Raw genomic sequence first — 113920 nt, 5'->3', positions numbered from 1 at the left:
TAATGCCAACAATTCCTGCGCCAATACAACCGGCGTATAGCTTTTGCTTACTGCTTTTTCTTAGCTTGGACACACAACTTCTCCCCTGCCTCTTTTTGATATATACCGTTTTATTTAGCGCTGTCGTTTAAGGAATCCGAAGCGTTTTTTCCGGGTATCTGGAATGACTCCGCGAAACAGCTCGTCCAGCACCTGATCCACCTCATCATCTCGTTCGAACGGGTCTGAGTGGAACGGTAAAGCAAATACTTTATCGTGATCCAGCTCCTTACGAAGCCTGCGAACCGCCTCCGAGGTTGCCAATGGCAAGCAGTAATTCCATTTATGCTGTGGGTGGCGCTGAAGAGATCGGGCTAGCCCTGCTATATCCTGAACTCTCCATTCGGCCCCTGAGCCAACGACAAGCGGATAATCGGCTCTCAAGAATTCTTCCAGTCGTTCATTGTCCTGCCCACTCCCCAGGTCCAGTACGATAAATCTATAGGAACCACCCAACAAAGAAATGACATCCGCACGAGATGTTTGCCGCCAGTAGTGTACTCCATCAACTTCAAAACGCCGACTTGAACTCGATTGTCCAACGGATGTGCCTTCTACGACTTCTTGAAGTCGGGCAAATGCTTTGGCTGTGCTGTGCAGCTCAACCAAAGCTACGGAGCGGGACCTTCGAGCCAGATAGTGGCTCACCGCAATTGCTGTATGAGTAGCACCGGAGCCGGCAGAGACACCCAATACAGCCACTACCCTTGTACCTGCATAATCCATTGAGGCATCATTAACGGATATTCCTTGTTGAGCAGGCTGAAAATCCGCACTGTGCCGCAGTTCTCCAATGACCTCCCCGGCAGATTGAAATCGTTCCTCAGGATGCTGACGCAGCAGTTTTCGAATCACCGGGATCAAATGGCGGGGCAATTCTCCGCGAATATACCCTTCTACTCCCGCAGTCCACTCGCTATATTTGCCTCCTGTACATAGATACAATAGCAGCGCTCCCAAACTGTATAAGTCTGAACGAGCATCCGTCTGACCTGCTCCATATTGCTCCGGGGCAGCGAAGCCCACTGTGCCCAGCTTTACCGTATCTTGATCCAGTTCAGCCTTATAGCTCCTCGCTATTCCAAAATCAATCAGTATAAATTCCATTTCCGGTGTCAGCATAATATTCGTCGGTTTCAGATCCCGGTAAATGACTGGCGGTTGACGGGTATGCAAATAATCCAACACATCCAGTACCTGCAAAGCGAATGGGACGATCTGCTCCTGTGGAATATAGCCTTCATAGCCCTTCATGTATGCTTCCAGCGTAATTCCCTCGATGTAATCCATGACCAGGTATACCGCACCAGATCGAGGATGCTCAAAAAAATCAACAATTCTCGGTAAACGTGGATGACTTAGCGAAATCAGCATCTCTGCCTCCGTACGTACAAGCTTCATCACTTGTGGCCCGGCAACCGACTCCTTCACCGCCCATTGCTTGCCTGGCAGTTTTAAATCCTCTGCCATGAACACGCGGCTCATTCCTCCCGAACCCAATGTGCGAACAATACGGTAACGCTCACCGACAATGGATCCGAATTCCAACTGTGATGGTTGCTCCATTATTCTCCTACCTCCTTTCTAAAGCAGAAAACGCAAAAAAGGGAAAGCTGCCGCAAAATCAAATTTCCATGTCGCCATGAAAACCGTTTTTGCGGGATGCTTTCCCTTGATTTAAACATGATTATTATTTTTAAGGAACAATTTGGATTTATTATATAGCACACCTGTATCTATTGTAAAGTATTATTTTCCATACTTGATCATGTACAGGGTAATTTCATCTCGGTTATGGAATAGCTGCTTAGCTCGCTGAATCTGCATGCCGGACTCCTCAAATGAAGCAATTACATCATGAATGAGCGCCAAGGGCTTTTTATGCATTAGCTTGACCGTAACGATAGCAGTACCACCACTTCGCAAACTATATAGTAAATCAGTAACGAGCCTTGCCATTTGCTTAGGACTCCAGCTCATATCACAAACCAGCAGATCGAACGAATTCTCTTTAAATTTGACTTCACTTGCATTTTTACGCAAAAAAGTCAGATTGGCGTACTTCATCAGTGATGGCTCCATCTTTGCCGGATCAACCGCTGTAACTTTCAGTCCCCGCTCCAGTAAGAAGGAAGTCCAACCACCCGGTGCTGCCCCAATATCCAGTCCCTGACGGAAAGCGCCAAAATCTATGCCGAACGTTGCTTCTGCTTCCAATAGCTTGAATTTGGCACGAGAAATTTGTCCATCTTCTTTTTGAAAACGAACCGCGCCTCCGCTCCAATCCGATAGGTTATCCTCAGGACGTGATACACCTGCATACCACGTATCTGTATCTGCAAAAACGGACACAATAAGATCGGCGCCTTGTACTGTCTGCTCCATAGGTAAATCACTTATTTGTTCACTCAAAGCCTGCTTGAGCGCACCTGCGCTTTCAGTCCAACTGCTATTAGTTCCTTTGCGCACTTGTAAAGAAACACGTTGATCCATCAGTTCCTTGCGGTTACGGATGAATGCAACCAGCCGTTCCTGCACCTGAACCAGGTCCGTTCCTTCTTCCTGAAAATGAACAGGAAACAAGTGACGTAAAAACATCGGCGGCTGAGCTGTAATTGTCCTCACTGCCTCAATTTCTTCCGCAGGTAATGTAGCCAGAAAAATTTCACCAGGTAAAAGCATCGTGCTTTTTACAGAGCCAAATAATCTTCTAAGCTCCTCTTGAGCATAGGGTGCAAAACCATGATTGGCCGTACAAACAAATCTTGATGATGACAAAGTAGATTCACTTTGTTCATCTGTACTCATATATAGTTCCTCCAAAATAACATTACCCTCCAGTGCACACCCGAATCCAGGGACGTTCTCCATCCCAATCCAGCTCAACCGGAATTTCATATGTGTGCATAATCAATTCTTTCGTTAAAACTTCTTTTTTCGGTCCAGCTGCTGCGACCTTACCATCACGAATCAATGCAACATGCGTAAAGAGGGGGACAATCTCCTCAATGTGGTGAGTCACATAAACCACTGATAAGTCTCGCTTGCGGAGCCGATCAATCTCGACCAGCATTTTTTCCCGCTCAAATAGATCCAACCCGGCACAAGGCTCGTCCATAATTAGCAGACGAGGTTCTGCCATCAGTGAGCGGGCCAGCATCACCTTTTTACGTTCTCCTTGAGATAACGTCCCCAGTGGGTGATGAATCAAGTCGCCTAAATTCATACCCTCCAGCAAAGATATGGCCTTTTCTTTTGCCTCTGTCGGAATTTCCTGATAAAAGCGCAAAAAAGCATACGCACCTGTAGCGACCACTTCCCAAACGGGATCTTTTAGCGCCAGCTTTTCCAACAAGGTCTGGCTGATATATCCGATTTGTTTGCGAACTTCCCGCACATCACATTGACCATACATTTGCCCAAGCACTTCAACCGTTCCATGACTTGGAAACATATATCCTGTCATCATTTCCAGCAATGTTGTTTTACCGGAACCATTGCGACCCAGAATAGCCCAATGTTCACCTTCTCGTATGTCCAGGCTTACATCGTCCAAAATCCGTCTTTCTTCCCGCTGCAACGTAATGCTCTTCATGGATATCATTCCATCACGCTCCTTATTTTGCTCAGCAAGTGTTCTACAGATTCCATTTTGTAGATAATTTCAGGATTTTTGTTTTCACCATTATATATAAGAAGCGCGGGAACGCTGGATATCCGGTACTCCTGTACCAGTTCAGGAATATAGTTAATGTTGCTCTGCACCACTGCTTCTTCAGGGAGCAAATGCTCTGCTACCTCCAGCATTTTACGGGCAGCCGCGCATGTTCCGCACATGGGAGTGTACACAAACAAAGCCAGCTTGCATCCCTCCCATATGGCACGGCGCGCCTCTTTTTGTCCGATCTCTTTCATCGTTCAGACCCTTTTCTGATCTCTCGCATACGCTCTTCGGGTATGGGCCCGTTATGTACGGTGACTCCCTCTGGCTTATTCGCATAGAGTAGCTCATACATGGCTCGCCGCCCCTCTGGACTGGACGAATGCAAGTAAATTTCACGTGGATATAACCGTTTCTCTGCGATAGCAGCAGCCACATCCTTTCCCGTAGGCTGACCTGGACCCAAATCATAATCTAGCGATAGTATCGAAATAGGGTATTCATGAAGCAGCAGCAGACACTCATCCGCATCTCTTGCCAGCTTAAAGCCCGGAGGACAAGGCCGATAATCGTCCATAAACAAATACATCAACTTCTCCTCCTTTTTCCATATATGCAAGCTCACAAGCCTCAAAGATAGTTATTATCAATCAGACCAATTTACTCCCAGCTTAGAATCATTTGAATATCCTCCTGATGTGTCCCATCAGGTCCCGTCTCACTCTCCAAAACGATAGGAATACCTCTTACAGCCTCCTGTTCTGTCATCCAACGCATGCCCTCAGTACCAATGTAGCCTTGTCCCACACGGGCATGTCTGTCTTTTTTAGAGCCATATGGGTATTTAGAATCGTTCAAATGAACTCCACACAGAGCTGACCAATAGCCGAGACGATTCCCTTTTTCGATCAAAGCCTCGTCCATTCCACCGTTCCACAATCCCGCTGCATATGCATGACAAGTGTCTAAGCAAAAGCCGATACTGTCAGGATACCGGCACAGCTGACGGATCTGCACCATTTCCTCAAGCGTGGTTCCCATGGGTCCATGATCTCCCGCCTGATTTTCGATCAATATTTTAGCATTTCCCTGCCAGCCTTCCAGCACATCATTAAAACAGTTAATGATATTACGGTAGCCCTCTAGAGGGTCTAACGAATGCATATGACCAAAATGAACGACAATCCCTTTTGACCCACATGCTTCAGCAATATCCAGATCATTGCGTAATGAAGCAATCGTCAGCTCATAAAGTTCCTGACCACGCTCGGACCCATGAGCCGGATTAACGGGATATGGTGAATGAGCAATGGATTGAAGCTGGTGCTCTAAACAGTAAGCGTTGCAAGCAGCAGCATCAGTAGCACTCCATTCCTTCAGCCTAAGACTACGAGGATTTTTCGGGAAATATTGAAATGAACGTCCCCCCTGCTCTCGCGCACGCATAGCAGCTTTGGAAAAGCCACCACGCGTACTCACATGGGAGCCGATGAGCAATTTAGGCATCATGCTGCTGTACCGGGCAATAAAATGCTTTTTTCCCCGCCAGTTCAACCCTTACAATTTTCCCGCCACTTGGAGATTCTTCTCCTTCGCGGTCATATACTCGGCACTGATGATCAAATCCACCTGTTAGCGTGTCCCCCTCCATTAGAGGCATTTCCATGTACCCGCCTTCCGCTGTAGCTTCACGTAGTACGGATTGAGTGGCATGATATAGCTTTTCCACTTTTTCTGGCGACTGCACAATGTTCTGTACTTTGGAACCCGGTGTAAATCCGGCGATATAAGCAATTTCGTCTGAATAACAATTGCCAATACCCGAAAAAATCTGCTGATTCACCAGCGTTGTTTTCAAAATCCCCCGGCGTCCCTTCAGCCGTGCTGTAAACTTTTCTAACGTCATGCGACGGTCTAACGGATCAGGTCCCAGGTCTGACAAAGCTTCTTCTGTTTCTTTAGCCGTTAGCAGGTGCAGATAACCTAAGCGTAGTCCGATAAAATAAAGCTTTACTCCACTAAAATCTAATTCGATCTGAACTGTACGATCTGGACGCTGCTCCTCTGTTCCCAGATATAACAGTCCTCCGAGCATCAGATGAAGTACGAGCCGCCCGCCCGTGTTTAAATGAAAAATCAAATGCTTGCCTCGACGCTCTAAATATACAACGGTCGTTCCCAGCAATTGCTTCTCAAACGTTTCCACTTCAGTATTAATGGACTTTTCACGGCTAACCGTAACTCCAGTAATCGGAATGTCCAAAATTTGTTTTGATAATAAGATTCTGTAGTTTTCCATTTCAGGAAGTTCCGGCATAACAACATCTTTCCTTTCGTAGCTACATAGCTTTTAATTCTCGCAAGTTTTGTAAGACATATACTTTCTATTATTTCAGTTCTTCTTTCATCCAGTCCTGCAGTTCAGCGAGATTGTCAAACATCAGGTCAGGTTTCACTCCAACGGTACGCACATGCTCGTCCATATTAGCGCGGGTCGTCACGCCCGACAGGATCAGAGCTGTTTTACAACCTGCTGCTGCACCTGCCGCAATATCTGTAAGCATATTATCGCCCACAACCAGAGCTTCATCCGCCCTAATGTTTAAGCGGTTCAGCGCATAGTTCATCAATATGCTTGAAGGCTTGCCGATGACAATAGGCTTTACCTGTGAAGCCGCTTCAATTGCAGTTCCAATCGTACCTGCACCTGGCGTTAGCCCATCATGTGAAGGCAATTGGAGATCCGGGTTTGTCAAAATAAAAATTGCTCCTTCCCGAATCCAGCGCATGGCAGCGGCCAGCGTATCATATGTAAATTGACGATCTATCCCCTGCACCACATAATCAGGATGGTTCTCAACAAGCTGCAAACCGGCTCCTGTGAGTGCATCGCGTAATCCTGATTCACCAATACAATATACACGAGCTCCAGGACTTTGCTGTGCAACATATTGTGCAGCTGCTAACGCCGAAGTATATACTTCATGGCTGGCCGCTTCAATTCCCATACCAACCAAATGCTCAGCCACCGATTCGGGTGTACGTGAAGCATTGTTTGTAACATAGGCATAAGGTATCTGGTCTGTACGCAATCGGGATATGAACAGATCCGCACCCTTGATCATCCGATTTCCATGATAAAGTGTTCCATCCAGATCAATTAGTAACGATTTTATCGCAATCCCCTCCCCTACTTCAAATCCATTCACATCATAGCATTAAAAATTATAATTCATCCCATAAACGATGTTCTCCTTCTTATTTAACCACCTTAATTATTCAGGTCATAAAATAATCGGCCGTCTCTATTCATCTCATCTATCTTAAGTCAAAAATGCTTATGAAGTCCATGAATTGCTGGTAAAACGTCCAAAATAGTGCCATTCCTCGCTAAAAGCCGTCGCTTTCCCATGACATAAGTTCACTTCTTCGTCGAAATCCATCGAAGGCGCTATTTCCTCCAAGGAAATCTCCTGTATTTCCTGGTCATGCTCAAGAAGTATAATCCTTTAAATTCGATATATAGAAACTCGAATAGGACACGCCTCCATATGTGGTAGAACAAATTCATCCCCCACCACCCTGCACGGGTTCTCATCACTTGTCGCATCCTGCGCTTTCCCGGAAAATAATTTCGGTGAAAAACAAAGGCACCGAGGCAAGCCCCGGCACCCATGCACATATCTTCTCCAATCGTTTATTAACCGATATCGGGTACCGGTAACAACACATGCTGCTCCGCAAGCAATGAATTAGGAAATATGCTTTGCGCTTCCTCCAGCAATGGCTGAAGCTGCTCCTGATCTTTATACCTAGAACTAAAATGCGTCATGATTAACTGACCCGCACCTGCAGCTTTTGCAGCTTCCGCTGCCTGAAGCGCTGTACTATGATGATACTCGTAAGCTGTATCTGCCAGTTCATGCAGAAAAGTGGCTTCATGAACGACGACAGTTGCATCTTGAGCCAGCACTACCGTATTCGGACAAGGTCTCGTATCCCCTAAAATCGTGATGATGCGCCCTTTTTTCGGCGAACCCAGTACATCCTGAGGATGCAAAATGACTCCACCCTCTACCTCCACGCTTTCCCCACGCTTTAACTTACCGTACACCGGGCCGGGCTTAATACCATATCGCTCCAACAGCTCTTGGTTAAGCTTACCGGGCTTATCCATCTCTACAACTCGGTAGCCATAGCTGTCAATCCGATGATCCAGCAAAGCTGACTCTACCCGGAATTGTCCGTCATCAAACAGAACCCCGCCCGTATGCTCCACAATATGTAGTTGGTAATTGATACGCGATTGGCTGATCCCTAAAGATAGCTCGATATATTGCTGGATTCCAGGCGGCCCATATACCGTCAGTGGTGTCGTTCCCCCTTGATAAGCTCTGCTCGACAGCAGTCCCGGCAGACCAAAAAGATGATCCCCATGCAAATGGGTGATAAATATTTTTTCAAGTCTGCTTAGTTTGAGCGGCGAACGCAATACCTCTTGTTGAGTGCCTTCGCCGCAGTCGAACAGCCACATGCTTCTTCGTTCTTCCAGCAAACGAAGAGCGATGGACGTTACATTTCGCTGAATCGTAGGCACCCCTGCATTTGTACCGAGAAAATAAAATTCCATAACATTAACCTTCTTCCTGCTGACCAGCAAAAAACCTCCGAAGCTCGGAGGGTATTTGCTATCCCATCTGATAAAGGTGTTAAACCTTTTCGACGTTAAAATACTGCGCCTGAGGGTGGCTGAACACCATGGCTGATACAGAAGCCTCCGGTTCCATCATAAACCCTTCCGTCAGCTCAACGCCAATATCCTCAGGTTTTAACAACTGGAACAACGGCCCCTGATCCTCTAGATCTGGACATGCCGGATAGCCAAAGGATACCCGAATGCCTTGATATCTGGCACCGTGTCGCTGTTTCATTGTCATATCGGCAGGGTCCGGGAACCCCCAGCTATCCCTGATAATATGGTGAAGCCGTTCCGCTAACCCTTCTGCTACTTCGAGTGCTACCGCTTGAAGTGCATGCGAGCGCAGATAATCTCCTTTATCTTTCCACTGGGTAGATATCTGCTGAATCCCATGACCAGCTGTAACGACCATGAAACCTACATAGTCCATAACTCCGGATTCCACTGATTTCAAGAAATCAGCCAGACATAGATAAGGCTCTACCTGCTGGCGCGGGAATGTAAATGTGTGCAGTACCTTGCTCACATCCGAGGGATCATAGATCAGAATTTGGTCTCCTTGGGACTGCGCTGGAAAGAAACGATACATAGCATGTGCTTGAATGATTCCGTCTGTCACAGCTTCAAACATGATGCTGTCCACGGTTTCCTTCAACTGAATCGCTTTCGGATCTTCCGAAGCCAGCAGCTGTTCAACATTGCCTTTTAAACCAAGATGATGCCCCATTAGCATCTGCATATTCACGTAAGGCAAAATATAATTCAGTGGATAGTTGCGCAGTACATGGCGATCCGTATCTGGTGGAATATAAACGGGCAAATCCTGAGCAATATTAGAGCGCACAGCTCGAGTGAGCTTAGGGAGCGGCTTGGCTTCCACGACGATTGCCGCTTCCGCCTCCCGCTCAGCCTCCATGTCCTCAGCCATTTTTTTGCGGGACTCAGGATTCATAAGCTTATTGGCAATATCCAGACCATCCATAGCATCCTTTGCATAGGCAACCAGACCATCATACTCAGGACGGATACGATTTTTAGTGAACTTACGTGTTAAAGCAGCTCCACCCACCATTATTGGAATATCAATATTCGCATTTTTTAAATCCTGTGCGGTCAGCACCATTTGTTGTGCCGATTTAACAAGCAGTCCGGATAAGCCAATCATATCGGCCTTTTCTTCACGGTAAGCTTCAATAATGCGTTCTGGTGGTACTTTTATGCCCAGATTCACGATATGGTAACCATTGTTGGATAGAATAATCTCCACCAGATTCTTACCAATGTCATGCACATCACCTTTGACTGTAGCCAACAAAATCTTACCTTTTACTGAGGATTCATTCTTCTCCATGAACGGCTCTAAATAGGCTACGGACGCCTTCATCACTTCAGCGCTTTGCAGCACCTCTGCAACAATCAGTTCGTTATTGTTAAACAGTCGTCCTACTTCCTCCATCCCCTTCATCAGCGGGCCATTAATAATCTCCAGCGAAGAATATTTCACGAGCGCCTGCTCCAGATCCGGAATGAGTCCCTCTTTACTTCCCTCGACTACATAGGAAGCCAGTCGTTCTTCGAGCGAAAGGTTTGATATCTTTTCTTTTTTCTCCACTTTCTTGTTACGGAAAGCTGCTACAAAAGCGGATAAAGTATCGTCATTTGTTTTATAGATCAAGTCTTCCGCAAGTTTCCGCTCATGCTCTGGAATGGATGCATAACGTTCAAGCTTCTCAGTGTTTACAATCGCATAGTCCAGACCTGCTTTGGTGCATTCATATAAATAGACGGAATTGAGCACTTCACGACCCGCTTCCGGCAAACCAAAAGATACGTTACTGATGCCCAGGATGGTATGTACCCCGGGAAGCGCTTCTTTAATAATGCGAATGCCCTCAATCGTTTCCTTAGCTGAACCGATATATTGCTCATCACCTGTTCCTACTGGAAATACGAGTGTATCAAAAATTAGATCCTCCGCTGCCAAACCGTAACGGTTCACCAACAGATCATAAGAACGTTTAGCTACCTCAAGCTTATCCTCACGTGAAATAGCCTGTCCGCGTTCATCAATGGTTCCAACAACAACAGCGGCGCCGTACTTATGAATAAGAGGAGCCATTTTCTCAAATTTCTCTTCACCATCCTCCAAATTAATGGAGTTAATAATCGCCTTACCTTGCGAATATTGAAGTGCTTTATCAATGACTTTAATATCCGTGGTATCAATCACCAAAGGTACTTTCACCTTGTTTACAACCAGTTTCAAAAACGCTTCCATATCCGTCATTTCATCGCGATCCGGGTCCTGCACACAAATATCAATGACATGCGCTCCGCTTTTTACCTGAGCGCGGGCAATTTCAGATGCCTCTTCATATTTGCCTTCCACGATCAAACGCTTGAATTTGCGGGAGCCTAGAACATTCGTTCGCTCACCAACCATATACGGACGATTGTCCTGTTCAATATATACAGGCTCAATGCCTGATACGGCAGGAGGATGATGACCTACCAGCGGACGTGGCTCAAACTGCGCCATACTTTCACTCATAACTCGGATATGCTCAGGCGTGGTACCACAACAACCCCCAGCAATGTTCAGCCAGCCTTTTTCAGCGAAAGCAGCCATTTTACGTGCTAATGAATCAGGCGATTCATGGTATTGGCCATTTTCATCGGGCAAGCCCGCATTTGGATAACAGCTAATAGCTGCAGAGGACATTTCAGACAGAGAGCGAATATGATCACGCATAAACTCTGGACCTGTAGCACAATTCAATCCAATCGAAATTGGATGTAAGTGTTCAAGTGATATGCAAAAGGATTCGATATTTTGTCCGGCCAACGTCGTTCCCATAGGCTCAATCGTGCCTGAAATCATTAGCGGAAGCTCGATACCTGTCTGCTCAAAAGCCTGCCGAATTCCGATGCTTCCAGCCTTGACGTTAAGCGTATCCTGTGAGGTCTCCAAAAGGAGCACATCCACGCCGCCTTCAATAAGCGCCAAGGCCTGCTCTTGATAGCTTTCAATCAGCTCAGCAAATGTAACACCACCTGTGACAGACAAGGTTTTCGTGGTTGGGCCCATAGCTCCTACTACAAAACGAGGCTTGTCCGCAGTGCTGTATTTATCCACCGCGTTACGCGCTAGTTTGGCCGCCACCAGATTAATTTCACGGGCACGTTCTGGTATATCGTAATCCGCCAAAACGACGGATGTTGCTCCAAATGTATTCGTTTCAATTAGGTCTGCCCCAGCCTTCAAGTAGGCTTCATGAATGCCTTGAATGACATCTGGTCTCGTTAAGACCAGCATTTCATTACAGCCCTCCAGCTCTTCCCCACCAAAATCATCGGGGGAAAGGTCTTCCTGTTGAATCATGGTGCCCATGGCCCCATCAAGAAGGAGTATTCTTCGTTGTAATGCATCCTGCAAGCTAACTTTATCCAAATTTCTTCACCCCCGCAAAACGTTAAATCCTAGTTTAGCAGAAACCGTATCATTTAGATAGATTGAAGTAAAAACATACGTTTTATACAGGTTGTTCTTTGTAAAAATGACTTCTCTAATCCATTTTTATAGTTTGTAGCATTACAGAACGTACTTAACCCTGACCCTTTAGCTATAGTCATTTGCATTATAAAATGTTGAAATCCTGTATTGTACAACGTTTCAAGACATGGTATTCTTTATACATCATTAATCCAAGTGGAAAAGAGGGAATAGATATATGGCCGAAATCTTAATACGTAATACGAATAAACGAATTAGCGGTGAAGAACAAGTACGTGAATTTCTGGAGAGTCACGAGATATTGTATGAACATTGGGATGCTTCCAAATTGTCTGGGGAGCTGCAAGAAAACTTTACCTTAACAGATGATCAAAAGGCCGCTGTTCTCCAAACATTTGAACCCGAAATCAAGGATTTAGCCGCACGTCGCGGATATAAAATATGGGACGTTATCACTTTATCTGAAGCAACGCCGAATTTGGACGAGCTGCTAGCCAAGTTTGAGCAAATTCACACCCACACCGAGGATGAAATTCGTGCCATTGTCGCTGGTAAAGGCATCTTCATCATTAAAGGCCCTGAAGAGATCGGCTATTTTAACGTAGAGCTTTCACCGGGGGACGTTATCTCCGTACCTGAAAATATACCTCACTTCTTCACTTTAATGGAGAATCAAAAGATCGTCGCAATCCGCTTGTTCATCGAAGAAAATGGCTGGATTGCCGAGCCGTATGAAGACCCAACCTTCATTAAAGCATAATTACGAATTTATCCTTGTGTGAATAAAAAAACTCCCTCTGCTCTGTGAAGTGCACCCCTTAGAATAGACATTGGAATAAACCCCTGGTTTATCCGATGAATTTCTAGGGGGTGCATTTTTTATGCCAGCGAAAAAAGGACAGAAGTTTAAAGAATATACGTTTGAAACCAAAGTAGAGGCCATACGGCTTCATATCGAAGAAGGTTGGACATATCGTAAACTCATGGAGAAGTTCGGGATTGCAGATCGACATCGGTTGAAAGAATGGATGCGGAAGTACAAGGAACTCGGTGAATTCGGACTTATGGACCAACGAGGACGACGGAAGGAATATATGGACCAGGACAGGTACGTCCAAAAGTTAAAACGGGAAAATGATATGCTAAAAAAGTGTTTGGAAATCTGGATGCAGGAGATGAGGAGCACAAGTATGTAACGATTGAGAAGGCCGCTAAAGAGTATCCAGTTAGCGAACTCTGTAAGCTGTTTAAGGTCTCTAGAAGTGGATATTACTCCTTCTTAAAACGGAGAGGAACTGATCGGGATCAGGACGCGAAAGCTCTTGTGAAGAAAGTGTATGAGCAGTATAACGGAGTCTACGGCTATCGCCAAATTCAACTATTTTTGCAGCACGATCATGGAGTCTGGATGAACCATAAAAAGGTACTCCGGCTCATGCAGGTCTTGGGGATCCGCTCACAAATTCGCCGGAAGCATCGCTGTAATTATGCTTCTTCTACAGAAGGTCGTGTGGCGAAAAATCTGCTAAAACAGGATTTCAAGGCGGCCAAACCTAACCAAAAATGGGTCACAGATATCACGCAATATCGTGTGGGGGATTGCTGGCTATATCTGTCTGCGATTAAAGACTTGTTCAATAACGAAATTATCGCGTACCAGATGAGCCATAGAAATGATAACGAACTGGTTTTACAGACGTTTCGACAAGCCTTTAAACAGCAAAAAGACGTGACTGGCCTCATCGTTCACAGCGACCAGGGATTCCAGTACACGTCCCATGCGTACCATGACATGCTGCCAAAGGTTGGCGCCCGAATCAGCATGTCTCGCCGAGGCAATTGTTATGATAATGCCTCGATGGAGAGCTTCTTCTCGCATCTCAAAACGGAAGGGCTCTACCCCTATGATATCCGAAATATGGACGAGGCACAAAGGAGAATAAAAGAATATATCCAATTTTACAACCAATGTCGACCACAACGAAAGTTAAATAAGCTGCCTCCGAAAGAGTATCGGAAGCAGCTTATAGCCTAGGGTCTTTTTTTAGTGTCTATAAAATGGGGTCTTGACCACTGTAACAATCGAGCGAAGGGAGTTTTTTTAATACTCGTTTCTAAAGACTATGGATTTCTTACTTTAACGATTGAATAATTCCGTCCAATTCAGACAGATGCTTGATTTCGAACTTCGGCTTGATCTCTGTGGTATTGGTTTTAGCGTTCCGGTTCACCCACACCGAGTGTACACCTGCTGCCAATGCTCCTTGAATATCAGTCGTCAGCTTATCTCCTACCATTAAAGCATGTTCAGGCTCAATACCAAGAAGCCCCAAAGCATGCTGAAATATAGACGGATCAGGCTTGCCTCGACCAAAAGAACCTGAAATGACAACATGATCAAAAAAAGGAGCTAATTGAGGAACTCCATCCAGTTTCTCCTGTTGTAGATCAGGGGAGCCATTTGTCAGCAATAACAGTTTGTAATGTCCCTTCAATTGTTCTAGAATCTCGAACGTTTCTTCATATACATGTGGACGCGCGCGTCTTTCCGAAGCAAATTGGGTAGCCAGCTTTTCCGCCAACTTCTCATTATCTATCCCTAGTTGCTGGAGTCCTCTGCGCCATGATTCCTTTCGATAAACAGGGGCCAACTGTTCCAATTGGCGGAATTCAGGTTGCTCACCTGCTGTAAAATTCGCCCACAATCCTTCAAACGGGTTAATGCCGATCATTTGAGTAAAACTAAAGGTTTCATAGGATTCATACAAAGCGCGTGCTTCCTTACGTACCGCTTCCTCCAGAGTTTTCGGATCAACGCCTGCTTCACGGGAGCCTGTTTGGCACGCTGCATCAAATGCCTCTTCTACACTACGTTCATCCCATAAAAGGGTATCATCAAGATCAAACATTACCGCCTGAATCGTCATCTGAATTATCCACTCTCTTTCCACAGTATATGTACACCTATTTGCTCGGTTAAGCATTTGAATCGTTATGTGTGCCCATATTAAGCAAGCGGCCGCAGCATGTTATATGAAATAACATCATACGGCCTTTGTTAAAGAGCTACAGGCTAAATCAGTTATTTCTTGTCCACCTGTATCTGATTGGATAGCGCAAACTTCTCAAGTCGCTCTGCAATGGCATCCGTGTCATAGCGACCTAATGATTTTGTGAAAATAAAATTACCGCCCTTACCTTTTCTTTCAACGGTTACGTAACCCTTTTCAATCTTGATGGCTTTCATGTCCCCAGCCGTCATTGGACGTTCTCTACCACCTTTCAGCATGTAGAGAGTATCCTTTCCCACTTTCAGATAAGGACGACGGATGAAAAAGATAACAGCCAGCATCAAGTACAGGCCGAATACAAGCCAATCCATCCCTCGCATGCCAGTCTTAGTCAAAAAGTAACTCATAAGCATGTACAATACAGAAAGACCAGCCAGCATAATTGGCACAGTAATGTTACGGCCACGGAAAATATCCATTGCAGAACCTGCGCCGTTAATGGTTTGAATGCCTTGCTTTTTGCGCGATTTATTTAAATGCGCTGTGTTTTTGCGTACTTTTCTTTCAAATGATCGGGCCATCTCTCAATTCCTTCCCAGATATATTACAATAAAACAATTGCCTCAAAGCTGATCTATATAGATACCGAGAACGGTACCTAAAACAAAAGGCAAATTGCAGGCTTGGGCGCTTTAACAACATTAATGCTTCAGCCCGTCATTTCCCTTCGATGTATCATCGTCCACAAATTCAATCGTTTCAAGCTGCTGCCGAAAATTACGGCGAATGTTATCTAAATAAATTTCCCGAAGATTGGCGCGCTCTGTGGCTTCCTCTTCCGTCAAACCCTCGGATTTTGCTTTGCGCGCTAATTCATTGATGCGCTGTACCAAGCTGTCTATATCCAAATTGTGTCCCCTCCATAAAAGCAAAGATATAATACACTTTGACATGTAGAAAAGAGCTTGTCAAGGCTCCCGCATTACGCTCCCTGACAAGCTCTAATAGTCTATAGGTCAGAAGTTAGGAAGCTTGAGTACCTGACCTACCTGTACTCCCCGATCCTCTAAACCGTTAATCCGCACAATTCCTTCTATATATACCCGTGTATCCATTCGTTCCGGTTTATGATTTGCGGCAATCTCCCACAACGTATCTCCAGGTTGTACGGTCAGTTTAGTCACTTCTTCCTTGGAAGCTGAAGGTGCCGCGAAAACCGTAAGTACACCTGCCCCTGCAATCCAAGCAACAATCACTAAAATAAGAAGCTTAAATAAAAGAGTATTAGTAATAATTTGCATAAAACGCGCTCTACCCTCTTTTCGGGTCTCCTGCAAATTTTCTGAATTCATCGGAAAAATACTTTGATAAGTGCTATATTTCATCATTGGCTGCGACCTCCAAACATTTGTTCTTATGTTTTCACAATATAACACGAACATTTGTTTTGTTCAATAGAAAAGAGAACAAAAGTTCGCGATTATTTTTAGGGATTATTTAGAACTTATGTTTGTACGAACGGAGGTTCTATGCTATAATTTTCCCAAACGTTACTAAATGGGGTTGATACGGTATGTCTAAGATTTCGAGCCGCCAGCAGGCCATTCTTGAATTTATCCGCAATGAAGTGCGTCTAAAGGGATACCCCCCTTCTGTACGCGAAATAGGCGAGGCTGTCGGATTGGCCTCCAGTTCTACGGTTCACGGTCATTTGGATCGTTTAGAGAAAAAAGGACTCATTCGACGCGATCCTACAAAACCACGGGCTATTGAGTTACTCGGTCAAGACGAATCGGATAACAGCAACTTGATTAATTACTCCATTAGTCGTGTCCCCGTCGTCGGCAAAGTAACTGCTGGCCTTCCTATTACGGCGACAGAAAATATTGAAGATTACTTTCCTCTTCCCCAACACTTTGTTGGTGAGGATAAAATATTCATGTTATCTGTTGTAGGCGAAAGCATGATTGAGGCTGGGATTGCTAACGGAGACTATGTAATCGTACGTCAGCAGCAGACCGCTGATAATGGCGATATTGTTGTAGCTATGACAGATGAAGACGAAGCTACAGTTAAAACCTTCTACAAAGAAAAAGATCATATCCGGCTTCAACCTGAAAACCCAGCCTTTGAACCGCTTCGCCTGACACACGTCAGCATTTTGGGCAAGGTTGTAGGACTCTTCCGGGACTTCCACTGATTTCTCGTTCTTTCTTCCCCGTTATTCTAACCACTAATACAAAACCGGCTGCCTAGGGCAAGCCGGTTTTGTATTGTTATTATGTATCTCACAACTATTTTTTCATTTCAGCAATCTATTCCTATAGTTTCTACTATAAAATCAGCCTCCTCATCTCAAATAATCACCCACTGATCTTGAGCAGCTATACTGTTATGGGCAAAACTAATAGATCTTTCTTTGTTTTAGATAAATATGGCATATTAATTACTCATAGCTCTGTAGGAGGAATTAAATGAGAAAAATTATAATTTCAGCGTTTGTTGTGATATTTATCGCCATAAGCTGTGTAATACCAACAATGGATCATTTATATGCAAAAGAGAAATCACACATAACAACCTACGATCGTATTCAGTACATACAAATACTTATCCATTTCAGGTATTTAGAAAAGCAACTCGAAGCTGTAATTTCCGAAAGAAATAATTACCCAGAAAACAGCCAAGAATATAAACTGCTCTCTGAACAACTGAATCATATTCTTGCTCAAGAGGCGTACTACGAGAAAAAACTTAACACTCTTAATAGTAAATAATTTTCATACTAAACTGCATATTATTTATCTACACTATTAGACTCATGCCGACCTGCCTGTAACATTCTCCTGCAACGTAAAGTTGAAATGGCGAAGACAGGTTCGCATGAGTTTTTTGTTAACCATTAGTAATATAGGTACCAGCTTCTTTTTGCTTTTAATAGATTTATGCTGATACATTACTATCACAATTGACATAGTATATAGCAGACCTAAGCAAAGGAGATATGCAGATGATCAGAAATAGAGTTAAAACGTATAAGCATCGCATCGGGAAAAACAGATATCTGGTCGTTAAAGTCTTTCAAGCCGCAGCTGCTAAAACAGGAAGCGGAAATGCACTAGCAACCAATGCCTTGAATATCAAAATTTCCAAGCGTAAGCATAAACACCACTAAGATTCATCCGTACCTTCATTTCCTTGAAGGGAGGTGATCATATGAGCAGAAGACATTGCAGACGTGATTTGAGAAGAAGAAGATCAAACATCCGTTCGAATCAAAGAGCCGTTGCGCGTGCAAGAGGTAACGCACTGGCTGTTAATCTGTTTAGCGTGAATGATAGACAACGCAGACGTTAATAATCGTTTTCAAGCAAAAGCAGGAAGGATTCTTCCTGCTTTTTTTGTGTTAAACGGTACACCTAACTACTGCTATGAATCGTTGAAGCAAGCGGACGAGATCGTAGAATATCAGACATAGTTGAACAGTCGCTACAATTTTGCTCTTTTTATAAATCTAACAGACAGGAAAAGGTGGTTCTCTTTTAGAATAGTGTGCATAGAGAAATTAAACCAGGAGGAGACAAGCCATGATAATTAAAATGTCACTTTCGAATATGGGAGATTTTAAGAAGTCAAATGAGAATAACGGCTTTATTGTGTCAGGAAGGATTATACCTAAATACGAGAACGATAATTGGACATATATAGAAGAAAGTTTCCCCGAACCATATTTTAAACAGTATGAGGATGATGACGTTGACATCAGTTATATTGATGAACAAGGAAAATCTATTTTTTTATATTATGATGAGAACGACTGTGTTGGGCAAATTAAACTTTGTACTAATTGGAATCGCTTTGCTCTAATTGAGGATATTGCCGTCGCTAAAGACTGGAGACACAAGGGAATCGGAGCAGCCTTATTGAGTAAAGCAACCGAGTGGGCTAAGCAGAATAACCTTGTTGGTCTTATGCTTGAAACACAGGATGTGAATGTTTTAGCTTGTCGATTCTATGCTAAAAATAACTTTGTTATCGGCGGAGTTGATACTATGCTATATTCTAATTTTTCCACAGCCCATGAAAAAGCGATTTTTTGGTATTATAAGTTTAAGCATTCAAATTAGCCTATCCTTCTGTAACAAGGCTGAATTTGAAATAATACCATCTTGTACGCACACTTTGCGTTGCCATCTCTAGTAAAATCAAACTGATCAGCAAACAAAGCTCTGCCAACCAATTAAGGTTAGCAGAGCTTTTGATTTATTTAGAGTATCCACTTACTTCAAACGTGAGGATGCGATCATTTTCAGCATGTAATCCTTTTCTGCTCTTATCAGGAATCTGAAACTGAACGTCTATATACAATAACAGTTAAAATCCCGCTAATTATAATGACCACTGTAAAAATCAATAACATATTGCTATATAAATAAGCAGCTGGAAAATTAAAGATTGGTATAAATTTTTGATGAATAAAACGTATTGACAATAAGCCTCCTACAACTGAAATCCCTGTTCCTTCTGATAAAAAGCTTATAAAATTAAGCAAGCTCATTCCTGCGCCAGCTTCTTCTTGTCTTAAACTACTTGAAACAATAGTGGATATTACTGTTTTAATAAAAGAAAGACCACCGAAAACAAAGACTATAATAATAGACATCAGCCAAGGTGTCATTTCAATAAAGAAAGCTGCTATCAAAAAGCTGACGGCAAGAAATGCAACGCCGACTGCTAGCACATGTAAGGAACCTTTCTTATCAACAAGTGCTCCTCCAAGGAAACCAAAGAAAATAACACTCATCGTTCCAGGAAAAATAATTCCACTGCCAATCATTGCGGTACTTAAGTGATGAACGTCTTTCATCATATAAGGGACCATAGAAACAAATCCAGCTACGGTACCAAACATAAGTCCGCCACAAAGGATTCCTATCATAAATGCAGTATTTTTCCCCAATGAAGGATCAACAAAAGGATTGGTTACTTGTCTGATATGCTTTAAAAAGATCAAGAAAAAAAGAATACTTATCACCAGAAAAGAAATTCTGTAAGACGTTGTATACAACATAAACATTACAATGCCTAGAGATATAAGCACGATTCCTGCAATGTCAAGTGAACCCTTTGATATGACTTCCTTTTTCAATAATTTTATCAGGAAGGGAACAGTGACAAACGTTAGAACAGGAAGAAGCAGTAAATGAGACCAATGAATATAATGAGCAATCATCCCACCAATAGCCGGTCCTATCCCTTCACCCATTGCTACGATAGACCCGATGAGGCCATATGCCTTGCCCCTGTTTTCTTTTGGGATATAGCGAGCAACTACGACCATCACAAGTGAAGGAAATGCAGCTGCACCAATCCCTTGTATAAATCGCCCCAAGATAAGTGTTGGATAAAAAGTATGTCCCATAAATCCAATTAATGATCCTATGCAATTTACTATGATTCCAAACAGAAGCAACCTTTTAATACCTAACTGATCAGATAGCTTTCCGTATACAGCGGTTCCTATAGAAAAACTTAGCATAAAGGCAATATTTACCCAATTTGTAACGGCTGGTGTTTTATTGAATTCATCAGCAATATCAGGTAAAGAGATATTAAGAACCATTTCATTTAACACACTAAAAAACGAAAGAACACAAAGCCACATTAAAATTTGGTTATGGCGTAAAACAGACTGTGAATAAGGGGTTTTCACTTTTGACCCTCCAGAAATGAGGGTTAACGTAGTTTATAGGGTCAAAAATATAACATTCGGATACGTTCAGTTTTCCGCAGTATAATAGGAAGGAAAAAATTTTATTCCGATATCTTAGGGTCTGTTATGGTTCAAATATGGTCAAAATATGGTCAAAAGCCACATGTTCTTTCTTGTCTTGGTCCTGGGGAATTCCAGGGCCTTTTTGCTCTAACTTCAGTTCTTAATCTTCATCAAATTCAAAATGATGATATTTGATTTTATTTACTACATACTCGACAGTTCTTAAAATGTATTGACCTTCTGCATAACATAAAAGTTCCCAGCCATCAATTGATAACTCATCTAAAACATATAGAAGATCCAATTCTCCGTATTCCTGTATAACATCCTCAGACTTAAATCTCCAACACTCTTCAGGATGTTTGATTTTTTCCAGTATACCATGGCGTTTGAGTTTGACTTTCTCAATTTCAATCTTTTTCATTCCTGCTTCCACATGTATCCCTCCAGATCAATACTTTGTTTGAACAAAATATTCTTAGTACGGCACAAAAAGCGGCTGTATAATCTATTCTTTACTATAACTATCTCTTTGTTCTTGTTTACGTTTTTCAATCCAATCTAAAAAGTCGCTTTTCATGACTCTTCTGCTGTTACCCACTGAAAAATTAGGAATACCACCGTAGTCCTCATTTATTTTTAATAACTCATATACAGTACGTCTGGAGATGCTCATATATTTAGCAATATCATTAGATGTAAGTACGTCTGAAAGCGTTTTTAATGTCTTCCTTTCTTTACCTACAGTCGATATATCGTATTCGCTATCGCTTAATATCCTTTCGTTGTAACGTACTTCAACTTCTCCATCTATGTATTGATTAATGTCCTTCAGTAATTTTTCAAGAAAGTCCTGTTTACTCCTCATTCTGTCCCTCCTTTTTAGAAGATATATTCTCAATAAATGTACCATTACGCATTGCCCTCAAAATCGCCTTTGCGCAAAGTTCATGGATATAATCCTGTGTCTCCTGAGGAAATTGATTAATATGCATTCTACATACCGCCTTTTTTATTTTGTGATTATAGAAAAATATCCCAAGGTCTGATAGACTGGGTCGTGAATATAGTCATCTATCTGGAGGTTATTTATGGTTTTATTATCAATAATGTGTTTCCTCCTCTTTCTTTTTTTAATTGTCTTATCTATAGTGCATGTATTTAAAAAAACGGGGAAAGCAAAATGGATGTTTCTATCATCTATCGGATCGTTTGTTATATGTATTGCACTTGTTGTAGGCAATGCCTTGGCATTAGTGTCATCCCCGCCAGATGCAACTCAACAAAACGGCCAACTTGAGCCTGAAAAAAAAGAAATTGTCGAAAACCCATTAACGATTAACTTAAGTGAGTTCAACCGTCTGGAAATGGGTATGTCATACGATCAGGCGACTGACATTATTGGCGGTTATGGAGAGGTGCTCTCTGAAGGGGAAGCGGAAGGTACACCATTACATACAATTATTTATCAGTACGAAGGAGAAGGTTCCCTTGGAGCAAATGCAAACTTGATGTTTCAAGGTGACAAGCTCACAAACAAAGCGCAATATGGTCTGAAATGATTAAACGCCCTGGAGAAATTCAGGGCGTTTGTTTTAGCCTGCCGATATAATATCCTCCAGCTTAATCCAACTAAAATCATCTTCCTCATGAGACAGCTTCACTTCGCGTCTAGCGGTGTTGATTACTTTTATCACACCAGTCATAACCTCGTCATCAAACGGGCTAAATACGGTCACTGTCACGATCGTACGTGTATTGTAAGACTCTATTAAAGCCTGCTCAATCAACTGTACCTCTTGATCGTCCAGCTCGGGTTTACCGCGCCGCTGACGGTCTTTCATTAAACGTAAGTATCCTTCTTTATGCTCTGGCAAGATAATCCGCGAACTCTCCCATAAACCATTTCCCTCAAGTTTCTTTCCCATGTATGTAGCCTCCTGATGTAATATGTTCAAATTATATCCCGAACATATGTTCCTTACAAGGGCTTTTGTTTTCTACTTCTAAGACTTTTGTGCTAGAAAATTATTCCTAGGTCATATATACTAATTTTACTATAATATTACCAATAGATAGGGGTTATGTAATGACTGCAATTGCTGTGATTGCTTTGCTGGCTTTTTTTGTGTTTTTTGTTTTGTGGGCTATAGCTTTAATAAAAAAGAACGGCAAGGCTAAGAAAATGTTTCTCTTTGGTTTAGCTGCTTTCCTAGTATTTATTATTGGAATATCAGTCGCTGATACTCAGAAACCAACCGAAACTAATTCCAAACCGGTAGCTACCACGCCTGTTAAAGAGAACAAAGTTACTACTGAACCAGTTCAAAAGGAACAGACTGATGCTAAAAAAACATTGATAGACACATCGCTTCCTTTTGATAAGTTTTCATCTGCTCTCTTTGCATTGCCAGTATCCAAGCAAGGGGAAACATTCGACAGTGTAAGAAATCAAGTTGTTTCATGGTCAGGTGTTGTTATTGAAGCTGGATCAAGCAGCCTTTATGTCTATGGTAAACCAGCAGATTACAACGGTGAACTATGGTCAGATATTAGCGCTGAAAAGAAAAAACTCGGGGATGTTATTGTTGTAAAAGTTTCAGATCGTTCAGAATTAAATGGTCTTAATCCGGGGGATATAGTTACCTTTAAGGGTGAACTTGGTTCCCGTGGTGTTAAGGGAGAAGCCAATTGGAAACTATATAACGGAAAAATAGAGGGTCGGACAGTAGCAGAATCGCCAAACCTCGGAACCATTACCAAAGCTAAATATAACAAGATTAAAAATGGAATGACTTATGAGGAAGTTGCGAAAATTATCGGTGGTCCCGGTGAGGCTCTTTCAGAGGTTGGTGAAAAAGGAGACGAATTTTATACTGTAATGTATTCGTATAAAGGTGAAGTCGGACCTGGTGCAAATGCCGTTTTCACATTCCAAGGCAACAAACTACAAGCAAAAGCACAATTTGGTCTCGAATAAAACAGCCCCGGAGCAATCCGGGGTTTTAATATTTCTATAACCATTATGACTATTGTCAACAGAGGTAATTCCATTGCCTGTATAAAATGAATATGATAACATAAGAATAGAAAAAGGGAACGGCTACCACCGCTCCCTTGTACGACTTACCGCTATAAGAGCGGTCAGCAATTGAGGTTTGATCCAGAAATAGACCGTATCCTCGCCAGGGCGGTCTATTTCCGTTTATGGAAAGAAAGTATCAGAATCACCAACGTTGCGAATTGAATCATCAACATCAGCGTGTCTTTAACTTCCATGGCGTCACCTCCCTTCCGGGAGATTAGCCGACCACCCTTTATAGCTGTTTTGTCGCACAATCCAGATTATACCACAAACAAGCCCTAGGTAGGTCCCGAGACTTGTCTAATCAATAGAATTCAATTTTCAACTAGTGTTCCAGACGCTTCATCGTCTAAGATTTTGTAACCACTGTAAGGACAGATATATTTTCCTACCTCTATAAGACCTCTCCTTATTATGTATTTATTTATTGTTCCGTTTGCAAGTATGAGAGTCCTTCATTACTTGTAATTAAAAGAGATACTCAACCTAAAGAGTATGTTAACTTAACCTTTGTGAACTACTTAAAGCTCCCTTGCTACCACATTTGCTCATGATGACTTCTATTTTTCCATTAATTTATTAAATATCTCTCTATCTTTGGAGGTAAAGTCGTTAATCCGTTTCTTTTGCTCGTACGTGTTGGTACTTGAATCCAATTTAATGAAGCCATTTTCACCAACCACATATACGATATTTTTTTTTATCTTATATGACACAATATTATCAACAGCATTTTCCAGTGGATCAGCAAGATGATTATAAAGTATTAAGGGGTCGTGCGGCCCTCCTCTAAAAATTTGAAAAGTCCCGTCACCAAAATATTCTACGGTATCTTTGCCTGATGGATATTTATACTTCGTATTATCTCCAGAACTCACCAGGAAAATTAGAGTAGAAGTTGTAACTAGTATAGCAATCAAGATAATGATGTATCTACGCTTCATCTGCAATTCATACCTCACTTCCAAGCTTTTCTTATATCAGTTACTGTAACATAAGATGTATACTCATTGAGCGTTCCCCATGATTCCATTAAATTTGTTAGATTGGCCGCAGCCCAACCAAGTTTGTTATCCCCAGTAAACATTTGTTTAAAATTATATTCGAAATTATATACATCATAATATATTGCAGTAATTTTCCATTGCCCGTGAACGTAATCTCCATTTATTTTATAATACATGTTGTGAAAAGCATTATATAAATCTCTATTACTTTCTAGCCCCTCAGATCCATTATATGAAAAACTTTTAACTTTATTAGCGTTAGCTTTTTTGACTGCGGCATTAACTATGGCGATGTGCTCTTTAGATTTTTTAACTTGCTGCGCCTCGTATGACCATTCGTTAAAGTTTAAATTTCCTGGTTTGTAATCAAGTGAATGTTTAAGTAAATTGGCTGTGATGTCCCCGTACTTTTTTCGAGCTATAGGAACAGCTACTAATGTAAATGCTTTACGATCAGGATAATGTATTACAGTGTCTGTCGAATCTTTTACCTTCTCTACGCCTCGTACCCAAGTCTTTTCTAGTTCTACCATAGGATTTTCAAACGGAAAAGTAATATTTCCTGCATACACTAACATATTCTTACTATATGCACCTTCCAGTACTTTTTGCGAGACATCAGACTGATCCTTTTCTCTTGTTTCCTTAGGTTCTAACTGAGGACTGTATTGAATTTTTCCCAATTGATCTTCTTTTTGTTTTAGAACAAGTTCAAACTCAAGGATCTCTTTACTGGTATCAATCTGTTCTTGATACTTAACTACATAAGCGTGTGTAAACGTAATATCTCGGATTGTGTTTTCATTTCTAACGATTTGGATATTACATTTGCGATAGTAATCCTCACTATCAGGTTTATATTCTGTATTTGCCCATGTATACAGCATGTTGGAATTATCCGCATTGTCTATAACTGAAGGAAGCGAATGAAGCGGAATTTTGCTTCGAATATGTAGCGAATGAGCCAAGTTTGTAGACTTAGCTGAAAGGTTTATGGAACTATTATTCTTATAAGTAAAGCCAGTGATTTCACCTTTTACAAACTCAATTGGCTCACCACCGGATTTGCGTTCTATTCTTAATGAAATACTCATTAAAATAATCTCCTTTGTTAATTTAATCTGGTTTTGTAGGAAAAATTTATGAAAACTAATTTCCAAATATTAATATATACGAAAAATATTAAATAGTAAACATATTTTCAACGTGGTAAAGGACGACAATTGAGTTTCGTAACCTCGGCAAATTATATGAAGAAGCTAAAACGAAATATAATCCAGCCTAACACAGGCCTGTTAAAAACGATAAAAGCTCTGCCGACCAATTAAGGTTAGCAGAGCTTTTCCCAATTATTTAATCAGTTAATTGGTTTTAGTAAGAGTAATTTCATCGGCCGTACCACCGTCTCCTAACCATCTATTAGGTGCGCCAAAATTAGAAACTGACCCGTCTGGATTACTTACATGAATACTGCTAATTCTCCATCCTGGTTTTTTACCCTGACCGTCTGTCTTTATAGTGATTTTTCTTATGTTACCGATATTGCTACTACTAACTGCTGTTGTATCAGACTCTCCTTTTTCGTATGTTCCGGTAAGAGTATTCTCTCCAGAATTTTCGTTGGGCCCGTATAATATTATACTGAGATAAGAGTCAGTTCCAGCATTGTCCTCATTGCTAGTGGTTATTGTGACATTATAGGTTACATTAGCAAATGGAGTTACAGATTCTGTGTTGTATGTTGTGTCTGTAGGTTGAGCTGGAACAACAGCCTCACCAACTTCTTCTGAAGCAAAAGCCGGAGTCACCATAGAAATTGCGAGAATAGATGTAACAGCAACAGATAATAATTTTTTCAAAATAAATACCTCCAATTAGTTGAATTTATGTAACACGTAAATCGTAACATAAATATTGTATGTAATGGGATTTCAGACAAAAGAACTGCTAACTTTTCAATTTTTGATAAAATTCTACATTATAATTGAACCCTCGTTTCATGATGACAACAAAGGACTCCATACTAGTTATATACCAGTGGAGTCCTTTTTCACATCTACTCTAAATTCAAACTGATTACGGAAGAAATAAGATCCGTTAATCCTAATTGACTCTGGTGTAATCTTCTCCACTACTCCACCGTAATCCACGATATCTATCAGATCCTCTCCCAACGGTTGAACAACATATACTCGTACCTGGCTTAGCGCAGCTGTAAATAGTTCGATATCTGACTTTAAGACTTTATATGTATGGTTCATGCTGATCACCTCAATAATTTATTCGGTGAATGGTGTTGTAATTCCTTCAATAAAAAATCCCCGCCGACCATTAAGGTTAGCGGGGATTTAATTTTATTTAGAGTATTCACTTACTTCAAACGTCAGGATACGATCATACAGCATGTAGTCCTTCCGACTACTGAAGGGACCTTTATTGTTATCGTGTTTATTAATGGCATATGAAGCCGATCCAGAACCCGCCTGTTTGCCTTCGTACCATGCAATAAAGTCATTGATCTCTTTCATGCTTAGGTCGAATTCCTTCTCTAAGCCAGTTGTCATAGTGACCACCAATATTGCACGATCTCCAGTAGTTGGCTCTGGATCAGGTTGACTACCTCCTCCTTGTGGAGTGGCAGAAGCCTCATTTGAGTATTCAGAATCAACGCCATTCACCTTAGCACTCACAACAAAGTAGTATTTCGTTCCGTTGGTCAAACCTGGAATAACGAAGTTACCATACACATCTTTAGTAGCTGTAGCAGTTTCGTTGTATTTGCCTGATTCCGTGCCATATTTAACTGTATAGGTTTCGGTACCCTTAACTTCGTCCCATTTCAAAGTTACTTGACCATCTCCACCTGAGGCCTCAAGTTTAAATGAAGTTGCATTCACCAAAGAACCATCTTCATTAATATCAATTCCGTCAAAACTCAAGAGCCCATCTGCCTGAACTAACTTTATAATTACATCATGATTTATATTGGATAAACCCGTTTTCTCATAGACAAGCGTTTGTCCAGCAGTTCCACTGTTCTCATTAAAATATTCTGTTGTTCCATCAATCGTTATTGCAATTTTTTTGCTTTTATTTGTATAATTATCTGCTAAAATTCGAACTTGCGTACCTTTGAAAGAAAAAGAGAGATATGCACCTACTTCATTAGTATGATGAGAATACCCTTTACTAAGATTACTACCATTACTATATTTACTCCAAGCTCCATGGTATTTGATGAGTTCATCCGAGTCATCATATCGCTTCCATCCGCTTTCAGGAGTATAAAGATTTTTCCCTACTGTAGCTGCATAGGTATTAGCTGTTGAAAAAAAGACAACTGACATTGATATTAATATTAATAACAAACTAATCTTCTTCAAAAGTCTACAATTCAAGATAATTCCTCCAAAACGAATATGTCATATTGTAGGATTTTCGATCAACCTGCCCTACTTATTCTTATTTCGTGTATTCACTTACTTCAAAAGTGAGAATCCGATCAAACAGAATATAATCTTTTCGGTTACTGAACGGTCCTCTATTGTTATCATGTTTATTAATTGCATACGAAGCCTTCCCTACTCCCGCTTCTTTTCCTTCATACCAAGAAATGAAATCACTGACTTCTTTCATGCTTAGATCGAATTCTTTTTCCAATCCTGTTGTCATGGTTACTACCACTATGGCACGATCACCTGGTAAATTTTCATCAGGTTCTGAGGGCTTTGGTTCAGTAGTTGGATTAGGATCAGGAATAAGTACTGCCTTTGGAGTGGCTGAAGCTTCATTTGAAAATGTACTTTCTCCCCCGTCATTAACGGCTGTTACAACGTAATAATAAGTTGTACCGTTCTTAACATTACTATCTATGAAAGAGGTATCTTTAATCATGTCTGCAATGTTCTCATAAGGACCACCAGATTTTACAGACCTTTTTACCGTATAACTTGTAGCATTGGCAACCGAATCAAAACTTAATGTAACTTTTGACTCTCCGCCAACAGCATTTAACTTTTGAGCGGCAGCAGGAACATCACTCCCGGTGAATACATCAAGCTCATTAATTGTTCCAGTTCCACTTAAGACTAAATATCTCGAATTGGGAGAAAGGCCTTGAAAAACAGAACCATTCATTGGATAAGAACTAGTGCCGAATCCTGCGATGTAACCTTTAGCGCTATTATACATATCCCATCTTATTGAACCTGTTGCATCAAAACGATAGGACCTTACCGTGTAACTAGCTCCTAAATCGATAATTAAATACTGTGATTTTAGAGATATCCCTGTTTTATTATTATTATCAGTAGCTAGTAGACTTGACTCCCCTTCTCCCCATAATGTGCTACTTAGGATGGCTTGCTTTCCATTGGCTAATCCACCTGAATAAGCACTGACTGAAGAGAATGGAATGAGTAGTACAAACAATAAAGTAATAGATAAAGTTAAACCGAAAATCTTTTTCATTAAAAATTGCTCCTTTGATTAATATGTTCAAAGAATAACAAAATTCAGAAAGGGGTGTCTAAACATAAACTTGCTAATCTATAAATATAATCTATATATTTGCATATTTATTTTTTAATGGGTATTAAAAAGACTCCATTGGCTGCTAACCAGTAGAGTCTCCCATCCTTATTTCACTATGAATCTTACCTTAGTTCCATCAGCATACTTATCTAACTGATGACTTACCCATGATCCTGCTCCCCGGTTATCACTAGGAGTTATGTATCGAATATCAGCACCTGCACCACCCTCTGCACACATTGCCATCGGCCATTCATCACGGTCATATCCTTTTTTAGTCGGATAGCCCTTGAGTGACTCCTTCCTGTTTTCCTCGGCTCCATCCCGATCAATTGTACATACCGCAGAATGTCCTGCTGCAATGGCATCCCTAATGTGTGCTCCGGTTTCTGGATAGCGTGAGCTTGGGAACTCCAACGTATACCCAGCTACTTGTTGGTTGATTGTTGTCGGTTCAGCATAAACACCTTGTACGGAAAAGATAGCTGCCAACAAAAATACAATTAATCCTTTTGCGATTCCTCTTATCATACATACACCTCCATAGTGTTTAAATCTTCTTTAAACTAATTGGAGAGTCATGTCGAAGTATCGCAAAGCATGTCGCAAAACAAAAAAGACTCGCCAGATACCCAGCAGAGTCTTTTACATCTACTCTAAATTCAAATTTTATACCAATTATCATGTGGAGTCTATTAAACAACCCTTTCTACTCTTAACAGTTTACGTTGTCTTATTACATTGATTGTGTCCCCAACAACAATAACCCCATACTCACTTTCATCGACTTCTATCTCTTCTCTTTCCCTGTTTTCATACTCACAAGTAAAAAAATAATCTTCTGAAGGTGAATCATTCTCTAATCTAACACGTTTATCAAGAACTACTGCCCGACGAATTACTTTAGGTGCTCTTTCGTTGCGCCTAGCTGATATCCAAAGTGAAAAAAATAAAATAAAAAGCACAGCTATAAAACCCATTAAAACCATCAACTAGATCCCCCGCCTTTTTGACAAATCATTGTGTGTATTATATCGGGATAAATCAGGCATTTATTTACATCTGCCTAAAGCACTACTTACTTACTCTAAACTCAAACTGCCCCCTCATATAATATTTTCCTGATATTTTAACTGACTCAGAAGAAAATCTTTCGACTACTCCACCATAGTCTACGATCTCTACTATTTCATCACCTAACGGCTGTACAACATATACTCTTACCTGGCTTAATGCAGCTGCAAATAGTTCTATATCCGACTTTAACACTTTATATGTATGGTTCATGCTGACCACCTCGGTCATTTATTCGATGAATAATGTGGTAATTCCTCCAACGACAAAAATAGACTCGCCAGTTACCTAGCGAGCCTTAATTTTAAGTTTAATGTAATGGAGCCTGATCCCAATCCGCCTGCAAATCGACACCGAACTGTCTTATTGCTTCTTTAGTAGCAAAAAGACAAAAATCTTGTTGAGAACCGTAAAAATTCAGCTTGTATAGGGTGCCGAAGTCAACCTCTTCCCAGTTTAACTCATAAAGATCTTTCTCGAATGATGAATACGATCCATTTAAACTTTTTACGGGGAATTGCGAAGTGGCTTCAATATAATTCTTAACAGTGATATTTGTCCACCCAAAATCCAAATCATATATCTTTTTATCCGATTTGAAGTATTTAAAATTGAGCTGACACCCTTCACGTTCACCCGGGATATGATATTTGAATGTAAATTCAACACATGTCCCCTCTTCATTTTTGTCTTTAAGAATAGCCATTGTTCTCTCCTCTTTATTTAAAATTCCACATAGACTTAAACCAACGTTTTTTCACATTTACTCGATAATTAATAGTGTCCTTACCGTTATCGCTATAAATTGTGATTACATCATTCGCGCTATTATCCAAAATGGCTATTATTTTATTATTAGGGTCATAGACAACACGAGCTCCTGTTTGAATATCAACATATTTTTCAACTGCTCGCATACCGGATGCTTTGCCTTCAAGCAGATTGTCAATCATAAGAGTAGTAATTCCATCTTTAATAGCTTCTTCAATGGCATGTTTAGTTAAGTTTGTTATAACATTTCTTGTTGTGGTTTGAACAGCAACAGAACTACCTCTTTTGAAAAGTTGTTGTATTGTAAACTTAATTATATGACCAATTGATGCTGGTTGAGCTGCAAACGGAGTAATGTGATTTTGATCAAATTCAGATTGAACGCCAGACTGATTTTCCTTGTATTCTTCATACACTTTATCCAATTGTCTGTCATATTCCTCAGTAACTTCTTCAGACTGATGAGTGATTTCTTCAGCTGAAGTTGCAGTCAAACCAAAAATATTAAATAATAAAATAACGGATAAAATTGCGGCAAAATACTTAGCTATTCTCTTCAAGTTAGCACCTCTATGTTTTATTTTTAGCAAGTATGGTTGGCCAACCAATATTTACAATAATAATACAACTTGAATTATTATACAATTATGTTCTTTTTTACACTTGAAATTTTAACATATTTTTGAACTTTATTTATTGAATTTAATTGTAGAACTGCACAAAACACCCGACTAGCTAAGCTAGTCGGGTGTTACCAATGCTTTCGGATTGCACTACGGTGCTTCCGTATGTGTTGTTATCAGTCTAATTGGTTTGGGTGATTCTGTAAATACTATATATAGATTATGCTGATCCCCTTAATTAGCTATTCGGTGTTTGACTTGATAATTCCTTAAACAAAAGGAACTCTAACGACCTATTAAGGCCAGTAGAGTTCTTTTTGCAACTATCTAATCGATTAGATAATTATATTTGTTTATAAGGTGCCATGATCAGCCCCCATTTAGGGAGCCGACCAAAACACCCCTAAAAGTCTAATCTTATTATTTAATTATTTTCTTTAATCCAAACTCAACTAACTTAAGGTATAAATAACTACTGGTTGCACCAAATCTTTTAATCCTACACCAATAAATACAATATAAAGCTGAATGCAGCAATTATTATAAGTATAACTGCTACTCCGCTACTAATTAAAAACAAAGATAATTTATACAAACGTTTGTCCATTGTTTGCTCCTTTTCCAAGCTTATAGGAGCATAGTTTTGGTCGACAATAATAATTATAAAGCAAACTAAGAAAAAATGTCAAAAAGCCCTACCAACCAATTAAGGTTATTAGAGCTTTTACATCAAGTGTTACGGTTAATCATTCTAAAATAGAATTAAAAATTTCAATACACAAAGGTGTTACTGTTATATTTGATGATCATACAGTTAAACAGGAGGAATAAAAAAATAAACACAGACACTTCATCAACCACTCATTTTATCTAAAATTTTCGAAAGAATATTAACTACTCTTATTACTGACACAGCTCCAGCGACACAGAAAAAAATCCAAATAAGAAAAAAAATATATTTAGTATTTCCATTACCATCAATAAACAAGCAAGCAGCAGAAACAATTGCTATGAAAAATGTCCAGCCTATTGCAGATTTCAAGTAATTAATAAGGTGAATATAAAGACCAAAGTCCCTCAATCTCTGGATTACAGTTTCGTTTGTTAGAGTGATCAACAGTGACATTGCAGTAGCTAGAAATCCAGCTGTAATTGCCGAAACGTTAATGGAAGAAGCCAAAATATCTTTGAAATTTAAAAACCTATTAGGTTCAATTCCTAAAAAGCAAACTAGCCCAGTCATTAAAACAGCAATGATGTAATGTATGTTTTTTTCGAGGAACATTCCAATCATTCCTCCTCAAAGTATTGTAATATTATTTCCCTTCTTCTCGTTTCATAAGCTGTGTTTAAAAGATCGTTCATCCAAGTGAATGTCATCCTGTTGTCTCTTTGTACATTCGCCTGGGCTATTTCAACTATTCGGTCTTTAATTAAATCAACAAAGTTATATTTTTCTACATCCCTTTCATCGCCATAAACTCGAAATTTTTCTACATCTTCTACTTCAGCTCCAATAATTTTATTTGCCAAATTAACAATTGCTTGTTTATTAAGCACCTTTCCCTTATTAAGTTTAGTATTATCGAAACCAAACTTAATATCTATATAGTAAGAATCAAACTCATCAATTAGATCAAGCGCTTTAGACGCGCTCACTCCTTTTATTTCCTTTTGAATCTTCCCAGGTGGTCGAACCATTTTCAATTCAAATCTCCTGATATTATCCTTGTGTTTTAGTCTTTGGAGTGCGTTTTCTTGGATTATTGGTTCCATATGGAAAGTAAATTTTCCAATTCTTTCAAAATAATATTTTGCTCCTCCAGCTCCTATACTGTAGCGACTTCTTTGTAAAACAAGGATTTTATGGTCTGGATCATATAGGAATCCAACTTTTTCCCCCAGACCTTGATCCTCTTCAAAATTAATGGGTTCAATATCTCCATTCAACTTCGCTTTTTCAGGCAATGTCTCGTTACTCATGCGGATCTTCATGAATGATCCAAACCATCTGTCAGAACTTCTCATTAAATCATGAACTCGATTGGGGATCTTATATATATTTCTTATTCTTGCTTCTAAGCTTAATTCACTGATTTCATTTAAAACAGAATCTAAGGTTTTGTCCTTTTCTTCATGTGATATCTTAAAAAAATCGAACTTTATTTCCATAATTGATTCTCCATTCCTATATTCAAGGTCAAATTCAACTAAAATATAGTTCTATGATCCCTGATTATGGAACGTTTGGCAATTGGAACAAATGTTCTTTATGGAGAACATATGTTCCCTATACATAATTATATACAATATCTCTATATAAATCTAGTCATTTATTCCATTGCTAAACCCGTTACGGTTGCCCGTTCTGCTGGAGATGTATCTTGCACTGTTACCGACTCCACTTTTGTTGTAACTTCCAAGCCAGTAGCCTGTGTAAGTATCTCTGACACCTTAGCAGCAAGAGAAGATACTGCCTCCTTAGCAGCCGCTTGAGTAACTTCTTCGTTTGGTTGTGATTCTGTAACGATTGCCTTCGTTTTGGAGTTGTACTCCAAATATGCCTTTTCTATCGCGGATCGAATCTCTACAGCTGATACAGTAATGCCCTGTTCTGCCAATCGCAATGTAGTATATTGCAAAGCCTCCTGAAGCTTACGTTCTCCCCCAGTTTCTTTAAATGCTGTTTGAGCAAAAGCAAAGCCCTCCCCAGCAATTTTATGAATCACTTCACGTTGCGCTGCCGTTGTACGCGCTTCTAGCCACACGTTAATCTTAGTTTTGAGTTTGTTCAGACCTCCTAAAACAAACGCTGTAAGCACACCCGCAGCGGCTGTGACGATGGTATTTACGTAAGGTTGTACAGTTTCGATAATTGTTTGCATGATTACTTTTCTCCTTTCGTTTTCAGACCAGCAATTCTATTTTTAGAATCCCATGAAACTTCGGCTCCATAAGATTCTGCAATTGGCCGAAGTTGTACATAAGCTACACCCTCCACAAGCTGCACAGATTGCAATTTGCGATTGTTCAAATATGCGACCTTTTTGGGATTATCCCAGCTTAAAGGGATGCCGAGAGCATTCGCCAGCACGCACAACGGAACGTGAGTCTTACCATCAAACAGCAGAGCTTTACCCACATTCTCTCCGTTGATCTGGAATGATCCATCCGCAACAGTCGCAGACTCTTCTTTGGGGACGGATGTCTTCTTCCTAAACCGTGTCCGAAGCTCATCTGTCGTACCGTCAAATTCATTCAAATCGACTGGACCCGCTATGCCAGCCACCTTACGTGTGCCGGACGGCAATGTGCCACCAGCCGAGCCATCGCTATACTGCCAGAAATCCCAGCGTGACCAACCAGATGCGCCAGGCGGAACCTGTGTGGCGCTGTACCGGGCAATCCACAATGGGTAATCTGATAAGCCGCTGAAATTACCGATGAACGAAGGATATGTGTACACGATTGGTCGTACTCCAGTAAGCCGCTCAACTTCCGCCAGAAATGTCCTGGCTACGGCTGTAAGCGCCGCTTTGCTTAAGCCGGACTTGTTGGACTCATAATCCATTACTGGTGGCAGATCGAAAGACGCGATGCCTCCGGCTGAATTAATGGTGCTCACAAAGTTTGCAGCTTCCTTTCGGGCATCCTCTGGCGTTATGGCAGAGTCATCTACATAGTGGTAAGCTCCAACCAGGACTCCTACAGCTCTAGCAGCCTGCGCATTACCTATGAATGTCTTGTCCCGGTATGACTTCCCTTGACTGGCCTTGATGAAGGCAAACGATAAACCGTCTTCCTTCACTGCCTTCCAATCAATCTTTCCTTGATAACGGGATACGTCAATCCCTTGAGCATTACGGCTGTTTCGTCGTTGCATCCTCTTTCTCTCCCTCCTGATTACCACTTTTACTTTTTAGCACTTCAACCGCCTGCCGGATCACTGGTGGAATTGGCGCTCCAAGCCTGCCGCCGTTCTCAAGAATCGAAAGCAGCTCATTTGCCATATAAAAATAGGCGACCGCATCCCGGAAAAGGTGCGAATCGCCTAAGACGCCATCAATCAGATGGGATACTGCTACCATTGCAAAAATAAATACCTTTCGAGCGATACCGATGAGACCAATCTTGCTTTTTAAACCGGGTCCAGTTCCCTTCTTACCTTCTGCACCAGCCGCAAATAATCCGGTCACGTAATCAATGATGATCAGAGCAAGTAACACCCCCAATACTCCCGACCACCCACCGTAAAAATACGTCACAGCGCTGCTTCCTAAAGCAGTGCTGAACTTAAAAACCTCCCACTTATCCACCTTGCTTCCCCCGTCTCTCCGTTCAGGAAACTTTTCCTGAGCTATCATCGTCTACTATCTGTTCCTTTTCTTCTTGCGCCTGTATCTCTGCTAATGCATTTCCTACTGCTATATCCAAACCTATAAGTATTTCTTTCCGGCGTGCTGGCTGTGAAGCAATTACAGCAGAAATGACCTCAGTTAATTCTTCAACTGGTCTGGTTAGATCCAATTGAATATCCAACGTAGACTTGATCTTTGCCACGGTTTTTTCACCTCCTTCAAGCGCAAAAAAGACACCTCATTAAAAAGTGTCTTGCCGTTATTGTTTTGCTATGGAAATACCTTCTGGCGGGATAACACCGCTATTGAACCAAACTGCATATTCTGAGCCTACAATACAAATAGTGAACTGCGTCTCAGATATATGCTTCGAAAATTTATGTTTTTCGATTTCAAAAGAAAAAGTAGTGGTTCCAAGTTCCAAAGCTATTGCAGCTTCAGCACCATCTCCATCATAAAACTCAGGAACGATTTTTTCATCAACCATTCCCATCAGCGGATCGGCTTGTCCCTCAATTTGAAACTCCAAACTACAGGTCGATCCGAACTGATTGATGATTTCAAACAAGCGCACAAGTTCCTTTGGGTTAGACTCAATCATTTTATCTGACATTAAGATCATCGCCTCTCTTGTGAATTTTATTATCTTGCGTTTTATTATCTTGCGTTTAATTCATACAGTTCCTCAGCAAGCTCTTTCACATCATTCTCATAGAGCTTTGCCGCAATTTCATAAAGCTCTGGAATCTTTCCCATCACTTTGTCGATGTATTCAATTTTATTTTTCAGTTTCGGCTTGTTATTTTCGTTATAACGATCCAACCGAGCAGATAAATTGATGTGATATTTCATCTCGAATTGTTTGTACAGCTCACGCCAGCGTTCTTGATACCTCTTCCCACCTCTACGGACAACTCTATTCAAAATTTGTCGCTTGGCAGCAAGGTCGATATCATCAACTAACCCGACAATGACCGTCTCTTTATATTCAATTTCTTCACGTTGGGATTTGATTACTTCGTTTTGTTGTCGCACAACCACTAAAGTCTGTTTGAACATGGTTCTGGTCTGGTCGTCAGCAAAAGGGAGATATGTTTCAATGAATGCATTTTCGTTCGCTATGTATCCTCCGGTCTTTCTAATAGAAGGTAGTACCTCATCTGCCACCTTAGCTTGAAATGCTTCAGCTACTTCATTTTTTGCCTTCATTGCAAGACGATAGAAAACATTCTCAGGTATATAAGATTCTTTCGCCCACTTGTGGTCGAAACCAAACTCATCCAGGTATTCAAAAATGCGTTCCCACCGGATGCTTTTGTATTCCTTCCCGTTCTTGGTTTCGCACTTAGTAAATCCAAGGCCGCGCACCGTATCTCCTAAATTCAGTTGAGCTGTACCATTTCCATCAATAAATCCTCGCACTCCATGAATCGTAAGTATATCCATTGCTAATCTCACCTTTCTTTGAACGCAAAATAAGCCCCCGAGTTATCAGAGGCTTTCATACTTATATCTTAAATTGGTTCTGCTGCTATAACGCTACGGATTTTAAACCCATATGTTATTAACCTAATACGAACGAGCAGGATAGTTGAATAACAGTAATCAACCTAAGGAGCATGTCGACCTACGAACGAGACTACGCAGGTTGTAGTTAAATTACCATTGTGATAAACTGAATGTAATTTGATGATGGGAGTTGAACGGATACATGTAGGACTTTCTTGCTTCGAGATCACGAAAAGAACGGACTCAGCGATCGGCTGTGATCGTTTTATTTCATCTCTGCAAGAAAGCTCTGCGTTTCGTTTGCGCTCCCTCTCCGGACAGTCATACGGCCCCTTGGAATGGGGCCGTATTTCCTCGTATGGATTAGAGCCGCAAGAAAGCACCTTTCTTGCGGCTCTTTTTTTATTTCCAAACGAAAGGATGATTGCCATGCCCGCCATTCAGGTGACCAATCTTACTTTTGCCTATCCAGGCAGCTATGACCCCATATTCGAAAATGTTCATTTTCAAATTGATACAGACTGGAAGTTGGGCTTTACGGGGAGAAACGGTCGGGGGAAAACGACGTTCTTAAACCTGCTTCAGGGGAAGTACGAATACAGCGGTACGATCTCCACACCAGTCGCCTTTGATTATTTTCCGTTTCCCGTCGAACATCCTGAGTATTTGACCTTAGACGTCGTCGAAGAGATCGTGCCAAACTATGAGAACTGGAAGTTGATGCGCGAACTGAACCTGCTTAAGGTTTCAGAAGACGTGTTGTACCGGCCATTCGAATCGCTGTCCCAAGGAGAACAGACGAAGGTATTGCTGGCCGTGCTATTCATCCAAGACAATCGATTTCTGCTCATCGACGAGCCGACCAATCATCTCGACTTGCACGCACGCAAGCTTGTCGCCGATTATCTGAATACGAAGCGCGGTTTTATTCTTGTTTCACACGACCGGGCTTTTCTCGACCGCTGCGTGGATCATATTCTATCGATCAACAAAACGAATATTGAAATCCAAAAAGGCAACTTCTCCAGCTGGTGGACGAACAAAACTCGCCAGGACACGTTCGAAATGGCACAAAACGAAAAGCTGTACAAAGACATACAGCGTTTATCTGCTTCTGCTAAACGTACTAGCGGCTGGTCTTTCGAGACCGAAAAATCGAAAAACGGCACACGAAATTCCGGTTCCAAGCTTGACAAGGGTTACGTCGGGCATAAGGCAGCGAAAATGATGAAACGCTCGAAATCCATCGAACAGCGGCAACACGCCGCTTTAGAGGAAAAATCGAAGCTACTCCGAAATATCGAACAGTCAGAAAGCCTTGCGATCTCTCAGCTCGTGTATCCCAAATCGGAATTGGCGATGTTGGATCACGTCACGATTTACTACGGGGAAAGAGCGGTTTGCAAGAACATTAGTCTGACGATCGAACCAGGAGATCGGATTGCAATTTCAGGTCCAAATGGTTCAGGCAAGTCTAGCTTGCTCCGCCTGCTCAACGATGAGGCGCTACACTATACAGGAACGTTTCAGCGGGAGCCGCAGCTTCGCGTTTCCTATGTATCCCAGAATACTTCTCATCTGCGAGGAACGCTTTCCGATTATGCAGCAGAGCACAGAATTGACGAAAGCTTATTTAAGGCCGTGTTGCATAAGCTAGATTTCGCCCGCATCCAGTTTGAGAAGGATATATCGGCGTTTAGCGGCGGTCAGAAGAAGAAGGTTCTAATCGCGAGAAGCCTATGTGAGGAGGCTCATCTGCATATTTGGGACGAACCGCTCAACTTTGTCGACGTGATTTCCCGGATGCAAATTGAGGAGCTGCTGCTTGAGTACACGCCGACCATTGTATTCGTGGAGCATGATCGGGAATTTCATGACTGTGTCGCCACGAAAACGGTTGAACTCGGTGAGGATTATAATTTTACAAAGTGACTTGGAGTAAGACATGATTCCAACGGCAGAAAGTTCTGCACAACTCTTTTATGAAAAGGGAAGAGATTGAACTATAGGGACACGATAGTTCAATAGAACATCGGCAGTCTAGGATTTTATTTTCTCGGCCTTGGCTGCCGTTGTTTCTATTATTGAGTGCAGTCTAATACTATTTCACGAATTCTAAGGGATTTATAATTCTTCTATAGCAGTTTTTGTTTCCATAAAATCATTCTACCTTTATAAAAGAGTTAAAAAACCTCTCCGAACGTAGAGAGGTTTTTCTATATCTTTATTGTATTTTGATTATAATGTGAGTGATACTACGGATTTCATACGATGTGATCGTATTATTTTAGCATTTCCGACACTACTCTTGCTCCGAAATCTTTAAACTGATCCCATCCCCATTTCCCCGCTTTCTCCAGTAGGCCCTTTACTTTTTGTTCTCCAGAAAGCGTTTGGTCTAATTGAGCCTTGCTCTCTATGTAATCTATGCCGAATCTGGTCATTTTGCAGTATTTAACGTTAACCATTAAAGGAATATTTCCATTTCCTCCATGTGTAACAGTAGCATCAGTTATAAAGCCTTCATTGACAAGCTTTTCAACTGCAACCTTAAATACATCGTTTTCCAACCCCAAACTACTAAAAGTGACATTCGCCATTTCAGGTATGTCCTTTTGATATTCGGTGTATATTGCAATCAACACCTTTTGTTTAGCATCCACTTCCATGTAATCACCTCCTGACTTATTTATTCTAAGGCAAGAGCAACTTTCCCTTTAATAATCATTCTTTCTTATTCTGTCTAAATGAACATCTCTTTTTATGAGATGATAGTGTCTTGATTCATTATGATAGCGAAGCCAAAGTTTATTCCACCAAGATGCAAGGATTCTCATACGTTGTCACCCTCTCTTATAATAGAAAAAGCCCTCAGTTTAAGAGGGCTTTTTGTGTATCTATATTGTATTCGCTGTTTAATACCTCTACACTACGATTTTAAGTCACGCACTCTATACTAAGTGCGACGTTTGAGCGGTTGCTGGCTACCTGTTTGGAGGAGGCTGATTTCAATCCACGTACTCATATAAAGTACGACCGACTTACTATCAAAGTATACCTTCCATAATTAGCTATTTCAATCCTCACACTCGTATACAATACAACAATTATTAACGAGCATGAAATTCATGCTTCATTATTTAAAACTCATACACTCCGTATAGAGTGACTTCGACGAACCTTGAAATTCACGATTTGCTAGAGTGCAACTTGACCGATACGGATTTTCCGTATTGCTAATAATCCACCATACGCAAATTGAGGATGGTTCAATATCTAACCGTCTTGATGTTCAAGATTAACTTGGCTGAAAATTCAGCCCAGTTCAACTCAATTTTGAGGCGATTAAAAGGACTCCTAAAATTTCAGGAGTCCTGATTTACTGACCCCAAAAATGGGGTGAGTGTGTTTACCTTAGTTCGACAAGACCGTCTAGTGTAGTAATAAATTCCTTGAAGGATACATCATTTAGTTCAGCAAGTTTAACTCAAGATATTGATCAGGTGAAGAATTTAATATAAAGTCCATTATCTCTTCTTCCATTATGTTTGCCTCCAGAAAAATGGGGCATACACCTCTAACAGAATCTAGGCAACAAGATAAATAATTTTGACTATAAATTATACTATTGTATAATTGTCTATGATTAGGTTAGAGGGTATAACCCTTGAATAATGTCACCTTACTCCGGCCAAGAAGACAGGTGACAACTTTGTTGGGAGTCGCTTTGTTAAGCGGCTCTTTTTAATTTGCATGTTTATTTCTCGGGTGATCACCTAGATACTTATCATAGATAGTTCTAGAGACTGCAATGTCTAACTTGAACTTGTCCGACATTGTCATCAGGTTAACAGCATCTTCTAAAACAGCTTGTCTTTCTACAAGCATCTCGGGTGTCATTTGGTCTTTCTTGATCATCTTGGGGTGACCATGCATAGAAGAAATTGCTTTGTTTGCAATGGTATTAGCTTTAATAAAGTCAACTCTTACTGGTTGTCTTAATCCACTGCAAAGTTTACCCATGGCTTCTTTTTGATGATCTTTATCTAACATACGAAAGATTTGGAAACCTTCAAGTCCAGTAGACTGGCGAAGCTGCTTGATTATGTCGAAAACCCAATCTTGGAAAGCCTCAGCTTCTTTACGGCGTGATCTCATAATCATTCGGTAGACTGCTTTTTCAGAGATAATCGCAACTTCTTGCTTTCCCCCGAGGGTGTCGGTTAAAGCTACATCCTTCTGAGTATCAGGCAAGCGACCTACCGCATCACGATTGTTTCTTATGCCGAGTACCCTAGTGACATCCACGGCTACTGCCCACCAATCACCTAGTGTCTTCTCTACAAAACGAATTTCGTGTCCCATCCAATTCTCAATACGAATATTCATATTATTCCTCCATTTTGGTGATACTTAAAATAGTGTACTAGGCTATAGTTAAAGTTAGATTTTTTATTTTTACCGATAGGTTTAGATAACCTTTTATTATAATTATATCCGTTTATCTAAGATGCCTACATTGTTTTTCTTATTTCTTTCCTTCTTGTCTTTTAATCCCGATATGGATTAGTATTAGACTTATAAGGATTAAACTGCTTCGGAAAATAGATCATCTAAAGAGTTCACTTTAAAGATAACTTTCAGCTTCTTTGCCATGCCAACATTAATGTTCTCTGGATTTCTCTCTAGACGCCCATAGTACGCTTGAGATATCCCTAATTCCTTGGCAACATCTTCTTGAGACATGATGTTGGTTAATCTGTAGTATGCTAACTTGTTAATTGGCTTTCTCATTTTCCCACCCCTTTAGTACTTAATGGTCTAAATAAATTCCATTTCAGTCTTAATATATGCTTGTTATAGTCTAATGTCAATACTTGGAGGTATTCATTTTGGAAGTTTTTTCTGCGCGCCTCAAATGGCTAAGAGAATCAAAGGGTTTTAGCCAGCAAGAAATGGCTGATATGCTAGGTCTCTCGCAGTCCTATTACGGAAGATTCGAAAGAAATAAAGGCGAACCCAATCTAGAAACACTCGCAAAGATTTCTTCTATTCTTAAAGAAAGTGTAGATTTCTTACTAGGACTTGAAGAATTGACAATAGAAGCTAAAGAGTTACTTGAGAGATCTTTAGAACTAGCAGAATCAATTAAATCCACTAATGACAGCGTGATAAGAATGTTTGAAAATAACATGTCGGCAGCCATTGAAAGTCTTGCTCCAAGATTACAGAAAGCTCTTCTTAAGAATTACCAGAAGGACTTATCTCTTTACAAAGCAAAATATAAAAAGGCAGCAACTGAATTTGCATTAATGGTAGTTAAAATTCCTTTCTCTAAGTTTTATGGAGAAGGATTAATTGATGATGAAGGTAATATTCTTTATAATCCAGAAATAGATAAAGATAATATTCTTCATGAATCAGAAAAAATAGTAGATGAGTATCTAGAATTAGATTAACTAGTTTCTTGAACTACTTAATTAATTAGTTAGATAGAATAAGAACAAAAAGGACTCCTAAAACTTAGGGAGTCCTTTTTGTTCTTATTCTATTTGAGCGATTTCTAAACAACTACTTTTCTAGTTCAGCTTTTTGCTTTTCATTTCATTCCACGAACTCATGTGGAGTGCGACTTTTAATTTGAGCAATACTGTCTTATTCCTTTTTTTCATGAGTTATTTAAGTGAAGCTATAGCTTTATCTATTTCTTCTAGTTCAGTCTTATATTTAGCTATAGCGCTCTCAATGCTGTCTAATTCCTTCTTTGTTTTAGCCACATTCGATTCTCTAATGGCTAATGTTGAAGAACTTACTGATGTTTTCGACAATTTATCAGCAATTTCAAGTTCATGATTTAGTTTTTCTTTACTGCTTTCAGATTCTGAAATATATTTTTCTAAGTCAGATTTCCTCTGTTCCAACTTCACTATGCTCCAACCCGCATACTGTCCTTCTTTTTTTATCACTCCATCAGTTTCTGACAAAGAAGTTGTTTTTGTATCAGTAGATGAATCTGTACTTATTTGAATTGTTTTCCCGTCCAATTTTAGATTCGCCCCTAATGAGTCGGTTACAGCTCGTAAAGGTACATGTGCCTTTCCGTCTACCACAATGGCATTTTCGGAAAGAGAATTTCCATTTACCTTGACTGAATATTCCCCAGCTACCTTTTCTCCGACTAAAGATTTGATTTGATCAGCAAATGCGCTGCTAGCCGTAGCAACAACCGCGCCGATTAATACACCACTAAGTAAATAAGACCACTTCTTCATGAACCGTGCCTCCTACATAGTATATATGTCCTAATATTACCATTGGTAGGAGGTGCAGTAAACATTATGTTGTCGAACTAGTACCAGCAGGAATTTTAACAGTTGCAACTGTCCTTGTTCGACTAAACAGTTTCAAATTTCTTGATGATGGATCAAATGTAGCGTTCACAATCACATCATTGTACATATCACCTCTCAATGAAGCAGCATCGTTCCTCAATTCTCTAATTGTATCCCCGAGATTTTCAATATTTTCAACTCCAAGCTTAAGCCCGCTTACAGTAGCGTCAGTAAAATTAATCTCATTCTGAAAATAAACCATATCATCAGTAGACTTAATATATACCCCGCCCATATTGCCTACATGAAATCCGTCTGAGTCTCCAAAAATACTCCCTCTCGGCGAACCATTGTCCATAAATAGTAAGGCCGCTCCATTGGCATATTGACCTAAAGAAATAGCCTCGCCGCCAGATGAATTATAAGCGGTCAATCCATTAGAGTTTATTTCAATCCTGCGGCCTTCTTTAGCCGTTCTAAACAAAGCCCCTGTAATAATACCGCCCTCGATCTCATTACCGATTAACTTACTACCACGTATCGTACTTGCAGTAACAGTACTAGCCTTAATATCTGAAGCATTCATTTCTGAGTTATCAATTTGGCCTGTAAGCTTGATTGATCTGGCAACTACATTGCCCTGCATGTCTACCCTGAACGGTGCAATAGTATAGTCGTCATTTCCGGCACTGATTCCGTTGGTATTGATTTTAGTTACGTTATTGCCGCTACCAATAACCAAAGATACAAAGTTACCAAGTTGCCCGACAATCTGCTCGGCTACCACCCCGCGCGCTGTAATAGCCGTTCTTGCCGTTTTACCTCCATCTGTTGTCAGGACAACACCATTTGAAGTGATAATGACCTGGTTCAATGCGTTGGTTTGATCCTGCAAGACGATACCGCGCTGATCGTATTTAATTTCTGTTTTGGAATTGTCAATGTCGATCACGGCCTGCTTTGCAAAAGACTCAAATACTTCCGTCCGGATCTTCCCGTTACTGAACAGATTATTAATAATATTCTTGTTCCGCTCCAGGTCAGAAATGATATCTGCATAGTCGCGTAAATTGACATTGGATATGGTAGGTTCGCTGTGTTTGTCACGGCTATACGGATATTCTGTAAGCTCTGTGATCCTGGCTTTGAGTTTGTTCATATCCATTGCTGGATCAATACACATTACAGCATCACCCAAATGTGGCTCCGGTTCCGAGTTATCAATTTTAAACAAGTCTGCTGTTGATACAGTTACCTCCAGCGTTACATTCTCCTGTTCGGCAAGAGCCTTCCGCGTAGCCTTCAACAAGTCCTCCGCTTCCTCAATGTCCTGCTCTATAATCTCTCCATCATAAAACGGTACGGAATCACTGGCCCAATATTGGGCATAAGGAGAAATTAAATAGTTAACAGCGAGCTTCCCGTTTACGATCGTTCCCGGCACACCGGAAAGCAAACTCCGCTCCTCGTCCGTCAGTTTAGATGCATCCATTCCAATAAAGGTGCGTCCATCCTTCATCTGCGAAAACATGCGGGTTACAAGGGATTCCCCTTTATCCTTGAATGAGCTAGAAACGATATTCTTCTTGAGTCTGTATTGTAGTCCATTATCAGACCCTATCTTTTTTCTCAGATTGATTACAAAATTATCCGGCTCTACTTCACATTCATACATTTGAACGATCTTATTGAGAGCTTCCAAGCACGTCCCACGCCCAAAGTCTTTGACATCATGCAAATCGAATGTGTCATGGATTACAAATTTGAATCTCCCGCCTGTAGCAGTTGTAATCAGGTCTGTAAGCTGGTTGATATGGATACCATAGGCTTCTGCAATGTAAGACGCATACGGAAACTTGTAATCATTGAGCTTGAACATAACGTGATTACAATAAATATTGGCAGTCAGCTTTTTTCCCTCGCGTGATCGGCTACGAGACTGAATGACATAAAATTGACCACGCTCATCTTGAACGTGGCCCTTGATTGCTATTTTCTCACGGTAGTCATCTGAGGTCATTGGAACCATGAAGGTTAATTCATAGTCGCTGTTAATTCTCCTCCTCCGTTGAATATCGTAAGAGTCCACCAGCGTACCAACACGCCGCATGTTTTTATCAAACACTTGCATAGTTGGAGTAGGCATAATCCACCTCTCTTAATATAAGAATTTATCTCGGTGTGTAATACGGAACAAAACCGTCCGGCCTGTCTCTGGGTCTGTCCAGGTCAGGTTGTTGTTACCGAGATTCAAATCGAAAAAGTCGCCATTATACAAATGGGAAACATTCTGACCATTCCTAGTAATCTTGAATTTACCAGAATCAATGACAATGACTTCTCCCGGCTTGAATGCGTCTGTAAATTCGATGAAATCCGTATGGAACTTGGACAGCTCCGCCGACATCCTTCCTTCACCGGACATAGGCACAACCTGCGCTAAGATTTCACGGATATACACAGCATCAGTTATACGTCCCTCGCCCGACATCGGTACAGCTTCCAAGGCATATTCACGGACAAAATCAGCCTGCGCCTGACCTTCACCGGACAGATTAGCCGCTGCTGTCATATCTAAATTAAAGTCCAATATATATTCAGTGACCGTTCCCGGCTCTGTGACATTGAAGGCCATTAGGTTAAAAGCATTGTCGCTATCGACTCCGTCCGTTTCTATCTTTCTGGAATACATTTGTCCGGAACCAGAAAGGGATGCAGAAAGGTCAATAATGTTCCCCTCTACATCTCCTGTATTAAAACCAAGGCTATTAAATCCACCATTAAACATAGCGTCCTCCTAACTTGCTAAGGAAACTTTTCCTACGCAAAGTCCAAGCCTGTAATGGTCTTGTATTCTTCCGGTGTGATTTCCCCAAAACGATTCGTCTCTGTGATTACTGCACCCTTCAACTTCTCTGCGGTTACCCAGTTCAATTTAAAAGCAAGGCTCCAGAAATTCATGATTGGTTAGCTCCCTTCAAGTCAATGATTTCAAGTTTAGCTGCCGCTAGTTCTGCTCCCATGCCGGCTAAAAGTTGGGTTTGCTGCATAGCCTGAATCTTCAGCTCCGCAAGCTGCTGGCCTACAACTTCCGATGCATCCTGGACTTGATCTGTTGGTTTGGTCAGCTCCGCTATCTCTTCAATCGTCAGGCCTTCTTCCCATGAAAAGGTTTCTAAGTTAAAGCGAAACCCTTTATGTTCGGTCACATATGCGCTAAATCCTTCTGGAAACGGCACCCCGACGATGTATCCGGCTATTACTGGTTCCTGTGGTGCGTTCGTAGCGTCTTGCTCGGTTTTCTCAAATTCTTGTTCTGAGTTGTCCGAATAAAAAGGGACGACACCATTAAAGGCATCGTCCACTACTTCATCTTCTAAATAGAGGCCGTCTTTATTTACTTTAGGTACTAATTTCATGTGTTGCCCTCCTTTATTGCTCGGCTAGATAACTTATCTGGTATAGTGATAGGTTCCCGCCAGAAACTGCATCCACTGACACTGTGCCATCCAGATTAACGACAATAGCGGATGCTTTAAGGTTGGTTCCCGCCAAGCTAGAATCGTAGCAAATGAATAAACTGCGTTGTGAAGGCCTGTATCCTAGGGGCAACTTAAAAATAGCCGTCGCCTGAGCCGTCGCCCCACCGTTTATCCATCCCCTCATGTGGACAACACCTGAACTATCTTTATAATAACCCGCTGCGTATGGGACCCCTCCTCCACCAATGACACTACTCCACCCATTCAGCAGTGTAGGCGTAAGCCATGCAGGGTTATCTTTGTCAGCCTTCTTATTCTCAAGCACACTCACACGCGCTGTGTTTTGCTGCACACTGTCCACCAAGTCCGTCAGCAGCGTCTTTTCATTGGCTGCGTAAGAGCCTGTTAACGGTACGACTGGCGACTTGTCCAGCATCAGGTAGGTGGTACTGTAGGATGCTACTGGATCGTAGTTACTTGCTTTTATAACTGACAGTTGCACACCATAAGCAGCGGTATTGCTGATAATCTCAAACGCCTTATCGGATATGCTGTTCCTAAAAACATTTAAAATCCTCTCGGCTTTATTGCGTAAGGCAGAACCAGTTAACGTTGAATTATTAACTTGGTAGTTTCCACTTGTGCTTTCGTATGAGGGTTTCGCGGCTTCGCGCAACACAATCCCCGTACCTACTTCAACTTGGTTATCGCCGTCAATAAAAGATAACTGGCCTTCGCTAATGATAGGCTCAACAGTAGGCGTTGCAAGTTGGTATACGAGTTTGTAAGGCGTGTATCCTGCATAGGATGCTTGCGGCACGGATTGTGTAAAATTAGTTGCTCCAACCCGTTGAACCCAATACTTAGTTCCTGTACCATTCCATGTCGCCGTCGTGGCTGCTTGAGCGGTGGCAGGAGTAATGGTGTTAGCGTCATACGCCTTATATCCAAAAAAGTAGGCTTTGATGTCGTCCTGAGTAGGTGAATAATTGTCTCCCCATCCGCTGTCTGCAACAGGAATAGCTATGTAAACGTCTCCAGCTGCGGTGACTGCGTTTGTGTCGGCTGTGTTGCCTGTACTCCCTTGGGGTACTATCTTACCGTCAAACTTCGTCACAATACCGCTTGCAGCCACAGCGCCAGCCGCTAGACCTACCACTTTCACCTGTCTGACCCCAACACCAGCAGCTGCGTCACCGATCACCCACGCTCTGTTACCATCAAGCGTTAATCCTTGCCACTTCTTGGACTTGAAGTATTGACCATCACGCTCAAATACAGTATCTGCATTAGCTCCTGTAACTGGATCGGCGTACAGGTCTGTTTGCAACGCCAGCATGGAATCTTCGCGCGGTTTGAATGGTTTGGCTGTGCTGCCGATATTTATGGAAACATCGCGAAATACAGCCGTACCCATTGCGTCAATGTCAAGCCCTACGATAACTCTTAAATATGATGTGTTCGCTGGCGTTGTGAAGGTCTTAACCATCGTTTTTGTTCCGTTCGATGTTGCGAACGGTCCAGTCGTGAAGTCTGCCAACACTTCACCATTCTTCCCAATAGCTTGAACATTCCAGTACGCCCCCGCTCCAACAGTCCCACCTATGTTAGACACATCAACCGTTACCGATAATGTATAATCTGTCGCTGGTACCGCATTGACGTTATACGCCTGTGTATTAAATCCCGATAACCCTGCCGATTTAGAAAGTGTTATCTGGTTAGGACCTGTAATCCTTGCTGTGCCTGCCTGTGCAGTGGCGGTCCATTCATAAAAGCTCGGTAGAATGTTTTCACCGTACCGTATCACATACGGATTACGTACACCGAATAAACCTTTTTGACCTTCATAGTCAATTACCGTTTTACCTGTTAGTCCTGCTAAATTAAATACAGTCTGCTTGTCTGTTTTTACAATTTGGACACCTGGTTGTAATGTAATGGGTTTACGAGATTCCGAGTTTGCTTCCTCATGCAAAGCTTGGATATTGTTTATAGCTGCTCTCCAGTCTGCCGCCGTGAAATTACGGGCGATTCGTGCACCAACAGGCCAAGCACGGGCAACACCTTCAAAACCGCGTACACAGCCTTTCAATACGTTATCTTCCACACTTGTATACGTAATCGTCTCCGCTGCATCACCATTGCCCAAAACGGCAATACCTTCGCCTTGCAGCAGCACGGACGCATTAGCAACAGTTATTTCCGTTTGTTTGTCCGTAATCAATTCAGTCAACTCTGTTTTAGGAGAATTCACCACTGGTGGATACATTTTTTCCACGTTTCACACCTACCCTTCGTCTACTTTAATTTGCCCAGCCAGAAACCTGATCGTGTCATTTGTCTGGACTGTGCGCGGTGTTTTGACAGCACCGTGATAGACAAGATTGCCCCCGGTTGCTGCTGTCCGAATGCCTATGTGTGTTATCAATCCCCAATCTGTTCCAGCGATAGGAAAAGAGACATCCCCCACGCTGGAAGTAACGGCTCTACGATCCACTATAACTGGTTCTGAGAACGTCACAGCACGGCGCGTATAGCCTCCACCGCTTACCTCCTGCCCTGTATCCGCATCGGTTGGACTACTGGTGTATAGGGCAATGTATAGCGCTTGAGGAGAAGCAAAGTTAATCCCACGCAAGGCCGCATTAATACAGGCTGTTTTCCACCAGTTCGACTTACTTAGTAATATGTCTGCCAATATAAAGACCTCCTATTCTACTTGATACTCATTTGCGATACGGAAATTCCGTATGTCGTTATTACCGATGTTAGTCAGGACGATAATAGGACTGGCTCTTTCATCTCCTGTAGAAATGACCGACACTGTTTGTGGCGATTGAGTAATGATAACTTCTTTGATATTCTCATCGCTTTCCGGGAACGGATGCTCCCCCATTTTGATTGGTATGGTAAGCTCCCCATCCCAAAGTATCTTTTCAATATCCAGAGTTCCTGCGTACCGTCCTATATACCTTCTTCCCGGCAAATCAGAAAATGTAAATACGATATCCCCTTTTTTGGCATTAAAAAGAGCCGCCACTTGGGCGACTCTCCTATGGTAATCAAGGGTAGTATCATCAGCCATTAGGACGCATTCGAGATTGATTAACCGCGCTCCATACGTGCTGCCAAAATCCAACTCTCCATCCCTCTCAGCTATCTCAAGGCTATGGTCTTTTGTTGGGGGTAACACAGGTATATTGTGAGTTTTAAGCCCTAATCCAATGGATTTAAAGGATTTCCCATCCACCGTAGCGTCTATCATTAAGACTTGCCTCCCCTCGTTTGCAACCTCCGTACAAAGTTGTCCCTTTCGCTCCAAAACACCTTTGCTGCGGATTCGTCTTCAATATAAGTATCACCTGATTTTATTACGAACTGGTTGCTGATTTGCTGCGGATTTGAACCGCCCGAAGCCATTGGCATTGAAAAATCAGGCATAGAGAAATTAAGTTTCGGCATCTTAAAATTGATAATTTTCCACAAGTTGCTCTGTTGTTGACCATTCAAATACATTTCCCCTTCACGGGCAATGACGGGTACCTCTGCTCCCTTCTGGCCTTGAACGATCCCGCCAGAATGGAATTTTTGAAGTTTCCCTGTATCCTTCTTAATGCCATACTTATTCCGCAGAGCAGCATTTTCTTCGTGCAGCTTGCCCTTCTCAGCAGTGCCTGCCGAGTACCATTTATCAATATTGGAATTATATCGCGCCAAGTCACTGTCTTTTTCAGAGATTGAGGAACCTGTATCCAAAGAAGCAGACAACGAGGTTGCATTAATTTCAGCCATTTTCATCTGATAATCAGCAATAAACTGATCCAACTGACGCAAAATCTCCGCGTTCTTTTCAGTTTCTTTTGAGATTTGAGTATTTTTTAAATCTTCTGCTTTGGATTCAACTCCGTCTGAATACTCATCGTATTTTTCAGCAAGCTGATCATAATGCTGTTTGGCAGCTTCAATCTGGTCATTGTAGTCCTTTTCCCGTTCAGTCTTCTCGTCTTGGAGCTTCTTCTTCTGATCCTCCAATCCACGCTTAGCAAGCGTCCGGTTATGTTCCCGCTGCATATCTTCAATATCTTTTTCAGTCTGTTTCCGTTCAGCTATACCTTCGGGACCCACAGCAGACTGTAGCAGGGCAAGGCGCGCTTGTTTCTCCGCCATTGCACGTTCATAATCCTCGTCTTCGTTAGCTGTCTGCATTTTGGCAAGCAAGTCATCTATGGCCTTAATTTTAGCGTCCTGAGCCTCGATAAAAGCATCCCGTTCCGCCTCAATCCGCTTTACTTCATCATCCCGAGTCTTTTCAAGTGCTTCCTTTTCCTTCTTGGCAGCTTCGGTAGCAGCCTTCTTCTGATCCTCCAAAAGTTGCTTCTTCAAATCATGGACCTGTACATCAATTTCCATCCGTTGTTCTGATCCTTCTTTGTAAAGAGCCTGCATTTTTGTCCATGCATTAAGCTGATCAGAAACAGATATGGCTTCCATACTCTTCTGGTAATTGATTCTTTTTTGGAAGTCTGACAAAAACTCATCTTCCAGAGCTTTACGTTTCTCGTAAATCTTCTGCTGCAACTCAAAACTCTGTTCGGCGGTACGATCCTTTGCCTTACTCATACGCATATAAGCGTCATATTCCATTTTGAGGATAGAAATTTGGGTTTGCCCTGCCATCTCCATTTTGGAAGTTTCTTTATCAATCCACTTCTCACTGTTTTGATAACGAAGCTCATTGTATTTGACGGTTAAATCATAGATTTGTTTGGCAATCTCTCTACGGTTAGCAGGAAGAAGATAATTTTTATTTTGCTCCTTTTTGTAAAAGTCCAGGCTGGTTTTAACCATTTCAATTTCCTGTTTATTGGCCTGTCGCATACGTTCGGTTCTTCGCTCTAAGTTCTCAACATCTTCCTGATACCTGGAATCGTTCAGTTTCTGAACATCTCGGCTCCATTGCTTCATTGCATCCTTATCTTCGATAAGATATTGCTTATGCCGCTGAGCCAATCGTTTGTATCCTGCAACCTGTTGGTCTATAGACCATTCATTTCGTTCAGCGATGTACTTAAAGTTATCAATGTCGTTGTCATAACTATCTTTTCGTGCCGCTGAAGCGTCCTTAGCTGCTTTTTCGGCTGCACGCTCCGCATCGCTCTTGCCTTTTTTGCCCCCGCTTCCCTTCTCTTTTTTTGATCCAGAAGAACTCACACCAAATTTAGGGTCATTATATAGTTTGGTTAGAGCATTGATACGAGTGTCATATTCCTTCATATCTTTCTCGTATCCACCATATATTTCGCCTATGTCTTTTTTACTCTTCTCCATGTTTTTCTTATCTTGATTTAGTTGGTTTTGAAAAGGGGCACTTAGGAAAGATTTCACTCCAGTCATGTTGTTTAGCTCTTTTTGTTTATTAAAAACATCTAATGAACTTTGAGCCATAACTCCGTTCAATCTAGCTTTCAATTCAGCAAGACTTTTAATCGCCCCAGCCTCTTTAATGTAAACTGCAATACGGTCATCAGACTCAAGTTTTGTACTTAAACTAGAAGCTTTTTCTGACTTTAGATCGTCTATAGCCTTTTGTATTTTAGCTTTACGAACAACTTCAATTGCATTCTTTTCGAAGGCCCACCCCTCAGATGTTTTGTAAATCTCTGAAGCTAATTGAGGGTATTTGAGTATTAACTCTGCCGCAGCTTCTGCGTTCATGGACTGTTTATTGGCCAGATCATTTAAAACAATATTCATCTCAGAAATAGCCTGACCATTGCCCTGAATCTGCTCTCTTAAATCAGCAAGGGCTTCCTCCTGTGATTTAACACTTTCGGTTGCTGTTCCAGCTTTCCCTGCAAATTGATCAGTTTCAACAGTTGCTTGGCCTAAAGCGACTCCTACTTCTGTTACAGATAAAGTAAGCTTATTATTTTCTTGTTCTAACGATTTGATTTTTTCTTCTAATTTGGCAGCGTCTTCTTTGAATTCCCCTGTCCCTAAAAAATCTCCAATCGGATTAGCAATGATTTTCTTTACTCGTTCCAGTTCTTTGGTGGCTTCTGTGATTTCATTTATTTTTTGCTTTTGTTGGTCCAGTAATTGCGATTGCTGATCTTTCAATACATTTTTTCGGGCTTCATTCTGCTTCTCGATGAGTTTGTTCAAAGCTGCGACTTGCACCTGTACAGCTTCATCGGTATAACCAGCAGCTTCAAGTTGCTTAGCTCCTTCTTTTCCAAGAGTGATGACCAGCGCTTTTGAAACCTCTTCGAGTTGTTTTTTTACTTGTGTTTCCTTTTCTGCCGAGCCAGTGCTTAGTTTAAGTGACTGTTCAAGAGAACGATGCGCATTAGCTAATTTAGGTACTAATTCAATCTGTCTTTGATATTGGCTAACCATTTGTTGAGATGCCGAATCTTCATCTTTTAAGTTCTGGATTCTATCACGAGCAGCCTTTTCTTCTTTACCACTATTCATGGCAACAAGCGCAATTGCGCCAACAAGCAGACTCAATCCTGCCGTTGCTGCTGCTGTCGTCACTGTCGCTGTCGCTTGAGCAACAGACAATGATTTCGTAGCTACTGTAGCTCCTTCAGTAGCCACTATTAACGCTCCTTGTGCTACTGTAGCCCCTTCGGTAGCGGCGACTCTCTGAACTGTTGAAAGAGTTGCTCCTTGTGAGGAAACGATATTAACGTTATTAGCTACCGTATTAGCGCCAATAGCAGCGGTTTCCGCTGCCTTCGCTGTGGTTAACACTTTCACAGCAGCAATTACACTCATGATTGGGCCGCTCAGGGCTTTATAGGCAAGCAGTAGACCACCGATAGCTGCCGTTCCCTCAAACGCGCCGGAAGGAAGTTTTGTAAGCCCGATAAGTAGTTGGTCAATTGCATCCAATACATCCTTGATCGTTCTTCTCAAACCATCATCACCAGCATTGTTGAATATTTCTAACAACGAAGCCTTGGTTTGAGCTGCTTTACGCTGAATGGTATCCATCTGAACTTTCAAGTATTCCATTGTCGATCCGGTAGAACCGATAGACGCTGCTGTACCTAGCAAGATATCCCCTGCGTTTAAGGAAGCAGCCAATTTAGCATATTGATAGACACCGCGTGAAATATCCGCGTATGATTTTGTAAGATCATAATTCTTGTCGATTACTTTGGTCGACAACTCTAACAGAATGTCTTCTGCCCTTTTCCACTGCTCTGTACCATTTACAACTTCTTTTGTTTGAACTCCTAATCTCTCAATCTCTGCGACGGCTTTATCTGTACGGATTGTACCCAGAACTGTCTTCCACATGTTACCTAGATTTTCCCCGCTCAGCGCCGTGTTACGTATACCAGCTGAAATCAAGCCATTCATAAAGTCAAATGAAACGCCAGTTTCCGCCGCTATCTTACCTGTCCGTTCAAAGGCAGCTCCCAAGTCTCTAGCCGGGGCCATCGTGTCATGGGCAACCTTGGACCAAGAATCCAGTACGCGTCCACCAAGCACCATAGCGTCATTGCTGTCCTTGATTTGTACACCGTACTGAGCAAAGGTAGACTCCATAGATTTCGTCGCATCTTCCAAGGATACAAGGTCTACAGTACTGAGCATTGTGGACTTACGTACCATCTCTTGAACAACGCCTGCATCCTTATACATCCGGCCCCACAGACGTGCTGATTCGGTAACATCCATGATTTCTGAACCAAGATCATGAGCCGTCCGGATAAACTTGGTTGTCTCGTCGTGCAACTTCTCAGTGTTCATCACCATTTCCTTAGTACCCTCGTTGTACTCAAGGAAATAATGCTCATTCGTCTGGACGTAGCCTGCCATATTAGATTCAATGCCGACTATACCCTCTCTTAAAGCTTCCTGTACTTTATGCATAGCTGCATATGCCGTGTGGAATACAGCGGCATGGGTAGCCATATCACCAAGCTTGCCTATCCAACTTGGCGTAATGTTAAAGGTTTGCTTCATCTGCGTTTCGGTTTGGCTTAATGAACGCCTGATTTTTTGCTCTTCCTGAAGAACCTTCTCTCGAACTTGTGCCTCCTTCTGCTCTCTGGTCCGTAAAGCATTAATCCAGAACTTCTCATAGTCTTGAGCGTTCTTCCTTGCTTGCTGTGCTTCCTTATCCGCCATTTGTTGCAACTTCATACGGATAGCCTGTTCTTGCATGAGGACACGTTCACGCGTCTTATCATCCGTTCCTGCCCCGGAAACTTTAGCGGCTTTCTGTCCGGTTGATGTCGCCTTGTTTTGTAGGGCTTCCATCCGCTTTAGATGCTCTCGTTCCTGTTGCTCAATTGCATCCTCACGCTTTTTTACAATGGCCTGCTGTGCTCTAAGCTTCTCGTCGGTTACCTTATTGGCCTGATCTAATTGATTCTTCCGTGCCGTATTTAATTCGGCCTGTGCAGTACGTTGCTTAACAAGAGCTTCGGATTCAGCAAGGATCTTCTTCCGTCTGTCCTCTGCTGAAAGAGCAAACTTGTCTGCGCTACTGGCTAAGGACTTGAAATTCTTCTCACTTACTCCTAATTCAGCATTCAGTATTTTAAACGATTCGGCATTGGCTCTTGCTCCACTGTCGATAACTTTGAACGCCGGAAGTATCTTGCTAGTGTCCAGATTTATTCGTGCGCCTACAACATCTTTATTTAAGTCTGCCACTTAATCCACCTCACAAATGGTTCAGGAAAAGTTTCCTGACCTAAATACAGAAAAAGAGGCATCCTGCATGATTGCGGATGCCTCTTAGTTTTTTACTTTGCGAAGAAGCCAAGATCAGATAATGACTTGACCTTCTTCGGCTTTTTATTTTCCACCTTACCACCGTGGAGAATGATTTCAAATTCCCGGTTTCTGTTCTTGGCCTTCATCAGCGCTCTAATCTTTGGAATAGTCATATTAGGCCATTCTGAATCTGAAATACCATTACTCACGCATAAAGCCCAAAGTTCTAACCAGTCCGTTTCATGCTCATCCTCGACAGGGTTAGACTCCTCCTGTTCATCTTCCTCATCTGACTCTTCATCTGGAGGAAACGACTCAGAATAGAAATCGGTCTAACAAATCATCCAGTTCTGCAATACCGTCTTGGTCAATCTGTTCGTACTCTTTTTCCGTTATTTCCTCAACCAGCACGAGATTAAACGCCTTTTTGTACGTTTCCTCCACTTTAGGCCAGTCAACAGCCTCCCGTTCCTCGGTAGCTTCCCATTTCTTTCGACCGATAGAAAACGAAAACTTGTGTGCTACACCGTCCATCTCTTCACGAACCTGACGAATCAATGCAATGGTCCCGATCTTCACATGCTTTTTGATGCCCTCTGCCAACCGAATTTCTGAACCTATATTAAGCGTTTTATCCAATTGTTTGTCTGTCATTTAAGTTTCCTCCTCAATGTATGTAACCCCCTACCTTTAGTGGTAGAGGGTTGGGTTAGTAATTAATTAGATACCGAAAATGATTTCTACTGCATATCCATTAGGATTCTCAGGTGTGATATCCGGCTCCATAATCTCCAGCGCCAATGTATTGGTGGTTGGCTTTTTGCGCTCTTGGGACACGTCCAAAGTCCCGCCGCCGAGAGCCTTCCAAATAGTGAGCTGGCAAGGGACTTCTTTGCCGTTCCGATCATCGGTTAATGAAAAGCGATGTACCAGTTTAAATGGTTTCGGACGGCGTTTACCGCTTAAGCTACTTCTTGTAGCATTCTCCTTTGACCATTTGAACGTAACAGTGATTAACTTCCCTTCGTTTGCAACATCAGATGTAATTTTACCCTCGGTAATTACATACTGTTCTGCTGTTGGAGCAGATGCTACACGAGTCAGTTCAGTGAGTTCTCCTGAGGCAGTATCTTTTAAATACACACGGTCACTCTTAGCGATAAAAGTTCCGCTATACTTTGAAGGCGCTTTTAGCTGATAACCATCCGTAGCAGTCAAGAATCCTTGCTCCACTTCGTCAAATTGAACCGTACCTTTTTCTGATTCGGCCCCTTGAGACAACTCAGCGAGGATGTCTGAATAACGAGGAACCTCCATAGAGGCTTTATCCCCTAAATCCTTAGCAGTATAGTGGAATGCATATCCACTATCGCCGCCCATTACTTTGTCCCAATCAAACTGCAATTGCAAAGTTACTTTAGTGATTTTATCATCAAGAAACTTGAGCCTTCCGCCTTCTTCATAGACCTGCGCTGACCCCACGCCATCAAATACTAAAGGTTGCATATAGTTTCATCCTCCTTATGTGTGAACAAAAAAGAAATGATCAGTTATTTGACCAGTTCCCATAAACGCTTATCAATTTCTGCAATACGACTGTACTCTTTGGTTAGCTTGTAACCCTGTTTTGGATTCCAGACACCCATAATACCCAATCCTTTAGCAAGCGTGATTTTTTCAGCAATCAGCGTATCCCACTCGGTAGGTTCTGGTTTAGGAGGATTCGGTTGAGTCCAATTCAATTCGGATTCATAAGTTGTACCAGCAATAGTAACTACATTGAATTTGTACTTCTTGGTTGCATTTGCTTCACTAAACCATAGAGTTTCCTGATCATCCGGTTCAATTTTAACCCCATCTTTTTCAATACTGGATACGTTGGTTCTAGCCAAAGAAACTCGCTTTTGTGTTGAATCCAGCAGCTCATATTCAACGTGGTTAATACCGTTATGATCACCGGATCTCCCGGTTACTTTCCATACTGCTGCTTCTGCCATTTAAGTTCACCTCAATTCATTCTTAAGTAATCAACATCGAAAATTGCTTTGTACCCCTTGGCCCCTTGGATGCCAGTAGCAAAATCTGAGTCATGGGACAGCACACAAAGATAGGACATAAACCCCTGGGCAAACAACCTTTTTTCGTGCAAGGTTTTGAATGCTCTTTCAAATAGAAGCTTTGCTTCATATGCTGTCTTACCGTAAAAGTCGATACAGAACTTACCTTCGAACACCAGTGGATTAGCGGCATATCGTCCCGGCATGACATATTGGCAGATATGTGGAACTGTATCCTTTGAAACTGTTATCTCAGGCTCCATGCCTTTCGTAAATCGTTTCACGACCTCAGCAGATGGTGATGAAGGAGTAAGCTTCATCATGTTCATAAGCTCTGTATCTGCCTTCAAAGCACCCTGAACAGCGTCAATTAACTGTAAGCTCACTCCTTTACCTCCTTGAAGTATCTGTGATACGGAAACTCGGTTATGACACGGCTAATACCGTCCAAGATACGCTTGCGGTTGGACTGGATTGCAATACGCAAAAAGTAGGTTGGTGGTGTGGCTCTAAATGAAGGATCAATATCACCGCGCTCCGCAAGCTCCTCCAAGTCTACTCCAGCATACCCACCACCTGATTCCCTCATAGTTCCGTCTATCGCTCGGTACTTACCACGGGAACGACCTACAATTATACGATCACCTTTGGACCTCAGACGGTTCCATGCTTCGCTGTTCATGTAGGTCACCAATCCGGGGTTTTGGCTGCTGTCTGCCATCTTGGAGCCTTTGCCAAACTGTTCAAGCCATGCTTGCCAATAATCGGCGGTGATATCTCCTGAAATCATTTGATTAGCAAGCACGAACATGTGCATCTCTAAATGGTCCCGAACTGCTGGATAGTACCGTATGCCGCTTTTGGCTGTCAGCATGACCAGTTTCGTTAGCCCAGTAATTTCAACAGCGAGCTTATTCTCCAGATCCTTCGCCGCTTTTACTGAATCATACCCTGTAATCATCGGCGGTCCTCTGAAAGCTGGACGTGCAGCAGATTAGGATACTTCATCCTATCAACTGCATCTACCTGGTATGTCTTCCCGCCCATAACGATTCGGTCAGGAATAGCAGTAGTTGCCTCCTCTGGCCTCTTTACATCAACAGTCGTTTGCATCTGCAAAACAAATACGGTACTCGATAGTAATCCCGGTTCCTGCTGCCGAAGTTGCGCTGTAACATACTGTGCAAAGCAAACAACATCAGCAGCGACCGATGTAAATTCAGCATCGCCCACCGGATTATCGTTTGCATCATAAGCTTGCTGGTATCTTTGCACCTCGATTAAAGCATTCGTTTTAATCAGAGAGCAGTACTTGTCCTTCTCAGTTGTTGTACGTAGAGTCTGTACCAAATAAGACGATTCGTTCTGAACTATATCTCCCGGCTTTACAAATGATTTCGAAGAAAACAAACCATTGTACATATACTCTTTTCCGATAACCGTTGTGGCTTTCGTTTCCCTAGACAATATAACGACATCGGGCTCACCATTGACAGTACAAGGTGAATGCCTATGAGCGAAGTCTTTAAACATTAGTGACGCCGCCTTTCTCTCGCCCGGGTCGGCCCAGCTACACCGAATACCGGAACATCTGTCCCTTGCTGTACTATTGATATGGACTCGATAAACTCATAGGCTTCATCAACAAGCTGAACAGCGTACTTTCTCCAATCAACAACCTGATTTTCAAAAGAGAAGTCAAAGTCCTTTTTAGACTTCTTGATTCTCGCTGTCATGGAAGGGGCCAGTATGGCAGCAACCATACAAACGGCTGCTGCATACACATAAGTTTGATCATCACCAGTTAACTCAGCATAATCAGGAACGGCTTTTACAATCCTCGATTCTCCAATGGGCAAAACAGAAAGAGCGTCTATGTCAGCATCGGATATTACATCCTCACCAACGCCTAGACGCCCTCTAATTTCCTCATGATATGTTTCTGTAATGAGTATCTTATTTGCCATCTGCTGCACCGCCAGCAGCACTGATAGCCTGTTTCAATTCTTCAATACTCATTTTGGTGTATCCGGGTATTTTTAATTCCTTAGCTGAAGCTTTCAATTCTTTCAACTCACCATCGGACTGAAGAATATCAATTTGCTCAAGCAATTCTGTCTCTCGCGCTTTGGACTGTTCTAATTCGGCCTGAAGTTGCAACTCCCGTTCTGAAGGAGAACCATCAACAGCCCCGTTATCATCTACAATTTCCGCAAGCAATTGTCCGGTTGCCGCATTACGAATTTCTTTCTTTGCGATATCTACAAGACCGTCAGGGGCATCTGTTACGATGTCCCCGGCATTGTATTGTCCAACAGCATCAACCAATACTTTTACAGTTGTCATAAATTGAGTTCTCCCCCTTACGCCACTGTAGCGAAGATATGCCAGTTGACGTATTTCAGCCGCGGCAGCACAGTCGCACCATTGATGACTTGCCATTGATCAGGGTCACCTTGAATCAGTTTGGTGAGAGCAAATTTCCCAGTATGGCCTGTAAAAATATCCTCATAGTTATTTGGACTTGTAACAAGATCCATAATGGAGCCTGTCATGCCTTGACCGATGATAATTACGGCATTATCAGGAATAAACGGGTAGAACGTCCCGGTATCATCAATGTAGCCACCATCGTAAACTTCATACTGAAGCCCGCTCAAATTTTGGCTGACAATTTCAGAAAGTGAGCCATCAGTTACAACATCCTTGCCATATGTGTATCTAATCAATTCGCGAATTTTCTCATTTTGCTTCATGTAGCTGTCTACCTTTTTATTGGCCAGAATCTTAACTCCTCTTGCACCACTTCCCCGGAATAGAAGGAGCCACTCATCCAAGTTTTTCAGCGGATCAGCGGTTGCCGTATTGCTCCAGAGCACATCTGCCGTTGGCTTGTTAGTGGCAGGGACGCCGTAATCAATCGTTCTGGCAGGTTTGTTTGCTGTTGCTGGAACGATAAGGTTGCCGGTCAGGGACTGCCAACGCATCCACTCAAAACGTGTCTCAAGCCGCACATTCAAGTTGACCAGTTGATCTACCATATACTCCTCTGCCCACTGTTGCTGCAAGTTATTACCTGGCTTTCTCAAAGTGGCAATCTTTTCACGATCAATAATGGACTTTTCTCTCCATTCCTGGTTCGTGAAGTTCATATGTTTCACCACAGGAGACGTATGAATTGGTGAAGGATCATTCAGCCCAGTAGCAGGTGTCATCCCCGTGTCGTCATAAGTAACGTCATATTCGATGGTGAGTCCAAGTTCAGGTTTGAAGTCAACGCCATTTGTCAGTAGTTGAGCCCCGCGAAAACTGTTAATATCCGTCCGAATGTTCTGGACGACTTCCGTAAGGAAATATGGATCAAGTACGTTTGCCATGTGTGATTATCCCCCTTATACAAAGTAGCAAAGCTTCAGCGCTGTTTTAGCTGCCGCATCAATGCCTGTCAATTTAGATGATTCGAAAATGCCTGCAATCCATGCGGATGCGCCGATATCAGAAAGAGTGGTATCGTGGTCATTATCCAGAATGCACAAGGCTACTTCGGAACCATCGGTTGCCGAAGCGCTGTAAGCCACTGCCTTGTCTTTATCCGCCCCAGCCGCTGTGATCCTGCCGATAACCGTCCCTTTTTTCAAGATTCCTTGTCCTTTTTTCAGCAAAATCCCTCCTGGGAGTTTAGCCTGAAGGTCAGTAGACGCAAGTATCTCCGTAAACTCTTGAGTAATAACCTGTCCGGGACCAGGAGCACCATTATATTGAGATTGCATCATAATTATTTATCCTCCTTCAGCAGATTACCCCTGCCTGTATTCTTAAGTGCCGCCCGAGCTTCTTCACGAGCTAATGCTTTAAGTTGTTCTGGCGTTTTCTCGCCACCATCATTTTGTGAGTTAGTTGGTGATGTTCCATTCAGTGCTCCCTCAGGAAGGTTTACATCGTCACCTTGTGTATGGCGACCACCGCCACCCAAAGCAGCTTGTGCCTGCGCCTCATACGTTGCGCCGATCTTTTCAATTTCAGATACCGGTAGATGAGACAGTGCTGTTTTCATCGCCTCTACATTAAAGGCTTCACCAAGAGCACGAACACCAGCTCCACATGCTTGTTCAGTAATTTTAACCTTGTATGTCGCCCCATCAGCAGCCTGAGCGCTCAATGATGTAAGCTTGCTTAGAATGTCGGAATCATTATCTACACTCAATGTAGCTCGAATTTGTCCAAGTACACTATTAGCCGCTGCCAACGCAGTTGCTTGAGTTTGTGCTGCTGCTAATGCAGCCTTTTGTTCGTCTGTCACAGTGTCATCTCCTTTGGCCTGTGTTTCAGCCTCATTGTTTTTGTCTTGCTGTAATACAAATCCATCCAAGCCTGATTTGCCGCTAAAAGAATAAAAGACGCGTCCGCCACTTGGTAGTGACTTCGCATCTTCAGATAAAGCTTCACATTTTATAGCTGATTGCAGATCAGATGTATTGCTCATTCCGACTACTCCGGCACCTGGGTAAGCTCCGTCAAAGACTAGAGAGTTTTCCATCAGGTCGCCGTCATTAATGTCCACAGTGCAGAGTTTTGAGTCATACTCCCTTCCGCGAATGTGAGGGCAATTGCCGCCAAAATACTCCTGACCGCAGATTGAACATGTTTGACTGGTTACCGTAAAGCCGATTGATGTATCAAATATAGTTCCGGCATCAATACCTTCAGCTATTTGGTCAATCTTGATATCCCCGACCTCTTGACCCAGTTTCATGTAATGATCTGCATAAAGTGCCAGTTCATCGCCATCCATCTGTAATCGGCTGTCAAAAGTTCTACCGAGTGGTATTGTCATGACACCCATGTTGGCCCATGAGTGATCCAACAGCAATGATACACCTTCTCTTGCTTGGACAGCCATCTTCCTTAGAAAATTAGGGGTCAAACGATAAAACCGACGAGGTATGATTTGATCCCCTACAAGCTTTGCAGGGAAAACATACGCTTCATCCTCAGTAAGAGGAACACGTGCCAACTGATTAATCTTTGCTAATTGTTCGGGTGTAGGTTTAGCCATATTCTCTATTCACCTCCCTCCGGTGGAGTATTTTCTTCATTCGAATCAGGTTCATGCTTCTTTACAAGCAAAGGAAGTAATTCAGCAGGAATTTTGGCATTAATACCAAGCGTCCAACGTATTTCTTCAGCAGCTTCCAACGGTGTGATGTAGAAATTCTTCTCTGCTGTGATGTAGTTGTCGATCTTTGAACGTCGGTCACGTTCAATCTCATTTTCTGAGCGTAGATCAATAGGGAGATAGTCAGCTTCAACTTTTGTTTGAATCCCCTTTACTCTTGCGGACAACGAAAAAGCCCGCTGCCAGAAACGTTTGGTTACGCTCCGCGCGGACTCTACATTTTTGATATATATTTGAGTGTCAATTGAACTGTATGTTTCGGTTGATCCTTGATGCCTGGAAAGGATGGTGAGCAGCGTCTTGAGTGAAGTCGCCATTTGGGTATCAATAATATCGATGAGCTTTTTAATATCAATCATCGGCCCTGAATTACCGCCTTTGAGATATTCGACTTTTACGCTATCCCAGTGGACAAGCGCATCATCTGGGTTAAGCGAGTTGAAATGGTTTAGCATCTCATCCATTCGCTCTTTAAGCCATTTTTGCTGACCATCGGGATTACTCTTCAAGTTATTCGGCATGTTCTTTAGCATGATTTCTTCCAACATGGAGATATCAAGCCTTGGATAGCCTTGGTTATGGACAACAGCCTTTAAATCAGACAGGACCTGCAGGTGAAAGAACACTACCTGAAGCACTGGCAACATTGGCGTTCGACCATACGGATCATCCACCATAGGATCGAACTCTTCATAGATGAACGTTGGTGTGTCGATCTTCTTGTAATTACCGAACCACTCTTCGTTCGCGTTCCTTCGCGGGTTCTTCACGTATTGCCACGGTGTAAGCCTATTAGTCTCCGGCTCCCTGCGGAACCAAATTAACGCTGGATCAACCGGAACAATATCAATTACATCATTGCACAGTTCATTCAAGACTACCTCTCCAGCACATGCACCACGAACCATAATCATCATCCGCTGGATCGTGTCTAGTTTATCTAATGAGCGTCCATGCTGGTATCCCGGCGAAGGTAGCGGTGTATTTAGCATGGCCTTAAGTTCATCCAGCACCCGTTGCCCTCCCTTATCTGCGTTCCCGTTTGGCTTCTTTGCACTAAACGTTAATTCGGTATCTCCCATACGTAAGTATGTGTATAAGGCATAGGATACGTCGGGATGAACGGATATCAGAAGTTCCAGTAATTCCTCTGCTGTATAGCTCTGCAACTTAGTAAGGTCAATATTGTGAGCCTGTTGGTGCTTTTTAGGAAGCCAATTGAATATTCCCCATGGATTAGAGTTCTTTGGGACTGTCGTCCTGCCTATGCCCATCATCTGCCGTTTTACTGATGCTGGAAGAACAACATTCGCAAATGAATATATGGCTTTATGATACCATTTCAAGTTTTCACCCCCTGTTCACGGTCCTTCATGTATAAAGAATAACATCTGATTTATGCGATATCGCTACGGATTTTCAAAAAAACCTGAAAAATAAGGTGTTCAAAAGAAAACGGTTATAATTTGAGAAAACTTGATAGGTTAGGTTATTGAATCAAAAAAAGTAATCTCCTGAAATAAACAGGGGCGTGTGATAGCCTAATCGTCCCCTTGTCCCCTTATGACATACCCCACCATCTTCGATATTAACTACTGCGGACCATATAGATCCCAATAAATAAGAAGGCAGTATGTACAGCCACAAGAAAACCAAAAGCACAATTCACAATTTGCATGATTTGTTTGCGCGGTGGGAGTGCATCTTCAACCGCTTCAAAAACATTCGTTAGATATTGAACCATATCCGTCTTGCCTGGTGTATGAATCGGTCTTCCGTCATCAATTGAGTTAGCTAAAGATTCTATATCACCACTTAATTCTTGAAGATTGCCAAGAAGCTCCTTTAGCGAGAAATCTTGAATTGACTTTGTCAGATCACCTAACTCCATTAATACCTTAGATATTACTCTCAATATGTTGTTAGCAAATGTATCAATCTTAAATAAGCTATCAGCCACATGTTGTTGAATACGGGTTAACGTTTCTTCAAGTTTTTCTGCTACGATATCAAGTTTTAACGCCTGTTCAAAACATGTCCGCGCTAATTTCCTGATTGTTTCGATTTGTGCATGAAGTCTATCCTCATCTTCTGCTAGATGAACTAAGTTGTCCGCTGTTACCCTAAGTTTATCTGCGGTTGCTTGAAGCTTATCCCTTACATCATTAACCCTACTGGATCTCACAGCAGTTATCAGATCATTTGCTCGTCCCCTTATATCCTTTACGCTGGCCACCAATCCTCGACCATCAAATAACTTGATATCGTGTGAAGGAAATTTAAATGTACCCCATTGACCTGCATCAACTCCTTTTAAAAGGGGATAATTACGATCAGGAACGACAACGGAAAAGTCAAAGCCCGCAATGGTATAATCCATGCCAAAGAGAGCCCCTTCTGGAATTTCTATACTGGGAATTGTGAGTGGTGGACTTGGTAATTTTCCAAACTGTCCAGAAGTAATCTTAAGTCGATCACCTAAATCTTTAAATAAAGTTAAGAATACGTCACAATGTGACCGGATCACTGCAGCAAGGGGAGCAAATGGCCCGGCGGCAATATCTGTTAAAACCAATAATGCAGTGATTGAGTTCTTTGCATCTAATACAGAGTCAGCAACATCTTGAAGTGTTTCATCTCCAATTTGATATAACGTACTTCTAGCCTCTTCAAACGTTGCAACCGTCCCTTTATGGGAATTAGAATTTCTCCCTCTTGATACTATTGTATCTATATACTGAGTAAACTCCTCAGCGGATAGTTTGTCTTCAACCTCTTTTCGCAAATCATCCTCTGTCTTATACCATTGGTCTACAATAGGAAGCAACTTATCAACGGTTTCTATAGGAACATGGTCATCATTGATTAAAGCAGCTAGAGCTTCATCGGTTAGCCAAAATAAAGGTTGATATAGATCACTGCTTGACTCCAACAAGGGCTTAGTTGCTTTTGGAATTACATCTGTAGTAAGAAAGTGAATAACGTCAGTAACAGTGATAAGGGTCGCATTTAATTCAGTTGATGCATCATGAATAAACTCACTTATGTGCCTCGGAACATCCTTAATTGCAGTAATAATTGCATTCAAATCACCTGCGGCCGATGTAATCAAGGGCGGAATGGTTTGTTCGATGCTTTGTATTACTTCGTCAATGTGTTCAGCACCGCTTCTTGTCGATAACGCAGCTGCCTTTACCGGTAAAAGAAGGTCTCTTCCACTTGCCAATACTATCTTAGTTTTTGATAACAGTCTGTCTAAGAATTTAATAAACTGCTTATGCAATACGATTAAAATGATAATTGCGATTACCGCATAAACGATCAAAATCCAGCCAATATCCTGCATCATCCTAGACTCACTCCATCCAAAAAGTCGTTTTCTTGATAAGAATGGTTACCAAAATTATTTTAAATTATTCATATATACTTACTCCCCAACAATTTTCATGTTGTACTTTGCTTCATGCCGAGCTTATTAAATCCTGCCTTAAAAAAATAAAAGTCCGGACTCAAAATCTGGACTTTAGATGCATCAACATATGTTATTAACCCATCCTGCAACAAGCCCCTCATTTATCAATGATAGCGGCAATCGCATGTTTGATCATGTCAGAGCTAAGATGCTTTGATTCATTTCGGAAGATTGTACATTCAAACGCATCCATAACATCATCACGAATTCCCTGTCCGTTACCCTAATGGTATCAGCATTTGGCGTTCTCTAACATATTCTTACCAGGTCGGCAAAACTGTTTGTCACCAACGCTTTAACGTGAATAGTGCTTGTCAGCAAGCCAAGGTCCATAATCGGTAATTGGGAGCATTGTTTGTTCTTAATCCATCCGCTCCCAACAAACAAAAAAGAAGCCCAGAAAAATTTTCCTGACCACTTTTAGTCATCCTTATCCACATAAAATATAACAAAAGAATATGGTGTTGTTACTACGAATATCCGTTAAATAAGCAACTTTTCTATTCTGTCCTTTTTCAATTGAAATATTCAAGCGATAAAATGTTCATAATCTTCTAGGATACAAGGGATTGGCTTAACCTGTTGATATCCAAAAGCTCTGGCAATTTGTTTACTCCAATCCTCCAATATGCAACAAAATAGTCTCCAAATAACTGCGCTGAATTACCTCCAGTTGCATGCTGAACTGCTTACTCATTGCCAGTAAGCAACCAGTCCTTAGCGACCAGCTCCGCCTCCTTTTTCTAATCATAGACAGCAATGTTTTCAGTCTGCTTGGATATTGCTTTTGTCGATCGGTGCTCTTTATATGAATACGCTGCGCAATTTCCATCTCACGACGAACAAAACCAAACTGAAATTTATCTTTTTACAGCCACACTACCTATTGAAGGAAGCATAATGTGTTCTGGTGCTTCAACCAAGAATTCTCCGAAAGTCAAAACAAAGGCGTCAGCTCTATCAGGGGACTTGAGTCCGCGCTTTTTCATATCATCCTTACTCTCAAGGATCATTTTCCCTTTTGAAGTCATTCGCCATTTTCTTGTAGCCAATTGAGAAATCAGGGTGTCGTCATCAGGTAGTTGCATGACTCCTGGATCACCTTTAATGAAATTGGTCAGGTTGGTCTCTAAATCCGTTCTGACTGACTGCCACATTTCTGTGACCAGGTTGGCACAATATTCGTCAAGAGACGATGAACCGTTGTTGACAGGAACTACCTCCCAGCCGTAACCTTCTTCGTTGATGACCTCAATCAACCGATCCGTGACACCGCCGCCAACCCCTGTATCATCGATATTAAACTTTACATGTTCAACTTCTGGATGTTTAAGCAGCATGTCTTTGGCTAAGCGTATGGCATTACCAACAGTAACCATTGTGCTTTCTTTGAAATGGCTGTGCTGTCCGACTGTCTTTTTGCCTATGCCAGCGTACATGGACGTTTCGTCATCGCCATATCGTGCAACGTCCACTCCAATGACAAGTGTTGTTCCGGTAGGCTCAATCTTAACTTCTTTTGCTGCATGCTCTGTAGCTTCCAAAGTAATGAATGTTCCAGCCTCTCCGCGTGGGAACTGACCTTGGACACGGACACGATATACGTCACTGCCCTCTCCATACTTCCGCTTAAGCATTTCGATGTTTTCTTTGCTCGTACGTGGACTATCCAAGCATGAGACCTGATGAGTCCTGTATATGGCCCGATCTCTATTATGAGAATCAAAAAAGAACCCGCTCGTTTTCGTTGGGTTCCCGCACATAAATAGTTTATTGTAATCTCCTGATAGCGTACCAAATATTGCAGCCATAATTCTGTCGTCTACCCCGGAAGCCTCATCCACAATGAATAGCATATAATCTTCGTGAAACCCCTGCATGTTCTCGGGTTTGGTGGCTGTACGTGCTGTTGCAAACCAGCGTTCCTCATAATTTTTCATATATATCTTAGTTTTAGTCCACTTGAGGATTCGTTTTAGAATTGGGCTTTGGGACTGCCATTTACTGATCTCCGCCCACAGCACATCATTGAGTTGTTGCCTCGTTGGAGCTGTACAAACAACGCGCGGAAACGGGAAACAGCATAAAAACCATAGTGAGATTGCCGCTTCAAGCGCCGTCTTGCCCACTCCCTGACCGGATCTTACTGAAACAAAACGATACTTTGCAATATCATCCGATACGCTCTCTTGCCACTTATCTGGGCTGAAGTTCAGAATCTCTTTAAAAAATGTTTTAGGACTCTTTCGATACACTTGCATCCTCTTCTTGAATGCCGCCATCCGTTTCGTCAAGCTCTCCGCTTTCTTCGCCATCATTCATTACCGCCTCTACCCAATTATCTATAAGGTCTTCTTCTGAATCGCCTTTCCCGTTTTTCATTTCCTCAATCTGGAGCTGCGTCTTTTCAACTTGTGCTTGCATTTGGTCAAGTTTCAGACGGCGTTCATCTTCCTCATCCGCAATCGCCAGAAATTGCTTGATAGCACCACGCAATTCAGACATGGCTGTGGATTGAGCTTTCAAGTAGGTAGCGTAACGATCCCAAGAAAATTGAAATTCATATTCTTCCTTGATCGGTACTTGCTCAAGCTTTTTCTTCTTGGCAGTACCTGAATTGTGTACTTCATACTCGACTTTTTTAAGTTCTTTAATCATTTCCTGTTTATTTTCAACAAACATGATCCGCTGCGCCCAAATTATCGCCTGAAATTGAGTGGTAATGTTGTACCAGATCATGTCTACTGGGTCCATTTCTTGGACAGCATCCATTATTTCAACGAATTCTGGGTTCTGTGGCATGAACTTACGAAAAAATCCGTGTGTAACAGCTTTGTCGTTTCCGTATGGGCCTCCAGTTCCTCCTTTATTTCCTTTTGCATTCTTATTGCCAGTTTGTCCGCCGCGCTTTCTTTTCTCCGGTATCTCATCCCATTTGTCCAATGCCTTCCATTTGCGAATACTGGAATCGCTGACACCAAGTTTCATCGCAATATCCTTTAATTTCATTTCGCGTCCACTGTCAATCCACATTTTCAGTGCCTTTTCCCTATTCGGGCTTCGTTCTCTACTCACTTCATTTTTCACCACCACCAAAGTATTCGAGTTGGTTTTAACGCGGATGCCTAAAATAAATTTAGCGCTCCACTTGCATTTATTTCTCATGTTGTTCTAACAGTTAGGAATGTAGCACTTATTCAACCAGATACTGTAAAACAAATTCACTATAATATATATTCTCGGTAACTCGTAAAACACTGAGATTGCTTGATGCTATTTGTTTTGTTGTTCTTTCCCCGTTTTGAATTCACGGTTACCCGATTGTAGAGAATTGCTACAACTCAAAATCCTTTAAAACATCGTCTAAAGTGTCCTGAAGGATACCAACATAGCGTAAAGTCACCTTCTGTTCAGTGTGATTGAACAGATCCATTAGTAACGCTATGTCCTTGGTTTCGTTGTAAAAATAGTACCCGAACGTCTTTCTCATGGAGTGGGTGCCGATTTCTTTTAAACCAAACTTCCGCGCTACACCATTTAACATTTTGTAAGCCATACTGCTACTGATCGGCACAACCTCGGATCTTCTCTTTTTATTTCGACTCGGGAATAAATAATCACTATCCAATTTACCGGATATATATGCATCAAGTTCTTTGCGAAGGTTTTTTCGAATGGGGATGTTCTTTCTTTTCTTCGTTTTCTTTTCAGTAATTGCAATATGACTTCCTTTGACTGAGCTGACTTTCAAGGGCAAAATGTCCGATATCCGCAATCCTGTGTTGATTCCAACCAAAAACAAAATGTAGTCCCGTTCATTTTTCTCTTTCAAATATTGCTTAATGGCCTCCAGTTTTTTAGAATCGCGGATCGGCTGAACGAAGTTCACTGCATTTCGCTCCTTTCATGTTTGTTTGAACAGAGGATGGAAACATACATAATTGTTTAGTACCAGTCCAATCGCCCCAAACACATCCATTACATAAAGCTGGTTGACGTGATGACCTAGCCAGAATAGGTGGGGGTTTCCTTGAAGATTTTGTTGGCATCTCACTTTCCTCCAATGCAAAAAGGCCGCCTTTTCAGCGACCTCGAATTTACGTTATTTTATGGATACAATATATCATTTTTCTAATTCGTTATTACTGCGGTTTTATGTATGTTATTGCATGTAAATTAAGCTAAGGAAAAGTTTCCTGAACAAATAAAAAAGCACCGTTCAGGGTGCTTTAATCAAAAAGTCTTCTCTTTGTATCTCTTTTATTGTCAGCTGTCTAGGATCAAATTCAAGCCGTCTACCATCCTTCTCTCTTTTTCCTTGTTGGTGAGAAAAGTATAATTCCAAAGCTTCGCGCGTAGATTCTGCAAGCACTAAATCATGTTCGTTGTTCCATTCAATTAAATAATAATTTTTGTAGCGCATAATCTCATCCCCTTACAGAAAAACAATCTATTTACGAATCACTCTGAATATTGATCTATTAACCTTTTTCTCTCATTTAATTCCTTCGTAAGTTGTTCTTCTGCCCTATCATGAATGCTTAAAACAGACTCTAATCCATCAACAGCTTGTTTGAAATCAAATTTCTCAAAGAATACTTTAGGACTAAAAAAGTTAGGTTCGCCACCACTTATAGGTTGCTTCACGATATATCCTTTTTCAGCACTGTAACAATATAAAACTCTTTCCGATGGATCATGTGCAAGCAAAGGGCCTACACTCGAGACGAGTTCAACATTTGGATTTCCAAAATAAAACTGTTTCTTTCTCAAATGCTTGATAAGAGGTGACAATTTTTCTGCATACTTATTAAACAGAGCTACTTGTTCGTTTACTGCGTCGTCTAGCTGTTTTTGTAAACCCTCGATTTTTTTCTGTTTTTCCTCCATCTTTTGCAATTCAAGTTCTACATTTAAGTTATCGATGCTCATTGATATCCCCCTTGTTTTTCTTTGATTATAACCCAGAATGAGGAAATTACACGAGTATTTTTTAGTTCTTTTTTCGAAACAATATTCTTTATCATAATAAAAAAGAGCAGCAAATTCAGCCGCTCTTATTTATTGATCAGTAATTTATAACATGCGGTTACCGCTAATCCGCCATGCCTGGAATGGGCCTTAAGTGGACATCCTTCTTGCTCCGGGTTTATATTACCCTCTGAGTCCTGTCTCCGATTTAGTTTTAGTTTTGGAAAAATTACAGAAGTTGACCAGCTAGTGCTTTAAGGCCACTTGGTACAGCAATTTGTTTGCCGTCATGTTCATTCCCGTTAACATAAGCTGTGTCTTTGTCTACATAGTAAACTACACCTTCGCCGCTGATAAGCGGAAAGCCGCTTTCGTCGTAATCCAGATTTGTACCTACATACTTGCCATGCTTAGCTGCTTCACTTTCCGATGGATGGAGATGGAGAATTTTTGTGTCGTCCAAGTAAGCGTAACTATGTGCCATGTTTATTGCCTCCTAGAATAGATTTAATTTGTTCCTGAATAAAGTGTAAATCCTTTCTACTACGCGCCTACTACGGATTTATTAGTTCCTACTATCAGCAGAAAATAAAGTAGTAGACTGAGCCTAGAAATTGAAACAGCGACAGCCAAGGACGAAAAAAAAGTCCTAGACTGTCGCTTTTCCATTAAACTAACGTTTCCCGTTAGTTTAATGAACCTCTATTATGCATTTGAATAATTAATCAAGACAACTACTGGTTAACTACGGAACGAAGGAGTACCCCAAGTACCCGAAGAAGAACTTCGGCTCGTGTTCCTAGTTTGTATCCTCCCAAAGTTGAACGGAAAAGAAGTATTTTTATATACTAAAAGTGAGACCTTTACATCTAAAGTAATCTTCATGTTGTTTAACAAAAAGTTCATAACGTTTCTTTTGAAATAATCCCAACCTTTATTTCGCCTGGCACACTATATAATTGTCAGGAATTACAGATGCAACTATGGAGGCAAATAATGGATTCAATTGGTAAAAACGGAAAAGAAGCAGCGGAAGCGATTCGGAGCTATGTCAAACCGATTTTCGGTTTTGCCTTAAACCGGGTCAAGCAGCGGGCCGAGGCGGAGGATCTGGCTCAGGAGATTATGCTGCAGTTGTTGAAATCCTTCTCTGGGGTGCGGGACATTAGAAGCCTTGACGCTTACGTCTGGACGGTTGCCCGATACACTTGGGTGAATTGGTTGAAAAAGCGTGCGCACGCTCCCCAAGCGTTCGAAATCAACGGCATGTCCGAACTGTCTGCTGCCCCTTCCCGGGAGCCGCTTGACCGGCTGCTGGTAACCGAAGCTTACCGCGAGCTCCGCCGAGAAGTCGCGTTTCTGTCCGACATCCATCGCCGGATCGTGGTCATGCATTACTACGACGAGCTTAAAATCGGCGATATCGCGATTGCTCTGAACATTCCTGTCAACACGGTGAAGTGGCATTTGAGCGAGGCTAAAAAGAAGTTACGGAAAGGGATGAAACGTATGCGTGCAACAGGAACTTTAAGTGTCAATCCGGTCAGCATGGGGGAAATGGGCCATTCCGGTTCGGCCGGCAGACTGGGCGAAACCAACGATTTTCTTGGACGCGCCTTGGCGCAAAATATCGTTTACGCGGCTTATCACAAGGCGCGTACCGTACATCAAATCGCGGAGGATCTCGGAATGCCGCCGTCTTTGCTGGAAGGCGAAGTCCGGCACCTGGCCGATTACAATTTTCTCATCCAAACCTCTCCCGGCAAATATCAAAGCAATACCATCGTCTGGGACCTCTTCGAGTTGGCCGTAGCCGGTCATCAATTTTGGCAAGATTGCGCCGCCGAAGTGGCCGATGTTCATTTTGACGCGTTAATGGAAGTTCGCCGGCAAGTCGAGGATAGCGGAGTGTACGTTCCGGACGGCGACTATAACTTCCTGCTCTGGACCTTGCTGCCCAAGAACGTCGAGGAGCAATCTTGGCGGAGCATGCCGGCGGGCGAAAACTTCGATTCGGTCGCACCAATGCGAAAGGACGGAGGTCAGTATATTGCCTATGCGGCGTTAAATCGGAGCCACAATGCCGATCCGGGTTTTGATTTGAGTAGTTACGTCACCTTTGGTCCGTCGCTCCGCTACGTCGAAGACACTCCCTTATACTTGTGGCAATTCAATACTTACTGGAGCGACCGCGAGATGAATTGGCGTTTCCTGGAATACCGGAATGTCGAGATTTGTCATGCGTTCCAACAAGGGGAACTGCCCGACAACGAAGAGAACGCCGAGCAATATTCGTTCCTGCTGGAGAAGGGGTACATCCGCAAGACGGAGGAGGGGTACAAGTTCAATGCGGTTTGGATCGACTCTCCGGAGACGTTGGATCGGTTGAACAAGGCAATGCCGGATTTGTCCGCTCTGTATGCGCCTGCTGTCGGCAAGCTCTACGACAAAATGCTCAACCTGTTCCTGCAAAATCAGCCGAAGCATTTGGAGCCGCAGCTTGCTTACATGGTGAGAGGCAACACCGGCGGAGGCAGGCTGGTCGCTTATATTTTGAAGCATTTGATTGATAACGGGAAGTTGAAACCGCCGTTGCCGCACCAGCAGAAGACGATTTCAACCTGGATGGGGCCGGTCAAGTAAGTCGGTTCGGAAATGTATACGAAGAATGGCCGTTCCCGGGCGGTGGCCATTTTTACACAAAACTCTGTCTTTCCACTCTGTCTGTCCAACGAAGTGATTAGGACATCGCTATTTCACCACGCCCCCCTCCTGAACGTATGAAAATGATTAAAAACTACCCATGACGCATGTGCGTCATGGGTAGTTTTTAATCGCAATCGTATCTGCCGGATTACTCTTTTACCTTACGATTTTTTATCTTTCTTGTCCGCAACCAACCGTGAGAGGCCAGATGCTCCACTACTCAGCAGATCTATTCAGAAAAACTGCCCGTTAGCTTAATGAAGCACCCTCAAGACTATTACTTTATTTTCAGTCTAGAACTTTAGACACCTAAAATTAAGACCGCAAAGGCTTAAGCCCTTACGGTCTAATTTACTTCTGGCATCCTTAGTCCAATTTCACCTTCCTTGTTTCGTCCCCGTCCATAGTCGATGGTGACAAAATCCAATGTACGGTTTGTTTTTAGGCTATTTGCTATATTAACAATAACCCTACGCCGTTTATCTGCAAATGTAGTCGCTGAGATAGGTGGAATGTCCTTACGATAACCTTTTCCCAAATATTGTTGAGCTTTGAGGTATTTCATTCCATCCAAAAACAACAGCGTTGCTATCAACCCCTCGTGCTTATCACGCATATTATTTATTGCGAACTTAATGTTATTCGTAATGAATTGATAGAATTTATAATTTAGATGACGCTGGTCTTTCAATAGAACGGCATTAGCTGTCACATCTGCTGTCAATTCTTGTCCCGAAACTCGTTTAGCAACCGATCCCTCTGCCGAAAGCAAATCATATGCAGTCATACCGTTTTCCAACTGTTGAAGTGAATATTCATAGTTTTTTATTACATCGACTAGATTGGTGTATTTGTTCAACAGCCACTTTGTTTTTCTAATATCATCCTGTTCAAGATCATCGAAGAAATTAACCTGAATAATTTTTTTATTGTCTTCTAAATCTTCTTTCAGTTGTATTATTCCATCACTTGTCATTGCTTAAATCTCCCCAATTTTTAATGTATATATTGTAAATACGATAATAAATTAGACATAAACTAAATTTTATAATATTGTGGTTTTGAATAGAAAAATATTACATAGGAAGTGATTTATTTGGCACAAAATTTAGCCGTAAATTTCTTATCAAAAATAAAATTATTAGAGGAGCATTTTATCAAAGAATTATCTACTTCAAAGATTATGGTTGACTCAAAAGCACTCTCAATTCTGATTGGATCAATTATTTTCATCTTATCTGGAGGTATTATTCCTACAGTCGCCTTGATCGCAAGATTAAATAGTTGGTGGTTTGGAATAAGTAGCATAGCTAGTCTTTTAATAGGTCTTTCGCTCTTAGCATTATCAACTTGGTTTTCACATTCATTTGCTAAAAAGGAATACCTTGACTACGCATCGTTTATTACTAGTAAGAAAATCAAACTAAAATACGACTCAAATTTTTTATTTGCCTACAGATGTGACGAATTACGAAATAAAATCTTCAGTCTAGGTTTTCAGGATACAGATTTTGATGATCTAATTGAGTACTATTCAAGAAAAAGCGGAAATATTAAAAATAAGCGTTGGTGGCCAATAACATTAGCTGGTTTAATACTTTTCCCTTTATGGAGTGAGTTCATCGGAAAGCAAATTGAGAAAGGCTTGAGAGTGTTTCTGTTTATGATAATTATCGCATTTGTCCTAACATACTTCACATCAATTTTTCATTCTATACTTAAGACAATTTTGCTTTCAAAAGCTACCAAGTATGATGAACTCGTAGATATCTTGAAGACTATAAAAATACTTTAATACTTAATGAAGGTTTCTTTCATATAAACAAGGTGGACAGAAACCTTCACCCATTTTTATATCCTCCCTTAGTGGGTGTAGGTCCTACACCCTGTATTGGTTTAATCATCGGCTTTTTCGTGCAACTCAAAAATCTCCATAGCCTCTGTTGCATCAAAATCAATGGATATATCTCCATGCTGTGGATGTGACATTTCAAAAGTGTAGAACGGTGGAGTGAGTCCGGTTTGTCCAGATGAATAAATTTCAAGTATCGTTCCAGGCGCCAACGTTACTGTATGATGTTCGTCCATATCTATCCCATCCCAATACCACGAAAATTCATGCCAATCGGTAAGCTTTACTTTGTCACCTGGCTGAAAAGCCAGATTGTCTAAAATATCACCCATATCTATCATCCTTCCAACGCTCAACCAGGAGCGTATTGTATTGGTGGTTACTCCCAACCTAATGCCTTCAATACCGCTGCCAATGCATCTTTGGCTGACGCTCCGCCATCTTCATCTATAATGATGTATCCAAGCTTGTCCAAATGAGCAGGATCATAAGTGTTCGGATCAGCGTAAAATTTAAATGGTATAACTGTTGCTTCTAGGGACTTGCGAAGATGGGCTATTGTCCGGTCCCTCTCTGCAAGCTGCTTGCCCCTCTCAGCAGCCGTTTGGAAGTTAGCTAGGCTTTCCTCGTTTAACCCTGCTACCTGCTGCTGGAGCGAATCTATCAAAGCAAGCAAATCCATATACTCAGCGTTCGGGTCTGTCGTAATCGCTATAAAGTCCGGCTCCAAACGGTGGCTGAGAATCCCTTCCTCCGAACAAATCAACTCCGACCCATTCAACAACTTATATGTCCGTTCACTCATCTTTACCGCCTCCTTGGGGCTGTAGCAGCTCCGGGTTATCGTGTATGTTTCCGATAGGTTTTCCATGCTCATATATACCAGTCAACATCCATGCATTTACGGCCCATTCTGCATGTTCTGTACATTTCACAACTCCACGCTCCAGCGCACCGTTTGACCATGGTCTTGTAAACTCGTAAATATCACCTTCCCATACACCGTAATTCGGAAGATCTATGAACTGACCTACTGTTTCAGGGTCTACCGGATGTGATTTCGCTCTATGATCTACAATGTCGACCCTGCCATTGTGCTGCCAGATATCTCCGAATACCCATTCACCGTTATCCAGTCGTTTACCACGGAATTTAATATCTCTCATGCTTATCGCTCCTTATATAGGGGTATAGGGTAAGAGGCTGTTATGCCTCATCCCTCAAATCTATTATTTTGCCCCAGTGACTAACACGTTGAAGATCCTTGACGTTGTTGTCACCGAAAGCGATCAAGACTGACGGCGCGCCCGCATTTGCTGCAGCTCGTTCTCCAGTAACATGATGGAAATACAGTCGCCCTCGGAAGAACAACAACGCATCTGCTTTACCCCAAACGTGTTCAAAGAACATTTCCGTTTCGGTCCGGGCGAATATCAAAGCGATGCCGTTCCCGTGTTCACCAAGCTTATGCAGCCATTCAGCGGCTTCTCGCCCATAAGGAGGATTCAACCACACCCTGCCTTCCCACGGTTGCTGCAAACCATCTTCCAGCGTCGTATAGTGCTTGGATGCTGTCGCCCACGGCCTGCTGATCGGTGAACAAGGGTCGAGATCAAAAGGCCCGAGCTCCTGAACAATTTCTGGTGGTGTGAGCCATTCATCCTTCAACATGCGCGCCGACTGGTGCCCTCCCATTCCGCTCGTCCGTATACTCACGTTATCTCTCCCTTGATATATAGGTAGTAGGGGGTGTATCCCCCTTAAAATAGCGTTAACTGCATATTCTCAATACGCTTCATGCCAGATTCAGCAAAAGCCTTGTCCTGTTCGATAACAATGTATTTACGGTTGGTTCTGATCGCTGCTGCAGCCGTGACGCAACTACCTCCGCAATTGTCCAGCACCGTTTCACCTTCATTCGTGTAAGTCCTTATTAGGTATTCATACAGCTCAACGGGCTTTTGATTGGGATGGATGCGCTGAGGATCATCATTGTTAACCACCGGGAAATACAGCACGCTACGTGGCAGCCTATCCGTTTTACCAGCTTCATTTGACCAAGGTGTTCCAGAACCATACACAGTTGATTTATGGTTATTTGTCGCCTTGTTCATCGGCTTGTGGCCTTGTGTCATTTGCGGGTTATAAGTAGGAGGCCTCTTATAAAATACCAAGATGTTTTCATGAGCCTGCAGCGGCATGTTTGCTGAATTAAGATGGCCTGTAGCCTTGTTTTTCTCCCAGATCCATTCGTACCTAAAAAGATTCAGGTTGCTGGCTGCCAACGTCTTATCAAATGGCGCCTTGGCGAAAAGGACTATAGCTCCGTTGTCCTTTATGATCCGCTCGTAATGCCGCCATAGAGGGGCAAACGGCAGGACTGCATCCCATGGGCTTTTCGTAGTGCCGAACGGCATGTCACACAGGATCATGTCCACGCTACCTGAAGGTATGCTCGGGAATACATCGAAGCAGTCTGCGTTTATTATTTGGTTTAGTAGCTCCATCCCTTGAGACCCCCTTATGGAGGGCTATGCCTCCTTATTCAAGCTGACTTAAAATACTTTTTAATCGCCTCGCCAACCCATCTGCCCATCGGCACAGCGACGGCATTACCAATCTGCCTGTATGCATCGTTATCACTTCCAGCAAACTTGAACCAATCCGGGAACCCTTGAAGCCGAGCATACTCACGTACTGAATAAGGTCTGATAGATACCCCATCGTTCACCAGTCGTGTTGATCTATCCTTAGCGTAATGAGCAACACATGTAGGCGCTCTGCCTTCCAAGTCGGTGATAATGGGCAAATCCCTGTATCCGCCGTTTAAACGCTTCTGCACATACTCAGGCGTGTATACCTCAGCTCCGACATCTATGATGTCTTTCATGGATATTGGGTTCTCGTCTGGATAGGGCAATTGGTTAAGAGGTTTCTTAGTGCCTATTACAATCAACCGTTTCCGCTCCTGCGGTAGCCACATGTTTGCATTCACCGGGCATTCAACCCTGACATAATAGTTTGGCAGTCTGGTCAAGCATTCCATTACCACTTGGAACTTCTTCATCCCTGGAACATTTTCCACCACATAAACCTCTGGCTGTGCCAGCGCCACATGCCGGAAAAAGTGAAGGAATAAGTCGTCTCCCGTCCGTGTGCCATGGATGTCTGCGATGGTACTGTATTTAGTGCAAGGAAAAGTACCGATATACACATCTGCGTCATGCTGGTCCAGAACAGTGATTTTGGTTATGTCTGCCTCATTCACTTGGTGATCAAAGTTCTGTTTCAAAGTCTCACAAGCAATTCTGTCTATCTCAAAGGACTCTATGACATTTATCCCGGCCTCTATCATTCCAAGGTCCAAACCTCCAGCTCCGCTAAAGTAACTCTTCGCTGTAATCACTCTGCTGTTGCCCCTCCTTCTTGTCCCCTATGGGGCTAAAATACCAAAATTATGTTAATATTGCGGTACCGTTCCATTTAATTTATAGAGTGGAGTGTTATGTCCTCTCTGCCCTTGGGGGCTATATATTTAATCCTCAAAACGCTCTCCATAACCATAAGATGGAGCCGGCTTACTAAAATTGTTCAAGGCATCAGATATCATATTTGTAAAAACAAGCATTTCTTTATCATCCATTGCTTCCAACAAACGCACTTCCCTAGCTTTCAAAGTTCGTCCTGCCGCTGAAGTAATCAGTTCAATGACTGGCTTTATGCTCTCCAAGCGTTCATTTTTATCGAATTCCACACGCTGCCGCGCCGCCAGTTTACGGTTGTGCTCTTCCCAATCCTGTTCATCGAACCAAAAGTAATCGCCGTATTTATCACGGAATGCCGATATCCAAAATTGAAGGAGTTCTTCATTTATTTGTATCCGATCATGGCAAGGCCAGCAGAGTCGTAGTCCGTTCGTCTTTACGCCACGTCCTTTCCTGCCGCGTGGGTAAACGTGATGAGTAGTTGTAGCTTCGGCAGCTTTACAGCATTCGCAGATTCCGTTTGAATCAGCAATCAGTTCCGCTATTACATCCTTCGGGAATTCTCCACGCTCCTTGGTATTAGGCCGTGACTGGTGGTGAGAGAGAATATCTTTCTTCCATTCAGGAGCAGGCTTTTTATCCCTCTTGCGCTGCCTGAGGCTGCTAAACGCTTTCTTATCTTTGACTTTTTTCTCCGGCTTCCAGAACGTTTGATGAGACATTCTCCCTCGCCACCTTTCCAACAAGATTGATTCGTAATCCCTTTGCTTATGCTTATATTTTGAGCCTAAACCACTACGGCTCCACTACGGATTTTAGAGGTTTGAGCAACCCCACTTCCTCTAAAACGGAATAATGATTATACCTTTCTTCCGTTGTTACACGCACTTTATTTATCATATGCGATGTGTAGAAGGCTACAGCCTGCTGGACCTCAATAGGCTCATCTTCGAGCTTGTTTAAGTCGAGCTTTTTCACAAGCTCCCCTCCCTTATGCGGCGATTATATTTCTCTTGAAAATCACCCTTTATTTCAGGCGGTAAGGTATCAATTACCTCATCCCATATGTTCAATAATTCACTGTTAACTGAGGCAAACTTTTGTATATCCACGTAACGTTCCACCAATGCTGTAGTGAACTCATCCATTTCTTGTTCTGTCATACACCATGCCTCCATTACGTTTTTTGGTTCCAATACAATGTTGCTCGTTCGGATACAATGTAGAGCGTAGGAAAAGTTTCCTGAGTTGATCATTTGGCTTGTATCAATCTCGCTTGAGAATCTCGCAATGCTGTGGACTTGATACGTTATTCTATATCGTATATCGAATTGTAGTTCTTGACCTAATAATATACGATATCGAATATAGAGTCAATGCATGTTGCTAATAAATATTCGGTATCGTATAATTCGACTGAGAGGTGAATTGCATTGCTTAAAGTGAAACCGAATTTGATGCCTTTGTTAAAAAAGAAAGGTATCATTCAAATGGAATTGTCTGAAATGACTGGAATTCCACAAGGTTCAATTAGTAGATTTGATAAAAATAGTCGCCATGAAGCCTGGCATTTATTTGCTATCGCTAAAGCGCTAGATGTTACCATTGAAGATTTGTTTATTACTGAGGAGCAAGAGGATTAATTAAGAACCCTCTATGCTCCTTTTGTTTTGCCTAAATCGGATTAAGAAGTCTTTCAAGCCGTATAACCTCTTTCTGAAGGTACTGAATTAAATCAGCTGCCTCCTCCAGCGCCATGAGCTTCCAGTCATAGGCCATATCTGGTACCTGGTCTATTGTGGTTCCATACTTCTTGAGGCCTTTCTCATTTTGTTTGTCCAGCAATTCTATGATCCGTTGTGTTACTTCTGGACGTTCAATTTCATTTTGAGAGTGCTTCATTTAATCGCCTCCTCCGTCTCCGGTAGAATAAGCATATCTCCGTCATACTTCAACTCCGCCTGATTAGGGTCAATCACTGGTCCCCAATGGTTATTAGCCTGCATGATGCGGACTATATCAGCCGCATATGTTTCGTCGGTGTTAACTACCAGATAGGTATTTAAAGCTGGCTTTCCATTCAGATGTCGCAACTCTTGGATTTTCCAAAGGATGCGGGATAACTCACTTTTATCCCTATCATCAAGGTAATTCTCAGCATCCTCATTTTTGATTACGGTGAATCTGACTTTTATTCCGGCCAGTTCTGACATTTTTAATCTCTCCTTCGGCTCGTTTTACTAATTTATTGATTGCTCGCTTTCGATCTGCTCGTTCTTTCTTAGCCTGCTGTGTAGGGATAAATTCGCCACGCCGCTTTACAAGTATTTCAATTGGTAAAGTCGGGTATTTTAGTAGGAAAAGCTTCAGCTTCACTCTAAAGGTAGCCGTTTCAACTCCCTTTATGTCAATTACTCGTTGGCTTCCGTCTAGATCAGTAACAAGGAAATCTGCAATGTAGGTCACATTTGGGCTTTCCTGTAAGACGTATTTGGGCTACAGACAAAATCCTTTATTTCCCCCAGCTGCTTCAGCAAGAGCAATTCCTGATAGTACTCTCCTTCCATTTTGCTATCGAAGCGAATCCCGTCTACATCAAGGTTATATTTCTTTACCAGCCATTCCTCGAATAGGGTTCCATCGGCTGTAACAATCACTTTTTTAGCATTGTATTTACTCATTAATCTACCGTCCTGTAAGGTTGTACAATATGAACACTTTGATTATCTTCATTGCTAAGAATGAAAATAGACTTCATTTTTCCGGCAAAAACCAAGGTGATTTTTTCTCCATCCAAAGCTCTTAAAGCATCCATAGCATACTTAGAATTCAAGGAAATGGTTAACTCCTGTCCCGTGAACTTAATAGGAACAATACTTTCGCTGGCCTTGCCCGTTTGTTTTCCTTTTCCGCGAATATTTATTTCTTTTTCAGTCACATCAAGCCTAACCATATTATTTTTCTCTTCTTTTGCCAGAGTGTAAATAAGTTCAACGGACTCCAAAAATTCTTGTTTATTTATCTCAATCCTCGTACCACTTTCAGGAACAATGACCATCTGGTGTATGTCTGGATACTCGCCTTCCAGAACACGAGAGTAAAAAGTGAATCTCTCTGTGCGAGCAAAGGCATAGACTACCTGATTATCTTTCCCCTTTGAAAAGCCAAATTGAACATCGTCCTTATCTGTAATGATCTTCAGTAGTTCAACCAGACCTCTCGCTTCGATCACAGCACTACCAAAATCGCCCGGTTCAATATCCTTTTCTGTTTTTGAAAGGCGATGCCTATTGGTTGCTTCCATTCCTATTTTCCCGTTCTTTAGGTAGACATTTGCTCCAGTTAGTATAGGCATGCCTTTACCATCAATGTCTGCTGCAAAGATAGCCTTTTTGAATAATCCCCTTAGGTCCTTCCCTGTAATTTCAATATATTCATTATCATTTATTGAAGGAGGTGGAGGAAATTCCTCAGGGTCCAATCCTGACATTTCAATTTCTTTATTCCGAGACGTGATAATCACATTCAGACCACCTTTAGACTCAATCCGAACATCACCGCTTAATTTCTTGAGCATTTCCAAGAACAATTTAGGAAGAACTACCTTTCCATTCCGTTCGATTTGAACATGCTCCTCAAAAATATACGACTGTATCGTTGCTCTATCATCAGTTCCTGTCACAGTTAAACCCTCTTGATTGGCTTCGATTAAAAAGCAACCAAGTATCGGCATGATACTTTTGGCTGAAATAGCTTTACTGGCATCTTCTAAAGCCTCAGCTAATAGAGAACTGTCCACTACTATATTCATAAGGTTTGATCTCCTTTTTCGCATTAGGATTGCACTCCGGGCAAGGTCCCAGTATTACGATGGAGCCTTTGAACTGATATGCCACCTTACTGCCACTGCAAGTTCTACACATACCCTTAATCCCTCCGTCTATTTCTACCACCCACCGGCAGTATCTTTACAAATGGTTCTATTCGCTCAAAGATCCGGGCCGCTTTTTTGTCATTCTGTTTCTGTTCGCTCGGCTTGCTGTCTTTCACATTCACCAAATGCTGTTTCAGCTCACTCATGGTTAAATTCGATGTGTAGATCGTCGTTAGGCGTTCCATCCGCCGCTGAAGTATTGGTCCCAGGACTTCATCCCTTGTCCAAGTTGTTAATGACTCGGCCCCGATATCATCCAATATCAACACAGGAACTGTTCTCAAAGCATCAAGTTTACTTTCAACAGTCTCTGTCTTTGAGCCAATTGCATCCTTAACCTCCAGTAGGAAATCAGGAACATAGACCATCAGTACGCTTACGTCACGCTTAGCCAACTCTTGGGCAATTGCTCCAACAATACGACTTTTGCCTACACCCATTTGACCGTAAAAGTACAAACCTTTTGTTGTTTCACCTGGTACAAATTCATCACAAAAGTTTATTGCCGCCGCAATTGCAGATATCCGCTGCGGGTCAGGTTCAATGTCTTCAAAGGTGGCATTCAGGATGTGAGCCGGGATGTAATGGCTCCTGATCCTCTGACCTATTCCTTGCTCTTTTTCGTGAGCGACCAGCAATGGGCATTTTCGAAGTCGGAAGACCAGTTCATCACCTTTGGTCGAGCTAGGTTCTGCAACACTTGTATGCCCCTTCTGTTCGTTCTGGCAAGCCAGCAAACCCGGACAATTGCTGCATTTATCGCAATAGGATATATGCTGTGACAAATCTCTATATCGTTTTGGTTCGGTCAGATCCTCGGTTCGATCAGGAAATTCACTTTTTAATCGCTTAACCTCAGGATGGTTCGCTAGGCGTTCCAGCACCGCAGCCTGCCTTTTAGCAAAACCAGCGGGTATTAATGCCTTTAGTTCTTTGCCGAAGCTCTCCATGTGGCATCAACCTCCCTGTTTAGCCCTTAGTTTTGCAAGCATGCTTTGAATGTCCGACTCGGTGTATTCGCTTGGTGGCACATCTATTTGTGACTCAGGCTTACAAGGCAAAGCACTTTCGGTCCTATCCCCCTTACCAATATCTTCTCGTAAGGCGTGTAAGGAGAAAATAATAGTCGCACAGTAACTCAAACTCCGTATCCCATCGCGCTTATGCTTAGGTTTAAATTTGTCAAAGGACTGATCAATTCCGTCCAAAGCGGTTTGAAGCGGTACACCAGCGGCTAGCAATTCATCAATGCTCGTTTCGTCAGCTGCTGTAATGTATAATCCCTTCCCCCTGCGCTGTAGGTACTTGTTGGCAACGGCATTGTGATAGTCGATATCAGAAGATGATATTTCATCCTGTCCAGAGTCGGCATCTGTTTCAGGAGTGACAGGAACGGCATCCTGTCGGGTGAACGGTATCCCCTCATCTTCGAATTTGATTTCAGTCTCGGGCGTTAAACAACAACTACTTTCTTTTTCTTTAGTCTTACTTCTTACTTCTAGGGGCGTGACATCACCGGGACTGTCCGGGACATTTCCGGGACTAGGTTCAGCAAGCTGTAACTGTTTTCGTTTAGCCCTTTGTTCAGCTTTTCGTTTTCGCTCGTACTCTCGCACCTTTTCAAGAGATTCTGTATTCTGGTGCTTTTCCCAATTCGGAAGGAAGAAAGCTCCTTGTTCAGATATTTCCAACATTCCAAATCTCTCAAAAATAGATAGAGCCATTTTTATGACAGGTAACGGCCTCTTAATCACTGAAATCAACATATCCTCTGTGTAAGGAATGGATTCTGTCAGCATAATATAACCGCCCATATTTGATCGGCCTGTCATAGTCATTAATTTGAGCCATATAACAATGATCGTGTCAGCTTCGGGCATATCTTCGATGATTTTAATTTTTTCGTCGTCAAACATGCCAGTACTGAGCTTGATCCATTTTATTTCTGCCATGTTTCAACCTCTTCTCAGCTTTTGAATCATAAACCTACCTGTTTGCGCTGGCGTTGTTTCCGAACTCCGCTAGTAGAACCTTGAGGCTGTATTTTAAAGAGTTTATTACCTGGTCATTACTTTCCACAGCATTACTCCAGCGGACCTTATCAGCTTCTGCATCTGCTTCTTGGATGCGAAGATCAATTACCGCCAATTCCGCACGCTGCTCCCTTAGGTTCTTTGCTGCAATATACGCTTCAGCATAAACACGCTTCCTCTCAGCATATTTCTTCTTATAATCCCTTACGGCCTCAGCTGCCTTGCGTCCCAGGAGAATCTGGACTTCGGTCAGCAATTCAATCTTACGTGCCAGTGTAGCAGGGTAATCATGGCTGCATTGATCCGCAAGACTATAAAGCTCTCCGAGCGTATATTGTTTTTGTAGAGACAATGCAGCCATTCCTTTCTATGGACATTTGCAATAAATTGAAGATATGATATAATTCCGCTAGTTGTATTTAATTAGATCGTGTTGGTAGCACGATTGTTTGTCAGGGCTTCTCTGTCTTTTCTTTTGCGGTATAACTTACGGCAATAGTAATTACAGAAAAGTCCTTCTTCATTTGGAATGGGATGTTTCTGACCTTCGAATATCTCTTTACCACAATGATTGCAGCAACCTATTCCTTTACCGGATATTTTGTATCCTGATTCCTCAGGAGCCTCTAGCCCTTCATATTCTTCATTTTTAAATTCCTCAAGTTCACTTAATTCAGCAGTAAGCAAATCTATTTGAGCATGAATTTCGCCAGTTGGTAATCCGAATTTGACAGCGTCAATGCTGTCCTCATATAACTCACGTAATTGCGCTCTAAGCACTCTAGATCGTTTATGATCGTCCAACTCTCTCAGCTCCATATCTCCGCTTCAAGTTCGGATATTTTAGCTTTCAACTGTTTTTCTTGTTCCTTCAAAGGTTTCATCTTCTGGATACAAACGTGGTTAGGCCATAGACTATCTGTAATTGCATATTGAGTTTTATATATGGCCTGAAGTTTTTGTTCAGTAAGTTCTTTTTCCTTTTGTAGAGTAAGTTTTTTCTTATCTTGTTCAGTTAACCCCAGCATTTCGGTATCTACCGCATGTTGACAATTCAACTTCCGATGCATGAGTAGTACAGCGGATATAAGTGAATCTGCCGGTTGATCCAATGTAAATTCGTGACCTTCATCATCTACGATTGGAATTGAATAAATGGTTTGTGTCTGGCTGGTCATTTTGATTTCGCCTCACGCAGGATATTTCGAACAATAATGGCGTGCTGCAAAGGACTGTTGAACCACAACCGAGCCAATTCTGGAAGAGTCATAGCCAATCTCTCCTTTAGATATAGTCTTCTGGACGAAACTCTTTAACGAAGTAAATGGAATCATCAAAATCTATGCGCCGAATGTGACTGTACTTTGCAACTGAGAACAAAACTTTCAACTTACTCCAAATCATGCGGCGATATTTCCCAACCGTTTCGTTAAATTTTCCATCTGTCTCCTTGTAACGATCTTTTGTGAGAGCAATGGACCTGATTCTTACTGCATCCTGTAACTGATAGCATTCAGCATCTGTAAGCGTCACGCTATCCCGAACCTCTTGAACCATCATCTGAACTTCTTCCACTTTTTCAGTAACATCCAAATGCATTTGCTTGATACCGTCCACAAGGCCACGAATTGCCATACCTTGAGCCTCCGTAAGCTGCATCTGCTTTTCGACAACAGACAAAAAATTAGGCTGCTGATTAGGATTAATTAATGTCATTTCTCTACCGCCTTCCTGCCGTTCACGGCTGGTCGAATCTGTTCAACAAAGGCTTCCAGCATGTCCAAGCTTTCGGACAACCGCTTCTTTTCAGAAATACTAGCACTACCTATTGCACCCAGCATGAATGAAGTAATTCCGACCTTTTGTAGAAACTGCTTTACATGGATGCTGACTTGAATCGTATTGCTATCAGCCTCAAAACGAAGTTTCTTCATCTGAGCTGCTGCCTGCTGTTCGTCGAAGTCGTCTGGCTGCTGGAGCTTGATAGTCTCAAGTTCTTCCTTAGCTCTTTGATAGCCACCTCGCAACTGTTCTATTTTAAGGCGCTCAGCCTCTAAATCTTCTTTAAGCTTGCCTTTCCAGTATTCGTCACGCTGCTTGAGTTGTGCTTCAGCTTCTTTTTCCTTCTGTCGGATGAACACGGTGGTTTCTTCCTCATGCCGCTCTACTGCGGCAGACACGGCATCCTCAAGTTGATCCGCAGGAATGGCATCCTTGTACTGTCTTTGCAGCTCAAGCTTGTCAAGTTCTGCTTGCTCCGCTCTCTCTTCGGCTTCACGGACAGCGGCCTCCAATCGGTTTTTTGTCTCCACGAACGCTTTATGAGTGCTAATCAATCCTTCATCAAGCTGCTGGATAATCTCCGGTGTGGCATTCTCAGCGATGAACTTCGCCTTATCGTACTGTCTGCCAGAACCGAACCCTGCTTGATCCGCTACAATGTCTCGTACTTGCCCGGTAGGTTGGTCAGGAAAATTTTCCGTACCTCCAGCCATGCGCTCTTTGGCTTTCAAACGTTCGGCCTCTTCAAGTCGCCGCGCCCATTCTACTCGTTCAGAAAAAGTGAACTCTTTACGATGTTCATTTTCAGAAATCTCAAGCTGAAGCTGATGTTCAAAGTCTTTGATTTCCATAATTCTTACTGTCACTTCTGAGCGTCCAAGGAACTGATGCGCTCTCAAACGCCGCTCTCCGGCAATAAGCTGATAATCCGGTGTTACTACTATAGGATTAATGAGTCCGTTTTGTTCTATATCCTGGGCCAGTTCTTCGATGCCGCCAAAGTCCTTGCGGATACGATCACTGACTTTGATTTTGTTAATGTCAATTTGCAAGTTAAATCTCCTTTCTAAAGGGTTTTCTTTCTCCATACCGAATTTCAAAGTAATGATAAATTACAATGAGAGGACATGTGATCATGAAGTTAAACAAAGACTGCATAAGAGATTTACTTTTAGCCGTAGAATCTGAACCATTTGGTAACGAAGTAACTAAACATACATTCAATAGCAATCCTTTTACTGAGCCATATTCGTTTGAAGAAATAATTTATACAACTCAAAGATTAATTGAAGCAAATTACATTAACGCCCAAGTTCAGTATGCTGGCGATGAGGTGCATAATTTTTATATCTCAAGCCTGACTTGGGAAGGACACCAATTCTTAGATAACATCCGAGACAATGGTGTTTGGAAAAAATCTAAGGACATTGCTAGCAGGTTCTCCAGCGTTTCAATCTCCATGCTTTCTAGCATTGCTTCAAATGTTATTGCTCAAATTATTAAGAAGCAGATAGGCTATTGATAGTTATCATTCAAAAAATGCTGAAACTTGTTCAAGAACGCCTCATATTTAGCTGGGCTAAAATCATTGCTAGTAAACTCCAATTCAATAGTCAATTTACTTTCGACCATTTTTGATGGAATATCCGACTTGGTTGGTTGGTTGATAGAATATCCCGATACGGTAACATGAATCGCTGCGTTCTCTCTTTTTATAGGGTGATGGTAAAAGGGCATTCAGTTTACCTCCTTTAGTTTCCACTTTGGTTATGCAGTTCTTTTATCTAACGTCGTTCAACTCCCTTCTTGCATATTTAACTCAAAAGAAAAATTGGTTTCTTACCCATTTAGTTGAGCGTATTCTTTGACGTATTCTTTCGCTTGTTCGAGAATGCGATCTGCTTTCAAATACGATACTTTATGCTTGTTGAGTAAACGAAGAATGTCATATGCAAGATCGTCACCTTCTGGAAACTCTTGTGTTGTCATGACCGTAATACGCTTACCCTTGATTACATCTATATTGGGTGTAGTCATACTGTTTCTCCTTTCTTATTGCTGACATTTCTATGTTTCGGACGATTCAAGTGATGGAAGTACTTGTCCAAGAAAGCCTTCATTTCCTGTGCCCTAATCATCCAACGTCCTCCCTCACAACCATTCGTTATTTGAGACATTTCTTGTTTGTAATTTGGATTAAGAAGTATATTTTCAAGCAACCAGTCTCTTTTCCGGCATGTTTCAAACTCAAGGCGTTTCATGTCCCACCAAGACCCGCTTTCAAATCCTTCAAGTGCTTTTTTAATTTCTTTTTCTACAAGTTGGTAAATGAACTCAGGATCGACAACTACCTTGAAAGCTTGGGACTCCATTTTCCTCCTCCTCGACTATTTCAGATTCATGATCAATGTCCGTTGAAAAAAGATATTCAATTTCACATTCAGGAAAAAACCTACTTTTTATCATTTGTGCCTCGTCATAATAAAATCTGAAACGCCCATGCACTTTATCACTTATCGTTCCTCTCCTCATTTTTAAATCACGGGAAATATCCGAAATTGTTACTCCTCTTTTTTTCATTTCTGAACGGAGATTTCTATATAGCATCGCCTACCCTCCTTTTTCGTGAACGATATTTCGTTCGCCTTGCTTTGAACTATAAACGATATTTCGTTCATGGTCAAGTATTTAAAATATTATCCGCACTAAATTTCGTTCAAAGTTTATTTACAACGTTACATTCTTAATGTAATATGTAGTCATGTACGAAATATCGTACAAAAAATACATGGAGGTTAGGGTTACTGTGAAGAGAGCTGAAGTGATATCACGTTTGATTGAGGAAAAAGGGTACAGTAGACGAGCTTTCGCAGAATTAGTAGGCATCCCATCAACCACACTCCAGTCAATGTTAACTCGTGGAGTTGGTGGGGCTGCAATTGATAATGTATTGAAGGTTACTAAAGGACTTGGAATTACAATAGATGAACTTGAGAAACTTGCATCAGGTGAGGGTGAAAATTTGTCCTTGGAGGCAGCTGAAATAGCTGAGTTTGAGGCATTTATTAAGAATCCAGAGCACGGTATATTTTTTAAGGATTACTTAGAAGCGCCAGAGTCACGAAAGCGGGAATTAATGCAGTTTTGGAAATTCATTCAAGAGAAAGAAAAAGACCGCAAACTGGGTGATCGCCAAGAAGAATAGCAATTTCATTCATATAACAAACAATTACCTTGTGGCCTAAGTCGTAAGACTGGCTTCTTTTACTCATACATACGAACGTACATTCCTATTACCTGGAGGAACGACATGATTTCCCATTATCAACCTACATACTTAGAACACTATATTGAAAATATGTATTTAAAAAATGGTATTACTGAACCTCAACATGTAACTACCGAAAGAATTGCAGTTGCTTTGAATATCTGGATTTACTCGTCTGCCCAAAGAAGCAAGGCTTATGAATCAGCGGCCGGTTTACGTAGTGTGCTTTTAGATAATCGGTTGCCCTTAAGGGAACAACGTATTGAGTTGCTTCATGAAGTGGGTCATTTACTAAGGCACGCAGGTAATCAAGCAATTATGCCTAAGGCATTTATAGAACTCCAAGAGGCAGATGCAGATCAATTCGTTCTCTATGCTTCAATGCCTTTTTTTATGCTGTCTAGGCTTAAGCTGCCGAGGTTATTTAACGATGCCCTTTTATATCTATCTGATACATTTGAAGTCCCTATTTATCTAGCTAGAAAAAGATTAAACCAAATAATGCGGAGAAATTATGAAGGACAAATACGGACAAGCATTGAACAGCAATGCAATTCCGCGAAAGGGGTGATGCCTAAGAAATTACCACAGGTTTGTGAACCAACAATTTACGCGTATTACGATCCGTCTTTTACTTATGAGGGTCCATCTCAGCTGATATTTCATGTAGATGAAATTACGCTTTCTCAAAAAAGAGAAATTCCGATTCCTTTGGATGGCCCTTTTAAGCAAATCGAAACTGAGGATCTACTACAGTTTGAAGGGGTGAAAATTCTTCAGCATGACATTGTTTATTTCGAACCTGGAAATATAAAACTCATGCTAGGCCGAATAAGTCGCAGATACGGTGTAGGTGCAAAAACTTTACTACTGCAAATGAAAGACTTAGAAGAAGTTATAAATCGGGGTAGAATTTATTGATTCTTGGAGGTATGTATTATGGCAAGCTTTCAGAGGTACACAACAAAAAAGGACGGAAATATGTGGCTGTATAAGTATTACACTGGTGAAATCAACCCAGTAACAGGGAAGAAAAAACCATCTACCAAACGTGGTTTTAAAACCAAAGCAGAAGCAAAATTGGACGCAGCCCAAACTGAAAAGGAAGTAAAAGACGGTAAGTTCATTATACAAGATAAATCAATTACTTTCGAAGAGGTCTATGAGAAGTGGTATGAAACCAATTATAAAAGATTTAAGCTTCCAACCAGAAAAACAGTTCGCTCATGTTTCAAAGGTCAAATCCTTCCGCACTTCGGTAATATAAAAATAAAAGATATAACTCGTTCATATTGCCAAGATGTGATTAACAAAATTGCAGAAGATATTAAATCAGTGGGAAACATGAAGATGTATGCCAATCAAGTTTTCGAGTTTGCAGTCCTGATGGAAATAATCAAGAGCAATCCAATGGAGGTAGGTGTCATCATACCAAAAAAAGAAAGTGATCAATTAGCGGGGGAACAAAAAATGAGAAATTATTGGGAAAAACACGAAATCAAAAAATTCCTTGGAATAGCCAAGCAAGCATATAGCTATCGTGATCAATTGATGTTTCACCTATTAATTTATACTGGTGCGAGAAAAGGGGAAGTTCTGGCCTTACGTTGGAACGATATAGATTTTAGAGAAAAAACAATTAATCTTGATAAGACATTGTTTTTTGATAAAAAAACTTTCACGCCTTTGACCTCCAAAACGCATGCTTCCAGACGTGTTCTTAGTTTAGATGATACAACCCTTGCCTTACTAAAAAAACACCGTACAGAGCAAAGCAGAGGCATTGTGCAGCCAATAGGTCCTAACGATGACAGAATGGTTTTTACACGTGAGGATGGAACACCAATTCGCTTAGCTTATCCAAACGACAAACTGAATGAAATCATTCGCTCTAACAACTTACACAAAATAACCGTACATGGCTTAAGACACACCCATGCATCACTTTTGTTTGAAGCTGGGGCCAGCATTAAAGAAGTTCAGGAACGTCTTGGACATTCAGATATTAAAATGACTATGAACATTTACACGCATGTAACAAAAGCAGTAAAAGAAAAAACTGCTGATCGGTTTGAAAAATTCATGGAGTTTGAATCTCCAATCGCTGGTTCAGACGTGGTCACGAATGATCAGGAATAATAAAAATGGTCAAAATATGGTCACGGCACTTTCTAACTCAAAATTAAAGCCCCTGACCAGTGAAGGCCAAGGGCTGAAATTCCTTGATACACAAGGGATATTAACGTTTCGAAAACTGTGGTGCACGACGAGCGGCTTTGAAGCCGTATTTTTTAGGGTCAATGATACGCTCCCTCTTTAAATTGTCCCCAATTATATTTATCACACTTCAAATAAAACGCCTCCCATACCTATTTTTTTTCATTCTACCACCTTATCTAGGGTGGGAAAAGATGTAATTATATATATCCGATCTTTTCCATCTATTTGTTTTAAGTATAAGAAACAAACCACTCCAGAAATAAAATACATTCAAGACATGAGTGTAACCTCCTGATGTTTTATGCGCAAATTATATTCCGAGTACAAATAATAAGCTCCATTTCATTGGAGGTTTAATACAGCCCCAATTTCCATACGAGAAAATGTAATGATCTTTGGGTCACCATTCCAGCCCTCTATGATTACAATATAGAGCGTATATCGCTCTTGTTGTCCCCCTCTTCCAAAGCCAGCAGACGCGCCTTTATGTCCACTACACTGCTACCTGTTTTCAACTCCAGTTCCTTCATGTTGGGCCCACGTCATTGCTCAGTAGAATAACTGTAGAGTATTGGTAGTAGCGTTTTGATATCGGGTAACAAAGCGCTCAACTTCTTTGTTACCTGTCGTTTTCCGTATACTATACAGATCAGAACAATGAACGATAAAAGAGGATACAACTATTGCGCAACAATAGCGGATTAGACGGTTGCCAAAGCGACACTGAACTTTTTCAGAAGTTTACGATGGTGTACGTGAAGTCATGGAAAGAATATGGGGGCGATATTCCTGAGCCAGTAGGATAAGACAAGAACTAGCAGTAAACTTAATGTGTGTATTCCAAAAAGCCTGTGTCGTCCAATGCCAAAAAGGGCTGCCGCAAATGTTTCCTTGAACCAGCATTGTCTTTAAAAACTTGAGCAAATGAGAAATTTACAATAAAATCCAGAGTTCACAACTCCGTTAACCCAGTCTAAACAGACGTATCCCAGCTAGTACCAGCCTCAAACAGCAGGTCATTCACCAGATTGATGCCAAGATGCCAAAGGCTGAGGATAGCTGCCACTTCCGTAAAACAGTTTCCAATTAAGCGTACAATCGCAGCACGTTAGCTACATTTAAACTAATCAGGAAATTATCCAAGTAGGGGGAAATAACCATGGCATTTGAAGGTTATAGAGAAGACAAACGAGGACATTGGTTTGACTGGCCATTCCCCTTGTCGGTATCAATACTGTATGTAGATGCGGATGTAGACGTAGATGTAGATATAGATGTAGATGAAACAGAAACGAAATGGTACCTCATTGTCGAAGAAGAAAAACATTTGATCCGAATTAGGGATGAAAAGCAAATTGAACTGCTTCATCACTGCATGTATGGAATCTTGTTAAATGACGAGAAGATCAACTGGATTATTGATAAAAATGGCGGTAGATTTACCTATCACGACAGTGTGCAAGATTTCATCAAATTCCAGAAAGAATACCTGGATATATTCTAAAAGCCGTGAACAGTTAAAAGCTCTGCAGACCAATTAAGGTAACAGAGCTTTTAGCTGATCCTGCTTTAGTCCACTCTTTTGATTCTAATTGAATCCATCCATATACTTTTGAATCGGAGTTGATCTTTTGTTTTATCAGAGAAAGGTTCTCATAACTACTGAACCGTAAAGACTCCCTGTTTTTGGGGCAATTTTTACTGATAACGTATTTTCTATACTCGGTGTATTTTCATCACTTGTCCAGACCAATCGATTATAATAATTAGCATTAAAAGGATTTTCCAAACCATTAATTGAAAATTTCACTCTTTTCACTGTAACAGATACATCTGTAGATGCCGTGTCATCTTTAAATATTACTGATTGTGAAAAATTATTTCTTGATTTGAAAAATTTTCGTAAGTGTCAAGCGTTACAGTTGCTGCATCTGCAGAAGCTGAGAACGGAGCAATAACTCCTCTCCTTCTTTTAATCTTCGTCAATAAACATACAGCTTAATGACTGTCAAAGTAAGGGGAGCTTTGTCTGACATGAAAAATACACATTTGATTAGCGTGGTTCATGCTGATCACCTCGAATTAAGCTATTCTGGCTAAATCGCAAAAAATCCTTCTATAAATATTCATACCATTCCGTGATTCCTTAAAAATAAGAATATTCGACACATAAATATGAAATACAACAAACAAAGACAAGGAAAAAGTTTTCTTCACAACCAAAGAACTATGTACAAACATATTACACATGTATAACATTAAATACAAATACTAGAAAGGTGGTAACTAATTAATGAAAAAAGTATCTTTATTAGCATCAGCAATCCTCATATCATCTGTAGCTTTCGCAGCACCTTCTTTCGCGGATCAGGTCACAAGCGACACTTATAGTTCATTACAAGACTCTAATAGAAGCATAGAGTCTGTTACACCTTTTGCTAATGTTGAATATGTTGTTACCGTAAACACAGGCAGTATTGCGGATTCAGGTACAGACTCAAATATTTCTATAACTCTGTATGGTTCTAATGGCGACTATGTTACCGCCGCACTCACTGGCAGCTTTGAAAAAGGAGATTCTGATACTACAAGAATCAGTACCAGCAACCTTGGTGACATCAGAAAAGTTACCATTAGGACTGATGGATCTGGAAATAAATCAGGTTGGAGACTCGCTAATATCAAAGTAACCGGGAACGGAAAGACTTTCTCATTTGCAGGCCCTGACCGTTGGCTTGGTGCCGGCGGAGAACCAGATTCCGAAACTCTTTTTCCATCATAAAAACAAGTACTAATACAATTCATACAAAAGACTCATCAAGTGTGATAAGTTCCCCTCATAGTAGACAGAAAAGAGCAAGCCATCTAATCTGTCTATTATGGAGGGGATTTTTCTATGGGAGAAATAAGAAAAACTTACGATGTGAGCTTCAAGAATAAGACAGTGGATCTGTACCTCAAAAAGAGAATCGGATATAAAACCGTGGCACGAGAAATGGAGATTGACGCTTCGCTGGTTCGCCGATGGGTCAGGTGGAGCATGCCGTTCAAAAGTATATCCATTTCTACAACCATGAACGCTTTCAAGAGAAACTAAACAACCTGACTCCTTCTCAGGCTGCTTAATTATTGCTTTTTGATAGCTGTTTACTTTGCAGGGGTCACTTCATGTTTGCGGATGCTTCTTAATTTACTTTGCGAAGAAACCAAGATCAGATAGCGACTTGACCTTCTTCGGCTTTTTATTTTCCACCTTACCACCGTGGAGAATGATTTCGAATTCCCGGTTTCTGTTCTTGGCCTTCATGAGCGCTCTAATCTTTGGAATGGTCATATTAGTCCATTCTGAATCAGAAATACCATTACTCACGTATAGAGCCAAAGTTCTATCCAGTTTATTTTCCGATCATCCTCAGGAACCTTTTGGTCTTCTTCGTCGTAGGCTCATAAACTTCATCAGGTGGAAACAACTCCTTATAGAAATCGTTCTAAGAGGCCATCCAACTCCTTAATGCCCTCTTCGTCTACATTCTTGTATTCTTCCTCCGTCAGTCCTTATACCAACACAAGGTTAAAGGCTTCCTTATACAATGCTCAACTTTAGGCCAATCGACCTCGGCCCGTTCTTCTGTAGCTTCCCATTTTTCGCGACTAATCAAAAAAGAAAATTTATATTGATTGCCGCTCATGAGTTTGTCGTACCTGACGGATCAAAGCAATAGTTCCGATTTGTCACAACAAAAAAGAAGGTGGGAGAAGTTTCCCGACCTTCTTAGCATTCATATTTCCATGTCTTAATAATATCATCTTTTTTTACAATGCTATCCATTCCAACTTTGAAGATAGGCTTTGGAGTAGTGGTAGTGTTTAATGGATCTTATTACTGCCACTACGTTCTCTTGCCATGCTACACAATCCCCTCATAAATGCGTCTGCTTACTATGAGTGTAATTAGACAAACTGACGATGGAAATCGTACAGTCTTTTCTAAGGCGGCTACATATAATGTTCTATATATCATTAAGAATGGCTTAAACAGTCAACTTTAATATAGTAAGAGTGGTATTGGTAAAGTTATGAAGTAGGGCTGGGGTTGCATTTGCATTTACCAATTGAATAGTTGTAGGAATGACCCCTACAGTAATAATGACTTCTGCCGAAATTGGTCCGCCACCGTTACCCGTGAAGGGAACAGGGGTAACAGGGATTCCATTTACGGTAAGGTTAAAGTCAGCATTACCTTGGTTATGAATTGTAAAATCTATTAGATAGCTCCCCGTTTCGTTGATTGTTATCGTTGTAGATGGAGGAGTGAAAGTAAATGCACCACCAACATTAGCTAAAACTCCTGTAAAGGTAATTGGTGAGTTACCCGGAACTGTGTCAGTTCCCGTACCAGGATCTGCTCGGAAAACACTTAAGAAGTCTGTTATCCCGGCGCCTGCAGGCCCTGCTGCCCCCGTTGCTCCTGCAGGTCCTACCGCCCCCGCTGGACCTGCTGGACCTACCGCTCCTGCTGGCCCTACTGCTCCTGCTGGTCCTGTTGGTCCTGTTGGTCCGAGAATTCCTTGAAAACCTTGTAGCCCTTGCTGGCCTTGAGCGCCTGGAACTCCCTGTGGACCCGGCAGTCCCTGCGGTCCCTGAGGTCCTTGAGGTCCTTGAGGTCCTTGAGGTCCTTGAGGTCCTTGAGGTCCTCGGATCCCTTTAACAATAACTTTCGGTAACACTTTGACTTTTTTAACTACACATCTTCTAAATTTTCTCCGATGCATATTCTTCTGCCAACAATAATGTCGAAACATAATTAATGGTCACCTCCAAAGTCTAGTCAAAGTAGCATATTGTGCAATTAACCAAAAAGATTGGGCTGTTGACTTCATTTCGGGAAAATAGGCATAGGTCTGACCCTATCGTGTTAGCATTATTACAGCTCATCCTTCTGAAGCTTAATATCTAGTTCAATCAACCGGTCCAAATCCTACACTGTCTGTATTTTTATATTTCCAGCTTGCAAATCCTTTACCCAAAAAGGGAGATGAGATAATGACTAGATTGTTAGATGCTCGAACATCTCAAAACGCAAGTTACGGTAATACAATCTCTATTCCCTTGCCAGCCAATACACCCGTTGCCATTGCTGAGCTTGGCTTAGATGTAACGGGCGCAGGGGAAAACATGCGTGTACAATTATCCGGGATAGCTGAGCTTGCATTTCCTACCCCTCCACCATTTGACTCCGTTATTTCTTTTTCCATTGTTAGAGGCAATTTCGATTCGCTTGTTGCTTACGCCCTTTACTCTGTAAGTGTCTCCGAAGCAAACCCAAACGCTGTACAGGTCGTCACCATAAATGCTTCCGATTACAATATCCCTCTACCACCTTCAAATGAATTGGTGTATACCTTATATCTATTTTGCACAGCAGATGCTACCCGAATAGGAATAGAAAGTTTTAATGCTGTTGCCTACTCAGATTAAAATTGAACCATCCCATGGAGGGCAAAGCCCTCTTATTTTTCTTCTATCTGTCCTTGAGAGACGATACTTTCCATCTGTCGTTCTTTTTTGGTATAGTTTACTTAAAGGGGCTGATCAAATGGGATTCATGCTTATTTTTATTGCGATTATTTTTTTCTCGCTTGGTATTTTAAGTAAACGAAATCCCACTTGGGGATGGCGTGCAAACGAAGCCTGGAAGATCAAAGGTGACTCTGAACCAAGTGATGCTTACATTGATGACATGAAATTTAGAGGCTCTGTTTCGATACTCTTTGGGTTCTTCTTTTTAACATGTGGACTTTTAGTTATATTCCTGTAAGTTCTACTATCTGTTTTCAATCCTCAAAATGCCCTTATCCAAAAGACACTTGCTGTTTAGCTAAAGCTCCTAAAATATCATTTAGCATATTTTCAAAAACAGAAATCTGTCTCTTATCCATAGTTTCCACTAATCGAACTTCCTTAATCTTAGACCGGCCTGCCGCTATAATAAGTAGTAAAGATCATTTTTCTCCCATTGTATTTACTCATCTAACCAGTCACCCTATAAGGAAGAACAATGCAGAAACTCGACTCGTCACTCTCGAGAGTGAATGGTTTAGAAGAGCCAGTATACCCGAGTGTAGTTACTTCGTTTTCTAAGACTTTCAAGACATCCAACACATATTTTGCATTAAACATTAGTTTAAAAATTTTCCCCTTGAAAGCGATTGGCGTTATGTTTTCTGTTCGGGCAAACGCATATATAACATCATGCGCTATTGCTACTTGAAGCTAGGGCTACAATGAAGTATGTACAGGAGAGACTTGGACATAGTAGCATCCAAATAACAGCCAACGTTTATGCACACATCTCCAAAAAATAGAGATGAATAGCATGGAGAACTATGAGTCTGTTACTGAAAATTTATTCTGATAATAAAATTTTTGGGGGCAATTAGGGGACAATTATAAATAAACTTAATAATTTTTTTTACCTACCACAAATAAAAAAATCCCTCAACGCTTAGAGCGCCAAGGGATTTCCCATTTTAGTAAAGAGTCAGATATTGATCGCGTTCCCATTGATGTACTTGGGTGCGATACATATCCCATTCAATTTCCTTAAGCTCATAGAAGTAGGCCAGAGCATGGTCGCCCAGTGCGTCAGAGATAACTTCGCTCCGAATAAGCTCAGACAAAGCTTCTTTCAAGTCTGCTGGCAGACTTGGAATACCTTCTTCAATCCGCTCTTCCTCAGACATTACGTAAATGTTACGATCAATCGGAGCTGGCAGAGCTAACTGACGTTTGATACCATCCAAACCTGCTCTCAGCATCACTGCCAAGGCCAAATAAGGATTCGCTGCCGGGTCAGGGTTACGAACTTCGACGCGTGTGCTCAGACCACGAGACGCGGGAATCCGAATCATTGGACTGCGATTGCTTGCAGACCAAGCCACATAACAAGGCGCTTCATAACCTGGTACGAGACGTTTGTAGGAATTTACCGTTGGATTCGTGATCGCTGCCATTGCACGTGCATGTTTAAGAATACCAGCCATATAGTGGCGGGCCGTCTGGCTTAATCCGAGTTCGTCCGTTTCATCATAAAATACGTTTTCATTGTCCTTAAACAACGATTGATTGCAGTGCATACCGGAACCATTTACACCAAACAAAGGTTTTGGCATAAAGGTAGCATGCAAACCATGCTGACGAGCAATCGTCTTAACAACGAGCTTGAACGTTTGAATCTGGTCGGCAGCTTTAATCGCATCTGCATATTTAAAGTCAATTTCATGCTGACCAGGTGCAACTTCATGATGAGATGCTTCAATTTCGAAGCCCATCTCTTCAAGCTTAAGTACAATTTCACGACGGCAGTTTTCACCCAGATCCATCGGAGCCAGGTCAAAATACCCGCCTTGGTCATTCAGTTCTGTAGTTGGCTCCCCTTTTTCATCCGTTTTGAACAAGAAGAATTCAGGCTCTGGTCCGACATTCATCGAAGTGTATCCCAACTCTTCTGCTTCCTTAAGTACACGTTTCAAGATGCCCCGCGGGTCACCTGCAAACGGAACTCCATCCGGCTTGTAAATATCGCAGATCAAGCGAGCTACACGATCCGAGGTTACCCAAGGGAATACCACCCAAGTGTCCAAATCCGGATATAAATACATATCAGATTCTTCAATACGCACATAACCTTCTATGGAAGAACCGTCAAACATCATTTTATTATCCAATGCCTTTTCCAGTTGACTAACCGGAATTTCAACGTTCTTAATAGTGCCCAGCAAATCTGTAAATTGCAAACGAATAAAACGTACATTTTCTTCTTTCGCAATCCGAAGGATATCTTCTCTGCTATAACTCACTCTAACCTCTCCCTTTCTGTAACGACTATATACGAATCAGTTGTTCTATAAATTACTTAAATGATGAGACCTGGTTTTAAAGTAAGGCGACCTTATACCAAGAGGTAGGTCAAAGCATTATCTCTTATTGAAGAACCGTGATAATTCGCCTTGGATTAGGGATACCTGTCCTGGTCTTTTGCCTGCAACAAGTTGTTGTTTCAGTAAGCGGTGAAGCTGAGTATCGGACATTTCACGGCGTTTGACTTCCGTATCTGCAGTAATAACCGTAGCTTCCTCCGATTCCTTGGTAACCGGATTCATGACTTGTTTAATTCCCGCAATGTTAACACCCTTCTCGATCAACGCCTTAATTTCAAGCAGACGCTCTACGTCATTAAAAGAAAAAAGACGTTGGTTTCCCGATGTACGGGCAGGAACTATCAAGTTATGCTGTTCATAATAACGAATCTGACGTGCTGACAAGTCCGTTAGCTTCATGACAATACCTATTGGAAATAAGGCCATATTTCTGCGAATTTCGTCGCCCATTTGTCATCAACCTTCCAGTGATCTATTATTCACCTTATTGTACATTTAGCTGATGCAAAGTGTCAATGACATGTTAGAAAAACTCACAATAATTTACGTTCTTTCATCGTTTGCAGAGCCATAAGCACTCCAAATTTAACATGAGAGTAGGTTAAGCCCCCTTGCATGTAACCAATATAAGGCTCACGAATCGGAGCATCTGCGGATAGTTCCAAACTTCCCCCTTGTATAAACGTACCTGCTGCCATGATAACTGGATGCTCATAACCCGGCATATCCCACGGCTCCGGCACCACATGGCTATCCACGGCAGCCGCACGCTGAATACCCTGTACAAAAGCAATTAGATGTTCTGGTCCGCTAAAAGAAATAGCCTGAATCAAATCCGTACGCTCTTCATGCCAGGCAGGTTTGGTCTCAAATCCCATCTCCTCAAAGACCGCAGCTGCGAATACACTCCCTTTAACCGCTTGCCCAACCAGTGTTGGAGCAAGGAATAGTCCCTGAAATATGCCTCGTGTAGTACCTAACATGGCACCTACTTCTCCACCGATTCCAGGTGCAGTTAATCGGTAGGATGCCAGCTCTACATACTTTTGTTTGCCGCAGATATATCCACCCGTTTCTGCAATGCCACCACCGGGATTTTTAATCAACGAACCTGCCATCAAATCGACACCGACCTGAGTAGGTTCCAACTTCTCGGTAAATTCACCGTAGCAATTGTCAACAAAGACAATGACGTCAGGTTTTATTTCCTTCACACGTGCTGTCATTTCTTCAATATCTGCTACACTAAACGAAGCTCTCCAATCATAACCGCGTGAACGCTGAATACCGATCACTTTGGTCTTGGCATGGATCGCAGCCTCCACCGCTTCCCAGTCCACTTTACCTTCCGCTGTCAGTGCGGTTTCTCCATAAGTAACGCCAAAATCTTGCAATGATCCTGTTCCGTCGCCGGGCTTACCAATCACTTTGTGCAGGGTATCATAAGGCCTCCCGGTAATGTATAACAGTTCATCCCCTGGACGCAGCACACCAAATAAAGCAGTGGCAATTGTATGAGTACCCGAGGCAAAATGCGGACGCACCAACGCTGCCTCCGCACCGAACACATCCGCATAGACTTCTTCCAACACCTCACGTCCCCGGTCATTGTAAGCATATCCCGTAGAACCCGCAAAATGAAAATCACTCACTTGCTTCCGCTGGAATGCCTGAATTACCTTCCACTGATTTGAATCTACAATATGATCTATGTGCTGTATACGTTCTTGTATTTTATGTTCTGCCGTTTCCTGAATTTGCTGAATTTCTGGACTAAAAACTACCATTTACCTTCTTGACCCTCTCTCTTACGCAGCCTTAGGCTATTCATGTTATATTATTGTTCACTTTGAACGATGAGCATTATCATTTTATTGACCCAAAAACATCATTACATGTTAACCTTCTGTGAACTCGCTGAGTGCATGACCATACTTTTCGTACTCGCCTCTTTGAATTTCAACCTCATAAATGACATCATTTCCATCATACTCTGTCAGCAGTACATCTCCGATTCGATAAAGCACCGAGGTTAAATCCCCACGTTCCGCAGGAATGCGGAATCTCAGCGTATCACCGCTCAGATGCTCTTGAATCAGTTCACGAATGCGCAGCAAATCGCCTTCATCAAAAGCGCTAATTTTCAAATAGCCCTCCCCAGAAGGAAGCATTTCCAGTTGCTCAGGGGTACAGGCATCTTTTTTGTTAAATAATACGATCTGAGGCTTGTCCGCAGCCCCTAGCTGTTGTAAGATCGTCTCTACAACTTTCATCTGTTCGTCTCGCATATCCGAAGACGCGTCTACGACATGCAAAATGAGATGAGCCTCATTCGCCTCCTCCAAAGTAGCACGGAAGGAAGCAACCAAATCATGAGGGAGATTTTGGATAAAACCGACCGTATCCGTAAGAATAACTTCTTTTCCACTCGGTAGCTCCATTGTTCTGGAGGTAGGATCCAGCGTCGCAAACAGTTGATTCTCAATATATACATCGGCTGCTGTCAGTTGCTTCAACAGCGTCGATTTGCCCGCATTGGTATAGCCAACAAGTGCAACCTGAACAATGCCGCTCTTTTGTCTGCGCTCCCTGTGCAAATACCGGTGGCGGGTCACTTCCTCCAGTTGGCGTTTTAGATCACTGATTCGATCACGAATATGACGGCGGTCTGTCTCCAGCTTGCTTTCACCAGGACCACGTGTTCCGATTCCACCACCGAGACGCGAGAGATTTTTGCCATGTCCAGACAAACGTGGGAGTAAATATGACAACTGCGCCAGTTCAACCTGAATAATACCTTCCCGTGTTTTTGCACGTTGTGCAAAAATGTCCAGAATCAATTGTGTCCGGTCAATAATTTTGAGATCCAGACTTTCTTCCAGATTCCGTACTTGGGCCCCCGAGAGCTCCTGATCAAAAATAGCTGTATTCGCTCCCAATTCTTCAGCAACTGCGCGCAATTCCTCTACTTTTCCTTTGCCAATAAACCATTTTGAATCCTTAGCTTCCTTATTCTGTGTCAGGACGCTCAGTACTTCAACTCCCGCTGTCTCAGCCAGTTTCACCAGCTCATCCAACGAGTATTCCGTATTGATGCCAGATCGTTTGACTTCATCCGTAATTAGACTGACCAGTACCGCCTTGTCCTGCATTTCGGTTTGTGTATCATGAGTGGAGTTCGCCATATTGTTTGCTCCTTTATTTTCATGTCAACTCTCGAACAGAGACCGACCTGATGTTCAGGCCGGCCCCCGTTCGATGTCATACCATTCGATGTGATTCAGATTCCTATTATCGCCTATCTTTTGTCCATTTTCAAATCCTCTGGACGCAGCGTCATCAATTCCTGTTTGCCAGGTTGCCCGCTCCGGTACTGATTGAGCAACCTGACAGCTTGGTGCCGAATCGCTTTTTCAATCACGTTACGAACATATCGTGCATTACTAAATGCATGAAGACTGTCATTACGCTCGTTTAGCAAATGCTCCTTCATTTTAATTATGGACTGAGGCATGAGAATATAATCCCGCTCCTTGGCCATCATCTCGGAAATTTGGATAAGCTGATCCACAGTGTAATCAGGAAAATCCAACTGGATTGGAAAGCGAGAAGGAAGACCAGGATTTGTTCGTAGAAAAAAGTCCATTTCCCCCGAGTATCCAGCGAGAATCAAAATAAATTGATTTTTTTGGTCTTCCATGGACTTTACCAAGGTATCAATCGCTTCTTTTCCAAAATCCTTTTCCCCTCCGCGTGCCAAACTGTAAGCCTCATCAATGAACAACACGCCGCCAAGAGATTTCTTTACCAGATCTCGCGTTTTTTGTGCCGTATGGCCAATATACTCACCGACCAGATCAGCCCTCTCTACCTCAATCAGATGACCTTTGCTCAGTACACCCATTTTTTGCAGCATTTTAGCGATAATGCGGGCTACTGTCGTTTTGCCTGTACCTGGATTTCCTTTGAAAATCATGTGATATACGTGTGCATTGCTCAATAATCCCGCATCCGTGCGCATATGGGCGATTTGCAAAAAGGCATATACCTCAAATACCAGGTCTTTGATGTTATCCAAGCCGACGAGATGATCGAGTTCTTTCTGAATTTCCTGATAAAGACTGAGATACTGCGGTAGCGCCTGTGACTTGGTTGAAGCCACTGCTTCCGTCTCGTCCACAGTCACCGAAGCTATCGGCTCCGGGCTACGCAGCACGACATTAATTTGTCTGGAAGGTCTCTCCTCCGACCGCTTGCCCGCGGCGATTCCCCGTCCGTTCATGCATCCATCACCTCAACATTTCTTCAGGCACAGCTTACCCTATTAATGTATTCGGTCTGGCATGTCCTTATTAGCATAAAAGCAACGGGAACGTGCACAAAGCCTTTTCTTTAATTCAGGCAACCCAAGTTTGAGCGCTGATCCACCACCGTTGCAGCGTCCATTTAGCGTATGCCAATACTTCTCTTGATTGATGAATTGGCATATTCAGCACTTTGGATTCCGTCAGAGCCATCTGAGGATGATCAAATTTCAAGAATTGAGCAATCTCCATCGCTCGAGGGCCATGATAGCTATGTGTGATGATCACGGTGGAGGTCCATCCATATTCATTCATGATGCGCTGGCTATAGAGCAGATTTTCGTAAGTACTGGTCGCATGGTTTTCCAACACAATATGCTGTACAGGGACCCCCCTATCTACTAAATAGCGTTGCATGCCCTCAGCCTCCGTATACGGAAAATCTGGTTTATCCAGTCCCCCACTTACAATTAGACGCTGTACCGTCCCGTTGCGGTATAAGCGCAATGCTTCTTCAAGCCTTTCCTTCAATCCAGGACTGGGCTCAGCCCCCCACATAGAAGCACCTAGTACGATTCCAATTTGCACTTGCTTGAGCGGAGTGGTAGAGGCGGCCGTATTCATGTCCCACACTCGGATACCTGCCCATACCAATCCGACCAAAATGAAAATCATCAAACAAAGTACAAGACGCTTGGATACCATAGATATCTTCTTAAGGCGACTCTGCCCGCTTTTCAACTCAGGGCGTTTGGGCCTAGTGTCTTTAATCCACTGCAAAACTTTCACCGTTCTCTCTTGAAATCACCGTTGTGAAACCATTCTGCCCGGTGTTTCAGCGACATTTTAAAATAGGGGAACACGTGGGCATCTATCTGATGTAACACATCAGCCGCTGTACGGTTAGCCAATTCTGCCTCTTGCGTTGAGATATGCCCCCGTTGTAACGCCTCCTCCAATTCATCCTCATCCACTAGGAAGATTTCACCGTTTTTAAGCACCACAACATCCAAATACAAATCGTCAAACCATGGGACTCCTTGATCGGTCACACCCTGATTTCGGCAGGTATCAATGTACCATTCAACGATTTGCTCTCGGTTGTCAAACATAGCAGTCACCACATAGTGCTCACCTTTTGGATAATATTGTAGCCAGGAATATCCTTTATCGGCTATGCAAAACGTATGACCACCGTAACTTTTCCATAACGGCTCCTTGAGACTCAAAATTGTATACAGGGTCACATATCCTGTAAACGCGTCACTTTCTACATACCGGCAAGCAAACTTGCGATTGGTGATTCTGCGCCAGTTGGCCCGGTCTCCGAATTTGCGCTTCATAAATGATGTTCCTCTCCAACATTGGTAAAACCAGCTTACCATATTTAAACTGTACACTCAAAAAGAACCCCTTTACTAAAGCAAAAAAAGGTATTCTCAGACCGTGAAATGGTCCGAAAATACCTTTGATTTGAAGCAAATTCAACTTACATAAAGCAATACTTGCTAATCCCGATTGTGACGTCCACGATTGGAGTTCGAATGACCGTTAGAATTGCCTTCTTGAGTTCCATCCGTTGTGACTTCAGTCGTAGATGCATCCGTATTTTCTGGATTTACCATAGTATCTTCATCAGAAATACCTGCATCCGGTGTAGTAGTCTGACCATTTTCCTGATTTGTATCGTTTCCATTGCCGGAATTGCTATTATTGTTGCCTGTGCCTCCAGCACCATTCCCACTAGTATCTCCAGGAGATGTCGGAACCTGACCTGAGCCATTATTGTTGTTGATACCGCCAGGAGCTGTATTTCCCTGATCTGTACCGTTTTGTCCGTCTGTAGCCCCGCCATTATCCGGTAAGGTTCCATTCTCGTTTGGATCAGTCCCTTGTTGTGGATCAACCGGAGTAGTCTCTGCCGGAATTTCCACACGGATCGTATTAGAAGCCTCGGATTCTTTACCATCCGCTCCATAAGCCACTACATAATATTCATACGTGTTTCCAGCTATAGGAGACGTATCTTCACCACTCGTGCCCTTCATGGCCTCCATGATTGTTGCAAAGCCTGCATCAGAAGTCCCTTTGCGATACACACGGTATTGTACATTATCCCCCGTCGCCGCAGTCCAGGACAACGATACAATTTGGGTGTCCTGACTATAAGACCCGCTCAGCCCGCTTGGAGCGGTAGCCTGAACCGGCTCTTCTGGCTTCTGCTCAACTGGTGGTTCATATCCCTTCGGCTCGCTGAATTGCGTAACCGGGTGTCCCTTGAGAGCTTCACCCATGACTCTTCCGAAAAAGGCTGCCGACTGCCCACTGTAGTTTCTGAGCATATGTTTGCTGTCCGGCTTATCATAACCCATCCATACTGCTCCGGTATATTCTGGCGTATAACCGACAAACCAGATGTCCCGGTTACCACTGTTACCGCTAATTCCGCTTTGGGTCGTACCCGTTTTACCAGCTACAGGCCAGTCAATACGTGCTTTGCGACCTGTGCCGCTATTGACTACATTTTGCATCATTTGTGTCATTTCATAAGCCGTTTTTTCACTCATTACAGATTTAGATTCCTCTTCATGAGTATAAACTACCTGATCATCACTATTATTAATTTTTTTAATGGAATAAGCCTTTTGGAATTGTCCTTTATTGGCAAAAGCGCTGTAGGCCTGCGCCATTTCAAGGGTATTCGTTCCTTTGCTTAATCCACCCAATGCGATAGCAAGTGAGTGATCATTTTTGTCCATCGGAATGCCTACGCTCTCGGCAAATTGAACCCCTTTTTCCACACCGATTTGGTTCAGCAACCATACAGGCGGAATATTTTCAGACTTCGTAATGGCATCGAGCATGCTAATGGTTGATGAGTAACCATGCAAGTTTTTCGGACTGTATCCGTTAAAACTCTGGCGTTCGTTACTCAAAGGGGTATCCATCGTAAATTTACCGGATTCAAGAGCTGGCGCATAGGCTACAATCGGCTTGAAAGCCGATCCTGGCTGTCTGCGGCTCTGTGTCGCACGATTGAAGGTTCCCTTTTTATAATCTCGTCCGGGTGCCATTGCGGCAATTCCACCTGTTTGGTTGTTAATAATGACCATCGAGGCTTGAACAGGCTGATCGTCAGGACTTTTTTCGAACATGTCATCATCTGCCATCGCCTGATCCAGCGCATTTTGGGCCTGGGCATCCATTGTCGTATGAATCTTATAACCACCAATAATCAAATCATTGCCGCTAACTCCTGGCAGTGCATCCTCTGCCTCATCCATGACGTATTCCATAAAATTTTGATACTTTTGAACTTTTTCTGGTTGTTTGTAATCGTAATTTACAGCCTTGGCCTCTTCCATCTCTTGCTTTCCAATCATCCCCTGCTCAAACATCAGCTGGAGAACCACCGCACGTCGTGCCTTCGAGTTTTCCGGGTTACTGATTGGATTATACTTGGATGGCCCTTTCGGAATAGCTGCCAGTGTAGCGACCTGCCACAACTTTAAGTCATTTAAATTTGTCACTCCAAAATAGCCTTCCGATGCTGCTTTAATACCGGAATATGAACGTCCAAACCAAATCCGGTTCAGATATAGCGTAATAATTTGATCTTTATTCAAATTTCGCTCCAAGGCCATTGCAATGGATACCTCAGTCGCCTTACGGAAAAAGGTTTTGTCACGTGTCAAAAACAAGTTTTTGGCCAGCTGCTGAGTCAGCGTACTGCCGCCCTCCACTGCCGAACGAGCTATAATATCCTTAACAGCCGCCCGACCGATAGACCAAATATCAACACCCTGATGCTCATAAAACCGTTTATCCTCTGTTGCCACAAAAGCTTTTTTCAGCAGATCTGGTATTTCTTCACTTTTAACAGGATCGCTTTTTTGCACAGACAACTCACCCATGAGCACACCGTTGCGGTCATAAACCTTCGATGTCTCGTTCACTGTAATTTTGTCTTTGTTGGCTTTGTAAATTTTTTCGCCATTAACCATGACAAATAAATATCCACCAAGTGCACAGAATATGGCTAAGGCCGCTGTAATAAATAGCGTCCACCCCACTCGCTTACCTGTTATTTTCTTTTTCTTGCCCTTCGGCTTCTCTTTAGATGTGTTTCTATTGCGATTGCCGGATCTGGACAATGAATCGTTTGGCATTCCCCTGACTCCCTTTCGCGAATAATCATATGATACCTAACATAAGCCTAAAGCTTGCTGTTGGCAGCATGAAAGTAAACGGAATGAAAAGAACAACCCTGATCAGGTTGCTCCCGGTCACATTCCTATACAGTTAGACGAGACGGACGCCTGAAAAGTTTCATGAACCCGGGCGACCGTCAAGCCGTAATCAGTTATCGCTAGCGTTATCCTGTTGCTGTACAAGCGATACATTGCGTTGCGGTGTAAAAGTGGAGATGGCATGCTTGTAAATCAGCTGTTGCTTTCCATCCGAGTCGATAACAATCGTAAAATTGTCAAATGCTTTAATCGTCCCTCGCACCTGAAATCCATTGATGAGGTATACCGTTACAGGTATAGAATCCTTGCGCAATTGATTCAGAAACGTATCTTGGATATTAATGGACTTGTTCATTTTAGCCGTACCCCCAATAATCATTTGGATTGTTTTGAAGTATATTCAAGGTCTGTCCGGAACTTTCCTGCTATAATTTCGTGTATTCGGGCTGCATGAGCAGAAAAATTTCCGAAATCAGTGACATCTACCCACTGGATATCCTTCATATGGCGAAACCACGAGAGCTGTCGCTTCGCAAAATGACGCGTATCCCGTTTTACCCAAGTCACCGCCTCTTCCAAAGACACCTCTCCCCGCAGGTAGGAGGATATCTCTTTATAGCCTAGACCTTGCATGGAGATGGCATCGCTTCGCACTCCCCGTTCCATTAAGGAGGTTACCTCAGCAACAAGCCCTTGATCGAGCATCCCGTCAATTCGGTCTTCAATACGTTTATATAGCATTTGCCTATCCATTGTCAAACCTACGATGCAGAGTTGGTAGGGAGATTCCTTTTTTTGACTGGCAAGTTGAGAGCTAAGTGTCGTTCCGCTAACATGGTAAATTTCCAGTGCCCGAACGACACGACGACGATCATTAGGATGCAGACGAAGTGCACTTTCGGGATCAACCGCCTGTAGTCGCGCATGAAGCGCGTCAGCTCCAAACTGTTCGGCATAGTCAAGCTGTTCCTGACGAAAAGCTTCGTCAGCCCCCACCTCGGAAAACTGGTATTCATAGCAGACTGATTCTACATATAAACCTGTTCCGCCTACGATAAACGGTAGCTTTCCTCTAGATTGAATATCAGGTATGAGACGACGACAGTCTTCCTGAAATTGGGCTACTGAATATGGGTATTCAGGCTCATGAATATCAATTAAATGGTGCTTGATTCCTTCCATTTCCTGTTCGGAAATTTTGGCAGTTCCAATGTCCATATGACGGTATACCTGCATGGAATCCCCGGAAATAATTTCCGCGTCAAATTGTCGAGCCATCTCGATGCTTAGTTTCGTCTTGCCAACCGCAGTCGGGCCAACAAGAACAAGTAATTTAGGCTTAGGTGCCACTGTCAATATCAATCACTCCGTACACTGTTTTCGTTGTGCCCCGCTGCTCCACACGGAAGCCGAGGCGGGCAAATTCCCCGCTACCCCGTTTTTCTTTTAATACAATTGTTTTTCGTGCAATCCGTTTCGCATGAATAATACTTTCCTCACTCAACGCGTCTGGGTTAGCCAACCCTCTCAATGGACCGATTGCGCTGGAATCGAGCAATGGATCACGGAACATAGGGTCAAAGTAAATAATATCTATACTGCGATCCGGCAAACTACGCAAATAGTCCAAATGATGACCAAAACGAACATCAATGTTGGAAAAGGCCTGATCTACTTCAGCGTTGCCGGAACGGTAATGCCTCATTCCATCCTTGATTAAAGCATAGACGGGGAAAGAACTCTCCACAGCCGTGACTTGTCCAGAGCTTCCCGTTCCAATTGAAAATAGAAGAGAATCCGTACCAAGTCCTGCGGTGCAATCCAGCACAGTATCACCCGGGACGATCCGGGCAGCCGTCAACATCGGGTCAGGTTCACCCTTTAATACCCGTTTGGCGCGAATGAAGCCCATACTCGGGTGAAAAACCATCGGTGATTGTTCTGGGCTGATCAGTCTCACTCCGCCCTGCACCAGAACCAATGCTTGGCGGACTCTGTGAGCCGCGATTAGCTTAGCTACCGATATGCCACGACGAGGGGCATACAACACCCCTAACTCGGCTGCAAGCAGCTTCGCTCGCTCCACAACCTCAGCCGAGGGGGAATCTCCTGTCGTGACCAGTAATTCGACTTTCTTCTCCCGTAGCCTCGACCGCTCTTCTTCATGGTTTTCCCGATCCTGCAACATATATATACTCCCTTACATTACTCTTTTAAACAGCTTCTCTAAATCATATGTGGAAAAGGAAACCACAATAGGTCGCCCATGAGGGCAAGTATATGGTTGTTTGCACGCTGCCAAACGCTCTAGCAGCACGATAGCCTGTCGGTCAGTCAGCTTCTGGTTTGCCTTAATCGAAGCCCGGCAGGAGCACATGATCGAGGCTGCTTCCCGCAGCTTTGCAAGATCAATGGCTCTTTCCTCGAGCACCCATCCGGCCATTTCCTCAATAACATCCGCTTCTTCCCCTTGGGGAAGCCAGTACGGGTAAGAGCTGACACGGAAAGTTTGACCGCCAAAATGCTCCAAATACACCCCCGCCTGCTCAAACCAGTGCAGCCTTGTTTTCAACTTTTCTGTCTCGGAAGGCGTAAAATCCAGTGTAATTGGCAGTAGCAATTCCTGCGATACTGACTCGGGATTACCGAATTTTTCATAATAAAATTCATAATTGACTCGTTCATGTGCGGCATGTTGATCAATTAAATACAAGCCCTGGTCGTTCTGTGCAATCAGATATGTCCCGTGGTGCTGACCGATTAAATTCAGTTCAGGAAAAGTGGGCAGCTCTGGAACTTCTCCCGACACCGCTGCCAATTGCTCTGCATTCAGACGTTGCTGGCGAGGCTTCTGATCCGCGAAATGACGGGAATCCGTAGCGTGTCCTGCAATCGGCGGCACAGAAGATGGGTAAGCAGCAGAAGCAGCCGTTTCCTTTATCCCTCCACTGTATAAAGAAGATGTGCCTATTGCAGCATTATCTCCTTCGGGCGACTGTACAGTCGCTCCATCAGGGAGCGGCACGTCCCCTCTAACTTCACTCCCGTTGTTTTCTTCCACAAAATCTGCATCCAGTTCATCATCACTAATACTTTTACCTGAAAGGTTGTTTGCCCGTCCAATAGCTGAGAGGCTATCCCTGCTCGGACGTTGCTCACGCTCCTGGCTACCTCTGTTATTCTCTGCGCTTCTGTTCAAGTAATTGGATTGGCCCGGTACCTGGTTCTCCGGCGAGGTCACGGAAAGTGGCAGTGCTCCCCCCCGGTCTTTGTCGGAAGGAGCATCCCCTTCCGTAGCATTTCCCTTCAAGAAGTGAAACTGCTCCTGCACAAACGAGCCACTGTCCTTGCCACCGATCTCGCGCTTGACTGCCTTCGGAATCAGCACTTGCTGCCCTAAAACAGCTCTTACCGAATTCTCGACCAACTGAAACAGTTCAGCTTCCTTGCTAAACCTTACCTCCAGCTTGGCAGGATGAACGTTAACATCCACCAAAGAAGGATGCATTTCCAGTTGGATCACAGCCAGCGGAAAACGATTGATCGGCAATAAGGTATGATACGCCTTGAGCAACGCCTGATTAAGCCCGTAGCTACGCACAAAACGTCCATTCACTACCGTCGATATCGCATTCCGATTCGATCTGGTCCACTCTGGGCGGCTGATATAGCCGCTAATTCGGTAATCGAGGCTCTCTCCTTCCAGCAGCAGCATGGACTTCGCCGCAGAAGTTCCATAAATAGCGGCAATCACCTGGAGCAAATCACCATTACCCAGCGTTTGCAACAATGTATTGCCATTATGCCGCAATGTGAAGGCAACCTCAGGGTGCGAAAGCGCCATTCGGTACAATACATCCGAAATGTGTCCCAGCTCGGTCTGGATTGTTTTCATATATTTCAGCCGTGCAGGTGTATTATAGAACAGCTCCCGTACGGTAAAATCCGTCCCTTGCCTACTAGCGGCATCCTCGTGAAGCACCAGCTTACCGCCCTCAATCACCAATTTACGGGCACGCCCGTCATCTCCGGCTGCTGTAAGCAGCTCTACTTTCGATACAGCCGCTATACTTGGCAACGCCTCTCCCCGAAAACCGAGACTTGTGATCTGAAACAGGTCGCGACCATGTCCAATTTTGCTTGTCGCGTGCCGATAGAATGCCGTCTCCACATCCTCAGGCTCAATGCCACTTCCATTATCCGTCACCCGGATACTTTGCAGACCGCCCTCTTCTACCCATACGTCCACCC

The 113920-nt window shown here is 42.3% G+C and carries 138 protein-coding genes (2 of these 138 only partly in view); 25 read left to right on the top strand and 113 right to left on the bottom strand.

The annotated features are described in order from the left end of the window. The 12 genes from ACUYLD_RS08740 to metH form a co-directional block, all read right to left on the bottom strand. A protein-coding gene (locus tag ACUYLD_RS08740) for an SAF domain-containing protein (RefSeq protein WP_250261196.1) crosses the window boundary here: on the bottom strand, nt 1-73 show its beginning. 914 nt of this gene lie to the left of the window's left edge; 73 of the gene's 987 nt are visible here — the first part of the coding sequence; the start codon lies at nt 71-73; the stop codon falls past the left edge of the window. 41 nt (nt 74-114) lie between these two features. Continuing rightward, entirely contained in the window at nt 115-1608 is a 1494-nt protein-coding gene (locus ACUYLD_RS08735; protein WP_250262061.1) for a serine/threonine-protein kinase, read from the bottom strand. Nucleotides 1609-1788: 180 nt separating this feature from the next. Beyond that, nucleotides 1789-2847: an SAM-dependent methyltransferase gene (locus ACUYLD_RS08730; protein ID WP_446674809.1), complete on the bottom strand. Its 1059-nt coding sequence runs from the start codon at nt 2845-2847 to the stop codon at nt 1789-1791. Nucleotides 2848-2869: 22 nt separating this feature from the next. Continuing rightward, nucleotides 2870-3643, bottom strand: coding sequence for an ABC transporter ATP-binding protein (locus tag ACUYLD_RS08725; RefSeq protein ID WP_254325492.1), 774 nt, complete (start codon nt 3641-3643; stop codon nt 2870-2872). Beyond that, complete coding sequence (locus ACUYLD_RS08720; RefSeq protein WP_061831513.1) at nt 3640-3954, bottom strand: thioredoxin family protein; 315 nt, start codon at nt 3952-3954, stop codon at nt 3640-3642. Before ACUYLD_RS08720 ends, ACUYLD_RS08725 begins: the two co-directional genes overlap by 4 nt. Further along, on the bottom strand, nt 3951-4289 hold the full coding sequence (locus tag ACUYLD_RS08715) for a cyclic-phosphate processing receiver domain-containing protein (RefSeq protein WP_235309667.1): 339 nt from the start codon (nt 4287-4289) through the stop codon (nt 3951-3953). Before ACUYLD_RS08715 ends, ACUYLD_RS08720 begins: the two co-directional genes overlap by 4 nt. Before the next feature lie 71 nt (nt 4290-4360). Beyond that, nucleotides 4361-5209, bottom strand: coding sequence for a deoxyribonuclease IV (locus ACUYLD_RS08710; RefSeq protein ID WP_254325696.1), 849 nt, complete (start codon nt 5207-5209; stop codon nt 4361-4363). Beyond that, nucleotides 5199-6017 (bottom strand): Fpg/Nei family DNA glycosylase, encoded by an 819-nt coding sequence (locus ACUYLD_RS08705; RefSeq protein ID WP_061831515.1) that lies wholly within the window; start codon nt 6015-6017, stop codon nt 5199-5201. The genes ACUYLD_RS08710 and ACUYLD_RS08705 overlap by 11 nt, the downstream gene beginning before the upstream one ends. A gap of 70 nt (nt 6018-6087) precedes the next feature. Further along, a complete protein-coding gene (locus ACUYLD_RS08700) occupies nt 6088-6909 on the bottom strand; it encodes a TIGR01457 family HAD-type hydrolase (RefSeq protein WP_446674808.1) in 822 nt (273 codons plus the stop codon). 129 nt (nt 6910-7038) lie between these two features. Further along, a complete protein-coding gene (locus ACUYLD_RS08695) occupies nt 7039-7164 on the bottom strand; it encodes a hypothetical protein (protein ID WP_302057260.1) in 126 nt (41 codons plus the stop codon). A 236-nt stretch (nt 7165-7400) separates the two neighbouring features. Beyond that, entirely contained in the window at nt 7401-8330 is a 930-nt protein-coding gene (rnz, locus tag ACUYLD_RS08690; protein ID WP_103049124.1) for a ribonuclease Z, read from the bottom strand. A gap of 79 nt (nt 8331-8409) precedes the next feature. Further along, the gene (gene metH / locus ACUYLD_RS08685; protein ID WP_069080595.1) at nt 8410-11850 is read right to left on the bottom strand and encodes a methionine synthase; all 3441 of its coding nucleotides are present in this window, start codon (nt 11848-11850) and stop codon (nt 8410-8412) included. A gap of 280 nt (nt 11851-12130) precedes the next feature. Between metH and ACUYLD_RS08680 the strand changes: the two genes are divergently transcribed. The 3 genes from ACUYLD_RS08680 to ACUYLD_RS08670 all read left to right on the top strand — a co-directional run bounded on the left by ACUYLD_RS08680 (nt 12131) and on the right by ACUYLD_RS08670 (nt 13948). Next, nucleotides 12131-12673, top strand: a complete 543-nt coding sequence (locus ACUYLD_RS08680) for a 1,2-dihydroxy-3-keto-5-methylthiopentene dioxygenase (protein ID WP_250268513.1) — start codon at nt 12131-12133, stop codon at nt 12671-12673. Nucleotides 12674-12794: 121 nt separating this feature from the next. After that, nucleotides 12795-13109 carry a helix-turn-helix domain-containing protein gene (locus ACUYLD_RS08675; protein WP_238807613.1) on the top strand — a complete coding sequence of 105 codons (315 nt, stop codon included), beginning with the start codon at nt 12795-12797 and terminating at the stop codon, nt 13107-13109. Continuing rightward, on the top strand, nt 13064-13948 hold the full coding sequence (locus ACUYLD_RS08670) for an IS3 family transposase (RefSeq protein ID WP_446674807.1): 885 nt from the start codon (nt 13064-13066) through the stop codon (nt 13946-13948). Before ACUYLD_RS08675 ends, ACUYLD_RS08670 begins: the two co-directional genes overlap by 46 nt. 97 nt (nt 13949-14045) lie before the next feature. On the opposite strand, the gene ACUYLD_RS08665 is transcribed toward ACUYLD_RS08670, so the two are convergent. From ACUYLD_RS08665 to ACUYLD_RS08650, 4 genes are all read right to left on the bottom strand, one after another. Beyond that, nucleotides 14046-14840 (bottom strand): HAD family hydrolase, encoded by a 795-nt coding sequence (locus tag ACUYLD_RS08665; RefSeq protein ID WP_341163665.1) that lies wholly within the window; start codon nt 14838-14840, stop codon nt 14046-14048. A 155-nt stretch (nt 14841-14995) separates the two neighbouring features. Then, nucleotides 14996-15505 (bottom strand): hypothetical protein, encoded by a 510-nt coding sequence (locus tag ACUYLD_RS08660; protein ID WP_061831521.1) that lies wholly within the window; start codon nt 15503-15505, stop codon nt 14996-14998. A 120-nt stretch (nt 15506-15625) separates the two neighbouring features. Continuing rightward, a complete protein-coding gene (locus ACUYLD_RS08655; RefSeq protein WP_250261187.1) occupies nt 15626-15832 on the bottom strand; it encodes a DUF896 domain-containing protein in 207 nt (68 codons plus the stop codon). A 108-nt stretch (nt 15833-15940) separates the two neighbouring features. Then, nucleotides 15941-16309, bottom strand: a complete 369-nt coding sequence (locus ACUYLD_RS08650) for a LysM peptidoglycan-binding domain-containing protein (protein WP_250262060.1) — start codon at nt 16307-16309, stop codon at nt 15941-15943. Nucleotides 16310-16497: 188 nt separating this feature from the next. On the opposite strand from ACUYLD_RS08650, the gene lexA reads away from it, so the two are divergent. The 5 genes from lexA to ACUYLD_RS08625 all read left to right on the top strand — a co-directional run bounded on the left by lexA (nt 16498) and on the right by ACUYLD_RS08625 (nt 19051). Next, on the top strand, nt 16498-17124 hold the full coding sequence (lexA, locus tag ACUYLD_RS08645) for a transcriptional repressor LexA (RefSeq protein ID WP_013310545.1): 627 nt from the start codon (nt 16498-16500) through the stop codon (nt 17122-17124). Nucleotides 17125-17398: 274 nt separating this feature from the next. Continuing rightward, entirely contained in the window at nt 17399-17701 is a 303-nt protein-coding gene (locus ACUYLD_RS08640) for a hypothetical protein (protein ID WP_250261186.1), read from the top strand. A gap of 233 nt (nt 17702-17934) precedes the next feature. After that, nucleotides 17935-18099 (top strand): hypothetical protein, encoded by a 165-nt coding sequence (locus ACUYLD_RS08635; protein ID WP_016821950.1) that lies wholly within the window; start codon nt 17935-17937, stop codon nt 18097-18099. Nucleotides 18100-18140: 41 nt separating this feature from the next. Beyond that, nucleotides 18141-18281 (top strand): hypothetical protein, encoded by a 141-nt coding sequence (locus ACUYLD_RS08630; RefSeq protein WP_165177052.1) that lies wholly within the window; start codon nt 18141-18143, stop codon nt 18279-18281. A gap of 230 nt (nt 18282-18511) precedes the next feature. Further along, complete coding sequence (locus ACUYLD_RS08625) at nt 18512-19051, top strand: GNAT family N-acetyltransferase (protein WP_254349657.1); 540 nt, start codon at nt 18512-18514, stop codon at nt 19049-19051. 209 nt (nt 19052-19260) lie between these two features. Here the strand turns inward: ACUYLD_RS08625 and tet are convergent, their stop codons facing one another. The 3 genes from tet to ACUYLD_RS08610 form a co-directional block, all read right to left on the bottom strand. Next, on the bottom strand, nt 19261-20637 hold the full coding sequence (gene tet / locus ACUYLD_RS08620; RefSeq protein WP_446674806.1) for a Tet(L)/Tet(K)/Tet(45) family tetracycline efflux MFS transporter: 1377 nt from the start codon (nt 20635-20637) through the stop codon (nt 19261-19263). Between the two features lie 223 nt (nt 20638-20860). Beyond that, entirely contained in the window at nt 20861-21136 is a 276-nt protein-coding gene (locus ACUYLD_RS08615; protein ID WP_250268584.1) for a hypothetical protein, read from the bottom strand. A gap of 72 nt (nt 21137-21208) precedes the next feature. Beyond that, a complete protein-coding gene (locus ACUYLD_RS08610) occupies nt 21209-21568 on the bottom strand; it encodes a helix-turn-helix domain-containing protein (RefSeq protein WP_250268585.1) in 360 nt (119 codons plus the stop codon). 223 nt (nt 21569-21791) lie between these two features. On the opposite strand from ACUYLD_RS08610, the gene ACUYLD_RS08605 reads away from it, so the two are divergent. Then, entirely contained in the window at nt 21792-22262 is a 471-nt protein-coding gene (locus ACUYLD_RS08605) for a hypothetical protein (RefSeq protein WP_250268586.1), read from the top strand. A 33-nt stretch (nt 22263-22295) separates the two neighbouring features. On the opposite strand, the gene ACUYLD_RS08600 is transcribed toward ACUYLD_RS08605, so the two are convergent. After that, nucleotides 22296-22628, bottom strand: a complete 333-nt coding sequence (locus ACUYLD_RS08600; protein ID WP_254349659.1) for a YolD-like family protein — start codon at nt 22626-22628, stop codon at nt 22296-22298. A gap of 161 nt (nt 22629-22789) precedes the next feature. Between ACUYLD_RS08600 and ACUYLD_RS08595 the strand changes: the two genes are divergently transcribed. Further along, nucleotides 22790-23680, top strand: coding sequence for a hypothetical protein (locus ACUYLD_RS08595; protein ID WP_446674805.1), 891 nt, complete (start codon nt 22790-22792; stop codon nt 23678-23680). Nucleotides 23681-23895: 215 nt separating this feature from the next. On the opposite strand, the gene ACUYLD_RS08590 is transcribed toward ACUYLD_RS08595, so the two are convergent. The 20 genes from ACUYLD_RS08590 to ACUYLD_RS08495 form a co-directional block, all read right to left on the bottom strand. Further along, a complete protein-coding gene (locus ACUYLD_RS08590) occupies nt 23896-23979 on the bottom strand; it encodes a putative holin-like toxin (RefSeq protein ID WP_223822117.1) in 84 nt (27 codons plus the stop codon). A gap of 366 nt (nt 23980-24345) precedes the next feature. Beyond that, nucleotides 24346-24729: a hypothetical protein gene (locus tag ACUYLD_RS08585; protein ID WP_254349660.1), complete on the bottom strand. Its 384-nt coding sequence runs from the start codon at nt 24727-24729 to the stop codon at nt 24346-24348. A gap of 14 nt (nt 24730-24743) precedes the next feature. Next, the gene (locus ACUYLD_RS08580; protein WP_440722663.1) at nt 24744-25886 is read right to left on the bottom strand and encodes a hypothetical protein; all 1143 of its coding nucleotides are present in this window, start codon (nt 25884-25886) and stop codon (nt 24744-24746) included. 267 nt (nt 25887-26153) lie between these two features. After that, the gene (locus ACUYLD_RS08575; protein ID WP_322160066.1) at nt 26154-26651 is read right to left on the bottom strand and encodes a PLAT/LH2 domain-containing protein; all 498 of its coding nucleotides are present in this window, start codon (nt 26649-26651) and stop codon (nt 26154-26156) included. A gap of 168 nt (nt 26652-26819) precedes the next feature. Continuing rightward, nucleotides 26820-27053, bottom strand: a complete 234-nt coding sequence (locus tag ACUYLD_RS08570; RefSeq protein WP_446674804.1) for a hypothetical protein — start codon at nt 27051-27053, stop codon at nt 26820-26822. A 93-nt stretch (nt 27054-27146) separates the two neighbouring features. Next, a complete protein-coding gene (locus tag ACUYLD_RS08565; RefSeq protein ID WP_446674803.1) occupies nt 27147-28190 on the bottom strand; it encodes a fibronectin type III domain-containing protein in 1044 nt (347 codons plus the stop codon). Nucleotides 28191-28254: 64 nt separating this feature from the next. After that, entirely contained in the window at nt 28255-29262 is a 1008-nt protein-coding gene (locus ACUYLD_RS08560; RefSeq protein WP_446674802.1) for a hypothetical protein, read from the bottom strand. A gap of 168 nt (nt 29263-29430) precedes the next feature. Beyond that, entirely contained in the window at nt 29431-29856 is a 426-nt protein-coding gene (locus ACUYLD_RS08555) for a NucA/NucB deoxyribonuclease domain-containing protein (protein ID WP_446674801.1), read from the bottom strand. 164 nt (nt 29857-30020) lie between these two features. After that, nucleotides 30021-30314, bottom strand: coding sequence for a DUF2500 family protein (locus ACUYLD_RS08550; RefSeq protein WP_446674800.1), 294 nt, complete (start codon nt 30312-30314; stop codon nt 30021-30023). Between the two features lie 85 nt (nt 30315-30399). After that, the gene (locus tag ACUYLD_RS08545; protein WP_446674799.1) at nt 30400-30612 is read right to left on the bottom strand and encodes a hypothetical protein; all 213 of its coding nucleotides are present in this window, start codon (nt 30610-30612) and stop codon (nt 30400-30402) included. A gap of 97 nt (nt 30613-30709) precedes the next feature. Then, entirely contained in the window at nt 30710-31105 is a 396-nt protein-coding gene (locus ACUYLD_RS08540; protein WP_446674798.1) for a hypothetical protein, read from the bottom strand. Between the two features lie 13 nt (nt 31106-31118). Next, nucleotides 31119-31730, bottom strand: coding sequence for a DUF4258 domain-containing protein (locus ACUYLD_RS08535; RefSeq protein WP_190296920.1), 612 nt, complete (start codon nt 31728-31730; stop codon nt 31119-31121). A gap of 916 nt (nt 31731-32646) precedes the next feature. Further along, the gene (locus tag ACUYLD_RS08530; RefSeq protein WP_446674797.1) at nt 32647-33078 is read right to left on the bottom strand and encodes a hypothetical protein; all 432 of its coding nucleotides are present in this window, start codon (nt 33076-33078) and stop codon (nt 32647-32649) included. Between the two features lie 5 nt (nt 33079-33083). Next, the gene (locus ACUYLD_RS08525; RefSeq protein ID WP_446674796.1) at nt 33084-33965 is read right to left on the bottom strand and encodes a DUF6731 family protein; all 882 of its coding nucleotides are present in this window, start codon (nt 33963-33965) and stop codon (nt 33084-33086) included. A 161-nt stretch (nt 33966-34126) separates the two neighbouring features. Beyond that, nucleotides 34127-34678, bottom strand: a complete 552-nt coding sequence (locus ACUYLD_RS08520; RefSeq protein WP_446674795.1) for a phage holin, LLH family — start codon at nt 34676-34678, stop codon at nt 34127-34129. 2 nt (nt 34679-34680) lie between these two features. Continuing rightward, nucleotides 34681-35676: a GH25 family lysozyme gene (locus ACUYLD_RS08515; protein ID WP_446674794.1), complete on the bottom strand. Its 996-nt coding sequence runs from the start codon at nt 35674-35676 to the stop codon at nt 34681-34683. Further along, a complete protein-coding gene (locus tag ACUYLD_RS08510; protein WP_446674793.1) occupies nt 35654-36157 on the bottom strand; it encodes a phage holin family protein in 504 nt (167 codons plus the stop codon). Before ACUYLD_RS08510 ends, ACUYLD_RS08515 begins: the two co-directional genes overlap by 23 nt. Continuing rightward, nucleotides 36132-36353: a hypothetical protein gene (locus ACUYLD_RS08505; protein ID WP_446674792.1), complete on the bottom strand. Its 222-nt coding sequence runs from the start codon at nt 36351-36353 to the stop codon at nt 36132-36134. The genes ACUYLD_RS08510 and ACUYLD_RS08505 overlap by 26 nt, the downstream gene beginning before the upstream one ends. A gap of 57 nt (nt 36354-36410) precedes the next feature. Next, on the bottom strand, nt 36411-36764 hold the full coding sequence (locus tag ACUYLD_RS08500; RefSeq protein WP_446674791.1) for a hypothetical protein: 354 nt from the start codon (nt 36762-36764) through the stop codon (nt 36411-36413). A 44-nt stretch (nt 36765-36808) separates the two neighbouring features. Further along, nucleotides 36809-37597: a hypothetical protein gene (locus ACUYLD_RS08495; RefSeq protein ID WP_446674790.1), complete on the bottom strand. Its 789-nt coding sequence runs from the start codon at nt 37595-37597 to the stop codon at nt 36809-36811. A gap of 492 nt (nt 37598-38089) precedes the next feature. On the opposite strand from ACUYLD_RS08495, the gene abc-f reads away from it, so the two are divergent. Further along, on the top strand, nt 38090-39592 hold the full coding sequence (abc-f, locus tag ACUYLD_RS08490) for a ribosomal protection-like ABC-F family protein (RefSeq protein ID WP_446674926.1): 1503 nt from the start codon (nt 38090-38092) through the stop codon (nt 39590-39592). Between the two features lie 350 nt (nt 39593-39942). Here abc-f and ACUYLD_RS08485 read toward each other — a convergent pair whose 3' ends face one another. The 3 genes from ACUYLD_RS08485 to ACUYLD_RS08475 all read right to left on the bottom strand — a co-directional run bounded on the left by ACUYLD_RS08485 (nt 39943) and on the right by ACUYLD_RS08475 (nt 42454). After that, nucleotides 39943-40329 carry a YjcQ family protein gene (locus tag ACUYLD_RS08485; protein WP_446674789.1) on the bottom strand — a complete coding sequence of 129 codons (387 nt, stop codon included), beginning with the start codon at nt 40327-40329 and terminating at the stop codon, nt 39943-39945. 1075 nt (nt 40330-41404) lie between these two features. Further along, the gene (locus ACUYLD_RS08480) at nt 41405-42049 is read right to left on the bottom strand and encodes a BRO-N domain-containing protein (RefSeq protein WP_069289703.1); all 645 of its coding nucleotides are present in this window, start codon (nt 42047-42049) and stop codon (nt 41405-41407) included. 198 nt (nt 42050-42247) lie between these two features. Further along, nucleotides 42248-42454, bottom strand: a complete 207-nt coding sequence (locus tag ACUYLD_RS08475) for a helix-turn-helix transcriptional regulator (RefSeq protein ID WP_069289704.1) — start codon at nt 42452-42454, stop codon at nt 42248-42250. Between the two features lie 98 nt (nt 42455-42552). Between ACUYLD_RS08475 and ACUYLD_RS08470 the strand changes: the two genes are divergently transcribed. Next, nucleotides 42553-43119 carry a helix-turn-helix domain-containing protein gene (locus ACUYLD_RS08470; protein ID WP_446674788.1) on the top strand — a complete coding sequence of 189 codons (567 nt, stop codon included), beginning with the start codon at nt 42553-42555 and terminating at the stop codon, nt 43117-43119. A 216-nt stretch (nt 43120-43335) separates the two neighbouring features. Here ACUYLD_RS08470 and ACUYLD_RS08465 read toward each other — a convergent pair whose 3' ends face one another. The 29 genes from ACUYLD_RS08465 to ACUYLD_RS08325 all read right to left on the bottom strand — a co-directional run bounded on the left by ACUYLD_RS08465 (nt 43336) and on the right by ACUYLD_RS08325 (nt 72379). Further along, nucleotides 43336-43932, bottom strand: a complete 597-nt coding sequence (locus ACUYLD_RS08465; RefSeq protein ID WP_446674787.1) for a 2,' 3'-cyclic nucleotide 2'-phosphodiesterase — start codon at nt 43930-43932, stop codon at nt 43336-43338. A gap of 64 nt (nt 43933-43996) precedes the next feature. Further along, a complete protein-coding gene (locus ACUYLD_RS08460) occupies nt 43997-46138 on the bottom strand; it encodes a phage tail spike protein (protein ID WP_446674786.1) in 2142 nt (713 codons plus the stop codon). Between the two features lie 12 nt (nt 46139-46150). After that, a complete protein-coding gene (locus ACUYLD_RS08455; RefSeq protein ID WP_446674785.1) occupies nt 46151-46780 on the bottom strand; it encodes a phage distal tail protein in 630 nt (209 codons plus the stop codon). 32 nt (nt 46781-46812) lie between these two features. Then, entirely contained in the window at nt 46813-46953 is a 141-nt protein-coding gene (locus tag ACUYLD_RS08450) for an XkdX family protein (protein WP_017427672.1), read from the bottom strand. Beyond that, nucleotides 46950-47411 carry a hypothetical protein gene (locus tag ACUYLD_RS08445; RefSeq protein WP_446674933.1) on the bottom strand — a complete coding sequence of 154 codons (462 nt, stop codon included), beginning with the start codon at nt 47409-47411 and terminating at the stop codon, nt 46950-46952. Before ACUYLD_RS08445 ends, ACUYLD_RS08450 begins: the two co-directional genes overlap by 4 nt. 13 nt (nt 47412-47424) lie before the next feature. Further along, on the bottom strand, nt 47425-49755 hold the full coding sequence (locus tag ACUYLD_RS08440) for a hypothetical protein (protein WP_446674784.1): 2331 nt from the start codon (nt 49753-49755) through the stop codon (nt 47425-47427). Between the two features lie 9 nt (nt 49756-49764). Further along, nucleotides 49765-50175: a phage tail fiber protein gene (locus tag ACUYLD_RS08435; protein ID WP_446674783.1), complete on the bottom strand. Its 411-nt coding sequence runs from the start codon at nt 50173-50175 to the stop codon at nt 49765-49767. A gap of 12 nt (nt 50176-50187) precedes the next feature. Beyond that, on the bottom strand, nt 50188-50742 hold the full coding sequence (locus ACUYLD_RS08430) for a phage tail domain-containing protein (protein ID WP_014599917.1): 555 nt from the start codon (nt 50740-50742) through the stop codon (nt 50188-50190). Next, nucleotides 50742-56156, bottom strand: a complete 5415-nt coding sequence (locus tag ACUYLD_RS08425) for a transglycosylase (RefSeq protein WP_446674782.1) — start codon at nt 56154-56156, stop codon at nt 50742-50744. The genes ACUYLD_RS08430 and ACUYLD_RS08425 overlap by 1 nt, the downstream gene beginning before the upstream one ends. A gap of 92 nt (nt 56157-56248) precedes the next feature. Further along, on the bottom strand, nt 56249-56392 hold the full coding sequence (locus ACUYLD_RS08420; protein WP_179085966.1) for a hypothetical protein: 144 nt from the start codon (nt 56390-56392) through the stop codon (nt 56249-56251). A gap of 142 nt (nt 56393-56534) precedes the next feature. Next, nucleotides 56535-56873 (bottom strand): hypothetical protein, encoded by a 339-nt coding sequence (locus tag ACUYLD_RS08415; RefSeq protein ID WP_446674781.1) that lies wholly within the window; start codon nt 56871-56873, stop codon nt 56535-56537. A 66-nt stretch (nt 56874-56939) separates the two neighbouring features. Then, a complete protein-coding gene (locus ACUYLD_RS08410) occupies nt 56940-57725 on the bottom strand; it encodes a hypothetical protein (protein WP_446674780.1) in 786 nt (261 codons plus the stop codon). Nucleotides 57726-57769: 44 nt separating this feature from the next. Next, complete coding sequence (locus ACUYLD_RS08405) at nt 57770-58216, bottom strand: hypothetical protein (protein ID WP_446674779.1); 447 nt, start codon at nt 58214-58216, stop codon at nt 57770-57772. 11 nt (nt 58217-58227) lie between these two features. Further along, on the bottom strand, nt 58228-58662 hold the full coding sequence (locus tag ACUYLD_RS08400; RefSeq protein ID WP_346834515.1) for a hypothetical protein: 435 nt from the start codon (nt 58660-58662) through the stop codon (nt 58228-58230). After that, nucleotides 58659-59237 carry a hypothetical protein gene (locus ACUYLD_RS08395; RefSeq protein WP_446674778.1) on the bottom strand — a complete coding sequence of 193 codons (579 nt, stop codon included), beginning with the start codon at nt 59235-59237 and terminating at the stop codon, nt 58659-58661. Before ACUYLD_RS08395 ends, ACUYLD_RS08400 begins: the two co-directional genes overlap by 4 nt. Beyond that, entirely contained in the window at nt 59234-59809 is a 576-nt protein-coding gene (locus ACUYLD_RS08390) for a hypothetical protein (protein ID WP_446674777.1), read from the bottom strand. Before ACUYLD_RS08390 ends, ACUYLD_RS08395 begins: the two co-directional genes overlap by 4 nt. Continuing rightward, on the bottom strand, nt 59809-60243 hold the full coding sequence (locus tag ACUYLD_RS08385) for a hypothetical protein (RefSeq protein WP_446674776.1): 435 nt from the start codon (nt 60241-60243) through the stop codon (nt 59809-59811). The genes ACUYLD_RS08390 and ACUYLD_RS08385 overlap by 1 nt, the downstream gene beginning before the upstream one ends. Then, a complete protein-coding gene (locus ACUYLD_RS08380; protein WP_446674775.1) occupies nt 60233-60622 on the bottom strand; it encodes a hypothetical protein in 390 nt (129 codons plus the stop codon). Before ACUYLD_RS08380 ends, ACUYLD_RS08385 begins: the two co-directional genes overlap by 11 nt. Nucleotides 60623-60639: 17 nt before the next feature. After that, the gene (locus tag ACUYLD_RS08375; protein ID WP_113050254.1) at nt 60640-61653 is read right to left on the bottom strand and encodes a major capsid protein; all 1014 of its coding nucleotides are present in this window, start codon (nt 61651-61653) and stop codon (nt 60640-60642) included. A 15-nt stretch (nt 61654-61668) separates the two neighbouring features. Next, a complete protein-coding gene (locus tag ACUYLD_RS08370; protein WP_113050255.1) occupies nt 61669-62049 on the bottom strand; it encodes a head decoration protein in 381 nt (126 codons plus the stop codon). 2 nt (nt 62050-62051) lie between these two features. After that, nucleotides 62052-63332, bottom strand: a complete 1281-nt coding sequence (locus ACUYLD_RS08365) for a hypothetical protein (RefSeq protein ID WP_446674774.1) — start codon at nt 63330-63332, stop codon at nt 62052-62054. A 5-nt stretch (nt 63333-63337) separates the two neighbouring features. After that, a complete protein-coding gene (locus ACUYLD_RS08360; RefSeq protein ID WP_446674773.1) occupies nt 63338-64798 on the bottom strand; it encodes a hypothetical protein in 1461 nt (486 codons plus the stop codon). A gap of 242 nt (nt 64799-65040) precedes the next feature. Continuing rightward, nucleotides 65041-66801: a hypothetical protein gene (locus ACUYLD_RS08355; RefSeq protein WP_446674772.1), complete on the bottom strand. Its 1761-nt coding sequence runs from the start codon at nt 66799-66801 to the stop codon at nt 65041-65043. 983 nt (nt 66802-67784) lie between these two features. Beyond that, the gene (locus ACUYLD_RS08350) at nt 67785-69239 is read right to left on the bottom strand and encodes a terminase B (RefSeq protein WP_446674925.1); all 1455 of its coding nucleotides are present in this window, start codon (nt 69237-69239) and stop codon (nt 67785-67787) included. After that, complete coding sequence (gene terS, locus ACUYLD_RS08345) at nt 69160-69999, bottom strand: phage terminase small subunit (RefSeq protein ID WP_061829321.1); 840 nt, start codon at nt 69997-69999, stop codon at nt 69160-69162. The genes ACUYLD_RS08350 and terS overlap by 80 nt, the downstream gene beginning before the upstream one ends. 259 nt (nt 70000-70258) lie before the next feature. Next, nucleotides 70259-70813: a site-specific integrase gene (locus ACUYLD_RS08340; RefSeq protein ID WP_061829322.1), complete on the bottom strand. Its 555-nt coding sequence runs from the start codon at nt 70811-70813 to the stop codon at nt 70259-70261. A 330-nt stretch (nt 70814-71143) separates the two neighbouring features. Next, a complete protein-coding gene (locus ACUYLD_RS08335) occupies nt 71144-71347 on the bottom strand; it encodes a hypothetical protein (RefSeq protein ID WP_061829323.1) in 204 nt (67 codons plus the stop codon). Between the two features lie 38 nt (nt 71348-71385). Continuing rightward, the gene (locus ACUYLD_RS08330) at nt 71386-71856 is read right to left on the bottom strand and encodes a hypothetical protein (RefSeq protein ID WP_061829325.1); all 471 of its coding nucleotides are present in this window, start codon (nt 71854-71856) and stop codon (nt 71386-71388) included. Between the two features lie 268 nt (nt 71857-72124). Then, entirely contained in the window at nt 72125-72379 is a 255-nt protein-coding gene (locus ACUYLD_RS08325) for a hypothetical protein (protein WP_446674771.1), read from the bottom strand. Nucleotides 72380-72891: 512 nt separating this feature from the next. Here ACUYLD_RS08325 and ACUYLD_RS08320 point away from each other — a divergent pair. Continuing rightward, nucleotides 72892-74538: an RNA polymerase sigma factor gene (locus tag ACUYLD_RS08320; protein ID WP_446674770.1), complete on the top strand. Its 1647-nt coding sequence runs from the start codon at nt 72892-72894 to the stop codon at nt 74536-74538. 409 nt (nt 74539-74947) lie between these two features. Here the strand turns inward: ACUYLD_RS08320 and ACUYLD_RS08315 are convergent, their stop codons facing one another. Then, nucleotides 74948-75577, bottom strand: coding sequence for a hypothetical protein (locus ACUYLD_RS08315; RefSeq protein WP_446674769.1), 630 nt, complete (start codon nt 75575-75577; stop codon nt 74948-74950). Nucleotides 75578-75697: 120 nt separating this feature from the next. On the opposite strand from ACUYLD_RS08315, the gene ACUYLD_RS08310 reads away from it, so the two are divergent. Continuing rightward, entirely contained in the window at nt 75698-76396 is a 699-nt protein-coding gene (locus ACUYLD_RS08310) for a hypothetical protein (RefSeq protein WP_446674768.1), read from the top strand. A gap of 101 nt (nt 76397-76497) precedes the next feature. Here the strand turns inward: ACUYLD_RS08310 and ACUYLD_RS08305 are convergent, their stop codons facing one another. From ACUYLD_RS08305 to ACUYLD_RS08265, 9 genes are all read right to left on the bottom strand, one after another. Next, entirely contained in the window at nt 76498-76785 is a 288-nt protein-coding gene (locus ACUYLD_RS08305; protein WP_446674767.1) for a hypothetical protein, read from the bottom strand. A 47-nt stretch (nt 76786-76832) separates the two neighbouring features. Further along, nucleotides 76833-77258, bottom strand: a complete 426-nt coding sequence (locus ACUYLD_RS08300; protein WP_446674766.1) for a hypothetical protein — start codon at nt 77256-77258, stop codon at nt 76833-76835. Next, a complete protein-coding gene (locus ACUYLD_RS08295; RefSeq protein WP_446674765.1) occupies nt 77251-77619 on the bottom strand; it encodes a hypothetical protein in 369 nt (122 codons plus the stop codon). The genes ACUYLD_RS08300 and ACUYLD_RS08295 overlap by 8 nt, the downstream gene beginning before the upstream one ends. Before the next feature lie 40 nt (nt 77620-77659). Continuing rightward, nucleotides 77660-78169 carry a phage N-6-adenine-methyltransferase gene (locus tag ACUYLD_RS08290; RefSeq protein WP_254349701.1) on the bottom strand — a complete coding sequence of 170 codons (510 nt, stop codon included), beginning with the start codon at nt 78167-78169 and terminating at the stop codon, nt 77660-77662. Nucleotides 78170-78213: 44 nt separating this feature from the next. Beyond that, a complete protein-coding gene (locus ACUYLD_RS08285) occupies nt 78214-78960 on the bottom strand; it encodes a DNA-methyltransferase (RefSeq protein WP_446674764.1) in 747 nt (248 codons plus the stop codon). Nucleotides 78961-78998: 38 nt separating this feature from the next. Continuing rightward, the gene (locus ACUYLD_RS08280; RefSeq protein WP_446674763.1) at nt 78999-79859 is read right to left on the bottom strand and encodes a DNA cytosine methyltransferase; all 861 of its coding nucleotides are present in this window, start codon (nt 79857-79859) and stop codon (nt 78999-79001) included. A gap of 129 nt (nt 79860-79988) precedes the next feature. Beyond that, nucleotides 79989-80660 (bottom strand): HNH endonuclease, encoded by a 672-nt coding sequence (locus ACUYLD_RS08275; protein ID WP_446674762.1) that lies wholly within the window; start codon nt 80658-80660, stop codon nt 79989-79991. Between the two features lie 73 nt (nt 80661-80733). Then, the gene (locus ACUYLD_RS08270) at nt 80734-80916 is read right to left on the bottom strand and encodes a hypothetical protein (RefSeq protein ID WP_446674761.1); all 183 of its coding nucleotides are present in this window, start codon (nt 80914-80916) and stop codon (nt 80734-80736) included. Then, nucleotides 80913-81101 (bottom strand): hypothetical protein, encoded by a 189-nt coding sequence (locus ACUYLD_RS08265; protein WP_250260615.1) that lies wholly within the window; start codon nt 81099-81101, stop codon nt 80913-80915. Before ACUYLD_RS08265 ends, ACUYLD_RS08270 begins: the two co-directional genes overlap by 4 nt. 294 nt (nt 81102-81395) lie before the next feature. Between ACUYLD_RS08265 and ACUYLD_RS08260 the strand changes: the two genes are divergently transcribed. Next, on the top strand, nt 81396-81581 hold the full coding sequence (locus tag ACUYLD_RS08260; RefSeq protein WP_446674924.1) for a helix-turn-helix domain-containing protein: 186 nt from the start codon (nt 81396-81398) through the stop codon (nt 81579-81581). A 31-nt stretch (nt 81582-81612) separates the two neighbouring features. On the opposite strand, the gene ACUYLD_RS08255 is transcribed toward ACUYLD_RS08260, so the two are convergent. The 12 genes from ACUYLD_RS08255 to ACUYLD_RS08200 form a co-directional block, all read right to left on the bottom strand. Next, nucleotides 81613-81840, bottom strand: a complete 228-nt coding sequence (locus ACUYLD_RS08255; RefSeq protein ID WP_446674760.1) for a hypothetical protein — start codon at nt 81838-81840, stop codon at nt 81613-81615. Continuing rightward, a complete protein-coding gene (locus tag ACUYLD_RS08250; RefSeq protein ID WP_179085381.1) occupies nt 81837-82151 on the bottom strand; it encodes a hypothetical protein in 315 nt (104 codons plus the stop codon). The genes ACUYLD_RS08255 and ACUYLD_RS08250 overlap by 4 nt, the downstream gene beginning before the upstream one ends. Next, nucleotides 82102-82404, bottom strand: a complete 303-nt coding sequence (locus tag ACUYLD_RS08245; protein ID WP_446674759.1) for a DUF1064 domain-containing protein — start codon at nt 82402-82404, stop codon at nt 82102-82104. Before ACUYLD_RS08245 ends, ACUYLD_RS08250 begins: the two co-directional genes overlap by 50 nt. Continuing rightward, entirely contained in the window at nt 82401-82619 is a 219-nt protein-coding gene (locus ACUYLD_RS08240) for a DUF1064 domain-containing protein (protein WP_446674758.1), read from the bottom strand. Before ACUYLD_RS08240 ends, ACUYLD_RS08245 begins: the two co-directional genes overlap by 4 nt. Beyond that, complete coding sequence (gene dnaN / locus ACUYLD_RS08235; protein WP_446674757.1) at nt 82619-83749, bottom strand: DNA polymerase III subunit beta; 1131 nt, start codon at nt 83747-83749, stop codon at nt 82619-82621. The genes ACUYLD_RS08240 and dnaN overlap by 1 nt, the downstream gene beginning before the upstream one ends. 116 nt (nt 83750-83865) lie before the next feature. Further along, a complete protein-coding gene (gene dnaI, locus ACUYLD_RS08230; protein WP_446674756.1) occupies nt 83866-84822 on the bottom strand; it encodes a primosomal protein DnaI in 957 nt (318 codons plus the stop codon). A 6-nt stretch (nt 84823-84828) separates the two neighbouring features. Then, nucleotides 84829-85824: a phage replisome organizer N-terminal domain-containing protein gene (locus ACUYLD_RS08225; protein ID WP_446674755.1), complete on the bottom strand. Its 996-nt coding sequence runs from the start codon at nt 85822-85824 to the stop codon at nt 84829-84831. A 34-nt stretch (nt 85825-85858) separates the two neighbouring features. Further along, nucleotides 85859-86266 (bottom strand): hypothetical protein, encoded by a 408-nt coding sequence (locus ACUYLD_RS08220; protein ID WP_446674754.1) that lies wholly within the window; start codon nt 86264-86266, stop codon nt 85859-85861. A gap of 62 nt (nt 86267-86328) precedes the next feature. Continuing rightward, nucleotides 86329-86709 carry a hypothetical protein gene (locus ACUYLD_RS08215; protein WP_446674753.1) on the bottom strand — a complete coding sequence of 127 codons (381 nt, stop codon included), beginning with the start codon at nt 86707-86709 and terminating at the stop codon, nt 86329-86331. Nucleotides 86710-86714: 5 nt separating this feature from the next. Further along, entirely contained in the window at nt 86715-87083 is a 369-nt protein-coding gene (locus tag ACUYLD_RS08210; RefSeq protein WP_446674752.1) for a hypothetical protein, read from the bottom strand. Between the two features lie 106 nt (nt 87084-87189). Continuing rightward, nucleotides 87190-87621: an ORF6C domain-containing protein gene (locus ACUYLD_RS08205; RefSeq protein ID WP_446674751.1), complete on the bottom strand. Its 432-nt coding sequence runs from the start codon at nt 87619-87621 to the stop codon at nt 87190-87192. Continuing rightward, nucleotides 87618-88739, bottom strand: a complete 1122-nt coding sequence (locus tag ACUYLD_RS08200) for a ParB N-terminal domain-containing protein (protein ID WP_446674750.1) — start codon at nt 88737-88739, stop codon at nt 87618-87620. The genes ACUYLD_RS08205 and ACUYLD_RS08200 overlap by 4 nt, the downstream gene beginning before the upstream one ends. A gap of 83 nt (nt 88740-88822) precedes the next feature. Between ACUYLD_RS08200 and ACUYLD_RS08195 the strand changes: the two genes are divergently transcribed. Further along, a complete protein-coding gene (locus tag ACUYLD_RS08195) occupies nt 88823-89209 on the top strand; it encodes a DUF2513 domain-containing protein (protein ID WP_250268648.1) in 387 nt (128 codons plus the stop codon). On the opposite strand, the gene ACUYLD_RS08190 is transcribed toward ACUYLD_RS08195, so the two are convergent. From ACUYLD_RS08190 to ACUYLD_RS08175, 4 genes are all read right to left on the bottom strand, one after another. Beyond that, nucleotides 89203-89424, bottom strand: a complete 222-nt coding sequence (locus tag ACUYLD_RS08190; RefSeq protein WP_250268649.1) for a hypothetical protein — start codon at nt 89422-89424, stop codon at nt 89203-89205. The genes ACUYLD_RS08195 and ACUYLD_RS08190 overlap by 7 nt on opposite strands. A gap of 102 nt (nt 89425-89526) precedes the next feature. Beyond that, a complete protein-coding gene (locus ACUYLD_RS08185; protein ID WP_250268650.1) occupies nt 89527-89724 on the bottom strand; it encodes a hypothetical protein in 198 nt (65 codons plus the stop codon). Further along, a complete protein-coding gene (locus tag ACUYLD_RS08180; protein ID WP_250268651.1) occupies nt 89721-90059 on the bottom strand; it encodes a DUF771 domain-containing protein in 339 nt (112 codons plus the stop codon). The genes ACUYLD_RS08185 and ACUYLD_RS08180 overlap by 4 nt, the downstream gene beginning before the upstream one ends. Continuing rightward, entirely contained in the window at nt 90022-90294 is a 273-nt protein-coding gene (locus tag ACUYLD_RS08175; RefSeq protein WP_250268652.1) for a helix-turn-helix transcriptional regulator, read from the bottom strand. The genes ACUYLD_RS08180 and ACUYLD_RS08175 overlap by 38 nt, the downstream gene beginning before the upstream one ends. Nucleotides 90295-90493: 199 nt before the next feature. Here ACUYLD_RS08175 and ACUYLD_RS08170 point away from each other — a divergent pair, with 199 nt between their 5' ends. The 7 genes from ACUYLD_RS08170 to ACUYLD_RS08140 all read left to right on the top strand — a co-directional run bounded on the left by ACUYLD_RS08170 (nt 90494) and on the right by ACUYLD_RS08140 (nt 96301). Continuing rightward, entirely contained in the window at nt 90494-90892 is a 399-nt protein-coding gene (locus tag ACUYLD_RS08170) for a helix-turn-helix domain-containing protein (RefSeq protein ID WP_250268653.1), read from the top strand. 105 nt (nt 90893-90997) lie between these two features. Beyond that, entirely contained in the window at nt 90998-91876 is an 879-nt protein-coding gene (locus tag ACUYLD_RS08165) for an ImmA/IrrE family metallo-endopeptidase (protein ID WP_250268654.1), read from the top strand. 18 nt (nt 91877-91894) lie between these two features. Beyond that, nucleotides 91895-93094 (top strand): site-specific integrase, encoded by a 1200-nt coding sequence (locus tag ACUYLD_RS08160; RefSeq protein ID WP_254349718.1) that lies wholly within the window; start codon nt 91895-91897, stop codon nt 93092-93094. Nucleotides 93095-93858: 764 nt separating this feature from the next. Next, a complete protein-coding gene (locus tag ACUYLD_RS08155) occupies nt 93859-93981 on the top strand; it encodes a hypothetical protein (RefSeq protein ID WP_446674749.1) in 123 nt (40 codons plus the stop codon). Between the two features lie 353 nt (nt 93982-94334). Then, complete coding sequence (locus ACUYLD_RS08150) at nt 94335-94679, top strand: hypothetical protein (RefSeq protein WP_446674748.1); 345 nt, start codon at nt 94335-94337, stop codon at nt 94677-94679. Nucleotides 94680-95468: 789 nt separating this feature from the next. After that, the gene (locus tag ACUYLD_RS08145) at nt 95469-95957 is read left to right on the top strand and encodes a PLAT/LH2 domain-containing protein (protein ID WP_446674747.1); all 489 of its coding nucleotides are present in this window, start codon (nt 95469-95471) and stop codon (nt 95955-95957) included. Nucleotides 95958-96199: 242 nt separating this feature from the next. Beyond that, nucleotides 96200-96301 (top strand): IS3 family transposase, encoded by a 102-nt coding sequence (locus ACUYLD_RS08140; RefSeq protein ID WP_134902735.1) that lies wholly within the window; start codon nt 96200-96202, stop codon nt 96299-96301. Nucleotides 96302-96365: 64 nt separating this feature from the next. Here the strand turns inward: ACUYLD_RS08140 and ACUYLD_RS08135 are convergent, their stop codons facing one another. Together ACUYLD_RS08135 and ACUYLD_RS08130 are read right to left on the bottom strand one after the other, a co-directional pair. Beyond that, the gene (locus ACUYLD_RS08135) at nt 96366-96509 is read right to left on the bottom strand and encodes a hypothetical protein (protein WP_179085966.1); all 144 of its coding nucleotides are present in this window, start codon (nt 96507-96509) and stop codon (nt 96366-96368) included. A 697-nt stretch (nt 96510-97206) separates the two neighbouring features. Further along, a complete protein-coding gene (locus tag ACUYLD_RS08130; RefSeq protein WP_446674746.1) occupies nt 97207-97977 on the bottom strand; it encodes a BclA C-terminal domain-containing protein in 771 nt (256 codons plus the stop codon). Between the two features lie 241 nt (nt 97978-98218). Between ACUYLD_RS08130 and ACUYLD_RS08125 the strand changes: the two genes are divergently transcribed. After that, nucleotides 98219-98653 (top strand): hypothetical protein, encoded by a 435-nt coding sequence (locus tag ACUYLD_RS08125; protein ID WP_061832033.1) that lies wholly within the window; start codon nt 98219-98221, stop codon nt 98651-98653. 118 nt (nt 98654-98771) lie between these two features. Beyond that, nucleotides 98772-98993 carry a DUF6199 family natural product biosynthesis protein gene (locus ACUYLD_RS08120; RefSeq protein WP_043882525.1) on the top strand — a complete coding sequence of 74 codons (222 nt, stop codon included), beginning with the start codon at nt 98772-98774 and terminating at the stop codon, nt 98991-98993. Between the two features lie 212 nt (nt 98994-99205). Here the strand turns inward: ACUYLD_RS08120 and ACUYLD_RS08115 are convergent, their stop codons facing one another. From ACUYLD_RS08115 to mutL, 13 genes are all read right to left on the bottom strand, one after another. Beyond that, nucleotides 99206-99394, bottom strand: coding sequence for a hypothetical protein (locus ACUYLD_RS08115; RefSeq protein WP_446674923.1), 189 nt, complete (start codon nt 99392-99394; stop codon nt 99206-99208). A gap of 311 nt (nt 99395-99705) precedes the next feature. Beyond that, on the bottom strand, nt 99706-101034 hold the full coding sequence (glnA, locus tag ACUYLD_RS08110; protein ID WP_013310575.1) for a type I glutamate--ammonia ligase: 1329 nt from the start codon (nt 101032-101034) through the stop codon (nt 99706-99708). A 117-nt stretch (nt 101035-101151) separates the two neighbouring features. Then, nucleotides 101152-101565, bottom strand: a complete 414-nt coding sequence (locus ACUYLD_RS08105) for a MerR family transcriptional regulator (protein WP_007430683.1) — start codon at nt 101563-101565, stop codon at nt 101152-101154. Nucleotides 101566-101648: 83 nt separating this feature from the next. Next, on the bottom strand, nt 101649-102902 hold the full coding sequence (locus ACUYLD_RS08100) for a methionine gamma-lyase family protein (RefSeq protein ID WP_446674745.1): 1254 nt from the start codon (nt 102900-102902) through the stop codon (nt 101649-101651). A 111-nt stretch (nt 102903-103013) separates the two neighbouring features. After that, a complete protein-coding gene (hflX, locus tag ACUYLD_RS08095; RefSeq protein ID WP_013310577.1) occupies nt 103014-104300 on the bottom strand; it encodes a GTPase HflX in 1287 nt (428 codons plus the stop codon). A gap of 113 nt (nt 104301-104413) precedes the next feature. Further along, nucleotides 104414-105397, bottom strand: coding sequence for an AAA family ATPase (locus ACUYLD_RS08090; RefSeq protein ID WP_025718768.1), 984 nt, complete (start codon nt 105395-105397; stop codon nt 104414-104416). Nucleotides 105398-105512: 115 nt separating this feature from the next. Further along, nucleotides 105513-106208 (bottom strand): YdcF family protein, encoded by a 696-nt coding sequence (locus ACUYLD_RS08085; RefSeq protein ID WP_446674744.1) that lies wholly within the window; start codon nt 106206-106208, stop codon nt 105513-105515. Next, nucleotides 106205-106762 carry a DUF402 domain-containing protein gene (locus ACUYLD_RS08080; protein ID WP_013310580.1) on the bottom strand — a complete coding sequence of 186 codons (558 nt, stop codon included), beginning with the start codon at nt 106760-106762 and terminating at the stop codon, nt 106205-106207. The genes ACUYLD_RS08085 and ACUYLD_RS08080 overlap by 4 nt, the downstream gene beginning before the upstream one ends. 165 nt (nt 106763-106927) lie before the next feature. Next, entirely contained in the window at nt 106928-109588 is a 2661-nt protein-coding gene (locus ACUYLD_RS08075; protein ID WP_322159909.1) for a PBP1A family penicillin-binding protein, read from the bottom strand. A 190-nt stretch (nt 109589-109778) separates the two neighbouring features. Continuing rightward, nucleotides 109779-110024 (bottom strand): RNA chaperone Hfq, encoded by a 246-nt coding sequence (gene hfq, locus ACUYLD_RS08070; protein WP_023989043.1) that lies wholly within the window; start codon nt 110022-110024, stop codon nt 109779-109781. 20 nt (nt 110025-110044) lie between these two features. After that, nucleotides 110045-111025 carry a tRNA (adenosine(37)-N6)-dimethylallyltransferase MiaA gene (gene miaA, locus ACUYLD_RS08065; RefSeq protein ID WP_446674743.1) on the bottom strand — a complete coding sequence of 327 codons (981 nt, stop codon included), beginning with the start codon at nt 111023-111025 and terminating at the stop codon, nt 110045-110047. Beyond that, nucleotides 111009-111857 carry a class I SAM-dependent methyltransferase gene (locus ACUYLD_RS08060; protein WP_446674742.1) on the bottom strand — a complete coding sequence of 283 codons (849 nt, stop codon included), beginning with the start codon at nt 111855-111857 and terminating at the stop codon, nt 111009-111011. Before ACUYLD_RS08060 ends, miaA begins: the two co-directional genes overlap by 17 nt. A 12-nt stretch (nt 111858-111869) precedes the next feature. Further along, nucleotides 111870-113920: the 3' portion of a DNA mismatch repair endonuclease MutL gene (mutL, locus tag ACUYLD_RS08055; RefSeq protein WP_446674741.1), read on the bottom strand. Its footprint extends 124 nt past the window's final position; only the last 2051 of its 2175 coding nucleotides appear in the window; its start codon lies off the right edge, out of view — the gene reads right to left on this strand; its stop codon occupies nt 111870-111872.

This window comes from Paenibacillus sp. SER-28 (genome assembly GCF_052906305.1).
Note: the sequence above shows the minus strand (reverse complement) of the source record. Positions and strands in the feature narration are given on the sequence as shown.

What these genes read in the sequence shown, in the direction of transcription:
- ACUYLD_RS08730 (WP_446674809.1), bottom strand. Translation starts at nt 2,847, where the DNA reads ATGAGTACAGATGAACAAAGTGAATCTACTTTGTCATCATCAAGATTT.
- ACUYLD_RS08725 (WP_254325492.1), bottom strand. Translation starts at nt 3,643, where the DNA reads ATGATATCCATGAAGAGCATTACGTTGCAGCGGGAAGAAAGACGGATT.
- ACUYLD_RS08720 (WP_061831513.1), bottom strand. Translation starts at nt 3,954, where the DNA reads ATGAAAGAGATCGGACAAAAAGAGGCGCGCCGTGCCATATGGGAGGGA.
- ACUYLD_RS08715 (WP_235309667.1), bottom strand. Translation starts at nt 4,289, where the DNA reads ATGTATTTGTTTATGGACGATTATCGGCCTTGTCCTCCGGGCTTTAAG.
- ACUYLD_RS08710 (WP_254325696.1), bottom strand. Translation starts at nt 5,209, where the DNA reads ATGATGCCTAAATTGCTCATCGGCTCCCATGTGAGTACGCGTGGTGGC.
- ACUYLD_RS08705 (WP_061831515.1), bottom strand. Translation starts at nt 6,017, where the DNA reads ATGCCGGAACTTCCTGAAATGGAAAACTACAGAATCTTATTATCAAAA.
- rnz (WP_103049124.1), bottom strand. Translation starts at nt 8,330, where the DNA reads ATGGAATTTTATTTTCTCGGTACAAATGCAGGGGTGCCTACGATTCAG.
- ACUYLD_RS08680 (WP_250268513.1), top strand. Translation starts at nt 12,131, where the DNA reads ATGGCCGAAATCTTAATACGTAATACGAATAAACGAATTAGCGGTGAA.
- ACUYLD_RS08675 (WP_238807613.1), top strand. Translation starts at nt 12,795, where the DNA reads ATGCCAGCGAAAAAAGGACAGAAGTTTAAAGAATATACGTTTGAAACC.
- ACUYLD_RS08665 (WP_341163665.1), bottom strand. Translation starts at nt 14,840, where the DNA reads ATGACGATTCAGGCGGTAATGTTTGATCTTGATGATACCCTTTTATGG.
- ACUYLD_RS08660 (WP_061831521.1), bottom strand. Translation starts at nt 15,505, where the DNA reads ATGGCCCGATCATTTGAAAGAAAAGTACGCAAAAACACAGCGCATTTA.
- ACUYLD_RS08650 (WP_250262060.1), bottom strand. Translation starts at nt 16,309, where the DNA reads ATGAAATATAGCACTTATCAAAGTATTTTTCCGATGAATTCAGAAAAT.
- lexA (WP_013310545.1), top strand. Translation starts at nt 16,498, where the DNA reads ATGTCTAAGATTTCGAGCCGCCAGCAGGCCATTCTTGAATTTATCCGC.
- ACUYLD_RS08640 (WP_250261186.1), top strand. Translation starts at nt 17,399, where the DNA reads ATGAGAAAAATTATAATTTCAGCGTTTGTTGTGATATTTATCGCCATA.
- ACUYLD_RS08635 (WP_016821950.1), top strand. Translation starts at nt 17,935, where the DNA reads ATGATCAGAAATAGAGTTAAAACGTATAAGCATCGCATCGGGAAAAAC.
- ACUYLD_RS08630 (WP_165177052.1), top strand. Translation starts at nt 18,141, where the DNA reads ATGAGCAGAAGACATTGCAGACGTGATTTGAGAAGAAGAAGATCAAAC.
- ACUYLD_RS08625 (WP_254349657.1), top strand. Translation starts at nt 18,512, where the DNA reads ATGATAATTAAAATGTCACTTTCGAATATGGGAGATTTTAAGAAGTCA.
- ACUYLD_RS08610 (WP_250268585.1), bottom strand. Translation starts at nt 21,568, where the DNA reads ATGAGGAGTAAACAGGACTTTCTTGAAAAATTACTGAAGGACATTAAT.
- ACUYLD_RS08605 (WP_250268586.1), top strand. Translation starts at nt 21,792, where the DNA reads ATGGTTTTATTATCAATAATGTGTTTCCTCCTCTTTCTTTTTTTAATT.
- ACUYLD_RS08600 (WP_254349659.1), bottom strand. Translation starts at nt 22,628, where the DNA reads ATGGGAAAGAAACTTGAGGGAAATGGTTTATGGGAGAGTTCGCGGATT.
- ACUYLD_RS08595 (WP_446674805.1), top strand. Translation starts at nt 22,790, where the DNA reads ATGACTGCAATTGCTGTGATTGCTTTGCTGGCTTTTTTTGTGTTTTTT.
- ACUYLD_RS08590 (WP_223822117.1), bottom strand. Translation starts at nt 23,979, where the DNA reads ATGGAAGTTAAAGACACGCTGATGTTGATGATTCAATTCGCAACGTTG.
- ACUYLD_RS08585 (WP_254349660.1), bottom strand. Translation starts at nt 24,729, where the DNA reads ATGAAGCGTAGATACATCATTATCTTGATTGCTATACTAGTTACAACT.
- ACUYLD_RS08580 (WP_440722663.1), bottom strand. Translation starts at nt 25,886, where the DNA reads ATGAGTATTTCATTAAGAATAGAACGCAAATCCGGTGGTGAGCCAATT.
- ACUYLD_RS08570 (WP_446674804.1), bottom strand. Translation starts at nt 27,053, where the DNA reads ATGAACCATACATATAAAGTCTTAAAGTCAGATATCGAACTATTTACA.
- ACUYLD_RS08560 (WP_446674802.1), bottom strand. Translation starts at nt 29,262, where the DNA reads ATGAAAAAGATTTTCGGTTTAACTTTATCTATTACTTTATTGTTTGTA.
- ACUYLD_RS08555 (WP_446674801.1), bottom strand. Translation starts at nt 29,856, where the DNA reads ATGATAAGAGGAATCGCAAAAGGATTAATTGTATTTTTGTTGGCAGCT.
- ACUYLD_RS08550 (WP_446674800.1), bottom strand. Translation starts at nt 30,314, where the DNA reads ATGGTTTTAATGGGTTTTATAGCTGTGCTTTTTATTTTATTTTTTTCA.
- ACUYLD_RS08545 (WP_446674799.1), bottom strand. Translation starts at nt 30,612, where the DNA reads ATGAACCATACATATAAAGTGTTAAAGTCGGATATAGAACTATTTGCA.
- ACUYLD_RS08540 (WP_446674798.1), bottom strand. Translation starts at nt 31,105, where the DNA reads ATGGCTATTCTTAAAGACAAAAATGAAGAGGGGACATGTGTTGAATTT.
- ACUYLD_RS08530 (WP_446674797.1), bottom strand. Translation starts at nt 33,078, where the DNA reads ATGTTCCTCGAAAAAAACATACATTACATCATTGCTGTTTTAATGACT.
- ACUYLD_RS08525 (WP_446674796.1), bottom strand. Translation starts at nt 33,965, where the DNA reads ATGGAAATAAAGTTCGATTTTTTTAAGATATCACATGAAGAAAAGGAC.
- ACUYLD_RS08520 (WP_446674795.1), bottom strand. Translation starts at nt 34,678, where the DNA reads ATGCAAACAATTATCGAAACTGTACAACCTTACGTAAATACCATCGTC.
- ACUYLD_RS08515 (WP_446674794.1), bottom strand. Translation starts at nt 35,676, where the DNA reads ATGCAACGACGAAACAGCCGTAATGCTCAAGGGATTGACGTATCCCGT.
- ACUYLD_RS08510 (WP_446674793.1), bottom strand. Translation starts at nt 36,157, where the DNA reads ATGATAGCTCAGGAAAAGTTTCCTGAACGGAGAGACGGGGGAAGCAAG.
- ACUYLD_RS08500 (WP_446674791.1), bottom strand. Translation starts at nt 36,764, where the DNA reads ATGTCAGATAAAATGATTGAGTCTAACCCAAAGGAACTTGTGCGCTTG.
- ACUYLD_RS08495 (WP_446674790.1), bottom strand. Translation starts at nt 37,597, where the DNA reads ATGGATATACTTACGATTCATGGAGTGCGAGGATTTATTGATGGAAAT.
- abc-f (WP_446674926.1), top strand. Translation starts at nt 38,090, where the DNA reads ATGCCCGCCATTCAGGTGACCAATCTTACTTTTGCCTATCCAGGCAGC.
- ACUYLD_RS08485 (WP_446674789.1), bottom strand. Translation starts at nt 40,329, where the DNA reads ATGGAAGTGGATGCTAAACAAAAGGTGTTGATTGCAATATACACCGAA.
- ACUYLD_RS08480 (WP_069289703.1), bottom strand. Translation starts at nt 42,049, where the DNA reads ATGAATATTCGTATTGAGAATTGGATGGGACACGAAATTCGTTTTGTA.
- ACUYLD_RS08475 (WP_069289704.1), bottom strand. Translation starts at nt 42,454, where the DNA reads ATGAGAAAGCCAATTAACAAGTTAGCATACTACAGATTAACCAACATC.
- ACUYLD_RS08465 (WP_446674787.1), bottom strand. Translation starts at nt 43,932, where the DNA reads ATGAAGAAGTGGTCTTATTTACTTAGTGGTGTATTAATCGGCGCGGTT.
- ACUYLD_RS08460 (WP_446674786.1), bottom strand. Translation starts at nt 46,138, where the DNA reads ATGCCTACTCCAACTATGCAAGTGTTTGATAAAAACATGCGGCGTGTT.
- ACUYLD_RS08455 (WP_446674785.1), bottom strand. Translation starts at nt 46,780, where the DNA reads ATGTTTAATGGTGGATTTAATAGCCTTGGTTTTAATACAGGAGATGTA.
- ACUYLD_RS08450 (WP_017427672.1), bottom strand. Translation starts at nt 46,953, where the DNA reads ATGAATTTCTGGAGCCTTGCTTTTAAATTGAACTGGGTAACCGCAGAG.
- ACUYLD_RS08445 (WP_446674933.1), bottom strand. Translation starts at nt 47,411, where the DNA reads ATGAAATTAGTACCTAAAGTAAATAAAGACGGCCTCTATTTAGAAGAT.
- ACUYLD_RS08430 (WP_014599917.1), bottom strand. Translation starts at nt 50,742, where the DNA reads ATGATAGACGCTACGGTGGATGGGAAATCCTTTAAATCCATTGGATTA.
- ACUYLD_RS08420 (WP_179085966.1), bottom strand. Translation starts at nt 56,392, where the DNA reads ATGACTATTCCAAAGATTAGAGCGCTGATGAAGGCCAAGAACAGAAAC.
- ACUYLD_RS08415 (WP_446674781.1), bottom strand. Translation starts at nt 56,873, where the DNA reads ATGACAGACAAACAATTGGATAAAACGCTTAATATAGGTTCAGAAATT.
- ACUYLD_RS08410 (WP_446674780.1), bottom strand. Translation starts at nt 57,725, where the DNA reads ATGCAACCTTTAGTATTTGATGGCGTGGGGTCAGCGCAGGTCTATGAA.
- ACUYLD_RS08405 (WP_446674779.1), bottom strand. Translation starts at nt 58,216, where the DNA reads ATGGCAGAAGCAGCAGTATGGAAAGTAACCGGGAGATCCGGTGATCAT.
- ACUYLD_RS08395 (WP_446674778.1), bottom strand. Translation starts at nt 59,237, where the DNA reads ATGATTACAGGGTATGATTCAGTAAAAGCGGCGAAGGATCTGGAGAAT.
- ACUYLD_RS08390 (WP_446674777.1), bottom strand. Translation starts at nt 59,809, where the DNA reads ATGTTTAAAGACTTCGCTCATAGGCATTCACCTTGTACTGTCAATGGT.
- ACUYLD_RS08385 (WP_446674776.1), bottom strand. Translation starts at nt 60,243, where the DNA reads ATGGCAAATAAGATACTCATTACAGAAACATATCATGAGGAAATTAGA.
- ACUYLD_RS08380 (WP_446674775.1), bottom strand. Translation starts at nt 60,622, where the DNA reads ATGACAACTGTAAAAGTATTGGTTGATGCTGTTGGACAATACAATGCC.
- ACUYLD_RS08375 (WP_113050254.1), bottom strand. Translation starts at nt 61,653, where the DNA reads ATGGCAAACGTACTTGATCCATATTTCCTTACGGAAGTCGTCCAGAAC.
- ACUYLD_RS08370 (WP_113050255.1), bottom strand. Translation starts at nt 62,049, where the DNA reads ATGATGCAATCTCAATATAATGGTGCTCCTGGTCCCGGACAGGTTATT.
- ACUYLD_RS08365 (WP_446674774.1), bottom strand. Translation starts at nt 63,332, where the DNA reads ATGGCTAAACCTACACCCGAACAATTAGCAAAGATTAATCAGTTGGCA.
- ACUYLD_RS08355 (WP_446674772.1), bottom strand. Translation starts at nt 66,801, where the DNA reads ATGATGCAGGATATTGGCTGGATTTTGATCGTTTATGCGGTAATCGCA.
- ACUYLD_RS08350 (WP_446674925.1), bottom strand. Translation starts at nt 69,239, where the DNA reads ATGGCGAAGAAAGCGGAGAGCTTGACGAAACGGATGGCGGCATTCAAG.
- ACUYLD_RS08335 (WP_061829323.1), bottom strand. Translation starts at nt 71,347, where the DNA reads ATGCGCTACAAAAATTATTATTTAATTGAATGGAACAACGAACATGAT.
- ACUYLD_RS08330 (WP_061829325.1), bottom strand. Translation starts at nt 71,856, where the DNA reads ATGAGCATCGATAACTTAAATGTAGAACTTGAATTGCAAAAGATGGAG.
- ACUYLD_RS08325 (WP_446674771.1), bottom strand. Translation starts at nt 72,379, where the DNA reads ATGGCACATAGTTACGCTTACTTGGACGACACAAAAATTCTCCATCTC.
- ACUYLD_RS08320 (WP_446674770.1), top strand. Translation starts at nt 72,892, where the DNA reads ATGGATTCAATTGGTAAAAACGGAAAAGAAGCAGCGGAAGCGATTCGG.
- ACUYLD_RS08315 (WP_446674769.1), bottom strand. Translation starts at nt 75,577, where the DNA reads ATGACAAGTGATGGAATAATACAACTGAAAGAAGATTTAGAAGACAAT.
- ACUYLD_RS08305 (WP_446674767.1), bottom strand. Translation starts at nt 76,785, where the DNA reads ATGGGTGATATTTTAGACAATCTGGCTTTTCAGCCAGGTGACAAAGTA.
- ACUYLD_RS08300 (WP_446674766.1), bottom strand. Translation starts at nt 77,258, where the DNA reads ATGAGTGAACGGACATATAAGTTGTTGAATGGGTCGGAGTTGATTTGT.
- ACUYLD_RS08295 (WP_446674765.1), bottom strand. Translation starts at nt 77,619, where the DNA reads ATGAGAGATATTAAATTCCGTGGTAAACGACTGGATAACGGTGAATGG.
- ACUYLD_RS08285 (WP_446674764.1), bottom strand. Translation starts at nt 78,960, where the DNA reads ATGGAGCTACTAAACCAAATAATAAACGCAGACTGCTTCGATGTATTC.
- ACUYLD_RS08275 (WP_446674762.1), bottom strand. Translation starts at nt 80,660, where the DNA reads ATGTCTCATCAAACGTTCTGGAAGCCGGAGAAAAAAGTCAAAGATAAG.
- ACUYLD_RS08265 (WP_250260615.1), bottom strand. Translation starts at nt 81,101, where the DNA reads ATGACAGAACAAGAAATGGATGAGTTCACTACAGCATTGGTGGAACGT.
- ACUYLD_RS08260 (WP_446674924.1), top strand. Translation starts at nt 81,396, where the DNA reads ATGCCTTTGTTAAAAAAGAAAGGTATCATTCAAATGGAATTGTCTGAA.
- ACUYLD_RS08255 (WP_446674760.1), bottom strand. Translation starts at nt 81,840, where the DNA reads ATGAAGCACTCTCAAAATGAAATTGAACGTCCAGAAGTAACACAACGG.
- ACUYLD_RS08250 (WP_179085381.1), bottom strand. Translation starts at nt 82,151, where the DNA reads ATGTCAGAACTGGCCGGAATAAAAGTCAGATTCACCGTAATCAAAAAT.
- ACUYLD_RS08240 (WP_446674758.1), bottom strand. Translation starts at nt 82,619, where the DNA reads ATGAGTAAATACAATGCTAAAAAAGTGATTGTTACAGCCGATGGAACC.
- dnaN (WP_446674757.1), bottom strand. Translation starts at nt 83,749, where the DNA reads ATGAATATAGTAGTGGACAGTTCTCTATTAGCTGAGGCTTTAGAAGAT.
- dnaI (WP_446674756.1), bottom strand. Translation starts at nt 84,822, where the DNA reads ATGGAGAGCTTCGGCAAAGAACTAAAGGCATTAATACCCGCTGGTTTT.
- ACUYLD_RS08225 (WP_446674755.1), bottom strand. Translation starts at nt 85,824, where the DNA reads ATGGCAGAAATAAAATGGATCAAGCTCAGTACTGGCATGTTTGACGAC.
- ACUYLD_RS08220 (WP_446674754.1), bottom strand. Translation starts at nt 86,266, where the DNA reads ATGGCTGCATTGTCTCTACAAAAACAATATACGCTCGGAGAGCTTTAT.
- ACUYLD_RS08210 (WP_446674752.1), bottom strand. Translation starts at nt 87,083, where the DNA reads ATGACCAGCCAGACACAAACCATTTATTCAATTCCAATCGTAGATGAT.
- ACUYLD_RS08205 (WP_446674751.1), bottom strand. Translation starts at nt 87,621, where the DNA reads ATGACATTAATTAATCCTAATCAGCAGCCTAATTTTTTGTCTGTTGTC.
- ACUYLD_RS08195 (WP_250268648.1), top strand. Translation starts at nt 88,823, where the DNA reads ATGAAGTTAAACAAAGACTGCATAAGAGATTTACTTTTAGCCGTAGAA.
- ACUYLD_RS08190 (WP_250268649.1), bottom strand. Translation starts at nt 89,424, where the DNA reads ATGCCCTTTTACCATCACCCTATAAAAAGAGAGAACGCAGCGATTCAT.
- ACUYLD_RS08185 (WP_250268650.1), bottom strand. Translation starts at nt 89,724, where the DNA reads ATGACTACACCCAATATAGATGTAATCAAGGGTAAGCGTATTACGGTC.
- ACUYLD_RS08180 (WP_250268651.1), bottom strand. Translation starts at nt 90,059, where the DNA reads ATGGAGTCCCAAGCTTTCAAGGTAGTTGTCGATCCTGAGTTCATTTAC.
- ACUYLD_RS08175 (WP_250268652.1), bottom strand. Translation starts at nt 90,294, where the DNA reads ATGCTATATAGAAATCTCCGTTCAGAAATGAAAAAAAGAGGAGTAACA.
- ACUYLD_RS08165 (WP_250268654.1), top strand. Translation starts at nt 90,998, where the DNA reads ATGATTTCCCATTATCAACCTACATACTTAGAACACTATATTGAAAAT.
- ACUYLD_RS08160 (WP_254349718.1), top strand. Translation starts at nt 91,895, where the DNA reads ATGGCAAGCTTTCAGAGGTACACAACAAAAAAGGACGGAAATATGTGG.
- ACUYLD_RS08150 (WP_446674748.1), top strand. Translation starts at nt 94,335, where the DNA reads ATGGCATTTGAAGGTTATAGAGAAGACAAACGAGGACATTGGTTTGAC.
- ACUYLD_RS08145 (WP_446674747.1), top strand. Translation starts at nt 95,469, where the DNA reads ATGAAAAAAGTATCTTTATTAGCATCAGCAATCCTCATATCATCTGTA.
- ACUYLD_RS08140 (WP_134902735.1), top strand. Translation starts at nt 96,200, where the DNA reads ATGGGTCAGGTGGAGCATGCCGTTCAAAAGTATATCCATTTCTACAAC.
- ACUYLD_RS08135 (WP_179085966.1), bottom strand. Translation starts at nt 96,509, where the DNA reads ATGACCATTCCAAAGATTAGAGCGCTCATGAAGGCCAAGAACAGAAAC.
- ACUYLD_RS08130 (WP_446674746.1), bottom strand. Translation starts at nt 97,977, where the DNA reads ATGTTTCGACATTATTGTTGGCAGAAGAATATGCATCGGAGAAAATTT.
- ACUYLD_RS08125 (WP_061832033.1), top strand. Translation starts at nt 98,219, where the DNA reads ATGACTAGATTGTTAGATGCTCGAACATCTCAAAACGCAAGTTACGGT.
- ACUYLD_RS08120 (WP_043882525.1), top strand. Translation starts at nt 98,772, where the DNA reads ATGGGATTCATGCTTATTTTTATTGCGATTATTTTTTTCTCGCTTGGT.
- ACUYLD_RS08105 (WP_007430683.1), bottom strand. Translation starts at nt 101,565, where the DNA reads ATGGGCGACGAAATTCGCAGAAATATGGCCTTATTTCCAATAGGTATT.
- ACUYLD_RS08100 (WP_446674745.1), bottom strand. Translation starts at nt 102,902, where the DNA reads ATGGTAGTTTTTAGTCCAGAAATTCAGCAAATTCAGGAAACGGCAGAA.
- hflX (WP_013310577.1), bottom strand. Translation starts at nt 104,300, where the DNA reads ATGGCGAACTCCACTCATGATACACAAACCGAAATGCAGGACAAGGCG.
- ACUYLD_RS08090 (WP_025718768.1), bottom strand. Translation starts at nt 105,397, where the DNA reads ATGAACGGACGGGGAATCGCCGCGGGCAAGCGGTCGGAGGAGAGACCT.
- ACUYLD_RS08080 (WP_013310580.1), bottom strand. Translation starts at nt 106,762, where the DNA reads ATGAAGCGCAAATTCGGAGACCGGGCCAACTGGCGCAGAATCACCAAT.
- ACUYLD_RS08075 (WP_322159909.1), bottom strand. Translation starts at nt 109,588, where the DNA reads ATGCCAAACGATTCATTGTCCAGATCCGGCAATCGCAATAGAAACACA.
- hfq (WP_023989043.1), bottom strand. Translation starts at nt 110,024, where the DNA reads ATGAACAAGTCCATTAATATCCAAGATACGTTTCTGAATCAATTGCGC.
- ACUYLD_RS08060 (WP_446674742.1), bottom strand. Translation starts at nt 111,857, where the DNA reads ATGTTGCAGGATCGGGAAAACCATGAAGAAGAGCGGTCGAGGCTACGG.